This window comes from Pseudomonas graminis (assembly GCF_001705435.1).
Classification (GTDB): domain Bacteria; phylum Pseudomonadota; class Gammaproteobacteria; order Pseudomonadales; family Pseudomonadaceae; genus Aquipseudomonas; species Aquipseudomonas graminis_B.
The window spans coordinates 57,672-156,706 of record NZ_MDEN01000053.1 but is presented as its reverse complement, the minus strand read 5'-3'; the positions used below and the strand labels follow the sequence as shown (position 1 = coordinate 156,706).

Here is a 99,035-nt window from a genome sequence, read left to right as displayed (position 1 = left end):
CCTGACGGCGCTCTCGCGGCATCCATGCCGCTCGGCCCACTCCACGAGACCTGCGTTCAGCCTGCACCCAAGTCGCGATTGGCGGTGACTGAGCCTTTTGCGTAGGAAGATCAAAAGCGCGCTTACGCTTAGTAGGACCGGCTTTAGCCGGGAAGAGGCCACCTCAAGCGCCGGCATTTTTGCTGATAGCCCCCCTCCCTGTAGGAGTGAGCTTGCTCGCGAATGCTTTATCCAAAACACCCGATATCCGAGGGATGTACCGGCCCCTTCGTGAGCAAGCTCACTCCCACAAGTCCTTAGCGCCTGACCCGCCCTCGATCTGCCTTTGATCTGCCTTTGATCTTGATCTTCAAACACATAACGCTCAGACGACACCTATCGCGACTTGGGTGCAGGCCGAACGCAGACGACGCGGAGTGGGCCGAGCGGCATGGATGCCGCGAGAGCGCCGCTAGGACATGGATGTCCGTTCGGCGCGGGCCCACGGAGCGTCGTCGGAGTGAGGGTATTCCGACGAAGGAGGAACCCAACCAGGAGCAAGCACCCTTGGTTACTTGGGGTGCTTTTCCAAGTAACTCGCCGAAGGCGAAATGTCTGCCGTTAGGCAGACGCCCTTGATCTAAACACAAACAATCAGGCCATTTCCGCCTTTGCCATGGCGATCCTGGTCTTCACCTCCCGCTCAGCGACCTGCTGATCCGTCTTCTGCTTCTGCAGCTCAGTCACCTGCTTGTCCACCGCCGCCTGCTCCTGCGGCGTCATGGCGTCGTATTCCGCCTTGCTGACGCCCGTCAACCGCTGCCGCACCTTCTCCGCGTCGGTCTGGTTCATGTAGGACAGAAACTGATCCTTCACCGAACCCACGCCATCAGAACCCGCGCCATCACTGGCCGCCAGATCATCAGAGACCGTCTTGCTGACACTGTCAGACGACGCGACCTGCTTGTCAGCGCTGGACACAAACGCCGCAGCCGCTGCCGCCTTGTCATCATCCGTCACCGACGACGCCGTGTTGGCCGCCGCTGCCTTCAGGTTCACCATCATCTTGGCAAACGACTCGTCGTAGCCCTGTTTACCGTCATTACCGCTTTGCGCCGCGCCTTCACCATTGCTCGCAATCGCCGCCACGGGTGTGGCGGCGCCGGCCATGGCGCTGGTGTAGGCATCCGTGTCCGCCGTGGCGTAATGCGTATGGCTCACGGCCTTCGACACGAACTGCTGGATAGCACTGTTGCCGATCAACATCTTTCACCTCCTGTTCAGGTTGTCCGATGTACCCCGACAGCAGCAAAACCGATGCCATCCAGCCTGCCCTCCCTGAAAGACCCGTCAACACGGGCCTGCGGACCCAGCGTCAAGCCATGAAGGGCCGCCATGATCGACAATGCTTGCCGTCTGCGGCAGATCCTCGCCGCCGGCTTGCCGTACCGGCCAGCGCGCTGCTGACAACCCGAGGCCGCCGCCCTATTTGAGAAACGCCTTCACCGCCTCATTCACCTGGCCCGCCTCACACGCCGGCGCCATGTGTCCGCAATCGCTGTTGAGTACCAGCAACTGCGCGCGCTTTTGGGTGGCCAGCGCCTTGGAAGGCGCCGGGTCGACCATGCGGTCCTGCTCGGAGGTGATGATCAACAGTCGCGCCTTGATTTTCCCGGCCAGTGCGGCCATGTCGCCGTGACGCAACAGATCGAACGACGTCATCGCCTGCAATTGCCGGTACCAGTCGACCGTGCTGAAGGACTGATTGCTCGCGGTGGCGGGCAACGTGCCGGCAGGTGCGGGACTGGTGCCCACGGTCTTGGCCGCCCTGTGTCCCGGCGTCCACAGATAACCGTTGTGTATCGCCGCGAGCTGTTTGAAAGCCGTGCCCGGCGCATAGTTGCCGTCGTTCCAGCCGGGCGCGCGTTCGATGGCGGCCAGTTCTGCATTCCAGGCCTGCAGGTCGCGTTCGGTCGGGTGAGGCGTGCCGACGATGGTCACCACCTTGCTGGCGAAGTCCGGGTACATCACCGCCCACTGCAACGCCTGCATGCCGCCCATGGAAATGCCGACGATGGCGTGGGCGTGATCGATGCCCAAGTACATGGCCAGCAACCGATGCTGCGCCTTGACCATATCGCGGATGCCGAACTGCGGAAACTTCAGGCGCGGCGCAATCGGGCTGTTGGACGGCGAGCACGACACGCCATTGCCGATGGCGTCCATCGCCACCACGTACCAGCGATTGGTGTCGACCAACTTGCCGGGGCCGATCATGTCGGCCTGGTCGGACGTCCGCCCGGCCAGCCAGGTAGTCACCAGCACGACGTTATTGCGATCTTCTGCCAGCGTGCCGTAGGTGCGATAACCCAAGTCGCAACGTGAGATCTTGCCGCCGGTCATGTTCAACGAGCCAATGTTCACCCGTTGCTGCTCTGCCGCCTGGCAGAGGCCCACACTCATCATGACCAGCAACGCACACAGCCTCCGGTCAGCGTAATGACGCAGTTTCATGGAATTCCTTAGTGATAAAGCCGGGCGTGATAGCGCCTGAAAGATTTGCGGCTCCGGAAAACCATGTACATCAACACCATGCCGTCGCGCTGCGCCATCAGCGTAGACGGTTATGCCGTATGAGCGAGGCCGCTTCACGACTATTTTTTCAGGCCATTCAATAGCCTGAGTCATTTACGGTTGTGCGCCGCTTTCACCCGTCAAGGCGACAGATATCAGCATGAGGACTCCCCCTGCTCCACCGGCGATGGTAGCGTGCGGTGGTTTCTGATCGAAGGATCAGACCTTTCTCTCAACATGCCTGCCAAGGAATGCCCCACCCAATGGACTTTTCGCTCAAGCACCTCACCGCCGCTACATTGATTTTCTCCGGCGTCTGCGCCTTCACACCCGCTGCCTTTGCCAACCTCACCGCGCAACAGAGCAGCACGATTGTCGGCACCTTCAAGGAAAACGCCGTCACTGATTTCCGCCAGTTCCTCAAGACCGTCAGCACCACCGACGTGGTCAAGGCGGCGGGCATCGAGCCGGCGATCAGCGCCTTCCTCGCCAATAAAAAACTGTCCGCCGATGAGCAGAACGATATCCATCGCCTGTTGGGGGTTTATGCGCGGGTGAAATACGGCAGCGCCGCCACCGAAACCCTGCGCGAACTGGTCGCCATCCCCACGTTCCAGACCGCTGGCGTCGCGCAACACGACAACCCCGCGTTCATCAAGATTGCCGAGAAAATCAAAACCCTCGCCCAGTCGTTCAACCTGACCTTCCGCAATATCGACAACCGCGTGTACGAGGTTTCCCTTGAGGGTTCAAGCCCTGAAGTGGTGGGGATTCATGCCCACGCCGACGTCGTTCCGGTCACCCCGGAAAACTGGGTGCTGGCTGACGGCACCCGCCTCGATCCGTTCAAAGTGACCCTGATCGGCGACCGCATGTACGGGCGCGGCACCGAGGATGACAAGAACGGTATCGTCGTCGCGCTGTACGCCATGAAGGTGATCAAGGAAGAGAAGCTGCCACTGGCGCGCAATTTCAAGCTGCTGATCGACACCACCGAAGAAACCTCCGGCGACGCCATTCCCTACTACTTCGAGCGCAACCCGACGCCGGCCTACAACCTGGCACTCGATGGCAGCTACCCGGTGGTGATCGCGGAAAAGGGTTACGGCACGGTCATGGCCAGCTTCCCCCGTCGCACCGCCGAAGGCGCGGGCGCGGAAATCACTTCGATGACCGGCGGCATGGCGACCAACCAGATCCCGTCAAAATCAGTCGTCACGCTGGTCAGCGATCAGCCCGTTGAACTCGCCGCCGAGCTGCAGAAAGCCGGCGCTGAGTACGCCCAGCGCAACGGCGGCAACTTCAAGGTCGACGCAGAAGTCGCCGGCAAGGAGGTCAAGCTGACGGTCACCGGCGTCTCGGCGCACTCCTCCGAGCCTGAATCGGGGGTCAACCCGGTGGCGCGGATGCTCGATTTCATCAACGGTCTGGATGGCAAGGTCGCGCTCAAGCACAACGCGATCACCGACGCCGCGCGCTATGCCGCTGACAACTGGGGCCTTGATTACCTGGGCAGCAAACTGGGCGTCGGCTTCAGCGATGAGTTCATGGGCCCGCTGACGGCCTCACTGACCTACGTGGCGATGGACGACAAGGCCTTCAAGCTGGCGGTCAATCTGCGCGTGCCAAGGGGCAAATCGCCGGAAGCACTGAAAGCGGAAATCGCACAGAAGTTGACGGCCTGGACCCAGCAGTGCCACATCACGCCGGGCTTTGATTACTCGATCGCCGAGCCGATGTACCGCAACCCTGAGGGCGAGTGGGTCAAGGCGCTGTTGGCCGTGGCCACCGAGAACCTGGGCATGGAGCACAAGTTCGGCACGTCCGCCGGCGCCACGTCCGTGCATGAGCTGCCCAACGGCGTGCAGTTCGGCCTGGCCAAACCCGACGTCAAATACACCGGTCACACCGACGCCGAGTTCAAGACCACCGAGCAGTTCCTGCTGGACTTGCAGATCGTCACCGAAATGATGGGCCGCATCGGTCAACTGCCGAAACTCTGACCACCCTGCCCCGGGGCCCGCTGCGGTGGCGGGCCTGATTCGCGCGACTGAAGATACGTACATCAGGGGCTCAGTGCTGAAGTTTCGAGCCAGTCCGACGCACGATCTTGATCGAGTGTTTGAGGTTGGGCTTGCGGGTCACGCTGATCGCCCGTTGGGTGACCGTGTCCAGGGTGATGTTCCAGAAGCCGGTGCTGGGCACCACGATTTTCGCTGGGAAGCTGTCGAAGGCGCCGCCGTGATAGGTGTGCCGACCGCCGTTCTTGAAACTGCGGAAGTTGGCATCACTCATGAGGCGGATATTGCAGGCGTTCGAGGACTCGATCACCACAATGTCGCCTTCATTCAGGTGTTCGCGTTGGTGGATGAATTTCACGGGGATCCCACGGCAGAGTTGAAAACGGCCGCGAGAATAGCACGGAGGCCTGGCCCGGAAGGCGGTGCTCACATGACCGCCTGAGCTACAGCCCAAAAAAAACCTCATGATCGCTCATGAGGTTTTTTTGTTTCTGGCCATTGGTTCAGAGGTATGGCGACCGACGCCTTCCCGGCTGAAGCCGGTCCTACAAGCCGGCGTACACCCCGTGCCACTGGATGCATGGAATGCATTGAGTGGGACCGGCTTTAGCCGGGAAGAGGCCGGTGTGTACGCCATCGTTTTTGCAGGGTGGCAACCGACGCCTTCCCGGCTGAAGCCGGTCCTACGACACCGCATGAGCCAGTAGGACCAGTTTTAGCGAGGTATCACGCCGGGGCGCTGGTGCGGATCAGGTGGTCGAAGGCGCTGAGGGAAGCCTTGGCGCCCTCGCCCACCGCGATCACGATCTGCTTGTATGGCACGGTGGTCACGTCACCGGCAGCGAAGATGCCCGGGATCGACGTCTCACCGCGTGGGTCGATGATGATCTCGCCCCGTGGCGACAGCTCGATGGTGCCCTTCAGCCATTCGGTGTTCGGGAGCAGGCCGATCTGCACAAAGATACCTTCCAGCTCGATGGTGATGTCTTCACCCGTAAGGCGGTTCTTGTAGCGCAGGCCGTTGACCTTCTGGCCGTCGCCGGTGACTTCGCTGGTCAACGCGCTGGTCAGCACCGTCACGTTGGGCAGGCTGTGCAGCTTGCGTTGCAGGACCGCATCGGCGCGCAGGTTGGCGTCGAATTCCAGCAAGGTGACGTGGGACACGATACCCGCCAGGTCGATGGCCGCTTCCACACCGGAGTTGCCGCCGCCGATCACCGCCACGCGCTTGCCCTTGAACAACGGACCGTCGCAGTGCGGGCAGTACGCCACGCCTTTGTTGCGGTACTGCTGCTCACCCGGCACATTCATTTCGCGCCAGCGTGCGCCGGTCGCCAGAATCACCGTCTTGCTCTTCAACACGCCACCGCTGGCAAACTTGACCTGGTGCAGCTCGCCGTTCTTGCCCGGAATCAGTTGCTCGCCGCGCTGCAGGTTGATGACGTCGACTTCGTACTGCTTGACGTGTTCTTCGAGGGCGACCACCAGCTTCGGCCCTTCGGTGTGCTGCATCGAGATGAAGTTCTCGATCGCCATGGTGTCGAGCACCTGACCGCCGAAACGCTCGGCTGCCACAGCGGTGCGGATGCCCTTACGGGCAGCGTAGATCGCTGCGGAGGAACCTGCCGGGCCACCGCCGACGACGAGCACGTCGAACGCTTCTTTGCCATTCAGCTTCTCGGCCTGACGATCGCCGCCGCTGGTGTCGATCTTCGCCAGAATCTCTTCCAGGTTCATGCGGCCCTGACCAAACAGCTCGCCGTTCAGGTAGATGCTTGGCACGGACATGATCTGGCGGTCGGTGACTTCCTGCTGAAACAGGCTGCCTTCGATGGCGACGTGTTCCACGTTCGGGTTAAGAACAGCCAGCAGGTTCAGCGCCTGGACCACGTCCGGGCAGTTCTGGCAGGTCAGCGAAAAGTAGGTTTCAAACTTGAATCCACCGGTCAGGCTGCGTGCCTGCTCGAGGGTGTCCTCGGAGGATTTGGACGGGTAGCCGCCGACTTGCAGCAGCGCCAGCACCAGCGAGGTGAATTCGTGACCCATTGGCAGACCGGCGAAACGCAGCTTGATGTCCTGGCCCGGGCTGTTCAGGGCGAAGGACGGCGTGCGTGCATCGCTGCCATTGGTGTCCAGGGTGATCTTGTCGGAGCTGCTGACGATGTCATTGAGCAGGGCGAGCATTTCCTGGGATTTTGCGCCGTCATCAAGGGACGCAACGATCTCGATCGGGCGAGTGATCCGCTCCAGGTAAGATTTCAACTGAGCTTTAAGATTGGCGTCCAACATGGTTCGGCTTCCTTCTTCACTTTCAGGTCTGGATACGTTCAAGATCTAGCGGGTTCTACAAAAAAAAACGCCCAGGCGATGACCGCCCGGGCGTTTTTTGGGGGCGATGCGGTTTACGTGCTCATGGGCTCATCGCCCCCGATCCGGTCATGACGACTTAGATCTTGCCAACCAAGTCCAGCGAAGGAGCCAGGGTGGCCTCGCCTTCTTTCCACTTGGCTGGGCAGACTTCGCCCGGGTGAGCAGCAACATACTGAGCCGCCTTGATTTTGCGCAGCAGCTCGGAAGCGTCACGGCCAACACCGCCGTCGTTCAGTTCGACGATTTTGATTTCGCCTTCCGGGTTGATCACGAAAGTACCGCGGTCAGCCAGACCTGCTTCTTCGATCAGGACGTCGAAGTTGCGGGAGATTTTCAGGGTCGGGTCACCGATCATGGTGTACTGGATTTTGCCGATGGCTGGCGAAGTGTTATGCCAGGCAGCGTGGGCAAAGTGGGTGTCGGTGGAAACGCTGTAGATTTCGACGCCCAGTTTCTGGAACTCGGCGTAGTTGTCCGCCAGGTCTTCCAGCTCGGTTGGGCAAACGAAGGTGAAGTCAGCCGGGTAGAAGAACACCACAGACCATTTGCCTTTCAGGTCGGCGTCCGACACTTCTACGAAGTTGCCGTTCTTGAAAGCAGTTGCCGTGAACGGTTTGACTTGGCTGTTGATGATAGGCATCAGTGAATCTCCTGAGGGTTGTGAAAATGGGGTGTTACAAATTCGATGGGGAGGATACTACGCAAAATCGTCAGCAGGGACTCATTGGCAAAGCTCATGCTGATGATTGGTTTTGACTATAAGGATGCTTTATTAATAGAAGACGTCGTTGGGCGGGTGCGGTTGGGCCACCCGCACCGTCGACCGGAAAGCTTCCCGGCTAAAGCCGGTCCTACTTGTCCAGCCAGTCCTGGTGATCCAGCCAGTCCTAGGCTGCCGATTCGATCAGGCTTCGCACCCGCACGGCAAGTTCGTCGATGCTGAAGGGTTTGGTGAGTAAATCCATGCCATCGTCGAGGAAGTCACCACGCACCTCGGCCTCCCGCGCATAGCCGGTCATGAACAAAACCTTCAGCCCCGGGCGATGCTGGCGTGCCACTTCTGCCAACTGGCGACCATTCAGACCCGGCAGTCCCACATCCGTGACCAGCAGATCAACGGGCTCGGCTCCCTGCAAAACCACCAGTGCCTCATGACTGTCGCAGGCGACGTTCACGCGATAACCCAGCTCCTTCAACACATCCACCACCAGCATGCGCACCTCAGCCTCGTCCTCCACCACCAGCACGCGCTCACCCAGGCCGGCGCGAGGCGGCTCGAAGCTGCGAGGGACGGCGGGGGGAAGCTCGGCAACCTCGTGGTGACACGGCAACAGCAAGTCGATGCGCGTACCACGCCCTTCTTCGCTGGAAATGCTGACCCGGCCGCCGGTCTGGTTGATGAAGCCATAGACCATCGACAGGCCCAGGCCAGTGCCCTGCCCGATCGGCTTGGTGGTGAAGAACGGATCAAAGGCCCGTGCGATAACCTCGCTGGACATGCCCAGCCCGGTGTCCTGCACACGAAGGCGCACGTAGTCGCCCGGCGCCAGCGCGTCCTGCAGCAGGGCAATGTGGGTCAGCTCGGTCTGGATCAATAACCGACCGCCATCGGGCATCGCGTCGCGGGCGTTGATGACCAGATTAAGCAACGCATTCTCGAGCTGATGCTCATCGGTGTTGGTCAGGCACGAGATCGTGTGCAGGTCGACTTCCAGCTCGATGCTTTCACCAATGGTCCGGCGCAGCAGTTCTTCCATCGACGTCACCATGTGGTTGACGTCCACCGGCCGCTGGTTCAGTGACTGGCGACGGGCGAACGCAAGCAGGCGATGGGTGAGCGACGCAGCGCGGTTGGCCGAGCCCATGGCGGCCTCGATGTAACGATCGATCTCCGACACGCGCCCTGCGGCGACCCGACGCTGGATCAGGTCCAGTGCGCCGAGCACGCCGGTGAGCATGTTGTTGAAGTCGTGTGCGATGCCGCCAGTCAGCTGGCCGATGGCGTCCATTTTCTGCGCGTGGCGCAAGGCCTCTTCAGCCTGGGCGCGCTCACTGATTTCGACCTGCAGTCGCTCGTTGCTTTCGGCCAGTTCGCGGGTGCGCTCGGCGACGCGCTGTTCGAGGCTCTCGTTCAGCTCGCGCAGCGCGTCCTCGGCACTGACCTGGGCCGTGATGTCCGTGCTCGTGCTCAACCAGTGGATGATGCTGCCGCGCTCATCGCGGATCGGCAATGCGCGGGAGAGGAACCAGCGGTACTGGCCGTCCTTGCCGCGCAGCGGGAAGGTGTCCTCCCACAACGAGCCGGTGGCGAAGCAGCGCTGCAGACGTGATTCGACCCGCTGCCCATGGTCAGGGTGATGCAACGATCGCCAGCCCAGCGCCATCATCGCTTCGTATGAGGTGCCGGTGTAGCTGTACCAGCGTTCGTTGTACCAATGGATGTGACCGGCGGGGTCAGCGATCCAGGCCAACTGACTCATGTTGTCGGCGAGGCTGCGAAACTGCCGCTCACTCTCATCAAGCGCTTCGGTTCTGGAAAGCGCCTGGTCATCAGGTCCTGCTGGATTCAAGGGCATGGCTGCCGAAAAACTCGTGCTGGTCAAAGAGTGGGTCCGTCCCTAAAAACAATGGCTGGCCCGGCTCCCTCCATGGAGGCCGGACCGTTCACGTGTGCCGCGCGAGGCTTAACAACACGTGCCGGGTGATGCTTAGCGTGTCGGTGTGCGCATGGTGACGAATTCTTCCGCCGCCGTAGGGTGCACACCGATGGTGTCGTCGAAAATCTGCTTGGTGGCGCCGGCCTTGAGGGCGATCGCCAGGCTCTGAATGATCTCGCCGGCGTCCGGGCCGACCATGTGGCAACCCAGCACGCGATCGGTTTTGGCATCGACCACCAGTTTCATCAGGGTGCGCTCCTGATTATCGGTCAGCGACAGCTTCATCGGCCGGAACGTGCTTTCGAACACCTGCACCTCATACCCGTCCTTCATGGCTTCTGCCTCGGTAAGACCGACCGTGCCGATGTTCGGAAGGCTGAACACGGCAGTGGGAATGTGGCGGTAATCCACAGGGCGGTACTGCTCGGGCTTGAACAGGCGCCGCGCGACGGCCATGCCCTCGGCCAGCGCCACCGGCGTCAACTGCACGCGGCCGATGATGTCGCCGACGGCGATGATCGACGGCTCGGTGGTCTGGTAATCACCGTTGACCTTGATGAAGCCCTTGTCATCCAGCTCGACGTTGACGGTGTCCATGCCCAGGTTGTCCAGCATCGGGCGGCGCCCGGTGGCGTAGAACACGCAGTCGGTGTTGAAACGGCTGCCGTCGTTCAGGCTCAGTTGCAAGGTGCCGTCGGCCAGCTTCTCGATACTGCTGATCTCGGTCTTGAAGCGAATGTCCATCTCGCGCTTGGCGAGCTCTTCGTGCAGATGGGTGCGCACGCTCTCATCGAAGCCGCGCAGGAACAACTCGCCGCGGTACATCAGCGAAACGTCAGCGCCCAGGCCGTTGAAGATCGAGGCGAACTCCACCGCGATGTAGCCGCCGCCGACCACGACGACGCGCTTGGGCATCTGCTCGAGGAAGAACACTTCGTTGGAGGTGATGGCGTGCTCGCGGCCCGGAATGTCCGGCACCTGTGGCCAGCCACCGGTGGCAATCATGATGTGCTCGGCCGTGTGAACCTGGCCGTTGATTTCGACTTCGTGGGGGCCGCGCAGGCGTGCATGGCCTTCCATCAGTGACACGCCGCTGCTGTCCAGCAGCTTGCGGTAGACGCCATTGAGGCGGCTGATCTCGCGGTTCTTGTTGGCGATCAGGGTGGGCCAGTCGAAATGCGCCTCGCCACTGCTCCAGCCATAGCCTTTCGCCTGTTCGAAGTCTTCGGAATAGTGCGCGCCGTAGACCATCAGCTTCTTCGGTACGCAACCGACGTTGACGCACGTGCCCCCCAGATAACGGCTCTCGGCAACGGCCACGCGCGCACCGAAGCCGGCGGAAAACCGCGCCGCCCGGACGCCCGCCGAGCCTGCGCCGATTACAAAAAGGTCAAAGTCGTAGCTCATCTGTCTCTCCTAAGCGATGCGCTAGCATAACCGCTTGAGCGCGCTCGGCAAGTTCCGCAGGGCAGAAACGACAAAGCCACCCGAAGGTGGCTTTGTCATACATACAGCGGCGTGGCAAAAGCCAGTACAACTGCTGTCATGTGCAGATTACAGTTCTTTGTAGAAATGCTCGAAGCAGAAGTTGGTGGCTTCGACGTAGCCGGCCGCACCGCCACAATCGAAACGCGTGCCTTTGAATTTGTAGGCCAGTACGTTGCCTTCAGCAGCTTGCTTCATCAAAGCGTCAGTGATCTGAATTTCACCGCCTTTGCCCGGCTCGGTCTGCTCGATTTTCTCGAAAATGTCCGGCGTGAGGATGTAACGACCAATGATCGCCAGATTCGAAGGCGCATCTTCAGGCTTTGGCTTCTCGACCATGTCGGTCACGCGGAACAGGCCAGGCTTGATCTCTTCACCCGCGATCACGCCGTATTTGTGAGTCTGATCGGCAGGCACTTCCTGAATGGCGACGATCGAGCATTTGTACTGCTTGTGCAGCTTGACCATCTGCTCCAGGACACCGTCACCGCCGGGATTGACACACAAGTCATCCGCCAGAACCACGGCAAATGCTTCGTTGCCAATCAGAGGCCGGCCGCTGAGAATTGCGTGGCCTAGACCTTTCATTTCGGTTTGACGGGTGTAGGAGAAGCTGCATTCGTCGATCAGTTTGCGGATGCCGACCAGGTATTTCTCTTTGTCGGTGCCTTTGATCTGGTGTTCGAGCTCGTAGCTGATGTCGAAGTGGTCTTCCAGCGCGCGCTTGCCGCGGCCAGTAACGATGGAGATTTCGGTCAAACCGGCCTCCAAGGCCTCTTCTACGCCGTATTGGATCAGTGGCTTGTTAACAACTGCCAGCATCTCTTTGGGCATGGCCTTGGTCGCTGGCAAAAAGCGAGTGCCGTATCCGGCTGCAGGGAACAAGCATTTCTTGATCATATAAATCCTTGATGAGCTGGGGGTCTTGCGGCGCAGTCTAATGAGGCGGCGATAACCTTACAATGCCGCTACTGGCCGTTCGCTGCCTAGGTAGAGGAACGCTGACGCAGATAGTTCCGCAAATAGTTCCGCAGAGAGTTCCGCAAATAGCTCAGCAACCCGCTGCCTCGCCACGCTTCACCCACTGATTACTGGAGTTCCATGCTGTCCGTCATACGAGGGCATCCAGCGCCGCGCAACCGCCGTTCGGTGACCTTCGCAAGCGTAGCTCTGTTCGCCATCCCCCGTGGGAAATTGTGCGATTGCCCTTTGGCATTTGCCGATTATCATGGGCGCCTGAATCACTAATCGAGACAAGTCGATGTCTGAAGTCAAAAGCGTGAACGGGTACCAGATCAAGAAACTCCAGGACGGCCAATGGTGGCTGGTCGGCCACGACGGTGAAGCCGTGGCAGGCCCGTTCTCCAGCGAGAGCAGCGCCATTGAAGTCGCCGCCGTATTCGAAGACACGCCAGCCCCGCGTCGTCGGGCTGACAAGAAAGACTGATCCCCTTGCCCGGCCAGCCCCGCAATGGGGCATGGCCCGGGCGCAGGTCGGGTCCAGCGGTGCTCATGCTCGGTTAACTCAGCGCGCGCACCCTGCAAAAAATGTCGGGTGATGCCGGAACGATGGCACCCACCCCAAGTCTGAGACTAGCAATCCCAAAGCAGCACACCCCACACCGGCCCTCATCGCGAAGCATTCCACCATGATCAAGATCTTATCCGTCATTGCTGTACTGGCCTTGACCGGTTGCGCGACTGCGCAGAACACCTACCTCAAAGACGGCAAACAGGCGTTGAGCATCGACTGCTCCGGCGAAGCCATGTCCTGGGCCGCTTGCTACGAAAAGGCTGACGCTTCCTGCGCGGGCACCGGCTATAACATCGTCAGCACCAACGGCACGCCGCAACCCAAGGAAGATGACAAGACCCTGGGTGTCGATGTCGGCAACTATAAAAACCGCACGGTGCTGGTGGTCTGCAAATAACGTCGCTGGCCGTTTACCGCTGTACCCACGTCACTTCCTGATGCTGTCAAAACCGCGTCATTCGCCCGAGATACAGGCCGTCACGGCGTGCTGCACGTCTTTGGGTCGCAGCGGGTTGTTCGACATGCGCTCGAACAGCTTGATCGAGCTGCCGCCGGAGCGGGTCTCGATGTCGACGATGGCAGCAGGATCACTGCTCAGCAGCTTCTGTGGAACGATGATGCGCAGGCCCTCTTTGTGCGGCTCGATCTGCGGCGGCTTGCGGCTGTCGGAGATGCGTCCGACAAAGCACGCGGCATAATCCTTCGGCGACTTGCCGGACATCACACTCATGGTCGCCGGGGTGTGTTCAATGTCTGTAACTGTGGCGCAGCCGGTCATCGCCAGGGCCAGAATAACAACCGCCAATTTCATACAATCCCTCCAGTAAAGGTCCTTACGACAAGCCTGACCCGGATTAAATCCCGCACGCCTGCTTTTTTAACTGCCAGCCTTGCTGTCAGCGCTGCGCTGATTCGGGCTGAGGGCAGCGCAATAAAACCCGCCGGGATGATCAATGCCCAGGCTCGCCGTGCTATCGTTTCGGGTTTTCGAGAACGCTGTCTCCGGAGACACCCATGAAATTCGTTCACCAGCGCGAGCACCTCAACGAAGACGACATGGTCGTCATCGAGTGCTCCCAGCTTTGCAACATACGCCTGATGAGTGATGCCAACTTCCGCAGCTTCAAGAACGGCGGCCGTCACACCTACCACGGTGGCGCATTCGACCGTTTCCCTGCCAAGATCGCGGTGCCCAGCACCGGCTTCTGGAACATCACCATCGACACCGCTGGCCGCAAACTGGACAGCCATGGCGGGCGCAAAACCGCTTTTACCCATTCGATCAAGATCGTCCGCCGCTCGTCCTCGCGTCTGAGCTGATGGGCCATTGAACACCGGACGACGTGAAATCTTTGTGGTTTTTTTGCGAACATCCGGTCAGCGTTTCCAAGGAGTCAAATGTGAGCACCCCTGCCCCCGTCGTCAAATACGCGATCAGCTACAAGCTCAACGGTGAGCGTCGTTTCGAATTTGCCCTGTTGCAGTCGCCTTCCGCCGAGGAAGCCCTGGCAGCCCTGCAGAAAATGCACGCCGACGGTGATGATGTCATCAGCGATGTGAAGGTCAGCAAAGCGCTGTAGGCGAAATCTGGATCGGGGAAGCCCATGGTGATGCAGCGCAAAGGCACGACGCCGGCGACGTTTGATCTGTTCGCGGAGGACACGCCGCAGTTGCCTTCCCGGGAGCAGATCGGGCCGGAATCGTATGTCTTCCGTGGCTTCGCCTTGCCCTTTATCGAGTCATTGCTGCCTGCGCTGGAGTCGGTTCTTGCGCAGGCGCCGTTCCGCAACATGGTCACGCCCGGTGGTTACACGATGTCGGTGGCGCTGAGCAGTTGCGGGGAGTTCGGCTGGACGTCAGACCGAAGTGGCTATGCCTATTCTCCGGTCGATCCCATGACGGGTCAGCCGTGGCCGGCGATGCCCGAGGTTTTGATGGAGCTGGCGGTGGCGGCGGCCTCGGCGGCGGGGTTTGAGGGGTTTGTGCCGGATGCGTGCCTGATCAATCGTTATATTCCCGGGGCGAAGATGTCGCTTCATCAGGATAAGGATGAGCGCGGTTTGGAGTGGCCGGTGGTGTCGGTGTCGCTGGGTTTGCCGGCGATGTTTTTGTTCGGTGGTCATGGGCGCGGTGATCCGACTCAGCGGGTGCCGTTGTTTCATGGGGATGTGGTGGTGTGGGGCGGGGTTGATCGGTTGCGCTTTCATGGGGTGCTGCCGATTCGGCAGGCGGAGCATCCGGAGCTGGGGGAGCAGCGGATCAATTTTACGTTCCGTAAGGCGCGGTGAGGGGACTGGTGAGGGGAGTGATTTATTTACAGCGCTTCATCGTAAATTAATCTGTCCCCGAGTGCGCTTGTCCCCGAGTGCGCGGTGCGGCTGAGAGGGGTCTGCCTAACGGCAGACATTTCGCCTCCGGCGAGTTACTTGATAAAGCCCCAAGTAACCAAGGGCTTGTGCTCCTGGTTGGGCCCCTCCTGCGTCGGGGTTCCTTCACTCCGGTCTCGCTCCGTGGGCCCGCGCCGAACGGACATCCATGTCCTGACGGCGCTCTCGCCGCATCCATGCGGCTCGGCCCACTCCACGAGACCTGCGTTCAGCCTGCACCCAAGTCGCGCTTGGCGGTGTCTGGGCTTTTTGCGTATGAAGATCAAAATCTACAGCAAAAGCTTCCCGGCTGAAGCCGGTCCTACAGGGTGAATGCGGTGCTTTTAGTGGGACTGGCTTTAGCCGGGAAGAGGCCCCTGTGAGCAGCCTCAATCCATCGGTCTAGCGCCTGACGCCTTCCCGCCTAAAGCCGGTCCCGCTGATCGGCACGATCGCCTGGACCTGTTCCACTAGGGCTGTGTGGCCGCGCGGGTTTTTACGGGGCAGACGACGCGGTGCAGGTTGAGGGCGGTGTTGATGATGCCGATGTGGCTGAAAGCCTGGGGGAAGTTGCCGAGCATGCGGTTTTGCTGGGGGTCGTATTGTTCGGCGAGGAGGCCGACGTCGTTGCACAGACCGCACAGGCGTTCGAAGAGGAGTTGGGCTTCTTCGTCGCGGCCTTGGAGCACGTAGACGTCGGCGAGCCAGAACGAGCATACCAGGAACGTCCCTTCGCTGCCCGACACGCCATCGGTGCTGCGCTCGCTGTCGTAGCGCAATAGCAGGCCGTCTTTCATCAGCGATTGTTCTATCCGCGTGACGGTGCCGGTGACGCGGGGGTCGTCGACGGGGAGGAAGCCGGTGAGCGCGATCTGCAGCAGACTGGCGTCCATTTCCTGGCCGCCGTAGGTCTGCACGAAGCTGCCCAGTGCGGCGTCGTAACCGTTGGCGCAGACGTCGGCGTGAATCTGATCGGCAACCTGCCGATAGTGCTGTCCCCGCTCGCGCTCTTCCGGGTCATCGCTCTTGGCCAACACCCCGGCATTGCGGTCGAACGACACCCAGGCCATGACTTTGGAATGGGTGAAGTGCCGCGGCGCCGAACGGATTTCCCAAATGCCGGCGTCCGGTTGATGCCAGACTTTTTCCAGAAACGGCATGATCACTTTCTGGATTTCCGTGCCGCGCGGCAGCGCCGGCAATCCGTTTTTAAGGGCTTGGGTCATGGCGTCGGCGACTTCGCCGTAGACGTCCAACTGCACCTGACTGGCCGCGCCGTTGCCCACCCGCACCGGACGCGATTGCGCGTAACCGGCCAGCCAAGGCAATTCATACTCCAGCAAACGTCGCTCGCCTGCCAGGCCGTACATGATCTGGACTTGATCCGGGTTGCCGGCGATGGAGCGCAGCAGCCAGTTGCGCCACGCAGTCGCTTCTTCGAAGTAGCCCAGGTTCATGAACGCCAGCAGGGTCATGGTCGCATCGCGCAGCCAGCAGAAGCGGTAATCCCAGTTGCGCTCGCCGCCCAACTGTTCGGGCAGCGACGTGGTCACCGCTGCGACGATCCCGCCGGTGGGCGCGTAGGTCATGGCTTTGAGGGTGATCAGCGAACGTTTGACCTGATCCGTCCAGGGACCGACATCCGGGCAGCGGTCAGAAAAACCCCGCCAGAACGTTTCGGTCTGCTGCAGCGCCAACTCCATATCGAAGCCCCCACGCACCGGCTCGTGGGAGACCTGCCAGGACAACGCGAAACCCAGCCGCTGGCCTGCTTCAACGCTGAACAGGCTCTCGGTGTGGTGGTCCATCGGGTGCAGTTCGGCAGGCGTGCGCAGCACTAGCATGTCCGGGCCGGCAACGGCGGTCATGGTGTGCGGCTCGCGCTTCTCGACCCACGGCACCGTGCTGCCGTAGTCAAAGCGAATCGCCAGGTCCATGGAGAAATCCACGCGCCCTTCCACGCCGACGACGATGCGCACCACGCTGCTGTCGATCTCCATGGGCATGAAATCGATGAGCAACGCCTGTCCGGTGTCGGTGGTGAAGAGGGTTTCGAGAATCAGTGTGCCGTCGCGATAGCTGCGGCGCGTCCGGGCGCGGCCGTCAACCGGGGCCAGCTTCCAGCGCCCGTTGTTGCTGTCACCCAGCAGCGCGGCGAAACAGGCTGGCGCATCAAAGCGCGGGAAACACAGCCAGTCCAGTGACCCGTCGCGGGCCACCAGCGCGGCGGTCCGGCAGTTGCCGAGCAGCGCATAGTCTTCAATCAACACAGCCATCGGGCGGTTATCCCTCTCGGCGAGCACGTTAGTGTTGTTGTGCGCCGTGCCCTTGAGTAGCTGAACCCATGAGTAGCAGCGCAATCGCCGCCCCGAATCAACGGGGCAGGATGTATCGCTCGATGGCCCTGGCCAGCCCGTCATCGGCATTGCTGTCGGTAACGTAGTTGGCTTGGGTCTTCACGCCCACTTCGGCCTGCCCCATGGCAATCGACAACCCGGCGCGTAGGAACATAGCCACGTCGTTGCCCGCATCGCCGATCGCGGCGGTGTGGGCTAGTGGGACGCCCAACGCATCGGCCAGCGTCTCAAGGGCAGTGCCCTTGTTGGCGTCCAGTGCGGTGACGTCGAGGTAATAGGATTGTGAACGGGCTGCCAATGCCGACTCGGCGATCAGCGGGTTGAGCCTGGCCTCAAGGCGCTTGAGCAGCTCGAAGTCCTTGCTCGCCGCGACGATCTTGTCGATGCGGTCCAGGTAGTCGTCGAAGCTGGCGACGTGGACGAAGTCGTAGCCCAGCGTGTTGCGCTCGTGGTCGACGTAATCCCCTTCGGGATTGAGCAGCAGCCACTGGTCGTCGGCGAACACCCAGACCGCCACCGCCTCGCTGGCGAACAGCTCGAGGCTGGTGCGCGCCGCGGCGGCATTGATGCGGTGGGCCTTCAGCAGGCTGCCGTCAGGATTGATGATGTTGGCACCGTTGAACGCCACGGTCGGCAGCGTGATGCCCAAGGCTTCGATCTGCTGCCGCATGGCCCGAGGGGGCCGGCTGCTGGCGACCGAGAAATGAATCCCGGCCTCCTGCAGCTTGCGCACCGCATCGATGTTGGCCTGGCTCAGGCTGTGATCGGGGTGCAGCAGCGTGCCATCGATGTCGGACAACATGAACTGGATGAGGGACTGCGAAGCGTCACTCATCCCAGGCGCTGCCATGTGCGGCCGTCACGGGCCAGCAACTCATCGGCCTCCGAGGGCCCGTCCTCACCCGCGTGGTAGAGGTCCACCTGCGGATCCTTGGCCCAGGCATCGATGAACGGCTGCACGGCACGCCAACCGTTTTCAATGTTGTCGGCACGCTGGAACAGGGTCTGGTCACCGGTCAGGCAGTCGTAGATCAGGGTTTCGTACCCGGTCGACGGCTGCATCTCGAAGAAGTCCTTGTAGGCGAAACCCAATTCAATGGTCTGCATGTCGAGGGTCGGGCCGGGCTTCTTCGCCTGCAGATCGAACCACATGCCTTCGTCAGGCTGGATCTGGATCTTGAGGAAATTCGGCGCGACGCTGTCGACATCGGTGTCGCGAAACTGGGCATACGGCGCAGGCTTGAAGCAGATGGCGATCTCGGTGTCGCGCACGCTCATGCGCTTGCCAGTGCGCAGGTAGAACGGCACGCCCATCCAGCGCCAGTTATCGATCATGACCTTGAGTGCGACGTAGGTCTCGGTGTTGCTCTCGGGATCGACACGGTCTTCCTGGCGGTAACCGGTGACGGGCTTGCCGTCGATGCTGCTCTCGGCGTACTGACCGCGCACCGAATTGGCCAGCGCTTCCATTTCCGACCAGGGCCGGATCGCGCCGACCACCTTGGCCTTTTCGCCGCGCACGGCATCGGCACCGAATGCAGCCGGCGGCTCCATCGCCACCATCGCCAGCAGCTGGAACAGGTGATTGGGCACCATGTCCCGAAGGGCGCCGGTGGTTTCGTAGAAACTGCCGCGGGTTTCGACACCCACGGTTTCGGCTGCGGTGATCTGCACGTGGTCGATGTAATGGTTGTTCCAGAACGACTCGAACAGGCCGTTGGAGAAACGGCTGACCAGAATGTTCTGCACCGTTTCCTTGCCCAGATAGTGGTCGATCCGGTAGATCTGCTTCTCGCTCATGACCTTCAGCAAGCAGTTGTTCAGGGCCACCGCACTGGGCAGATCGTGGCCGAACGGCTTCTCGATCACCACGCGACGAAAGCTCTCGTCGTCCTCGACCATCAGCCCGGAAGAGCCCAGACGCTGCGTCACCTCACTGAAGAAACGCGGCGCAGTCGCCAGGTAGAACACGGCGTTGCGGGTGCCCGTGCTCTTGATCTTCGCGTCGATGTCCGCGTACGTGGAATCGTCGAGAAAATCGCCGGTGATGTAAGTGATGCGCTTCGACAGGCTGCCCCACAACGCCGGGTCAAGCGGCTCTTCGCCGCCCTGGGCGACCTTGCTGGCCGCCTCCTGACGTATGAAGTCTTCGAGCTTTTTGGCGAAATCGGCATCGCTGACGGTGTTGTGGTCAACGCCGACGATGTGCAGGTCCTCCCCCACCAACCCGTCGCGAAACAGGTTGTAGAGGGCCGGCATCAACAGCCGTTTGACCAGGTCACCATGGGCGCCGAAGAGGAACAGCGTGGTCGCCGGAGCGACCGGCGCATTCTGCTTGCTGCGGGATAAACCCATTATTTTGGTTCCTTATGACCACCGAATCCAAAACGCATGGCGGACAGCATCTTGTCGCCGTACGTGCTTTGTTGACGGGAGCGGAAGCGGGCGAACAGCGAAGTGGACAGCACGGGAACCGGTACCGCCTGCTCCATGGCCGCTTCGATGGTCCAGCGGCCTTCACCGCTGTCGGCCACGGAGCCGGAATAGGCGTTGAGCTGCGGGTCGGTGGCCAGTGCGTCGGCGGTCAGGTCGAGCAGCCAGGAAGACACCACGCTGCCGCGACGCCAGACTTCGGCGATGTCGCCCAGGTTAAGGTCGAAGCGCTGTTCAACCGGGAGGTTGTCCGAATTCTTGGTCTTGAGGATGTCGAAGCCTTCGGCGAAGGCCTGCATCATGCCGTACTCGATGCCGTTGTGGATCATCTTGACGAAGTGCCCGGCGCCCGGCGGACCGGCGTGGATGTAACCGTGTTCGGCACGCGGGTCGGCGTCCTTGGCACGGTCCCTGGTGCGCGGGATGTCGCCAATGCCCGGGGCCAGGGTCTTGAAGATCGGGTCAAGGCGCGTGACGACGTCGGTTTCGCCGCCGATCATCATGCAGTAGCCGCGTTCCAGACCCCAGACGCCGCCCGAGGTGCCGACATCGACGTAGTGCAGGTTCTTGTCTTTCAGTGCCAGGGAGCGACGCACGTCGTCCTTGTAGAAGGTGTTGCCGCCGTCGATGATCACGTCGTCGGCATCGAGCAAAGTGGCCAGCTCGTTGATGGTGTCTTCGGTTGGAGCGCCAGCAGGCAACATCACCCAGACGGCCCGCGGTTTTTCCAGCGCCGCAACCAGTGACGCGAGGTCATGGGCTGGCGTTGAACCTTCGTTGGCGAGCACGGTGCGAGACTTCTCATCGCGATCATAGACCACAGTCGTGTGGCCATTGAGCATCAGTCGACGTGCGATGTTGCCGCCCATGCGGCCTAGTCCAACAATCCCGAGTTGCATGTAGAGGTGCTCCTTAATCAAATTCAGAGGTGCCTCAGTTTATAGCCCAGTGCCGCATAGTGGGTTAGTCCGGGGAGGCAAACTATGGTTTCCCGGTGAAAAAAGTTTCATGTGCGGGGGCACAGAGGTCTGCAAGACTGCCCTATGACGCACGTTTTCGCGATCAAGAAACGTTCGCGACAATCAAAAATAAAAAAGTTCCTTTTTTACGCAAAAGAAATCAGAATCCCGGCCGATAGAGGTAGTGAGCAGGACATGCCAAGTAGCAGGCGTCCTTGCTTGAACCTTATGAAGTTGAATCCGCCATTTGCGAGGTGTGCAATGGGCACAGTAATGACAGCCAACGCTCCACAGACCCTTTACGTCACAATCCGTCGTGACGAGCTGCGCCAGCTCAGGGAAGAACGCGCCGTATTGCAGAAGAAAGTTGCCCAGCTGACTTCGATGCTGCAGCACGCCCAGCTCATCGGCAGCAGCAACGCCCTGCACGCCTGATCCGCGACATCCCTACTCCCAAGGCAAGCCTGATCTGCAGGCTTGCCGGCGCATCCCTTGCCTCCCTTGCCTGTACTCGCAATGCCGCGCACTTGACGCGCCTTTCGACCCTCCGTCGGACCCGACACACGTTGTTACGTTCCCCGCCTGGACTGCGATTGAGGTCCATAGCCGGTTTCACCGTTTTCGCAACGCTCCGCGTGACAAAATTTTCACCCGTCTGAAAACATAATCCCGACCCTTAACAGGTTGGTTGCTGGCCAATTGCTGGCACTGGAATGAGTTCAGGCGGTGTTCTGCCGCCTGAAAAGGTCTATAGCGGAGCGCTTGATGACAACGATGAAACGGAGCACTGCGACTCCGAAAGGGTTCGACTGGGCGGGCATCATCTGGCTGTTCGTGTTTTTCTGGTATTTCTCGGGCATCACCCAGCTGCTTATTCAGCTGACCGGTATCACCGGTTTTGCCGGCTTCCGTCAGGCGTTTGTGATCAGCGGCATCTGGCTCGCGCCCATGCTGATGTTCCCGCAAAAGACCCGGGTCATGGCGGCCGTCATCGGGGTGGTTCTGTGGGCCTGCTCCATGGCGAGCCTGGGTTACTTCTTCATTTACCAGCAGGAGTTTTCCCAGAGCGTCATCTTCATCATGTTCGAATCGAACATCTCTGAAGCCGGCGAATACATGACCCAGTACTTCGCGTGGTGGATCGTGCTGGCGTTCATCGCCCACACCGCGTTCGCGATATTCCTGTGGACCCGCCTGCGCCCGGTGTACATGCCGCGCCCTCGCGCCTACGCCGTGGCCGCCGCACTGTTGATCGGCATCATCGGTTACCCGCTGGCCAAGCAGTTCGCCCGCCACGACGACACCGCCTCTGCCCTCGAAGCCTTCGAGTCGCGCATCGAGCCGGCGGTGCCATGGCAGATGATCGTTGCCTATCACCGTTACACCCAGCAGCTGGATGGCATGCAGGACATGCTGACCAGCAGCAGCAACATCGCACCGCTGAAAAATCTCAAGGACCAGCAAGCCAACCTGCCCACCACCCTGGTGCTGGTGATTGGCGAGTCGACCAACCGCGGGCGCATGCATCTGTACGGCTACCCGCGCCAGACGACGCCGAACCTGGACGCCATGAAGGACCAGTTGCAGGTGTTCAACAACGTCATCACCCCACGGCCTTACACCATCGAGGCCCTGCAGCAGGTATTGACCTTCGCCGACGAGGAAAACCCGGACCTTTACCTGAAGACGCCGTCCATCGTCAGCGTGATGAAACAGGCGGGCTACAAGACCTTCTGGATCACCAACCAGCAGACGATGACCAAGCGCAACACGATGCTGACCACTTTCTCCGAGCAGGCTGACGAGCAGGTCTATCTGAACAACAACCGCAACCAGAACGCCCGCCAATACGACGGCGACGTGCTCGCGCCGTTCGCCAAGGCACTGACCGATGCCGCGCCGCGCAAACTGATTGTGGTTCACCTGCTCGGCACGCACATGGCTTATCAGTACCGCTTCCCGGAAGAATTCGCGAAGTTCAGCGGACGTGAGGGCGTGCCGGCGGACATCGATGACAGCAAGCTGGAGTTCTACAACAGCTACGACAACGCCGTGCTGTACAACGATTTTGTGGTCTCCAGCCTGATCAAGGAATACGGCAAGGCCGACCCGAACGGCTTCCTGCTGTACCTCTCGGACCACGGCGAAGACGTCTATGACTCGCCAGGCCGCAATACCCTGGGCCGCAACGAGAACAAGCCGACGATCCCGATGTACACCGTGCCGTTCATTGCCTACGCCTCGCCGAAGTGGAAGCAGACCCATGACTGGAATTTCGAGAGCATCCACGACCGTCCTTACACCAGTTCCAACCTGATCCACACCTGGGCGCAACTGGCAGGGCTGAGCTTTGATGAACTCGATACCACCAAGAGCCTGGTCAGCCTGGACTTCAAGGCGCGCCCTCGACTGATCGGCGACCCCTATGCGCCGAAGGGCTTGAGTGACTTTGCCCACATGGAGAAGGCCGCCAGCCAGCCCGGCGCCATGCCTCAGGTGGTGAACAAGTAATAGAGGCGAAGTAAGGTTCGCTCCAAACGAAAAGGCCTGCGCAATGCAGGCCTTTTTTGTTTCCGCCGGGATGAGTAGGCGTCAGCGGAGGTTATGTTGACGGCGTCTGGCGCAACAGTACGCGGGTCACCCGCCGCTCCTGCACTTGCACGACCTTAATGTGCCAGCCTTCCCATTGCAGCTCATCACCTGTCACCGGCAAGCGATCCAGCAGGCTCACCACCAGTCCGGCCAGGGTCTGATAGTCCCCGGTCGCCCGCGCCTTGAAGCCGATGCGTTCGCGCAGGTGGCTCAGGTTCATGGCGGCGTTGACCAGCACGCCCTCGCCCTCTTCGATCAAGTCCGGGCCCTCGATTTCGCTGGCGTCCGGCAACTCGCCGGCGATGGATTCGAGGATGTCGGTCATGGTCAGGATGCCGGCGAAGTCGCCGAATTCGTTGATCACGAACGCAATGTGCGTGGACTGGGCGCGCATCTGTTCCAGGGCGTTGAGGATCGAGAAACTTTCCAGCAGATTGAGCGTCGGTCGAGCCAGGTGTTCGATGTTCGGCTCGGCACCGGACAGCCAGGCATTGAGCATTTCCTTCTTGTGCACAAAGCCCAGCGGCTCGTCGATACGGCCCCCGCGGATCAACGGCAGCCGTGAGTACGGTGAGTTGACCAGTCGCTGGCGAATGCCTTCCGGCGTGTCATCCAGATCGATTACATCGACGTCGTTGCGCACCGTCATCACACCGCGAATGGGGCGCTGGGCCAACTGCAGCACGCCGCTGATCATCACCCGCTCGCGGCGGTCGAACACCACCTCGTCGCTGTCGCCATCGAGCATGTCGGCGATCTCCTCACCGACCTCCTCGGCACTCGGCCTGCGGCCACCCAGCAGGCGCAACACGGCGTGGGCCGTGCGTTCGCGGCGCGGCAGGTCGCCTTTGACGCTGCGCTTGCGACGGGCACGGGCAATCTGGTTGAACACCTCGATCAGGATCGAAAAACCGATGGCCGCGTACAGATAGCCCTTGGGAATATGGAAGCCCAGGCCGTCGGCGGTCAGGCTGAAGCCGATCATCATCAGAAAGCCCAGGCACAGCATGATCACCGTCGGGTGCGCATTGACGAAGGCGGTCAGCGGCTTGCTGGCGATGATCATGATGGCGATCGAGAACACCACGGCGATCATCATGATCGACAGCTCATCGACCATGCCCACGGCGGTGATCACAGCGTCCAGGGAGAACACCGCATCGAGCACGACGATCTGCGCGACGATGGGCCAGAACAGCGCGTAGGTCGTACTGCCGGCCCGCTGGGCGACGTGGCCTTCCAGCCGCTCGTGCAATTCCATGGTCGCCTTGAACAGCAGGAACACGCCGCCAAACAGCATGATCAGGTCGCGACCGGAGAAGCTCTTCTCGAAAATCTCGAACAGCGGCTCGGTCAGCGTGACCATCCACGAAATGCTCGCGAGCAGGCCCAGACGCATGATCAACGCCAGAGACAGGCCCAGCACCCGCGCGCGGTCGCGCTGCTCGGGCGGCAACTTGTCGGCGAGGATGGCGATGAACACCAGGTTGTCGATGCCGAGCACCAGCTCAAGCACGATAAGGGTCAACAGGCCAAGCCAGGCCGTGGGATCAGCAATCCATTCCATGGGTCAGCGCCCCTTCTCGATCAATGGGACAGACACGAAAAGGCCCGACACACGGCAAAGTGGGTCGAGCCAGATAGAAATCTTGTTTAAGGGTGATGACGCGGAATGAACGCCTGGAATCCTGTTCGAAAGGGACCGGCGACTGGGAGGTTCCAGAGAGAGCGACATGTGAGTCCTGAAAGCAATACGGGAGGCGATCCTATCGCGCTCTCGGAATCGCCTTACAGGACAGAACTGTTACAAAGGATTTGCGCATTATTGCGTGCGTTTAGCGGGAGCGTGAGTGAATGCATTATTGCGTGCGTTTGCAGGAGCGTGGGTGAACGCATTATTGCGTGCGTTTAGCGGGAGCGTGAGTGAACGCATTATTGCGTGCGTTTCCAGGAGCGTGGGTGAACGCATTATTGCGTGCGTTTCCAGGAGCGTGGGTGAACGCATTATTGCGTGCGTTTCCAGGAGCACGGGTGAACGCCTTGGTAGGACCGGCTTCAGCCGGGAAAGCGTCAGGCGTCACACCGCAAAATTGAGGCTGTTCATACCGGCCCCTTCCCGGCTGAAGCCGGTCCTACGAAAGACATCGCGTGCAGTCAGCAGGAATGGCGAGTGAACGCATTGTTGCGTGCGTTTGCAGGAGCGTAAGTGAACGCCTTGGTAGGACCGGCTTTAGCCGGGAAAGCGTCAGGCGTCACGCCGCAAAAATGAGGGTGCGCATGCGGGCCTCTTCCCGGCTGAAGCCGGTCCTACGAGATTGCGTGCGTTCAGCGGGATGGTGAGTGAACGCGCGGTAGGACTGGCTTTAGCCGGGAAGACTTATGGCGTCACACCGCAAAATTGAGGGTGTTCACACCGGCCTCTTCCCGGCTGAAGCCGGTCCCACTAACAGCGCTCAGCTACAGCGCTTTTTGCCAAAACAAAGCTCGCCCCATCTGCGGGTCCAGCTGGTAGTCGGCGAAACCGAGCTTGCGGTAGGCGCCTTTGGCGGCTTCGTTGCCTTCCAGCACTTCGAGGGTGATTTTGCAGCAGCCGCGCTGGCGGGCGATTTCCTCGACCTTCGCCAGCATCTTCTGACTGATGCCCTGCCCTCTGGCCGAGGCGATCACTACCACATCATGGACGTTAACCAAGGGCCGGCAGGCGAAGGTCGAGAACCCTTCGAAACAGTTGACCAGGCCAACCGGCTCGCCGGCGATGAACGCCAGCACGCTGAACGCATGAGGGCGCTTGGCCAGTTCGATCGCCAACTGCTGACGGGTGTCCGTGGACAGCGACTTCCCGCCGCCCATCGCGTCCTCGGCGTATTGATTGAGCAGAAACCCGATGGCTTCAGCGTGAACCGAATTGCTATAGCTGGCTTGCAGTACCAGAACCACAGGGGCTTGCATTGACTTCCTCTACCGCTGGAGAAACCTCAACAGGCGCTCGACTCAGTGTGCCGACGTGCCGCGTGGCGCCGATTCTAACGCCCTGGCCGCAAAAATATCCTTATACAGAAGTAGGAAATGTCTCTGATCGGTCAGGATTTGTTCCGGCACGCACCGAGAAAAGGCAGCGCTCTCGAAATGTGCGTCCCGCGTCCCACAAAGGCGCAGGCCCCGTGCGGGAGTAGACCATCGGCACGATGATTGTCCAACAATCCGACCGGCGGCACCCCGTTATACGGGCCGACGCCCCATGCTCCACAACGGCGCATTCAGGGGCTTGCAGATCGGCAGAACTCCCCGAATGACAGGATGCGCCGGATCGCAACCCCGCATGCCAGACACGGCCCGGAAAAATTGTCGAAACTTCTACACAGGCGCCGGGGTCATGTGAATAGAGCAACTATGCTGTTGAAAAATCGAAGCAGAGTACGCTTTCACCTTGTTCCTTTGTCTGCAGTCGGTAAATGGGTATCGATCTTGCGTAGGTCTTGTGTGCCTGGCCATAGGAAATGGCCGCTTACAACTAAGTGCTGTACCAACACTGCATATCGAACTGGAGAAAACGATGATTAGTGCCGCTGTCAAAACCCAGAAGGGAGAGAGTTTTAATCAGCCGGCCAGCGAGCTGACCCATCTGCCGGTCTTCGCAACGACGAGCGCACCTGTGCTGCAACTGCCTCCTGTTCAACCAGTGGTTTCTTCGGTTACCCGCAAGAAAGTCCTGTTCGTGACTTCAGAGATGGCCGACCTGGTGAAAACCGGCGGCCTGGGCGATGTGTCTGCCGCACTGCCGCGCGCCATGCGCCACCTGCACGATGTACGCGTGCTGATTCCCGGCTATCCGCAGGTCATCAATAGCGGCAATCCGATCCACATCATCAGCGAGCTGCCCGGCCACGCCGCGCTGCCTCCCTGCAAGATCGGCCGGATGGACATGAAAGACGGTCTGGTCATCTACGTCCTGATCTGTCCCGAGTTGTACGAGCGTGAAGGCACGCCCTACGGTGACAATGACGGCCGCGACTGGTCCGACAACCACATCCGCTTTGCCCGCCTGGGCCTGGCGGCCGCCGACTTCGCAGCCGGCGCGGTCAAGACCCAATGGTGCCCCGAGCTGGTTCACGCCCACGACTGGCCAGCAGGCCTGGCGCCGGCGTACATGAAATGGCGCGGCCAGACCACGCCGTCGATTTTCACCATTCACAACCTGGCGTATCAGGGCTTTGTGAGCATTGCCTCCAGCCGCGAGCTGGGCATTCCGGACTCGGCACTGAACCCGGAGGGCATGGAATTTTACGGCCAGCTGTCGTTCATCAAAGCGGGCATGGCCTACTCCAGCCACATCACCACCGTGAGTGCGACCTACGCCAAGGAAATCACCACGGCGGATTTCGGTTGCGGCCTGGAAGGTTTCCTGCAGAGCAAGGCCGACCGCGGTCAGCTCAGCGGCATCCCCAACGGCATCGACGAGAGCTGGGACGCGGCCACCGACGAACACCTGATTTGCCGCTTCGCCCCGAATGAGTGGACCCGCAAGGAAATCAACGCTGACTACGTGCGCGAGCTGTTCGAACTGGAGCCGTCCACTGGCCCACTGTTCGCCGTGGTCTCCCGTCTGGTTTACCAAAAGGGTCTGGACCTGACCATTGGCGTGGCCGAGCACATCGTCAACAACGGCGGCCAGATCGCGATCATCGGCCGTGGCGAGCCTGAAGAAGAAGACGCCATGCGCGACCTCGCCGCCCGTTTCCCGGGTCAGGTCAGCGTCCGGGTGGGCTTCAACGAAACCGACGCACGTCGCATGTTCGCCGGCAGTGACTTTCTGCTGATGCCTTCCCGCTATGAGCCTTGCGGCCTTAGCCAGATGTACGCACAGCGCTTCGGCTCGCTGCCGGTCGCACGTCGCACGGGCGGCCTGGCGGACACCATTGAAGACGGCTGCACCGGCTTTCTGTTCGACGAATCCACCGTCGAAAGCTACACCGACGCCCTGACCCGCGCCTTCAAGGTCTTCGAAAGCCCTCTGTTGCTCAACGCCATGCGCTGCCGCGCCATGGCCGCTCCGTTCGATTGGCACAAAGCGGTAGAACCCTACGCTGATCTGTACCAGGAGCTGCTGAAAAAGAATGCGGTCGCGGTACTGCACTACTGATAACTCAATGATCAAGGAATTACGGATGCCTTCGCGCACGGATCAAAACTGGCGCCACGGCGCCGTCATGCTGGATCAACAACACACCCGGTTTGCCCTCTGGGCACCGGATGCCAAAAACGTCAGCGTCGAATTCGAAAACGGGCCTGCCCAGGCCCTTCAGCCAGAGCAGGACGGCTGGTTCGTTCTCGACACCGAGTGTGTTGCCGGCACACGCTATCGCTACAACGTCACCCTCAATGCACAAAACAACCTCACTGTTCCTGACCCGGCTTCCCGGGCGCAGGACGGCGACGTGCATGGTTACAGCATCGTTGTCGACCAGGCCGCCTATCAGTGGGAAAACACTGAGTGGCAAGGCCGGCCCTGGCACGAGGCCGTCATCTACGAGCTGCACGTCGGTGCACTGGGTGGCTATGAGGGCGTTGAAAAGCACCTCCAGCACTTGGTCGATACCGGCATCACCGCTATCGAGCTGATGCCTATCGCGCAGTTCCCGGGGAACCGTAACTGGGGCTACGACGGGGTGCTGCCTTATGCTGCCCAGTCCTCCTACGGCACGCCCGACCAGCTCAAGCACTTGATCGACACCGCCCACGGTCTGGGCCTGGCGGTCATTCTCGACGTGGTCTACAACCACTTCGGCCCGGACGGCAATTACCTCGGCGCCTACGCCAAGCATTTCTTCCGCAGCGACAAGAAGACCCCGTGGGGCGACGCGATCGATTTCCGCCGCCGTGAGGTGCACGACTTCTTCATCCACAACACCATGATGTGGCTGCAGGACTATCGGTTCGACGGCCTGCGCTTCGACGCTGTGCACGCCATTGAAGACCCGACCTTCCTGCAAGACCTGGCCAAACACGTACGCGATGCAATCCCGTCCGAACGTCACGTCTGGCTGACCCTGGAAAACGAGTTCAACGAAGCCGGGCGCATGGATCAGGGCTACGACGCCCAGTGGAACGATGATGGCCACAACACGCTGCACGTCCTGCTGACCGGCGAGACGGACGCGTACTACACCGACTTCGCCGAGAAGCCTACGCAGAAGCTTGCCCGTCTGCTGGGTGAAGGCTTTGTCTATCAAGGCGAATCCACCCGCCATGGTCACGCCCGGGGCGAACCCAGCGGCCACCTGCCGCCGACTTCCTTCGTGCTGTTTTTGCAGAACCACGACCAGATCGGCAACCGTGCCTTCGGCGAGCGCCTGGTCCAGCTGAGCCCGCCGCAAGCACTGCAGGCGGCGACCGCACTGTTGCTGCTTTCACCGATGGTGCCGCTGATGTTCATGGGCGATGAATGGGGCGCGAGCGAACCGTTCCTGTTCTTCACCGACTTCCATGACGAGCTGGCAGACGCCGTGCGCGAAGGCCGTCGTGGCGAGTTCAAGGATTTTGCCGCGTTCAAGGACCCGGCCAAGCGCGAACAGATCCCCGATCCCAACGCGCTGAAGACCTTCGAAGCCTCGCGCCCGGCGTTCGATGCGCTGCTGCTGGAAACCGACAAGGGTCAGGACCATCGCAACTGGCTTGAGCTCTACAAAACGTTGCTGCACATTCGCAAGACCGAGCTGTTCCCTCGCCTGCACAGCGCCAGCGCGTTGGGCGTGAAAGAGCTGGGCGACAAAGCCGTCAGCGCACGCTGGACACTGGGCGACGGCAGCGAGCTGCGCATCGACCTGAACCTCGGCACCGAGGCGGTCGACACCGATGATTACAGCGGCTACAGAGTGCTTCATCAGTCCCACGCCAAGTCCGCAGAACTTTCCCCATCCGCCACCCTCAATCCATACACGGCCATTGTCAGCCTGAAATCGAGTGATGTTGTGGAGGAACAGGATGAGCAATGAGCAACTGGAAACACTGGCGGCCCAGGCGGGCCTGTCGGTTGACTGGAAGGACGCCAACGCCAAACCGCAACACGTGAGCCCCGAGGTCCTGCGCAAGGTCCTCGGCGGTCTGGGGTATCCCGCCGAGACGGAAGAAGACGTCGAAGCCAGCCTCAAACGCCTGAACGAAGAAAGCCAGCCGGCCACCCCGCCACCGTTGATGACCGTCGACCATGGCAAGGATCTGGACCTGTCGAGCTGGTTCGCGCCAGCCACCGCGTTCAAGCTGACGCTGGAGGACGGCTCGCTGCTCGAAGCGAAGCTGACCGACAAGGCCGCCCTGCCAGGGTTGGCCGCCGTCGGCTATCACCAGCTGGAAGTGGATGGTCAGCAGTTGACCATCGCCGTTGCGCCGAAGACCTGCTACAGCCTGACCATGGCCAGCAACGACTCCATCGCCCGCGACTGGGGCCTGACCACGCAGCTGTACTACCTGCGTCGCGACGGTGATGGCGGTATCGGCGACACCCAGGGGCTGGAAGCTTTCGTTCGCGATGCCGGCGCACGTGGCGCCTCGGCCGTGGCCATCAGCCCGGTTCACGCGATGTTTTCCAACGACAGCGAGCGCTACAGCCCCTATTCGCCGTCCAGCCGGTTGTTCCTCAACGCGCTGTACGCAGCGCCCGGGACCATTCTGGGTGACCGGGCGGTTGAAGTCGCGATCGAGAAGGCTGGCCTGGCCGAGGAATTCAAGCGCCTCGAAGGGCTTCAGCTGATCGACTGGCCGGCCGCGGCAAAGGCCAAATGGACACTGTTCCGCGAGCTGTATGCCGGCTTCACGGGCAGCGATCACCCTTTCCACGAGGACTTCAAGAGCTTCCGCCGCGCAGGCGGTGAAGCGCTGGAAAACCACTGCCGCTTTGAGGCCTTGCGTGATGCCGGCGATGAACTGGGCATCGGCGGCAACTGGCATGAATGGCCGGAGCAGTACAAAGATCCGAAGAACCCCGCCCTCGACGCCTTCGCCGCCAGGCATGAGAAAGAGATCGGCTTCCACGCGTTCGCCCAGTGGTTGATCGCTCGCGGCCTTGAGCGCGCGCAGACCGCTGCGCGTTCGAGCGGCATGAGCGTCGGCTTGATCGGCGATCTGGCCGTAGGTGCCGACGGTGCCGGCAGTCAGGCCTGGAGCCGTCAGGACGAGCTGCTTTCCGCGCTGACCGTCGGCGCCCCGCCGGACATTCTCAATCGCTCGGGCCAGAGCTGGGGCATCTCGGCGTTCTCGCCGACGGGCCTTAAACGCAACGGCTTCCAGGCGTTCATTGAAATGCTCCGCGCCAATTTCGCCCACGTCGGCGGCCTGCGCATTGACCACGTGATGGGTCTGCAGCGCCTGTGGGTCGTGCCGATGGGGTCGCCTGCCAGTGAAGGTGCTTACCTGAACTACCCGCTGGACGACATGCTGCGTTTGTTGAGCCTGGAATCCTGGCGGCACGAAGCGATCGTTCTCGGCGAAGACCTCGGCACCGTGCCTGAAGGCCTGCACGAAAAACTGTCCGAGCGTGAAATCCTCGGCATGCGCGTGCTGTTGTTCGAACAAGACGATGCGACGTTCAAGCCGATCACCAAATGGTCCAGAGATGCACTGGCGACCACCAGCACCCACGACCTCCCTACCCTCACCGGTTGGCTGAGCGAGCTGGACATCCAGTGGAACAAGACCCTCGGGTTTGTCGACGACGAAGCCGAGCAGAAGATGCGTGACAGCCGCGAGCGTGAACGCCAGGGGCTGGTCAAGGCACTCAAGCAGAACTACACGCTGCCAAGCGGCGGTGACGACATCAGCGCCGCCGACATCATCGACCACAGCATCGCTTACCTCGGCCACACCCCGGCCCCGCTGGTGTTGCTCCCGATCGAGGACGCCCTCGGTATCGAGGAGCAGGCGAACTTCCCCGGCACTATCGACAGTCATCCCAATTGGCGACGTCGGCTCAACGGCGACAGCGGTTCACTGCTGGACAACGCCGATGCAGCTCGACGCCTTGAAATTCTGGCAGCGGCACGTAAACAAGCCGCGGAGCGTGATCAAAAATGAGTACCCCTCTTAAATCCCTGCGCGCCACCCAGCGTTTGCAGTTCCACAAAGACTTCACGCTGGACGACGCCACTAAGCTGGTGCCGTACTTCGCCAGCCTGGGCATCAGCCACATTTATGCCTCGCCGTTGCTGAAAGCCCGCGCCGGTTCCATGCACGGCTACGACGTGGTCGACCCACGGGTGATCAACCCCGAGCTGGGCGGTGAGCCTGCGTTGCTGCGCTTCGTCGCGGCGCTGCGCGAGAACGGCATGGGCCTGATTCTCGACATCGTCTCCAACCACATGGCGGTCGGTGGCAATGACAACCCGTGGTGGCTGGACCTGCTGGAGTGGGGTCAACGCAGCCCGTATGCCAAGTTCTTCGACATCCAGTGGAATTCCCCGGACCCGCTGCTCAAGGGCCAACTGTTGCTGCCGTTCCTGAGCACTGACTACGGCACCGTGTTGCAGAACGGCGAAGTGCCGCTGCGGTTTGATGCAGAAAACGGCAGCTTCCACGCCGAGCACTACCAGCATCTCTTCCCGATCAATCCGGCTACGTATGCGCCGCTGTTGAAGGCTGCGAAACGTCCCGAGCTGGACGAACTGGCCCAGCGCTTTGCCGAACTCGACCACTATCCGCAGGCCTATGAGCGTGCGCGCCAGGCCAAGGCGGAACTGGCCGAGGCGGTCAAGGCCAAGCCCGAGTTGGTCAAGGCCGTTGAAGAAGGCCTGGCGCAGTTCGACTCCACCACGCCGGAGGGCTTCGATCGCCTGCACCGTTTGCTTGAGCAGCAGGACTATCGACTGGCCAGCTGGCGCACCGCAGGCGACGACATCAACTGGCGGCGTTTCTTCGACATCAACGAGCTGGGCGGCCTGAAGGTCGAGCGCTCGCAGGTATTCGAGGCGACCCACGGCAAGATCTTCGAACTGATCGCTGAAGGCCTCGTGGATGGTCTGCGCATCGACCACATCGATGGCCTGGCCGACCCGCGCGGCTATTGCCGCAAGCTGCGCCGTCGCGTCGACAGCCTGATGAAACGGCGCCCGGCAGGCACCGAGCTGGACCGTCTGCCGATTTTCGTCGAAAAGATCCTCGGTTCCGACGAGCAACTGCGCACCGACTGGAATACCGATGGCACCACCGGTTATGAATTCATGAACCAGGTGTCGCTGCTGCAGCATGATCCCAAGGGTGAAGCGGTATTGGGCGAGCTGTGGAGCCGCCTCAGCGGACGCACGGCCGACTTCAACAAGGAAGTCCTGGAAGCTCGCGACCTGGTCCTTCACGGCACACTGGCCGGTGATTTCGAGAACCTGGCCCAGGCGTTACTGCAGGTGTCGCGCAGTGACGTGATGACCCGCGACATGACCCTTGGCGCCATCCGCCGGGCGCTGCTGGCGCTGGTCAGTAACTTCCCGGTCTACCGCACTTACCTCACCGCTTGCGGCCGTTCTGCCGAGGACGAGCGTTTCTTCCAGCAGGCCATGGATGGCGCGCGCGAGATGCTCAGCGAAGGCGACTGGCCGGTGCTGGACTCGCTCAAGTTGTGGCTGGGTGGCGAGAAGCTGCGTGACTACCCGACGGGCCCGTTGCGCGAAATGCGCCGCAAGGCCGGCAACCGTTTCCAGCAGCTGACCTCGCCAGTGGCCGCCAAGTCGGTGGAAGACACCTCGTTCTACCGCTCCGCCGTGTTGCTGTCGCGCAACGACGTGGGCTTCCACCCGCAACATTTCAGTGCGCCGGTGGAGGCGTTTCATCAGGTCTCGATCGAGCGTCACAAGAGCTTTCCGAGCAACCTGCTGACCACCGCGACCCACGACCACAAGCGCGGCGAAGACACTCGCACCCGTCTGGCCGTGCTCAGTGAACTGGCGCCATGGTACGCCGAACAGGTCGAACGCTGGCAGCAGCTGTCGGCACCGCTCAAGACCGGCGACACCCACATCAGCCCCGGTGACGAGCTGATGCTGTATCAAGCGATCATCGGCAGCTGGCCGCTGGATCTCGAAGGCGAGCCGGCCTTCGAAGCCTATGCAAAGCGCCTGACTCAGTGGCAGGAAAAGGCCCTGCGTGAAGCCAAACTGCACAGCAGCTGGAGCGCGCCCAACGAGGCCTACGAGACCGCTTGCCGCGAGTTTCTGGAGCACGTGCTGCTCAGCGCCGACGGTCTGGCACTGCGCCAATCCATCGGTGCCACGGCCAATCGCATCGCGACCGCCGGCGCGCTCAACAGTCTGGCGCAAACTTTGCTGCGAATGACAGCGCCCGGTGTGCCTGATCTATATCAGGGCACCGAGTTCTGGGACTTCAGCCTGGTGGATCCGGACAACCGCCGTCCGGTGGATTACCCCGCTCGCGAACAAGCGTTGCAGGCGTCCGTGCCGGTCACCGAGCTGTTGAACCAGTGGCACGACGGCCGGATCAAGCAGGCGTTGATTGCTCAGGTGCTTAGCCTGCGCAACCAGTACCCCGCTCTGTTCAGTGAAGGCGAATATCAACCGCTGGAAGTGGTCGGGGAAAAAGCCGATCACGTCGTGGCTTTTGCCCGGGTAACCAAGGAGATGCGGGCTATTGTTGTGGTTCCGCGCTTGCCGGCTGAACTATTGGGCACTGCGCAAACTCCATTCATCAGTGCAGCAAATTGGGGCGATACACGAATCAACCTGCCGTTCGCTGATTCACATCCAAATTGGAAGGGACTTTTTTCACAGGCTACAGTCACATCCAGCAAGGAACTGTTGCTCAGCGCAGCGCTCAAGGAAATTTCTGTAAACCTGCTTATACAAACCTTGTGATACCGGGAGTGTCGAGATGAGTGCCGACGATAAAAGAATCAGCGAGCTTGCCCACCAGATCTGGGAAACGGAAGGCAAGCCACATGGGCAAGACGCCCGCCACTGGGAAATGGCCAGCAAGTTGGCCGCCGCCGAGGCGAAGTCGCCTAAAAAACCGGCTGCTGCGAAGACGGCGAAGTCCAAGCTTGACGGCAAAGCGGAGCCCAAGGCTGCCGCCGCCAAACCCGCTGCTAAAGCTGCGGCCAAACCTGCTGCGAAGTCTGCATCCAAACCTGCAGACAAGCCGGCCAGTGCTGATGCAAAGGCAGACGCCAAGCCTGCACCGAAGCCAGCGGCAAAAGCGCCGGCCAAGCCTGCTGCCAAGCCAAAAGCTCCAGCAAGCGCTGCTGACGCTTCCGCCAAACCGGCCAAACCTGCCGCCAAGTCTTCTGCGAAGAAGCCCGCCGCAGCGAAGCCACCTACGCCCTGATTCCCAGGCGTAACGCGTCATCGTCGCAAAGCCAGTACCCCTGCCGCAGGGATCGTCGCAAAACGGTCGTGTCCCTGCGGTAGTTTTGATTCAGTCGCACCACCCTGTTGCACCCACCCTGTTGCATCGATGGCGCAGTCATGGACTGAGGCCACGGCTTTGTTCGCCTTCAGGAACTCATTCGAACGTCAGGAATACACATGAGCACGCAAGATAAGAACGCCGCTACACAGAATGAATCCGGCAACGCTGGCAGCCCCGAAGTCACGGCTTCGCGCATCCGTGAAGGCCTTCCCTTCCCGCTGGGCGCCAGCTGGGACGGCCTTGGCGTCAACTTCGCCATCTTTTCCGCCAACGCCACCAAGGTCGAGCTGTGCCTGTTCGACTCCGCCGGCGAAGTGGAGCTTGAGCGTATCGAGCTGCCGGAATACACCGACGAGATCTTCCACGGTTACCTGCCGGACGCCCACCCGGGTCAGGTCTACGGTTACCGCGTCTACGGTCCGTACGATCCGAAGAACGGCCACCGTTTCAACCACAACAAACTGCTGATCGACCCGTACGCCAAGCAATTGGTTGGCGAGCTGAAGTGGTCCGAGGCACTGTTCGGTTACACCATCGGTCACCCGGACGACGACCTGAGCTTCGACGAGCGTGACAGCGCGCCCTTCGTGCCCAAGTGCAAGGTCATCGACCCTGCCTACACCTGGGGCCGCGAGCAGCGCGTCGACGTGCCGTGGGACAAGACGATTTTCTACGAGACCCACACCCGCGGTTTCACCATGCGTCACCCGTCCGTGCCCGATGAAGTCAAAGGCACCTTCGCCGGCCTGATGGTCGATGACGTGATCAAGCACATCAAAGGTCTGGGCGTCACCTCGATCGAATTGCTGCCGATCCACGCCTTCGTCAACGACCAGCACTTGCTGGAAAAGGGCATGACCAACTACTGGGGTTACAACACCCTGGCGTTCTTCGCACCGGACCCGCGCTACCTGGCCCACGGCAAAATTTCCGAGTTCAAGGAAATGGTTGCGCACATGCACCATGCCAACCTGGAAGTGATTCTGGATGTGGTCTACAACCACACCGCTGAAGGCAACGAGCGCGGCCCGACCCTGTCCATGCGCGGTATCGACAACGCTTCCTACTACCGCCTGATGCCGGATGACAAGCGTTACTACATCAACGATTCCGGCACCGGCAACACCCTCGACCTGAGCCATCCGTGCGTTCTGCAGATGGTCACCGACTCGCTCCGTTACTGGGCGACCGAAATGCACGTCGACGGTTTCCGTTTCGACCTGGCCACCATCCTCGGCCGCTACCACGACGGTTTCAGCGAACGCCACAGCTTCCTCGTGGCCTGCCGCCAGGATCCGGTGCTGCGTTCGGTGAAACTGATCGCCGAGCCATGGGACTGCGGTCCAGGCGGCTACCAGGTCGGCAACTTCGCGCCGGGCTGGGCGGAGTGGAACGACAAATTCCGCGACAACATCCGTGCGTTCTGGAAAGGCGACGAAGGCCAGCTGGCAGACTTCGCCAACCGCATGACCGCGTCGGGCAACCTGTTCAACCAGCGTGGCCGCCGGCCGTACGCGTCGGTGAACTTCATCACCGCCCACGACGGCTTCACGCTGCACGACCTGGTGTCGTACAACGACAAGCACAACGAAGACAACGACGAGAACAACCAGGACGGCAGCAACGACAACCGTTCGTGGAACTGTGGCGTCGAAGGCCCGACCGACGATCCGGAAATCAACGCGCTGCGCCTGCGTCAGATGCGTAACTTCTTCTCGACGCTGCTGCTGGCTCAGGGCACGCCGATGGTGGTCGCCGGTGACGAGTTCGCCCGCACCCAGCACGGCAACAACAACGCCTATTGCCAGGACAGCGAGATCGGCTGGGTCAACTGGGATCTGGACGAAGACGGCAAGGCCCTGCTGGCGTTCGTCAAGCGTCTGATCAAGCTGCGTCAGTCGTACCCGATCCTGCGTCGTAGCCGCTTCCTGGTAGGCGATTACAACGATGCACTGGGCGTCAAGGACGTGACCTGGCTGTCGCCAAGCGGCGAAGAGATGAGCATCGAGCAGTGGGAAGACCCAAATGGTCGCTGCCTGGGCATGCTGATGGATGGCCGCGCGCAGGAAACCGGTATCCGTCGTCGCGGCTCTGAAGCCACGCTGCTGCTGCTGGTCAACTCGCATCACGACGGCGTCAACTTCACGCTGCCGGAAGTGCCGGAAGGCCTCAACTGGACCAGCCTGATTGACACCAATCAGCCGGAGATCGATGGCAAGGATCAGTTCGAGTTCGGCAGCGAGTACACGGTCACAGCGCGTTCGCTGTTGCTGTTTGAACTGCAAAAGGCTCCACAGGCGTAAGTACTCGCGTCTGGATTCATAGCGACACGCTTGCCCGCGACAGGGTCGGCCAGCCGGAAACAACGGCTGCCTGACCCGGTCGCGGGCAAGTGTCGTTTCAGGCACCCAGTTTTGCGTTTTGCCTTCTGCGTTTTGCCTTCTGCGTTTTGCCCCTGCGCTGTGCCCCCCGGATTCATTGACTTTGTAGTCACGAATCGACCTTCGTGTTCTGAAACTACAAATCTTGTAGTGCTCCAAAATAATCACTACAAAACCATTGACGAGGCCTTTTGCCGACTGCATAGTGCAGGCGTCTCCCCGATCGGGAGAGCTGGCAAAAGTATTCCGGGCCCGTTCGATACAGCCGTCGAACAACCTCTGGATGTGTGCTGCCCACAAGGCAGATTGATGAAGCCGAACCGGCAAGATCGACCCACCAGGCCGAGCGCCGGCGACACGTCCTCATGACACTTGTGGTCGACCACTCAGTCGCCCGTGTCCCCAAGGCGTCCGCCGTTTCTCCCCCGGGTCCGACCTTCCTCCTCTGCTCTCATCAATGCCCACACACGTGTGGCCCGGCACCGGCTCTGTGTACCGACGGACCTTGCTTGTCAGCATATGGAAGGAGCGCGAGTCGACGGACGATTCGCCATTGCGTTTGAACTCACTCGATAGATTAACCAGTGGTCAAAAAGGGGTAACAACCATGAATCTGAACAACCAACCTACCATTGATCAATTGGCTCGACTGTTCGCCGCACGCAAGGATTCCCTTGATAGCCACATCCTCTGGGTGTGCGAGGAAGGCAACGTGCACATGGACGGCCTGGGTGCCTGCACCGAGGAAGAGCAATTCGAGAATCAGCACCCGCATATGCGTGCCCGGCTGAAGATGTACCGCAAAGGCCACGGCTATGTCGGCAAGAAGGCCGCCGCGGACAAGCAGTTCCTTGGCCAGGTGCTGGAAACCCTGAGCAGTGAATGGGGCGCCGTGCAGAAAGCGCCAGGCCTGCGCGTCATCGACAAGCTCTGCTGATTGCTGATGTCATGAATTCCGGCCGCTGCCTGCTGATGGTGTTGGCAGGTGGCGGCAGGTTTCCCGGTGCCGGCGCCCTCTCTTCTGTGCCGGCACTCTTCCTGGAAATCCCCGGCAACGCCTCCTCGTCCCCCTCCCCGTTTTTGCGTTGAACTTGGCACCGCCATCCCCTTCCAATACAGGCAGGCCGCTTCGACGGTTTCGCATCAATCCATGGAACAGACAACGCCCGCGGGCGACATTAAGGTGCCGTAATGGATCTGGACAAGCTCAGCAAACACGTCAAGGCCGGAGAAGTCACCGAGGTCAATCTGGTCTCGGTCGAAGGTGGCTCCTATGTCATTCATGCGCTCATGGACGGCAAGTCCAATGCGGTCACCAGCCCCGATGGCAAGGTGCTGCACGTGGCGTCGATCGACGAAGCGCGCAAATGCCTGTCGTCCACCCAGGAAGTGAAACTGTTTATCGTCCACCCGGTGGTCTACGACGAAATGGTTGGCCAGCCCCACACCACACCCGAAGCGCCACGCCAGCCGATTCCCTTTCACTCGGGTAATTGATCCAACTGCGGGTGATGCTTGCGGGTTCTTGCTGGATGCATACGGTGCAAGAGTGGGACCGGCTTCAGCCGGGAAGAGGCCAGTGTAAGCAACCTGAATTTTGCGGCGTGCCCACCGACGCCTTCCCGGCTAAAGCCGGTCCTACGAGTCAGCGTCAACGCCAATCCCGCTGACTGCATGCGATGCACAGTAGGACCGGCTTCAGCCGGGAAGAGGCCAGTGCAAGCAGCCTGAATTCTGCGGCGTGACAACTGACGCCTTCCCGGCTAAAGGCGGTCCTACGAGTCAGCGTCAACGCCAATCCCACTGACTGCATGCGATGCACCGTAGGGCAGGCTTCAGCCGGGAAGAGGCCGGGTCAATCACCCGCGAAAGTCGATCACGATCCTGGATTTCACTTCGCCATCTTCAAGCTCCCTGAACACCTGATTGATCTCGGCCAACGGCCGCAGGTCGATGTCGGCCTTGACCTTGCCTTCGGCGGCGAACGCCAGTGCTTCAGCCATGTCCTGCCGAGTGCCGACGAACGAGCCGCGCACGGTGATGCAGTTGGCGACCACCTCAAACAGCGACAGTGGAAACTCGCCCGGTGGCAGTCCTACCAGCACACACGTGCCACATTTGCGCGTCATGCCTACCCCTTGCTTGAAGGCCGCCAGCGAAGGCGCGGTGATCAGCACGCCATGGGCCCCGCCATCGGTGACGTCCCTGACGGCTTGCACCGGATCGCCGTGGCGGACATTCACCGCCGCGTCCGCGCCCAACTGAGTGGCATGGGCCAGTTTGCCGTCGTCGACGTCCACCGCACACACGCGCAGGCCCATGGCTTTGGCGTACTGCACGGCCAAGTGCCCTAGACCGCCAATCCCTGAAATCACGATCCACTGACCCGGCCTCACATCGGCCTCTTTGATGCCCTTGTAAGTCGTCACCCCGGCGCAGATGATCGGCGCGGCTTCGTGGGGCGCGAGCCCGGCGGGAATGCGTGCGACGTATTCAGGGTCAGCGAGGATGTATTCGGCGAACCCGCCATTGCGGGTGTAACCACCGAACTCGGCGCTGGCGCACACGGTTTCCCATGCGCTCAGGCAATACTCGCAGTGGCCGCAGGCTGAATACAGCCACGGCACACCCACGCGATCCCCCTCGCCCACGCGGGTCACGCCCGCGCCCAAGGCGACGACGATGCCGATGCCTTCATGGCCGAGAATGAATGGCAACGACGGCTTGACCGGCCAGTCGCCCCTTGCCGCGTGCAAGTCGGTGTGACAAACCCCGCACGCTTCGGTCTTGATCAGAATCTGCCCGGGGCCTGGCGTGGGGATGTCCCACTCGCGGAGTACCAGCGGGCTGCCGAATGCTTCGATTACTGCCGCTTTCATTTTGCCTTTCATGGCGTCTTCCTCTGGTTGGGACCGGTTAAGTTCGGGGGATGGGAATCGCGGCGCTCACTGCTGGAGCACATGCCCGTAGGCACGGATGCGGCCGTCGTCTTCGGTGCGCAGGTACACACCCTGAAGCTCTGGATTGAAGCCCGGGAACTGGTTGATCGCGTCTTGCAGGGCGAGAAAATATGCCAGCACCGCGCCGTCCCAGACCTCGCCGGGCACCACGCACAAGACCCCCGGTGGATACGGCAATGCGCCTTCCGCTGCCACCCGGCCGCGGGCATCCTCCAGCGCAATCAGCTCGACCTTGCCGCGCACAAATTCCAGATTGGCTTCACGGGGATCCATCGCCACCACGGGCATGCTCGCTTTGCGGAACATTGCCTTCTGCAGCTGCTTCACGTCGTGCCGGGCGTAGAGGGAATGCATTTCCTGACACAGCTGGCGGATGCTGTAGTCGCGGTAGCGGACCTGATGGGCGTTGTAGAGCGCCGGCAGCACGTCGGCCAGGGGTGCGTCGTCTTTGATGAACCGCTCGAAGCGGCCGATTTGCGCCACCAGATGCTCCATCTTTGCCTTGCCTTCGGCCGGGGTCAGCAGGAACAGGATGGTGTTGAGGTCGTTCTTTTCAGGGACGATCTCGAACTGGCGCAGGAACGTCGCCAGCACGCCGGCATGGATGCCGAAGTCAGTGTATTGCCCGCTCACGGCATCAATCCCGGGGGTGGTGAACAACAGTTTGCACGGGTCGATGAAGTACTGGTTTTCCGTATACCCCTCGAACGCGTGCCAGCGTTCGTCCGGGTGAAAACGGAAAAACCGCAGGTCACGGGCAATTTCGTCCGTCGGATAGTCCTGCCAATAGCGACCGTCGATGGTCGGCGGCACAAAGGGTTTGATCAGCGTGCAATTGTCCATCATCAGCTTGCGCGCCTCGATGCCGGCCCGCACGCACTCGTCCCACAACCGATGGCCGCTGCGTCCGCTGTGCATGCGCGCGTTGACATCCAGACAGGCAAACAGCGGGTAGAAAGGGCTGGTCGAGGCCTGGGCCATAAACGAATTGTTCAGGCGCAGGTGATTGCAGTAGCGCGCCTGCCCTTTGATGTGACGGTCCTTCTTGTGGATCTGCGAGGCCTGGGAAAACCCGGCCTGCTGCTTGTGGATGGACTGCGTGACGAAGATCCCCGGATCGTCAGGGCCCAGCTCCAGCAACAAGGGCGAGCAGTCCTTCATCATCGGGATGAATTGCTCGTACCCCAGCCACGCCGAATCGAACAGGATGTAATCGCACAAGTGGCCGATGCGATCGACGATCTGCCGCGCATTGCACACCGTGCCGTCGTAGGTGCCCAGCTGAATGATTGCGAGGCGGAACGGCCTCGCCTCATCGGCCTTGGCAGGTGCGACGAGGCTCAGTTGCTCACGCAGATAGCCTTCTTCAAAACAGTGCGAATCAATGCCGCCGATCAAGCCATAGGGGTTGCGTGCCGTTTCAAGGTACAGCGGCGTCGCACCGGCCTGAAACAGCGCGCCCTGATGAATGGATTTGTGGTTGTTTCTGTCGAACAGCACCACATCGCCAGGGGTCAGCAACGCCTGGGTCACCACCTTGTTGGACGTCGAGGTGCCATTGAGAACGAAGTAGGTTTTGTCGGCGTTGTAGACCTTCGCCGCGCGTTTCTGCGCTTCAAGGGGCGCGCCCTCGTGAATCAGCAGGTCGCCCATTTCGATGTCGGCGTTGCAGCGATCCGCGCGAAACAACGTCTCCCCGAAGAAATCGAAGAACTGCCGGCCCGACGGATGTTTGCGAAAGAACTGCCCGCCCTGATGACCCGGACAGGCGAAGGTGGTGTTGCCCCGCTCGACATAGTGTTTGAGCGCGCCGAAAAACGGCGGCAGCAATGCCTCCTCGTACTGCGTGGCCGCCCGCTCGAGCTTGTGGCCGTAGAACTCGGCGTTGTCGACGCCGAGGTCGAACACGCCGCTGATTTGCAGCAGCACCTTTTCTACGTCGAGAATGGCTTCCCGGGTCAGCTCGTCGTCTTTGGCCACGGCAAAAAACACCGGTATGTCGAACCCGGACCGGCAGACATCGTCGACCCGACCCTCGCGCCAGTCCAGGGCGGTGAGAACGACCGCCGCGACATCGGTCAGGTCGGTCGCGCCAAACTCCACCACCTCGCGGGAGGTGTTGAAGCAACGGCGTGCCTCGGGGCTGGCGACGATTTTGAGTCTGTTCATGTGCTCGGCCTTCCGTTGCAGTTAAAAGGTTGATGGATCACGCGTCCGTGAAGGTCTGCCCGCGGACATGCCCCTTGGCCAGTGGCGGCGGTGCATCGGAGTCACTGAAATCATCCGTCCAGCGCCAGTTCCTGATCTCCGGCATGTCCTCGAAGTGCTCCCGAATCCAGGCATCGTGTTTGCGCAACTGGCTCTCGAAGAAGTGCACGGCGTCAAGGCTGTGGGCGCGCAGATGCGGGACGTGGCTCAAGGCGTCGATCGCCAGGTGATAACGGCTCATGCGGTTGAGCACCACCATGTCAAAAGGCGTGGTGGTGGTGCCTCGGTCGCTGAAGCCGCGCACATGAAAACGGGCTTCGTTGGCGCGGCCGTGGACCATCGAGTGAATGACCCAGGTCGAGCCATGAAAGGCGAACATCACCGGTGCGTCCCGGGTGAACAGCGCTTCGAACGAGGCGTGATCCATGCCATGGGGCCGATCCTCGGGGGCGCTCAAAATCCCGAGGTCGACCACGTTCACCAGCCTCACGCGGATGCCGGGCACATGCTTTTGCAGCAACCAGGCGGCCGCCACTGCCTCGGTGGTAGGCACATCCCCCGCACAACCGAGCACCACGTCCGGCGCCCCGTCATCGCTGCTGGCAAAGGACCAGATCGACGCGCCTTGGGAGCAGTGCCTGAGCGCCGCATCGAAGTCCAGCCACTGGAAATCCGGCTGCTTGCCACAGGTCACGACGTTCACGTAGTTGCGACTGCGCAGGCAGTGGTCGAAGACATTGACCAGGCAGTTGGAGTCCGGCGGGTAGTACACGCGAACCACATCCGAACGACGCTGCAGCACGTTGTCGACGAACCCCGTGGACTGATGACTGAAGCCATTGTGGTCGTTGCGCCAGGCGTGACTGCTGATCAGGATGTTGAGCGAAGCCAGCGGCCGGCGCCAGGCAAACTCACGGCTTTGCTGCAACCACTTGGCGTGTTGCGTGACCATGGAATCGACCACTTGGGCGAACGCTTCGTAGGTTGACCACATGCCGTGGCGCCCGGTGAGCAGGTACCCTTCGAGCCAGCCCTCGCACAGGTGCTCGCTTAGCACTTCCATCACACGCCCGTCGGAGGCCAGATGGTCGTCAATGTCCAGACACGGCCCGGCGGCCGTCCGGTTGCTCGCTTCGAACACCGCATTGAGCCGGTTGGAGTTGGTCTCGTCCGGCCCGAATACGCGGAAGTTGCGCGGGTTGTTGCGCATCACGTCGCGCAGGTACTCACCCAGCTTGCGCGGCGCTTCTGCAATCACCTGCCCCGGGCCAGGCACCTCAAGCCCGTATTCGGCAAAGTTCGGCAGGTCCAGCGCCACCAGCATGCGGCCACCGTTCACGTAAGGGATCGCACCCATGCGCAGCGCCGGTGGCGGTGTCAGGGCTTGAAGTCCTGGCGCCAGGCGCCCCTGTTCATCGAACAGCGTCTGGGGTTCGTAGCTGCGCATCCAGTCTTCCAGTTGCTGGAGGTGCTCGGGGTTGCCGATGACGTTGGCGAGTGGAACCTGATGGGCGCGGAACGTGCCCTCGACCGGCAGCCCGTCGACGACCTTGGGGCCGGTCCAGCCTTTGGGGCTGCGCAGAATAATCATGGGCCATCGCGCGCGTACGGCTCCGCCGCCCTCTCTGGCAGCGGCCTGGATCTCACAGATGATGTCGTCACAGCGATTGAGCGCGGCGGCGAAGCGCTGGTGCATGCCCGGCAGGTCATCGCCCGCGACGATAATCGGCTGATAACCCCGGCCTCGGTAAAGCTCGAGCAGATCGTCGTCGGCAAGCCGTGCCTCGACCGTCGGCCCGGAAATCTTGTAGCCGTTGAGATGCAGAATCGGCAGCACTGCGCCGTCACGGCGGGGGTCGAGGAAGTGCACGCTTTTCCAGCTGCCTTCCAGCGGACAGGTTTCAGCCTCACCGTCGCCAATCACACAGGCCACCAGCAATGAAGGGTTGTCGAACACCGCGCCAAAGGCATGCATCAGCGAATAGCCCAGCTCGCCACCCTCGTGGAGGGAGTTAGGCGTATGCGGGCCGCAGTGGCTGGGAATGCCGCCGGGAGTGGAGAAACTGCGAAAGAAACGCAACATGCCGGCTTCATCTGCGGTGATGTCGGGGTGCACTTCGCTGTAGGTGCCTTCGAGCCAGGCGCAGGCGTTCATGGTCGGACCGCCATGGCCGGGCCCGGAAATAAAGAGGGTTTCAGTGCGTCGCTCGCTGATCAGCCGGTTCAGGTGCACGTAGATAAAGTTTTGCCCGACCGAGGTCCCCCAGTGCCCCAGCAGCCTGGGCTTGATGTGCTCGGCCAGCAGCGGTTCACGCAGCAGTGGGTTGGCCTTGAGATAGATCTGGCCGACGCACAGGTAATTCGCGGCGTTCCAGTAGTGGTGCAGGCGCGTGAGCAACTCGGGGGCCAGGGGGCCTGACGAGGTGTCGGGCTCCATCCAGGACCCGCGGCTGACGTGGGTTTCATCGACGCTGGAGAGTGACGGGTTGAAGCTGTACATGGCGACTCCACTGGGTGCGATACGCAAAAGGTGTGGCGCGCAAATGCGCACTGGTCGATTCAGGCGCCGCTGTGCAACAGCTTGAGGGCGTGGCGGGCGATAACAGCGTTTTCGTCGGTCGGGAGGGTCCAGGCGCAAACCTTGCTGTCGGGCAGCGACAGGCAGGCGCCTTGTGGCGTGTTGGGTGAGGACGGGTGCTGCAGGCCAAGCCATGCGCAGCCGTCAAGAATCGCGTTGCGAACCGGCGCCGAGTTTTCGCCGATGCCGCCGGTCAGGATCAGCGCATCGAGGCCGCCAAGGACCGCCGTCATGGCGCCGATATCTCGCACGACGCTGCGCACGAATAACGCGATTGCTTGTGCTGCCGCTGGTGCGGTGCTGTCAGCCAGTTCGCGCATGTCACTGGCGATACCACCGGAAACGCCCAATAAACCGCACTGGTGATAGAGCAGGTCTTCGAGGGCTTCGGCGTCCATGCCGCGCTCGCGCATCAGGTACAGCAACACGCCGGGGTCGAGCCGACCGGGACGCGTGCCCATCAACAAACCGTCCAGCGTGCTGAAGCCCATCGTCGTGGCCCGACTGACCCGGTTATGCAGGGCGCACAGGCTGGCCCCGTTGCCCAGGTGCGCCACAATCGTGCGGCCCTTCGCTGCGCGCTCATCGTATTCGGGAAGGACACCGGCAATGTATTCGTAGGACAGCCCGTGAAAACCGTAGCGACGCAGGCCCTGTTCGGTCATGGCGCGGGGCAGCCCGAATGAGGTCTCCAGCGGATCGAGGGTGTGGTGGAAGGCCGTGTCGAAGCAGGCATATTGCGCCAGGCCGCCGTGCTCGCGCGCCAAATAGTGAATCGGCGCCAGGCACCGCGGCTGATGCAGGGGTGCCATGGGAATGAGCGCCTGCAGCTCGCCCATGAGGGCCGGATCCACTCGGGCGCCCGTGACCATGCGATCGCCGCCGTGAACCACCCGATGGGCCGCCGCACAGAGGTGCCCTTCGGTGTGTTGCTCTATCCAGCCCATCATGTTCCGCAACGTGCCGCTATCCGCCGGGCCGTCGGTGCGTGGCCATTGCGCGTTTTGCCGGGTTCCGTCGGCGTGGCGGAAGATCAGGCGCTCGGTGTCCCGGTGTACCTCGAAACTGCCGTGACCCAGGCAGGGGTCTTGCGCAGGGGCATCGGTGGCGTCGTAAAGGGAAAACTTGACGCTGGAAGAACCTACGTTCAGCACCAGCAGTGACGGGCGCGAATGATCAGTCATGGGGCAGCCTCATGAGCCTCCCATGATCGCGATGGGTTGGGCGGTGGCTGAAGTGAATCAACCGACCGCCAGTGTGCGCGCCTGAAGTGGCCCGGTATTGATCTGGATCAAGAAGGTCGGAGTCAGCCCTCCCCGCTCATCCACCTCCACAATGGCCGCTGTCACTGTGCAGCGCAGGCGCCTATGCTGGGTCACTCAAGGAGATGCACATGACCGCCCATCTGGCTGCCGTTCCCGGCTCGTTCCTCAACGCAGAGTGCGCGTTCTTCAACGTCGGCGAGCTCTGCCTGTCCCTTGGGATGAGCGTGCATGACACCGATCGCTTGTCCACTATCATCCCGCAACGGCTGAAGATCAAAAAAGGCGCGGTGCTGTACCGCGCCGGTGATCCCCTGCGCTCACTCTATGTGGTGCGCTCGGGCTATTTCAAAACGACCATTACGTCCCGGGATGGGCGTGAGCGGCTGATCGGGTTCCCCATGTGCGGAGAGCTGCTGGGCTGCGATGCGATGCGATCAGCAATGATCGTCATGAATGCGACGCCATGGCCCTGGAGGACAGCGAAGTCTGTCCCATCCACTTCAGTCAGCTGGAGCGGCTGGCGCGCGAGTTGCCTTCGCTGCAGCGCAACCTCAACCGGGCGCTCAGCCTGGAGATCGTGCGGGACCACGAGATGCTGCTGATGATGGGTCAGCTCAATGCCGAGGAACGCATGGCCGCCTTTTTGCTCGATCTTTCCTGCCGCATGGCGAACCGGGCTACTCCGGCACTGCCTTTGTGTTGCGCATGAGCCGGGAGGACATCGGCGGTTATCTGGGCATGCGCCTGGAGACGATCTGCCGCGCCATCGACTCGCTGCGCAGTCAGGGAATCGTCAGTGTCTCGGGGCGCGCGGTGGAAATCCTCGACCTCGAACGGCTGCGCACCCTCATCACCGGCGGCGAAGGCCCCATGACGCTTTGATTGGGGAGAGCGCCATGTTTGCGGTCACGCTCATCAACATCGTGATCATCACCACAGCGGTGATGGTGCATTACGAATGCCTGATTCGCCTCAACCAGCTCATGCCGAGGTTAGGACTGCAGCACCGTTTCCGGGTGGTCATCGGCGTGCTGGGTGCGCTGGTCGCTCACGCGGTGGAGGTGTGGATCTTTGCCTTGGGCTACTACCTGATGAACCGGTCTGATTCATTGGGAAGTCTGACCGGAAACTTCGACGGCAGCTTCATGGATTCGGTCTACTTCTCGTTCACCACCTACACCACCATCGGCTTTGGCGACATCACGCCCAACGGACACCTGAAATACCTGACGGGTCTGGAGGCGTTGACGGGGCTGGTGCTGATTACATGGACCGCGTCGTTTCTGTTCATCGAGATGCAGCGTTATTGGGGCGCGGAGAAGGAGTGAGCTCAGGCGTGGGGGCGCCGGCCTGGCGTGCAGCGAACACATACCCTGCGGCAGTGAGCGTGCTCACGAAGACGGCATCCCGGCCGCTGAAGGGCTGGCGGATGTTCCCAATCCTTCGCGAGCAAGGTCGAGCGCCAACCCGGTCGCGTCCACACGTGGCAGCGCAGCAGGTACGTCTACCCCGCGTTCAGAACGCCAACTTGTAGCCGATCGCCAACAGCATCAGCGCCAGACACGGACGCAGGACGGCGTCGGGGATGCGACCGGTCAGGTGGCTGCCGATGTAGATGCCCGGCAGCGAGCCCATCAGCAGGTAACCCAACATTGACCAATTCATGTTGCCCATGCTGGCGTGACCGATGCCGGCGATGAGGGTCAGGGGGACGGCGTGGGCGATTTCGGTGCCGACCAGGCGACGGGTCTCGAGGAAGGGATAAAGCAGAAACAGCGCCACAGTGCCGAGCGCGCCAGCGCCAATGGACGTGAGCGCGACCATGGTGCCAAGGATGACGCCGGTCAGCACCGTCAGCCCGTTCAGGTTTCGGGTGCTGAGGCGGTAGCGATCACCCGCGTGGCGCTGGGCGAATGCCAGCAGACGCTTCTTGAAAAAGATCGCCAGGGCGGTCAATAGCAGCACCACGCCCAGCGCCTGTTTGATCACCGAATTCATCGCGTCCGGCGCCGTGTGCAGGCTGCTCAAAAACCACAGCGTCAGCCCGGCGGCCGGCACGCTGCCCAGGGTCAGCCAGCCGGTAATGCCCCAGTCGATGTTGTCGTTCTTTTTGTGAACCAGCACGCCACCGCTTTTGGTGATGGCGGCGTACAGCAGGTCGGTGCCCACCGCCGTGGCGGGGTTAATGCCGAACCACAGCAGGATCGGGGTCATCAGCGATCCACCGCCCACCCCCGTCATGCCGACGATAAAACCGACCACCAGCCCTGCGACGACGAAACCTGCGTTGCCAAAATCCATTGCTCTGCCTGACTGCACATTTGAAAGCCGGCGGGCAGAATAGCGATTTTTGCTCTAAGCACCGCTGCTTTTCTTATATCGAGCCTAGATCGAGACGTTCTATGGTTATAACCGAATGAATCATGGGCGAATTTCCGAGCCGTGAATCAAGGCTCGCCTTCCCAGTAATCCAGCGTGGCATCAGGTCGCTGCACGGCTGCAAACGCGCGTGCCCCATTGAGGGTGACCATCGCCTGATACTTGCCGGAGTCCGGGTATTCGCACACTTCGGGCGTCTCCCGCGTGCTGATGGACAAATACTTCAGCGGCGCATCAGAGGTGTTGATGATCTGATGGGGGTACTCCGGACCGGGCGGGATGAAGATCACATCGCCGCTGCGGATCGGCAGCATTTCACCCGCAACACGCAACGTGCCCTGCCCGTCCAGAATGACGAACATCTCTTCCTGAGCGTAGTGAAAGTGATAAGGGCACGAGCGCTTGCCCGGCGCGACAATGTCCACCGAGGCACCCAGCTTTTGCGCGGCGGTGTCGGTGCCCAGGCGAGCGGCGTGGCTCTCGTACAGCGGGTCGCGGCGCTCGTGCTGCAGCGGCACATCGTTGAAATTGCGAATCAGGCGCGCGGCCAGTTCGGCGGGGTCGTTGCTCATGCTCACTCCATCAGAAAACGGGGGTATCGATCACGGCTTGCAACACAGGGGCTTAACGCGAGCCGCACGCTTTAACGTGTCGCCACGATGAACAGGCGCGGGAACGGCAACAGCACCGTGCCGTCGTCCTGCGCTGGGTAGGCCTGACTGATCGCCTGCAGGTACGCATCGAGAAACGCCTGCTGACCCGCTTCGTCCAGCTTTTGCAGATAGGGCCGCAGCGCCGAGCCTTTGAACCACTCGACCACCGCCCCATGCCCACCGGCGAGGGGATGGTGATACGTGGTGCGCCAGACATCGACCTCGGCGCAATGCGCCCTCAGCAGCTCGAAGTAATAGGCGGCGGGGTGTCGATCCGGGTGCTTGACGTCGCCGATCCTGTCGGCCCACTGCGCACTCGCGGCGATCTCCCGCGCCAGACGATGGGCCGGCTCCTCAAGGTTGTCCGGCGTCTGCACCGCCAGCACACCGCCTGGATTGAGCAGGCTGACCAGCCGTGGATACAGCGACGCGTGGTCAGGCACCCATTGCAGCGAGGCGTTGGCGAGGATTACTTCGTAGGTGTGCGCCGGATTCCAGTTGCCGATGTCCGCCCGCTCGAATGCGATGTCCGGCAGCCGCTGACGGGCGTCGCGGAGCATGTCGTCGGAACTGTCGAGCCCGGTCACCGTGGCCTCCGGAAAGCGCTCGGCCAGCACTTCGGTTGAGTTGCCGGGACCGCAGCCGAGGTCGACGGCGGTGCGCGTCGAGGTCAGGGGAATGGCGGCGACGAGGTCGCGTACCGGTCGGGTGCGTTGCTGCTCGAACAGGGAGTACTGCGTGGCGGACCAGCTCATCGGGCTTTCCTTCTGAGTGTACGGAGTGGCCGAGAGTAGAACGCCCGGGCCGGGAGCACAAACGGGGTGAGGGGCAAGCGATAAGCTGCAAGTGGTTGGCAGCGAGCAGCGGCTGTTCAGATCATGACGCGTCGGGTGAGATGACCGCCTGAGACCGGGTAGGAGACGTACAGGCCTGAATCCACCTGGGCTCGGGAGGCGTGGGCTTGGGCGCGAACTGTGTGCGCGGCTGCAAGCAGGGTTTGCGCATCCAGCCCCCCGTTGATTACTGCATCGACGATGGCGCGCGCGATGTCGTCAAGCCCCGCTTCCGCCGACAGGAGCAACAGGTGCGCGCCGGCGTTCAGCGCCGCTACGGCGGTGTCGGCGATGCTGTTGCCGCGCAGGATAGAAACGGCGTCGAGATCGTCGGACACGATCAGTCCCCCGAACCCCAGTGCATCGCGCAGCAGGCCGATCACCGCCGCCGAGGTGCTGGCCGACCGGTGCGGGTCCAGCGCCGGGAACACGGCCGGCCCGGGCATGATCGCGCCGACGCCTGCCGCAATCACCTGCCGGAACACGTCCAGCCCGTCGCTGAGGGCAGCGGCGTCATCAGGGACGAAAGCCCGCTCCACCGCCGGGTCCTGCTCGACCTGGTAGTGACCGGGAAAATGCTTGGCCGTGGCAATCACGCCCGCGCGTTGCACACCGCGGATGAAGGCGCAGGCAATGCGCGCCACTTCAGCAGGGTCGGCGCCGAGGTGGCGCTGGTGCAGCCAGGGATTCGCCCCGGTGACCACGTCAACAATCGGCGCCAGGAACAGATTGACGCCCATGACCCGGGCCGAGCTGGCCATTTCATAGCAGCGCGACTCGATGTCTCTTGTACTCATGTGGGTCAGTTCGGCGGAAGCCGGCATACCGGGCACCAGACCGTGCAGGCGCTGGATGCCGCCCAGTTCCTGATCGACGGCGATCAGCACCGGCGCCGCCGCACACACCGCCGCCTCCCTGGCGATCGCGGAAAATTGCCCGTCGGTTTCTTCCCGGCGACGCTCGAAGCTCATGCTGCGCGCCAGGTATTCGTCGCGGGTCTCCCCCAGCAGCACCGACACGCCGCCGGCGTGCAGATGCCGGCGCACGGGTTCATCCAGCGCGAGTCCGGCGATCGCCGGCATCAAGACTGACCGTGCAGCCCGTTGCAGTTCATCGTGTGACATGTGCTCTCCGTCGATCAGGCAGTAACGAACGAGCTCACGTTTTCTTAATGCTCGTTTCCGCTCACTCTATTCATAGAACGAGCAACATGCAAACATAGCGAGCACAAAGCAGCGCACGGCTGAGTGAAGCCACTCATCAGAATGAATGACCCGCTGGCTCGACGGCGTCTGGGCAACGGAGGCTTGAGCAGGGGGTAAAAAATTTCAGGGCGTGCGCTTTTCATTTGCACGGTTGCTGGTCAACATAGGCGCCCATCGACCCTGCCGAATGGGTTCCGTTTTCTTATTCAGGATGAATTGATGCGCCGTTTATTTCCGTACTCGTTACTGGGTTGCACCCTGGCCGCGGTGCTGGCGGGTTGCAGTTCAACGCCGAACAACCCGTCGTTCAATTTCGACACCGCCAAGACGCCGTCTGACTACGCCAAGTGCATCTACCCCAAGTGGCAGCAGATCAAGCCCGGCACGACCATGACCGAGAGCAAGGGTCACTACAAACTGCTGATCTCCGGCAAGATCGCCTCCGATGAAATCCTCGAGGTCTACAAAGGCAATCCCAACACCCGGGTCTTCCTGTATCAGCGCGCGCCGTTGTCGTCGGCTTTCGGCCGCAATGCCCTGGAAACCGCAGTCCGCGATTGCCTGTGATGATGGAGGGGATCGTGGTGCGCCGTTTCGTCGCACGGCACTGCTCGCCGCACCCGAGATCCGGGTGCGCGGCCTGAAACACTGATAACCGCCCCGGTACCCTTCAGTGCAATCGGGCTGAACTTTTGCTTTTGCGCCTTCCTCTGAACGTGACACCGCTTGCCAATGGCAAGCGCCGTTTTCAACTTCAGCACTTATATTTCAGAGGAAAGCGAAAGCATGAGCAATCAACTGAACGGCAAGAAGGTTTTGATCATCACGTCCAACACCGGCATCGAGCGCGACGAGCTGCTAAAGCCGCTGGAAGCGTTGAAGGGTCAAGGTGCTGCGGTCACCCACGCCTCGATTGAAGGCGGCACTGCGCAACTGTTCCTGAACGACACCGACAAGGACGCCGTCGTCACCTCCGACGCCAAGCTCGCCGGCTTGTCTGCTGCTGACTTCGATGCGCTGGTCATTCCTGGCGGCACGGTCAACGCCGACACCCTGCGCCAGGACAGCGATGCACAGAAGCTGGTCAAAGCGTTCGCCGACGCCGGCAAGACCGTCGCGTCGATCTGCCACGGCCCTTGGCTGCTGATCGATGCCGGCGTGATCGAAGGCAAAACCCTGACCTCCTACCCAAGCGTGCGCACTGACCTGGTCAATGCTGGCGCGGCCAACTGGGTCGATGCCGAGGTCAAGGAATGCCCGGCCAATGGCTGGACCCTGATCACTTCCCGCACACCCGACGATCTGCCGGCGTTCAACGAGGCCATCGCCAAGGCGCTGCTGGCGGGCTGAAGCCAGATGGGCAGGCTGTAAAGTCTCGCCGCACGTAGAGCCATCGACGCCGCTGATCAGCGGCGTCGCTGCGTCTGGGACATGCCTTAACCCCGTGATAAGCGAGGCGATGGTCCTGCTAAACGAAAATACTTGAAACCAAATTTCCATCACTTCGGTCGACATCGAAGGACGCCGCGATCAGCGCAGGTGCCGCGACGAGACACTTCGATGATTGGAATCATTGTCCCCGCACACAACGAAGAAGACTTCCTGGACGACTGCATCAAGTCCCTGATCGCCGCTTCTGTCCACGAAGACCTCCACGGCGAGCCCGTGGAAATCCTCATCATGCTGGATGACTGCTCCGATGCCTCGGCCCGCGTCGCGGCCGTACACGGCATCACCACCCACGTGTGCACCTACCGCAATGTCGGCATGACCCGCGCAGAAGGCGCGCGGCTGATGCTCGAACGCGGCGCCCGCTGGCTGGCGTTCACCGATGCCGACAGCGTCGTGCCCTACGCCTGGCTGGCGCATCAGGTCAGCCTGGAGGTGGACGCGGTGTGCGGCATCGTCGAGGTCGACGACTGGTCCGGGCATCCCGAGCATGTGCGCCAGCGCTATGATTCGCTGTACCGGCCAGTAGATGATCATCGGCACATCCACGGCGCGAACCTGGGCGTCAGCGCGAGTGCCTATCAGCGTGCCGGCGGCTTCAAGGCGCTGGCTGCCCACGAAGACGTGCACCTGGTCGCCGATCTGCAACGCATCGGCGCGTCGATCGCGTGGATTTCCGCGAACAGCGTCACCACCAGCGCACGAAAAGACTACCGGTGCAAAGAAGGCTTTGGGGATTATCTAAACTCACTGGCAGCGACGTCGCTGTCCAGCTGAGTCCCTCCGTCGGGCAGCACCACGGCGGGCCTGCGGGTAGATGGTAACCACGCGCTGACACCGGGCGGCAGGGCCAGCGTTCCGCGCCTTTCCGACCCCTCTGATCATTCAATATTCAACGCCGGGACTTTCCATGCCGCCCATCGATCACCCTGCCCGCCCCGGCGACGACATGCTCGGCGGGGGCATGCCCAGCGCCAGTGTCGCGGTGCCCAAGACCGGGAACTGGTTCAAGCGGCTCCTCGCGTTCACCGGCCCCGGCTATATGGTCGCCGTGGGCTACATGGACCCGGGCAACTGGGCCACCGACATCGCCGGCGGGTCGAAATTTGGTTACCTGCTGCTGTCGGTCATTCTGCTGTCGAACCTGATGGCCATCGTCCTGCAAGCGCTGTCGGCACGGCTGGGCATCGTCACCGGATGGGACCTGGCGCGGGCCTGCCGCGAACGGTGCAGCCGACCGGTGTGCATCGGGCTGTGGATTGCCTGCGAGATCGCGATCATCGCCTGCGATCTGGCCGAAGTGATCGGCACTGCCATCGCGCTGAACCTGCTGTTCGGCATTCCACTGATCTGGGGCGCGGTGATCTCGGCGGTCGACGTGTTTCTGATTTTTCTGCTGATGGGCCGCGGGTTCCGCGCGCTTGAGGCGTTCGTGATCGCGCTGCTGCTGGTCATCTTCGGCTGCTTCGCGATCCAGATGGTGCTGGCCCAGCCTGATCTGGCGGAGCTGTTTGCCGGCTTCATCCCCAAGGCCGAGGTGGTGACCAATCCCGAGGCGCTGTACCTGGCGATCGGCATCATTGGCGCCACGGTGATGCCGCACAACCTGTACCTGCACTCCTCCATCGTGCAGACCCGCGCCTACCCGCGCACGGATGAGGGCCGACGCATCGGCCTGCGATGGGCGGTGACCGACAGCACCATCGCGCTGACGCTGGCGCTGTTCGTCAATGCGGCGATTCTGATCACCGCGGCGACGGTGTTTCACAAGGCCGGCAAAACGGACGTGGTGGAAATCGAGCAGGCCTACCATTTGCTTTCGCCGATGCTGGGGGTGGGCATGGCGTCGATGCTGTTCGGTGTGGCGTTGCTGGCGTCGGGGATCAATTCCACCGTCACGGCGACCTTGGCCGGGCAAATCGTCATGGAGGGTTTTCTGCGCCTGCGCCTGCCCGGCTGGATCCGTCGCCTGCTGACGCGGGGGCTGGCGATCATTCCGGTGATTGTGGTGACGAGTATTTACGGCGCCCAGGGCACCGCCAAATTGCTGGTGCTGAGTCAGGTCATCCTGTCGATGCAACTGCCCTTCGCCATCGTGCCACTGGTGCGCTTCGTGTCCGACCGCAAGCTGATGGGCGATTTCGTGACCGGGCCGATCCTGACCGCCCTGGCCTGGGGCATCGTGCTGTTGATCATCGTGCTGAACGGGGTGTTGCTGGTGGGGGCGTTCGGGGATTGATTCCTGTCCGCCAAGACAGCGCATTTAATTTGTGTGATCGGCTTTACCTTGGGATACGTCGGGTTGAACGACATCACTTCTGCGGTGTGGCTGCCGGCGCTTTCCCGGCTGAAGCCGGTCCTACGAAGGTACGTGGTGCCTTTGTGGGACTGGTTTTAGCAGGTCCCACAGTGAATACACGGTGCCTTTGTGGGACTGGCTTTAGCCGGGAAGACGGCGGTTTGAACACCATCAGTTTTGCGGTGTGGCTGCTGGCGCTTTCCCGGCTGAAGCCGGTCCTACGAGGGTACGTGGTGGCTTTGTGGGACTGGTTCTAGCAGGTCCCACAGTGAATACGCGGTGTCTTTGTGGGACTGGCTTTAGCCGGGAAGACGTCGGTTTGAACGACACCACTTCTCCGGTGTGCTCCCGACCTGAACACCATCAATTCTGCGGTATGGCCGCCGGCGCTTTCCCGGGTGAAGCCGGTCCTACCGGATACGCGATCCCACTTAATGGGTCATGCCGTGATCATGGCTCATGTCCATCGCGGCGCGGGCCGGGGCGCTTACGTTCAGCACTTCTGTCTCGCCTTTGGCGTTCTTCACGGTCAGGGTCAGCGGGACCTGATCGCCCTCTTTGATCTGGCCGTTCAGGCCCATGAGCATCACGTGGTAGCCATCCGGGTCCAGCGCCACGGTCTTGCCTGCCGGCAGCGGCACGGCGTCGACCGGGCCCATGCGCATGACGTCGTTGGTCATGCTCATCTCGTGGATCTGCACGTCTTTGGCCACTGGCGAGGTGACGCTGAGCAGCGTGCTGTCGGTGTCCGCGGTGATGCGCATGAACGCGCCTGACGAAGGCTGCCCGGCCACCGTCGCACGCACCCACGGATCCTCCACCCGCGTCTGGGCAACCGCACTCAGACTGACCCCGGCCAACAGGGCGACCCCCAACGTGCGCGAAACCAACGAGCGCGAGACAGCAGCAAACACAGTATTCATCAGCAGACTTCCATGACAGTGAGCAGGTCTTCCGCGCATTGCTTGGCGGAAAGCGAGGGTGACAGCCCCAGGCGCAGGTTGCCCCGGGAGTCGAAAACGAAGCTGGTGGCGGTGTGGGACATGGTGTAGGTGTTGCCCGCCGGGACCTTTTCGTAGAACACGCCGAATTCTTTGGCGACGTGGGCGGTTTCTTCCAGCGTGCCGCGCAGGGCGACGAACGTCGGATCAAACTGTTTGACGTAGGCGTCGAGGACCTGCGGCGTGTCGCGCTCGGGGTCGACGGTGATGAAGATCACCTGCAGCGTCTTGCCGTCCTCGCCCATCATCTTTCTGATCTGCGCAGCACGGGCCAGCGCGGTCGGGCACACCGCCGGGCATTGGGTGAAACCAAAAAACACCATCGGCATCAACCCACGATAACTCGACAGGGTTTTGACCTCACCGTCGGTGTCGGTCAGCTTGAACGTGCGGCCCATGATCTTGTTGCTCAGATCTTTGCCGTACTTGAAATCCAGCGCAGTGGTCGAACCGTCACAGCCGGCCAGCAAGCCCAGCCCCAACAGGCCCATGCCGGTGACCACCTGACGGCGGGTCAGAAACTCATTCATCTGGCGAACTCTCGAAAGCAGCGGCTGGCGCCAACGCCAACCCTTTTTTCGTCCACCTCGCGGCACCGCAGGCGTTATTGGCAGCCGCACTGCAGCGGCGAGGGACGAAGCGAAAAAAACAGGTGCCCGACAGTGTCGCGCAAAACCGGGCCGAATGCGTTACAAGCGGATTTTACCGACACCCCTCAACGGCGCTGCATGCCTTGACGCCCATGGGTTGAGAAACGCTCGCTGCGACAAAACCGCGCACCCGTTCACAAAACAGGGATCAGCGCGCTGGCGAAGCCGCCCGGCCGAACGCACGTGGCCCGGCTGGCCGAAGAAATGTTTGAACCCCTCCCCGCCTGCGCTGCCGAATTTCATCAGCAGGCCGCGCAACGGGCCAGGCAAACAGCCCGCGCAACTCGCGTCGGCGTCAACGGGACGGAGACAGTCATGCGGGACGATGCACAAGGACTTGAATCACTGCTGGCGGATTTCGCCCACCGTGACAACCCCCACGTGCCGGACGCACCCCTGCGTCACGCCATGCAACGCTGCCTCGACAGCGGGCTCGATCAATTGCCGTTGCCCGGCAGCGGTCGCACCCTCGAACGCTGGTGCCAATTGGCGACGGTGGCGGGCGTCGATCTGGCGCTGCTCAAACTCTACGAAGGCCACACCGACGCCCTCGCCATTCTGAATGAACTTAATTCAGCGCCTTTCGATGCACCCGGCATCTGGGGCGTATGGGCCGCTGAACCGCCCGACGCCAGGGTAGGCGTCAGCCAACGCCATGGCGACAAGGTGCGCCTCCACGGCCGCAAGGCCTGGTGCTCCGGCGCACAGCAACTGGATTACGCCCTGCTCACCGCCTGGGCCAGCGATGACGCGCCGCAACTGGTCGCCGTGGATCTGAAGCAGCCGGGCGTACGTTTCAGCAGCGAGACCTGGCAGGCCGTGGGCATGGCGGGCACCGCCAGCGGCGACGTGCACTTCGATGGCGCTGTCGGCATTTGCGTGGGCAACAGCGGGGACTATTTAACCCGGCCTGGGTTCTGGCAAGGCGGCGCCGGCATCGCTGCCGCCTGGTACGGCGCGGCAGCGGCGCTGGCGAAAAGCTTGCGCGCGCACCGACATCACGGACGGCCGGAACCCCACGCCGACGCTCATCTGGGCAGCGCGGATGCCGCGCTGTGCGGCGCGGCGGCTGCCTTGCGCGAGTGCGCCTCATGGATCGACGCGCATCCCCGGGACGACGCGAGCCTGCCGGTCCAGCGCTTACGTGCACAGGTCGAAATGGCGGTTGAGCAGGTGTGCCGGCATGTCGGCCGGGCGCTGGGCGCGACGCCTTTCTGCCGTGATCCGCACTTTGCGCGGCTGGCTGCCGACCTGCAGGTGTTTATCCGACAAAGCCATGCTGAGCGCGACCTGGCGCATCTGGGCCAGCGAATCGCTACGGGCGAAACCGAGGATTGGTCACTATGAACGAAGCGCAGCCTTTCGGCGTCACCGGCACCCCGTTGAGCGCCTGGCAGAACAGCGTGGCGTTGCGCAGTGTGCGCCCGATCACCCTGGAAGAACTGATTCCACCTGGCGCGCGCCTGATCGTGCTCGCGCCGCATCCCGACGACGAAGTACTGACCTGCGGCGGCGTGCTCGCGGCGATGGCCCAACGGCAGCACGATGTGCAACTGGTGGCTGTCACCGACGGCGAAGGCAGTCATCCGCACTCTCCGCTGTGGCCGGTACAGCGCCTGCGAACCGAGCGGCGCCGGGAAAGCGAACAGGCCGTCGCGCACCTGGGCCTGGACGTGTCGAGGCTGTCCTGGCAACGGCTCGGCATGGGCGATGGTCAGGTTGCCGGGCATGCCGAGTCGTTGATTGCCCTGCTCAGCGAAGACCTGCGTCCCTCGGATGTGTTGTTGACCACCTGGCGCCACGACGGCCACTGCGACCACGAAGCCGTCGGCCATTGTGCGGCTCAGGCGGTGGCCAACAGTGGCGCGACGCTGGTGGAGATGCCGGTGTGGGCCTGGCATTGGGCTGAACCGAACGACCCGCGCATCCCTTGGGAACAGGCCCGTAAATTCTGGCTCAGCGAGGAGCAACTGCGGCGCAAGCGCGAGGCCATCGGGGCGCATTTGAGCCAGCTGGAAAACGACCCGAGCACCGGCGCCCCTCCGGTGTTGACCCCTCAGACGCTGGAGCGTCTGCTGCAACCCTTCGAACTGGTGTTTCTGTGAGCATGACAGGTGAGTATTTTGAGACGTTGTTCGCCAACAGCGACGACCCCTGGGCCTTTCGTACGCGCTGGTACGAACACCGCAAACGCGACCTGACCCTCGCCGCTCTGCCGCGCCAGCGCTATGGGCGCATCTTCGAGCCGGGCTGCGCCAATGGCGAGCTGAGCCTGCGCCTGGCCGAACGCTGCGACGCGCTGCTGTGCATGGACCTCAGCCCCCGGGCTGTCACTCTGGCCCGAGACCGCTTGAGCGAACATGCCCATGTTCAGGTGCTGGAAGGCTGTTTGCCCCAGGACTGGCCGGCGGGAGAATTCGATCTGGTGGTGATCAGCGAATGGGCCTATTACCTGACGCCGGATGCCTTCGGCGAGATCATCGAGCGCATTCGCGAAAGCCTGGCGCCGGAGAGTGCGGTGCTAGCATGCCACTGGCTGCACCCCATCGAAGGCTGCCCGATGGAGGGCCGCGAGGTGCACCAGGTCCTGGCGCGGCACCTGGCCATGGAACGCACGCTGCATCACGCCGAGCGGGATTTCTTGCTGGAAACGTGGAGCAAGGACTCAGGCGGGATCGACCTCAACGAGGCCGTTCGCTGATCGCTGATCGCTGGATTAGACGAGCCGCGGGCCGATGAAGGCTTGCGCGCCTGACTCGCCCAACAGTCCGTTGACGAATAGCCGGGCCTGGCGGGTCAACTGATCGATGTGGCGATCGCGCTGTTTCTCCGCATCGGTCATGGCGCGCTTGCCGTGCTGCTTCAACAGATAGCTGTGGATCTGCCGCACTTCCAGCGAGTTGTAGATCGGCGCAATGTCCAGCACGGCCAACAAGCCCTCGGTCTGCCGCTCACGGGTGTTCATCACCACCTGCGGCCCGCGCGCACCCAACACCTGAAAACCCAGCGCCTCGAACACCGCAACTTTGGAGACGAAGCACGCCAGCTCCGCATGGGGATAGCGTTCGGTCATCTTTGTCAGCATGGCCCGCGCCACGCCCTGACGACGGCGTACCGTTTGCACCGCCATGTACGCCACGGCGCACGCCTGCGGGTCCTGTTGAACCGGCAAATAGAGCAAAAAGCCGATGACGATCGACGGATCCTCGGCGTCCAGCGCCACGATCAATTCCACCGCAATCCCCCGCGAGCCATCCATCGCCTGCACGTACTGATGCACTTCATGGCCGACGCCGTATTGGTACAGCGGGTACAACGGATTGCTCGGGGCGATGGCCACCATGCTGAGGTCGGTGACGTAGTCGATCACCATTTGCATGATCTGGCTCTTGATCGATTCCGGGGGCGTGGCGTCGAGGCGCATGACGGTAAACATGGGGCTGGGCATTGTGATCCTGAATACGGGCTGGCACGGTAGCGTGCAGAGTGGTGACGTGCAGAGCGCTGCATCATACCCGGCCCACCTCGCAAATCCCTCCTTTTCTGCCCTCCGACGCTTCGTTATAAAGGCCCGCAACCCGAGCGCGACCACGACCCAAAAGCGGTTAAAGCACACGCTTACAACTGCATCTCCGCCAAGGCCCGGCGAAGCGGCTCATCAGAGATCTGGATGGGGCCGTGAAAGGGAATGTCCATGTCCAGGACCAGGTAGACCGACGCGGCAATCAGCAGTGCTGATACGGTGAACATGCCAATGACCATCGGATTGCGCGGCGCCCGGTAGCCGAAGGTGGCGAAAATCAGCGTCATCCACGCGATCAGCATGCCGATCAGCGGGCCGGGTATCGCCCCTTCGGACTGCTCGACGATTCGCCAGCGCTGTTCGATCAGGCCGTGGTACTGCTGGCGAATGTCCAGCATCAAGGTTTCATGGAAGCGATCCGCCGGGCGCACCCCGGCGAGGGATTTGCCAATGTCGTCCAGGTACTGCGCGGCCTGGCTTTTGCGATGCTGCAGCGCTTCATCACCGCGATACGGATTGGCAATGGCCCGCTCAAGGTACGTCACCAGCAGCCCGCGTGTCTGTTGCGCGGACTCGCCGTAAGTGCGCAGCGTTCGGTCGAAGATGATCAGATCAGTGGCGTAGGCATGGAAGCTCGCGTCGATGGATTCATAGGTGTTCTTGGCTGAATTGATCATCAGCCCGAACACGAGCGAGGTCATCACCACGAAGATGTTGGCCACCAGGCGGATGACCGTGTTGGTGTCCTCGTCTCGATGACGGCTCGAAAGCCTGGGATACCAGTGCATCATCAGCAACGATGCCGCCAGCAGGCAGGCGAAGGTAGCGGCTGCGATCCACACCGACTGCATTAACGCACCCCGCCGCTACTGCGCAGCCCAGTGGGAAAGTTTGCGCTGGACGTCATCGGCGCCTCCCTGGCACTCGCTGGCGGAGAGACTTGGCGCACCGCGTTCCAGCGTGGTCACCGGCCTTCCTGGGGGCGAATAAATAGTGATGCGCTGCGCACCCGCCGGCTGAAATTCAATACGGGTGCCGTCTTCCAGATACAACGCCTCGTCGGCATATTTTCCGTCCATCGCCCGGTAATAAGGCGGAGCGCTCAGGCAGGTGCGCAGGTCGCCGTCCTCGAAGATTTCCACGTAAAAAGTGCCGCCGGCGTGGGGACCGGCCCAAAGGCCGGTGAGTTTGTGTGGCGGTGAAGATGCGCTGACTGAGGTGTAATCGACCAATGACGCACCGGTCGTGGCCTGGGTCGTGCACCCGGATATACACACAAAAACCGCCGCTGTGATCAGCAGCGTCGTGGCTCGCGTCCTGCTTAACCGATTGTGCATAGAAAACTTACACTTCCAGCGCGTTATGAGAGCGCAGACCAGAGGGAATCGATGGACTCCGTCTCATGCGCCTGCCGTAAGTTGAATGGCCTGTTGACGACTCTAGTCTGCGCCCACACCCCCCCGCAACTTTGAGCGATGGGATGCACCATAGCGGGCATTACCTTGCCGCCCTGTAGCGCCATCTCGCCGGTCCTTTCAGCCCCTCTTCAGGCCCCGAACCTGCGTAAGGCCGGGCCGATTGCCCTCTGAATGCTTTTCCCCCGGGATCAGTTCGTGAACACGGCCTATGCTTGGAAAGAGCGTGTGGTCAGTGATGCCGAAAAAATTCATCCAACCGGCTGATCGGGGAGTTGAACCCCCTATGAGGCGCACAGTCCATGCACTACATCCCAAGGGGGAACATCGATGAATGACTTATCAAAAGCTTCAGGGCTGAGGCGTTTCACTTCCATCATTGCAGGCATCTTTGCCTTGTTTCTGCTGGTAGGCGGTATCTGGCTGCTCACATTGGGCGGCTCTTTTTATTATCTGTTCCTGGGCGTCGCGCTGCTGGTGTTCGCCGTCCTGTTGTGGCGACGTTCCGCGGCATCGCTCTGGCTGTATGGCGCGCTGATGCTGATCACCGTGGTCTGGGGTCTGTGGGAAGCAGGCACGGACTTCTGGGCGCTGGTGCCGCGATTCGACATCCTCGGGGTGTTGGGTCTGTGGCTGCTCATTCCGGCGGTGACCCGGGATATTCCGGAGCGCATCAAGCCCGGCAAAACCTTTTTATCCGCGACATTGGCGCTGGCCATCGTGGTGATGGTGTATGCCATCTTCAACGACCCGCAGGAAATCAACGGCAGCATGGCCACCGCGCAACCCGCGCAGCATGAGCCTGTCGAAGGCATCGCCAATGGCGACTGGCCTGCTTATGGCCGCACCCAGTCGGGCACGCGCTATTCCCCGCTGACCCAGATCAACGAAGGCAACGTCAAAGACCTGCAGGTGGCGTGGACCTTCAACAGCGGCGAATCGAAAACCGCGAATGACTCTGGCGAGACCACCAACGAGCTGACGCCGATCAAGGTAGGCGACAACATGTACATCTGCACCACCCACCAGATCCTGGTGGCGCTGGACCCGGCGACCGGCAAAGAGAAGTGGAGATTCGATCCCAAGCTCAAATCCGACCCGTCCTTCCAGCACTTGACCTGCCGTGGCGTCGCCTACTTCGATCAGGCTGACACCACGCAGTTTGCGAAAAGCCTGGAAGGCACTCAGCCGGTCGCCACCAGTTGCCCGCGCAAGGTATTCCTGCCGGTCAACGACGGTCGTCTGTTCGCCATCAACGCTGACACCGGCGCACCGTGTGCCGACTTCGCCAAAAACGGCGAGCTCGATCTGCTGCACTTGCAGCCCTACCCGTATCCGGGCGGCCTCGAACCCACCTCCCCGCCTGTGGTGACCGGCACCACCGTGATCATCGGCGGTTCGGTGACCGATAACCTGTCGGTGCACGAGCCATCCGGTGCGATCCGTGGCTACGACGTCAACACGGGTGCGCTGAAGTGGATCTTCGACACTGGCGCGGAAGACCCGAACGCGATTCCGGGCGACGGCAAGACCCTGGTCAACAACTCGCCGAACGCCTGGGCACCGCTGGCGTACGACGCGAAAACCGACGTGGTCTACGTGCCAACCGGCAATCCGACGCCCGACATCTGGGGCGGCAACCGCACCCCGGTGATGGAGCGTTATGCCAGCTCGATCGTCGCCATGAACGGCTCCACCGGCAAACTGGTGTGGAGTTTCCAGACCACCCACCACGACTTGTGGGACATGGACGTACCGGCTCAGCCAACCCTGGCTGACGTGAAAACCGGCAGCGGCGAAGCTGTCCCTGCGGTGTACGTGCCGACCAAGGCAGGCAACCTGTTCGTGCTCGACCGTCGCGACGGCAAGCCAATCGTGCCGGTCCATGAAATGCCGGTGCCTGCGGGTGAAGCGGCGCCAGGCGATCGGGTCAGCCCGACCCAGCCGCGCTCGAACCTGAACCTGACGTCGATTCAAACCCTGTCCGACAAGGAGATGTGGGGCGCGACCATGTTCGACCAACTGGTCTGCCGCGTGATCTTCAAGCAGCTGTCGTACAACGGCCAGTACACGCCGCCGTCCGAGCAAGGCACGCTGGTGTTCCCGGGCAACCTGGGCGTTTTCGAATGGGGTGGCATCTCGGTCAACGCCGACCGTCAGGTTGCGCTGATGAACCCGATGGCGCTGCCGTTCGTGTCCAAGCTGATTCCCCGTGGCCCGAACAACCCGCTGTGGCCTAAAGAAGGTGCCACCGGGACCGGTACCGAAATGGGCATTCAGCCTCAGTACGGCGTGCCTTATGGCGTCGAAATCAACGCCTTCCTGTCCCCACTGGGCCTGCCATGTAAAGAGCCGGCCTGGGGTTATGTGGCGGGTGTCGACATGAAGACCCACGACGTGGTGTGGCGCAAGCGTATCGGCACCATCCGCGACAGCCTGAAAGGCATTCAACTGCCACCGCTGAAAATCGGTGTGCCGATGCTCGGTGGTCCCATCTCCACGGCCGGCAACCTGATGTTCATCGCCGGCACCCAGGACAACTACCTGCGTGCCTTCAACGTCACCAACGGTGATCTGCTCTGGGAAGCGCGGTTGCCGGCTGGCGGTCAAGCCACACCGATGACCTACGAGAGCAATGGCAAGCAGTACATTGTGATCATGGCCGGCGGGCATGGCTCGTTCGGTACCAAAATGGGCGATTCCCTGATTGCCTACGCCCTGCCGTCGAAGTAATCAGCGGCTGAGCGACAACAAAAAGCCCGAGTGATCGGGCTTTTTGTTGTCTGCAATTCAAGCATGGCACTGGTCGATGCGATGTAAACGTGGACGCCTGCGTCAAAGCCGGAAACGATCCACCGACTGGGAAAGCTGGCCTGCAAGCACTGCCAGTTGATCGGTGGTACTGGCTGTCTGGCCAATCACCTGGCTATTACCGGCCGACATGCTGGCGATCATCTCAACTTGATGGGCAATCTCATTGCTGGCCAGACTTTGCTCACCGATAGTCCGGGTGATGTCATTGACCAACTGACTGGTGCCCAGCGTTGCTTCAAGGATTTCGCCAATAGCCTGCTCCACCTCGGCAGTCACCGCCATACCCTTATCGACCTGGGCAACACCCGCTTCCATGCTCATCACGGCGTCGCGGGTGCTTTGCTGGATGCGTGTCACCATGCTGGCAATTTCCTGGGTCGAGGCGCTGGTGCGTCCCGCAAGGCTGCGCACTTCGTCGGCAACCACCGCAAAACCTCGCCCCTGCTCACCGGCGCGGGCCGCTTCAATAGCAGCGTTCAACGCCAATAGATTGGTCTGGTCGGCAATGCCCTTGATCACCTGGATAATGTTGAAGATGCCTTCAGACTCTTTGTCCAGCAGACGGATCACTTGCGCCGACTGCTGAGACGATCGGGCGATGCCATCCATGTCGCTGACCACCTGATGGATCACGCGACCGCCATTCTTGGCCAGGGTTTCAGCCTGATTGGCCATGGCCAGCGCCTGTTCTGCATGCCGCGTGATCTCCTCGATGCTCGCGGTCATTTCACTGGTCGCCGCTGACATCGTGCCGGCTGCGGCACTCTGCTGCAGACTGCTGCCGGCGACCTCATGACAGCTACCCGCCAACTGCTGGCTGATCGTGCTCACGCCCTGGGCATTGTTACGCACCGCCTCAATCATGCCGCGCAAGTCGCGCTGCATGGCCGCCAGGCTACGAATCAGCAGGCTGGCCTCATCGCGATTAACGGGTTCAGCAATAGGCTCGCTCAAGTTGCCATGGGCGATGCTGTCGGCGATTCGTCGCGCATTCTGCAAGGGCGTCATGATGCTTTGCGTCACCCAGAAGCCCTGCGCGCTCAGCAGCAGCATGCTGATCACCAGCACAGCACCCAGGGCGATGTTGGCACTGCGGCTGGCGTTACGGGTGCCTTCCCCACTGGCCTTTGAATTAGTCTCGATCAGCTCGCTCAGGCTGGACATTTCACCTTCCAGCTGGGTGAAGGCGCTGCTGAACTGTGCCAGCTCCTGCTGTGCCCGTTCCGGACTGTTGAGTGCCAGATCGACAATTCGCTCGCCCGCGGCAATATAGGCGTCCAGGCCGGGCTTGATTTTCTCCAACGCTGATTTCAGGCTTTGGTTGAGGGGCAGGGTCAGGTTGTCCGCAAGGACCTTGCGAAAATGTGCAGCATGTTCGGCCAGACCCGCCACGACCTGATCTCGATCGGTATCACTTTTACCTATGCCGACCAGCATCGCCAACAGCACGTCAGCACGCAGCGCATCGTGCATCATGTCGGCTTCCAGATGATTGCTCAGGGCAATCATGCTGACCTCACTGTCGATCATCGCGGCTTCCGTTCGCGCATTGCTCAAATAACTGACCAGACTGATTATCAGGACCGCGAGCACGCTGGTGCCAGTCAATAGCAAAAGACGTAGTTTTATCGACATCATCAGGCCTCAGGTCATCGATGGAAAAATTGCCGCCGTTCAACTTTTATCGGCGCTTACCAACGGTTATTTAAGACCAATAATTGATTGACCCACTGACATGACGCCTTATTTCTCCACCGTTCCATCGAAAGGGGCGAGAAAGGGATAATAACGGGGTCGCAAGGGACATGGACGGCGCAACGCGGATGGACGCGGGCCTTACTGACAGGCAACCGCAGGTGCCCACTTAGCGTTAAGTGAACACCACGGCCGGGATTGGCTGAACGGGGGATGATTTGTCCAGCCGGTGATCATAGAACCGAGCGCCAGGGCTTACTCGTGATGGATCACACCCGTCATCGCCGTAAAGCGACTCTGCGGGTTCTTGAGCTTGTCGAGCACCTCATCGGGCGTGGACTCACGGAACACCACCATGTGCCCCACGTCCTCGCCGCCTTCGGTGACCCGCTCGATGTCGTTGATCATCCAGGTTTTCAGCTCTTCCACGCTGATGCCCAACTGCTCGGCGACCTGACCGTGGAAGCGCTCTGCGTCGTATTGATTGAATTCGTCGTTGTTCATGGCCTTGGCCTCCTTTAGCGGGTGTAAGTCTGAGGCCGCGGTAGGCCGGCACAGTTCAGTCGGTTACGACCCACGGCGTCCAGCGCCAGGATCAATCACTTTTTTATCGCGCCCGTGGCCCGGCCATCCAAGGGCTGTATTCGAACGCTACCGCGCCTCTGGACACGCCGGTTTCATCCACGGAGAAACCGGGCATCTGCGCGATGTCAAGATGTTTGCACTGCTCGGTGAGTCGGCTTTGCAAGACGTTGTCGTAGGTGAAGGCCTCCGGGCGTTCGCGGTGGCGTTCGAGGTTGACGACGCATTCCTTGACCTTGCCCTGCTTGTTCGCCAGATACTCGAAAGTGACCACGCCGATGCTGCCGGGCGGTGATTTCATCAGTGTCCGCTCGGCGAAATACCGCCCCTGCGCGTATTGCTGATAACGGGGCTCCATGGACAAGCGCTGGATATCGCTCATTGGCACGTAGATCAAGGGGGCGACGACTTCCACGTTGCCGTCCTTGTTGAACCGGTCCCCGGGTACGATCGGGAACACCGCGCTCCAGCACACCTTTTTTGAAAGATCGGCCACCGGTGCATTTGCCGTGGCAATGCCTGTGGCCTGGGTTTCACAGCTGAATACCTCATTGTTGCGATTGATCTTGATGCGCAAGCGGACCTCACCCGTCAGGCCTTCGCTGTTGGCCTCAAGCGCTCTGTTTCCGAGAATGAACTGGAAACGGCTGACGAAGGTCTTGAATTGCTGCTGTTTGATGTCTTCCGGGCTCGGGACGGCTGGAGCGGAGGCGATGGCAGGAGACGCCACCTGACGGGACTGACAGGCCATCAGGGCACAGGCGATGCCTGCGATCGCGGTCAATCGGAGCCATGGGGAAATCGGGCGCAGCGATGACAGGCGGGAATAGGGACGGAGGAGCAACATTGATCATCCTTGAACTGCAGAGAATAAAGCGCGCGAAGATACCGCTGCTCAGCGTAGTGCGTCCAGACCATGCCAAATTGAGGGTGTTCGCGCCGGCCCCTTCCCGGCTAAAGCCGGTCCCACGAACAGCAGTGCAGTCCCACTGGCACACCGCGTACTCATAGTGGGACCGGCTTCAGCCGGGAAGGCGTCATGGGTCACGCCACACCAATCCGAACCTTCACACCGCAAATCGGCAAACCGATCTCCGCCTTCAGCCACCGGCATGCGACAATCACGCACCGAACAGCGTCGGCCTTTTCACGGTCTGACGTCGAGACACTTGCGTGGATGAGCCCGATGATCAATGCCCTCGTATTTTTCGCAACCGTGATCGGCATGGAGGGCTTTGCCGTGTTTGCGCACAAATACATCATGCACGGTTGGGGCTGGGGCTGGCATAAGTCGCACCACGAGCCGAGAACCGGCTGGTTCGAGAAGAACGATCTGTATGCCGTGGTGTTCGCCGGGTTCGCCATCGTGCTGATCGCGCTGGGCACTGCGGGGGCGCATCCGCTGGAGTGGATCGGCGCAGGGATGACCGCTTACGGCTTTCTGTATTTCGTCGCCCACGACGGCCTGGTGCACAAGCGCTGGCCGTTCAAGTACGTGCCCCGCAATGGCTACCTCAAACGCCTGTATCAGGCGCATCTGATGCACCACGCGGTGTCGGGCAAGGAGCGCTGCGTGTCGTTCGGCTTTCTCTACGCGCCGAGCGTCACTCGGTTACGCGCTCAGCTCCGACGCTTGCATGACGGCCCGTTGCACAAATCCGATCCGGACGTTGCCACAGGCTCGCAGGTCGCGCCGGCCACTGCCGACCACGAGTCACGCTAGCCTTCCACGCCCCCACCAACACCAGTCGCAGCTTGTCCAGCTTGCTGGTCGAGACCCGCGCATCCCACGCCCGCGCGCCGCGCTCCCTGACCTTCACCCCGATCTCGCGGTAGACGCACCCCGCCGTCGCCACTGCCCAGGCCGATCGCCATGGCAGTGCGGTCAAGCCGGCATTGGCACTCTCGTAGTACGGCTCGGCCATGTCCACCAGCCGCTTTGCCAATACGGCTACCGCTGGACGGTATTCCGGAGATGCAAGGCGATCGTGGGGAATGCCCAACTCATCCAGCCATTCCCCCGGCAGGTAGCAACGTCCTACCGAGGCGTCTTCGACGATGTCCCGGGCGATGTTGGTCAGCTGAAACGCCAGCCCCAAATCACAGGCGCGGTCGAGGGTCGCCTCGTCACTCACGCCCATGATCTGAGCCATCATCAGCCCGACCACGCCGGCCACGTGATAGCAGTACTCCAACGTGTCGTCGACCCGCCGATACTCGCGCTGGCCGACGTCCATCGCGAAGCCATCCAAATGCTGCAGGGCGTAGCGCTGCTCGATGCCATGGCGCAGGACAACTTCCCGGAACGCTTCGAACGCCGGACTGTGGGTCGGCGTGCCGGCATACACGGCGTGGGTCTGGGCGATCAGCCGTTGCAGCCGCTCGGTGACTTCCTGCTGACTGACCACCGTCGCCGAGTGCCCCGCTTCCTGGCCGTCAATGACGTCGTCGCAGTGCCGACACCACGCATAGAGCATCACCGCGCTGCGACGGGTCACGGGATCGAAGAGTCGCGACGCGGCGGCGAAGCTTTTCGAGCCGACTTCAATGCTCTGGGTGGCGTGGTCGAGCAGCGCCTGATCGGCCACGCTCATGAGTGCAGGTCCTCCAGCATCAGCCCGGCCGTGGCCTTGGCGGAACCGATGACTCCCGGCACACCGGCGCCCGGGTGCGTGCCGGCGCCGACCAGGTACAGATTGCTCAGGCTTGCGTCGCGGTTGTGGGGGCGGAACCACGCGCTTTGTCGCAGGATCGGCTCAAGGGAAAACGCCGAGCCGAGGTGCGCGTTGAGTTCGCCCTTGAAATCCTGGGGCGTGAAGATGCGGCTGGTGACCAGATCCTCGCGCAGGCCCGGCATGTAGTACTTCTCCAGGTACGCGAAGATGCGGTCGCGGTAGCGCGGCCCTTCCACTTCCCAGTCGATATCGGCGTTGCCCAGGTGCGGCACCGGTGACAGCACGTAATGGCTCGAACACCCCGGCGGCGCCAGGCTCGGGTCGGTGATGCACGGCGCGTGCAGGTACAGCGAGAAATCCTCGGCCAGCGCCGCGCCCTTGAAAATCTCCTGAATCAGCGCCTTGTAGCGCGGGCCGAAACACACGGTGTGGTGCTGCAACTGTGGCTGCGGACGCTTGAGCCCGAAGTGGATGACGAACAGTGAGTTGCTGAAGCGCTTGCCCTTCAGCCGTGCGCCTTCCTTGACCCCGCGCGGGTGGCCGCCGAGCAGTTCGGCGTAGGTGTGCATCACGTCGGCGTTGGAGGCCACGCAATCGGCGCTGATCTGCCGGCCGTCCTTGAGGCGCACGCCGGTCACTCTCTGGCCACTGGTGTCAATGCTGGCGACATCGGCGTTGAGCTCGAAACGCCCGCCGATGTCTTCGAACAGCTTGACCATGCCCTGCACCAGCGCGCCGGTCCCGCCCTTGGGAAACCACACGCCCCACTGGCGTTCGAGGGCGTGAATCAGCGTGTAAATGGAGGACGTTGCAAACGGATTGCCCCCCACCAGCAGCGAGTGAAACGAAAACGCCTGACGCAGTTTGTCGTCCTCGATGAACTCCGACACCATGGAATACACGCTGCGCCATGCCTGCAACTTCGCCAGCTGCGGCCCGGCCTGAACCATGTCGCGGAACGACAGGAACGGCACGGCGCCGAGCTTCAGATAGCCTTCCTGAAACACCGCTTTGGAATACGCCAGAAAGCGCTGATAACCGGCGACGTCCTTGGGGTTCAGTGCCGCGATCTGGGTGTCGAGGGACTGCTGATCGTTGGCGTAATCGAACTTCGTGCCGTCTTCCCAGCACAGGCGATAGAACGGCGACACCGGCAGCAACTCGACGTAATCCTTGATGGATTTGCCGGCGGCGGTGAACAGCTCTTCGATGGCCGTCGGGTCGGTGATCACCGTCGGCCCCGCGTCGAAGGTAAAACCCTGATCTTCGTAGACGTAGGCGCGGCCACCGGGCTTGTCGCGTTTTTCCAGCAGCGTCGTCTGCACGCCCGCTGCCTGAAGCCGGATGGCCAACGCCAGGCCGCCGAAACCGGCACCAATCACAATTGCGGTTTTTGCTTGGGTCATTTCAATTCTCGTTGTGCTTAGGCGGGTGATGCCTGGCCTGGTAGTGCTTGGGCAGGTAACGAACAGCGGCCTTGACCGCCTCGTCGATCGGTACGGGCGGTTTGCCGGTGAGCACGCGCAGCTTGTCGGCCAGGCTACTGCGCCCTGCGTAGAAACGGCTGATCAGGCCTTCGGACAACCCGTAAAACCGCTGCATCACCTGCCAGCGATTGGACGGACGCCCGGCCAGGAACAGCATGCGATTAAGCAGCCGATAGAAACCCTGGGAGTGCCACGCGTGCCGCGCGATAGCGCGAATGCCGGCGTCCAGCGACTCGGCATCCAGCCTGGACTGAACGGCGATCCACTCCGCCAGCCGCACGGCATGGGGCAGCGAATAGCCGGTGGTGCAATGAAACAGCCCGGCCCGCAAACCGGATCGTGGCTGGCCCGCCGCTTCGCGCCAGAACCCGGCGAAATCCCCGGCCAGGGTGATCGGCAACACGCCCTGCTCTTCGCGCAGGCACTCGGCAATCTCCCAGCCCTGGGCGGCGGCGTAGTCGGCGATGTGCTGACGAAGCTGGTCAGATGAAAACGAATGCTGGTCGACGTAATGAGTGTCCTCGATCAGCAGGGTGTCAGCTGAAAAAGGCAGCACGTAGACGAAGCGGTAGCCCTGCCCCTGCGCGACGCGGGCATCCATGATGATCGGCGCGGTCAGGCCATGGGGCGCCTTCAAACGCAGCAACTGACCCAGAAACGCCTGCTGCCCCAGCACCATGTGCGCGGTGGCCTGCACGCCACGGCCATCGATCACCGCGCTGGCCTGAAGCCGCTCGCCGCCTTCCAGCACCACGGCGTTCGGCGTGAGTTCGGTGATGCGTCGGCCGGTCAGGAGCGCATCGCCCAAAGCGGGCTCGATGACCTCGGCAAAGCGTTCCGACGTGATGCTGGCATAGCCACTGTTCAACCGTCGCGAGCGTTGGGGGAAGTGCACGTCATAGGTGGCCCAGCGCTGCACCACCAAGGGCTGCAGCCATTGATGCTGCTCGGCCGTGAGGTCGCCTTCGTGGTAGGACCAGGTGTGATTGCCGCCCAGGTGCGTCTGCTCTTCGATGCACAGCACCCGCAGCTCCGGCCGCAGCTGTTTGAGGCGCCAGGCGATCAGCCCGTTGGCCAAGCCGCCGCCGGCAAGAATCAAATCGTAGGTCATGGCATCAACCCCGCCAGCACTGGCTCACCCGTGCGCACCACGGCTTCGACAATGTCGGCGGCGCGGGAGGTGCCGCCAGCGTTCGCCAGCTCGGTCGCCAGGCGCTCAACAGGCTCGACGGACAGCCCGCGCAGTTGGGTAAGGCGCTCGCGAATCTGCCCGGCCCCGGCGCCGCGCCGCAATTGCAGGCCAATCCCGGCATGGGTAACGCGCGACGCAACGCCCGGCTGATCAAACGCGATGGGCATCACCAGCATCGGCGTGCGCGCCACGATAGCGTCCATCACGGTGTTCAAGCCGCCGTGGGTCACCACCGCATCGGCGTGTTGCAGCGCCCATTGTTGCGGCGCGAAATCGGTCACCCAGGTCGCGCCGGCCTTTATCAACCGCTGCTCTTGCCGGGCATCGAGCCCGCCACAATGGGCGACCAGCAACTGCGCGTCCAATTGCCGGCTGGCCGTGGCGATGCGCTTGAACATGTCATAGCGACTGCCCTGCAGCGTGCCGAGGCTGGCGAAGATGAATGGCCGGGCGGGGTCAATCGGCCATTCGCCCGGCTGTTCGGTCTGAGGCGCCCGCAGTGGCCCGACCGCGTGAAAATTGGCCGGTGGATGCTGACGGGGGAAATCGAATCCGGGAAGCGTCTGGCTGATCTGCGCATACGGCGAGAGGCATTCATGCAGCCCGTCGCGGGGCTCGATGGCCAGGCGGCGTGAAGCCTCGCGCAGCTCCTTGCCCAATGGGCGCATTAGCCAGTCGTACACCTTGCGGCTGCCTTCGAACACATGCTGACTGCGTTCATCGGTGGCGTAGGCAAAGGGCATCACCGGCAGCGGCAACTGCGGCTCGCGGTTGACCGGCAAGGCGCAGGCCACCGAGACATACGGCAAGCCCAGCCCTTCGGCGACCATGCCGCCCGCCGCTTCCATCTGATCGCACAGCAGGGCCTCGATCTGCCGCACCGCCAGTGCAGAGGGCAGCTCGGCACACAGCATGCGCGTGGTGTCGCACAGGTCGCGGATCACCCGGCGCAGGCGCAACGGATTGTTCGAGCAGGCCGCACGGCGCAGCGCTGCTTCAAGACTGCCCGGCGGATGACTGAGGGCACCGAGGGCGTGAAAGCCGATGCGCGGATCGGTCAGCCAGCGGCGGGCATCGGCCTGCTGGAAAAAGGTCACCTGATGACCCCGGTCGATCAGCGTCCCGGCCAAGGCCTGAAACGCCTGAAAGTGGCTGTAGAATGCCGGTGCCACCACCGCAAAATGGGTCATGACAGCAACGACTGCAGGGTGTTGGGCGCCACCAGGCGAGCACTGCGCAACGCGCGCAGGTCCTCTGAACCGGTGCAGAAACAGGCGATACGCAGCTGGCGGATAACGATGTCGAAGTGTTCGATGACGGCGGCGGTGGACAGGGTCGCGTTACGCAGCACGCCTGCGGCCTGGCCGACGACATCCGCGCCCAGACGAATCGCCTTGGCCACGTCGATGCCATTGTGGATGCCGCCGGAGGCAATCAGTGGCGTGTCCGGCAAGGCCTGGCGAACCATGGCCAGGCTGACGGCGGTCGGGATGCCCCACTGCGCGAATGCCATGGCGACCTCGCGATCGGCGGGGCTCTGGGCGCGCTCGGCTTCCACCGCAGCCCAACTGGTGCCACCGAGCCCGGCAATGTCCAGCACCTGCACGCCGGCATTCACCAGCGCCAGTGCAACATCGGCAGACAGGCCAGCGCCCACTTCCTTGACCACCACCGGCACGCCGACATCGAGCACCACGCGGTGGATGGCGTCGAGAATGCCCTGCCAGCGCCGGTCGCCACCGACCTGCACCGCTTCCTGCAAGGGGTTCAGATGAATAATCAACGCGTTGGCCTGAAGCATGTCGACCGCACGGCGGGCCATGTCCAGGCCGTCAGGCTCGATCAGCTGCGCGGCGCCGATGTTGCCCAGCAGCGCGATGTCCGGCGCCAGACGCCGCAGTTCGCGGGTCAGCCCCTGATCTCCGCCGTTCTGCAAGGCCACCCGCTGCGAGCCGACGCCCATGGCGATGCCCAGTTCCTGAGCGGCTTCGGCCAGATGACGGTTGATCGCGGTGGCCCGCTCGGCCCCGCCGGTCATGGAGCTGATAAGCAACGGCGCGCGCAATGCGATGCCCAGCAGGGAGCCGCTCACGTCAATGTCGTCCAGATTCAATTCCGGCAGCGCACAGTGTTCGAAGCGGATGTCGTCCAGTCCGGAAAAGGAGGTACGCACGCTGGCGCGCCTGTCCAGCACGATATCGAGGTGATCGTCTTTGCGACGACCCATATCGCTGTGAGTCATACTCGCTCCATGCAGCTGAATTATTGAACGGGCCCTACGGTCTTCTGCAGATGCAATCTTGTACAAAACCGATTTTCCTGTACAACTTTGCCGTATCTTGAGGCATTTAGAAACAGCAGTCGTTCCGTGATGACCGGTCTCGCACGCCGAACCGCTCCGCGACGAACAGTTTTACCGCTAAAGCATAGGGAAAGACCGATGGCAGGTAACGTCGACACAACAATCAAATCGGGCTTTGCCGGGCGACTGGGAGACGTCCGGGCGGCAATCGAAACGCGCCTCTCCGAGCTGCTGCCCGAATCCGGCAACGAGCGCGATCTGGTGGCCCTGGCCATGCGTGAATCGACGTTGGCGCCGGGCAAGCGGATGCGCCCGGTGCTGTTGGTGCTGGCGGCCGAAGGGCTGGTCGAGGCCAGCCATGAGAACAGTCGCACGATCAGGCGACAGGCCGTGGACCTGGGCTGCGCCGTCGAGATGATTCACGCCGCATCCCTGGTGCTCGACGACATGCCGTGCATGGACAACGCGTCGCTGCGACGCGGCCAGCCCACGGTTCACCTGAAGTTCGGTGAAGACGTGGCCATTCTGACCGCCATTGCCCTGCTCAGCCGCGCCTTCGGCGTCGTCGCCAGCATCAGCGATCTGGCCGCCACCACCCGCACTGAACTGGTCGAGGTGCTGGCCAATACGGTAGGCATGCAAGGGCTGGTGCGCGGGCAGTTTCAGGATTTGCGCGACGGCCAGCGCAGCCGTGACGCGGACGAGATCGCCCTGACCAACAACCTGAAAACCGGCGTGTTGTTCGGCGCGATCATGGACATGGTCTGGCTCATCAGCGGCGCGCGGGACGATCAGCGGCCGCTGTTGCAGAACTTCGCCATGGAGCTGGGCCAGGCGTTCCAGATGTACGACGATTTGCGCGACCGCTGCGCCGACAGCGACAAGGATCAAGGCAAGGACGACGGCAAATCGACCTTCGTTTCGCTGTACGGCGAGGACAAGGTCAAGCGGCAACTGGCGCTGCACTTGTCCAGCGCCGAGCAGGCGCTGCGCGAGGTCTACGGCGATGCGTCGACCATCGCCGGCTACCTGCGGCTGATCTTCGAGAAGGCCGGGCTCAACGGCTAGCCGACTGCGAACCCAGCTTGGCAATGGCTTGCTTGAGCTGTTCGCCGTCCGAGAACCGTTCCTGACGGACGACCGCGCCGTTTTTCAGGGTCAGCCACTGCACGGTGTCGCGGTCGCCGTCGTAGGCCGAGGCGACCCGGGCTTCGCGGTCCAGCAGGATGCGGTACTTGGCCGAACGCATGGCAGGCACAGCCACCATCTTTACCAGGGACGGCATCTTCTCGATGTCCGCTACGTACACAACGTGACGCTGCTCCAGGTAACCCTCGGGATTGTCTTCCAGTGCGGCGTTGACCATCTTCGCCGCCGCCATGCTGCGGGCGATCAACAGCACCTGGGCCTGATCGTCCAGGGTATAGGCCTTATCGAACTGGTCGAGCAGCGTCCATTTGGCGATCGGCTGGGGCGCGTCCTGGGCGAATGCATTGAGACTGAGAAACAGAGCGAGGGCCGCAAATTGCCGCATGGTTTAAATCCCTTCAGCAGGAAAGATTGAATAAAGATAAGCGTCGAGAACAGGGCTGGTCGACCCGCGCCTGTCCGCCATTCTGGAGCCAATGATGGCTCAACAAATGACGCGTGCGCCAATTTACCAGCAAGCGGTCCGCCCGGTTCGCCTGTTATGGGTTTTGCAGGTGATTTCCCGGCTGAAGCCGGTCCCACTAATCGACCGCGTACTCCCTGGGGTACAGGCAAACCTCGACTGTAGGACCGGCTTCAGCCGGGAAGGCGTCGGCAGTCACACTGCAGAATTTATGGTGTTCACACTGGCCTCTTCCCGGCTGAAGCCGGTCCCACTAAAAACCAGTCAGTCTCTGGGCCTAAGCGCCGCCACTGCTTCGATCTCGATCAGCATGCCGTCCAGCGCCAGGCGTGGGACGGGGATGAGTGTGCACACCGGCTTCATGTTGTCCGCCCATGCGAGATCCGCCTGCTCGACCCACAAGCGCAACCGGTCTTCGGAGTGATCAACCATCAGGAGCGTCAGTTTGAAGATATGCCGAAGGTCGGCCCCACGCGATTGCAGGGCGATGCGGACGTTAGCTATGGCGTGGGCCGCCTGATCGGCAAAATCCGGGGACAGCTGGCCTTGAGCGTCCTCCCCGCCCTGGCCGGCGACGAACAGCCACTCGGCGCCAGGGCCAACTACGGCAAGGTGGGAATAGGCGTTGGGGGCGGGATCGTACAAGCCTTCCGGGTTGTACAAGGTGAACGGAGCAGCAGCGGAGGTTGGCGTCATGGCAGTGATCCTGAACATAAGGGCCCCCAGTCTCGAACCTCCACCTAAGTAGAGGTCAAGTGGGCCTCACCGTCCGAATCGAATCCTGAGCCGGTATCAATTCTCCAGCGCATACCGCCGGCAATGCTCGAGATAGCCCTGCTCATGGCTCCCCACCAGATGCACGACGTTGCTCCATAGCCACGACGGCGCATCCAGGGTGTGCGAACGGTTGAGTTGCAGTTCTCGCATCCACGACGAGCGCGTGGAGAGGTCCATCTGCCGGGCGTGGGCCAGTCCGACGACGCGGGCCAGATAACCGGCGGCTTTCATGGCTTCGCGTTCGCTCAGCTGATCGAGTTCAAGCTTCATGTCCTGGGGCAGCAGCTCGCGGACGAAGAAGCCATGATCCAGCATGCGCGTCGCGATCATCCGGTTGCCGAGCCCCGGCGAAAGATGCCGGGCCCCTTCCACCACGCGCTTGCCGTTGTCCCGGGGCATGCCCGCGCGCGGGGTGCGCGGCGCGGCGGCAGCGACGGCTTCCTTGACGTCGAGCAGGCAATATTCCTGATCCTCATCGTCGCCCACGCTCAGCAGGACCGCATAACGCAGCAGGCCCAGGGAGCTGCAACCCTTGACCCAGTAGGCACAATCGAGCATCTCGACGCGGTCATCCTTGGATCGGCCTTTCAACGAGGTGACCAGAGCATGAATCTCCGGCGTCGAGCACAGGTCTTTCAGGCCATGACGCTCATCCCGGGACAACGACCAGAAATGCTTGCCCAGCGGAATGGTCGGCCGGGTGTCTTCGATGCGCTCTTGAGCCAGGTGCTTCCAGGTCCTCTGAACCGCGCTGCGCATTCCCGCCTTCACCTGCGCCGGACGTGCGGGCTCCTCGTCGGCGCCGTCTTCGAACGCCAGCTCATAACCCTGCATCATCTCTTCGAGCATTCTGGCGGTGGCGACGCCGGGCAGATCGGACCCCCGGGCAGCGGTGGCCAGAGACAACGCCAGACGCACCAGATCGTGGGCCGGGTTGCCGATCACGGTCTGATCCAGGTCGCGGATGTGGATGTCGATGCGCCCTTTCGAATCGCCGGTCGGGCCGAGGTTACCCGCGTGGCAGTCGCCGCAGATCCACACCGGCGGGCCACTGGGCAAGCGTCGGCCAGACTGGCTGTGCAGCCATTCGTAAAACTGCACCGTGCTGCCGCGCACATACGCGTGGGCAGAACGGGCCATCTTCAGATTACGTAATTCGTTGAGCGGCTTGAGACGTGCGGAGGGTCGAGGCGTTTTCATGAACAATTCTTTGCAGGGAGATGTAGCGTTGACTCGCCCCGGAGAGAAATGTTGCGGAATGTTTCACGATATCGCGACGGCCGACCTGAGTCATCTCCCCAGACCGGCCGCCCTGTGTTACAGCAACGCGCTCAAATCCAGCTTGTCCTGGGGCACCGGCATCGAGAAGTAGTAACCCTGCGCCTGACCCGCGCCCATTTCCCGCAGCAGATCCAGGGTCGCGGCGTCTTCCACTCCCTCCGCCACCACCGTCAGCCCGAGGGATTCGGCCATCCGCACAATGGCGCGAACGATGGCCCGGCTGCGGGAGCTGGTGGTCAGTTCCAGGGTGAACGACTTGTCGATCTTGAGCCCGCTGAAGTGGTACTGATGCACGTAACTGAGGGAGGAGAACCCGGCGCCGAAGTCATCAAGGACCACCGACACGCCGTTGTCCGCCAGGTGTTTCATGGCCTGGCGTGCCAGCTCAGGCTCGGCCACCAGCGCGCCTTCGGTGAGTTCCAGGCAGATGCGCGATGCCGCCACGCCATGCTGGTTGAGCAAACCCAGCACTTCGCTGGAAAATTCCGGCCGGGTGATGCTGTAGCTCGAGCAGTTGACGTGCACCGTCGGCCAGTGCGTATGGTCGGGATGGGCAAGGATCGCCACCACTTGCTGCAGCATGTACAGGTCCAGCCGGCCGATCAGGCGCAGGCCTTCCAGCGCCGGCAGAAACTGACCCGGTGCGACGATCCGGCCATCGGCCTGACGCCAGCGAATAAGGGCTTCGAGGGCCAGAATCCGGCCGCTGGCGACATCGATGATTGGCTGGAAGTACGGCACCAGTTCGTCGGTGCGTTTGAGGGCATTGCGCAGCGCGGTCTCCTGCTCCATCTGGTCGGACACCTCGCGGCGCACTTCCTGGTTGAACACGGCGTAGCTGTCGCGCCCGGCATTCTTGACCCGGTACATGGCCGTGTCGGCGTCACGGAGCAAATCCGCCGGCTCGCTGTGAAACTGCAGGTCAGCGCCGACCACGCCGATGCTGCACGACGAAAACACCGCATGGCCGTCGATGTAGAACGGCACGTCGAACGCCAGCAGAATGCGCTCGGCAATCGCCACGGTGATGTCCGGCGGCGCGGCGTAGGCCAGTACGGCGAATTCATCACCGCCCAGCCGGGCGAGCAAATCACTGTCGCGCATGCACTGGCGCAGCCGGTCAGCTGCCTGGATCAGCAGCAAGTCACCTGAATGATGGCCGAGGCTGTCGTTGACCATTTTGAAGCGGTCGAGGTCGATGAACATCACCGCCAGTTCCTCGCCCTTCTCACAAAATTTCTCCCACGCGTCCCTCAGGCGCTGCTGCAAATGGCTGCGGTTGGGCAGGCCGGTCAGCGCGTCGTGGGCGTTTTCGTGTTGCAGCTTGGCGTTGGCGTAGTCCAGCTCCCGGGTGCGGTCCTGAACCCGCGCTTCCAGACGCAGATTGGCGGTATGAATGGCCTCGGCAGCGCTGCGTCGGGACAAGGCCGTGTCGATGTGGCGTGACACGAAGGTCAGCAGCTCCTGATCGCGCAACGAGTAGCTGACATGGGAGGTGTAGCTCTGCACCGCCAGCACGCCACGCACCACGTCGCCGTCGAACAACGGAATGCCCAGCCACGAGCTCGACCGGTTGACCTCGTTCTGCAGGGTGATCTCGCCGATGCTTTCCAGCCAGCGCGCCTCGGCACCGTCGATCAGGCACGGCCGGCGCTGGCGGATGACGTATTCGGTAAAGCCCCGCTCGCCACGGCGCGGGTCAGGGCGGCGGGTCAGGCGTTCGTCCACGTAGTAGGGAAACGTCACCTCGCCGGTGGCGTCGTCGAACAGCGCGATATAGAAATTAAGGGCAAACAGCAGTTCGCCAACGATGCCGTGCAGGCTTTTGAACAGGTCGGTCATGTCGCCGGGTTGGCTGGACAGCTCTGTGATCTGGAACAGCGCGCTCTGCAAGTGCTCGGCGCGTTCGCGGTCGGCCACTTCGTTGCGCAGGGCGTCGTTGAGGCGCGACAGCTCGAGGGTCCGGCGGGCCACGGTTTCTTCCAGCTGCGCGCGGTGCAGGATGCGGTCCAAGGCCATCGCGACGTGGCGCGCCACCACCAGAAACAGCTCCTGATCCTCGACGCTGTAGACCCGGGCCACATCGTAGACCTGCATCGCCAGCATGCCGAACACGTCGTCGGAAGCGTTTTTCAGCGGCGCGCCCATCCAGAATTCGGGGCGATGGCCCACGCAGTGAAACCGATCCAGCACGCGTGCCCGCTCGATGGCGGCGGCGTCAACGAACAGCGCCTGCTCGGTGGTCAGCACATAACCGGTCATGGACAGCCGCTCGAGATCGAGAAACTCGTAGGTTTCCGCTTCGAGGGCGTCGAGGTCAGTGATGTCAATGTAATAAGGGTAGGTGATCTTGCCGCTGTGGCTTTCGTAGAGCGCGAGGTAAAAGTTTTCTGCGTCGATCAGGGTCGAGAGCTGCTGGTGCACGCCCTGCAAAAACGCCGAGCGGTCACGGGTGGAGCTGGCCAGGTAAGTGATTTCATAGAGCACCCGCTGGGTGGCCTGGGCCCGGGCCAGCGCATCGGTTTGCAGGCGCAGGCCGAGGCGGCCGGCCAGCTCGGCGAAGTACGGATCGTCGGAGTGCGCCTCCGGCATCAACAGCCAGCCCAGGGCGGACTCGCCATGGCCGGTCACCCAACGCTGCAGATGGTGCTGGCGGCAGTAGCCGTCGAATTCCTCCCGGGGGATCAACGTTGGCCAGTCCGTGGCGGAACAGCCCTGCCCCAGCAGGTGCATTTGCTGGCCGGCACGATAAGCGGCCCAGGTCAAGGTGGGTGCAGTCTGCCGGGCGGCGCGCAGCAAGGCGTCCAACGAACTTTCCCCGGACAACCCGACCGCGGTCAGGGCGTCGTTATCGACGGGCGCAGGCATACAATCGTCGGCAATGGACGTGTACCCGCAGGGGGTCGAAAGTGGGAAATTCATAGGCGCTCCATTGCCAGCGTCGGACTGCGCTATCTTCATGGGGTGTGACAGAAGGTTGCAAGCGGCATATTCGGATTTGCAGTCTATTCGCGACGAAAAAACCGGTTTCCACGACATTTATTGCAATTACCCGCCGCACGGCACGGTAGCGCCCTGCAAATTGAAAGATTTGACCCGGCACCCTGTTAACTCAGTGCGCTTCATACAGCTCGCCAAACAGCCCGGCGGCGACGGTTTCATGTTTCGGCATTGACCTTTGAGCGCCCTCGCCTGTCACTGAATACTGTCACCCGTCTTTTTGCCTCACTGGAGATGATCACCCAATGATAAAGACTTACAGCTACGCCGCGCAAAAACCCACTGACAAACTGGCCCCGCTGCAGATCGAGCGCCGCGAGCCGGGGGCCGACGATGTGCAGATCGACATCCTGTTCTGTGGCGTCTGCCACTCGGACCTGCACACCGCACGCAACGAATGGAACAACACCCTGTATCCGTCGGTGCCGGGCCACGAGATTGTCGGCAAGGTCACGGCCGTCGGCGCCAACGTCACCCACTTCAAGGTCGGCGACCTCGCCGGCGTCGGCTGCATGGTCGACAGCTGCCAGCACTGCGCGTCCTGCGCGGAAGGCGAAGAGCAATACTGCGAGAACGGCTTCACCGGCACTTACAACGGCCCGGTGTTTGGCGGCGAGAACACCTTTGGCGGTTACTCCGACAAGATCGTGGTGAAAGAGAAGTTCGTCCTGAAGATTTCCCACAGCGACAATCTGGCCGCCGTCGCCCCGCTGCTCTGCGCCGGGATCACCACTTACTCGCCGCTGCACCACTGGAAAGTCGGCCCGGGCAAGAAGGTCGGCGTCGTCGGGCTGGGCGGTCTCGGTCACATGGCGGTGAAGATCGCCCATGCCATGGGCGCTCACGTGGTGCTGTTCACCACGTCGCCGAACAAGCGCGAAGACGGCCTGCGCCTGGGCGCCGATGAAGTCATCGTGTCGAAAAACGCCGATGAAATGGCGACCCAGGCCAATCAGCTCGACTTCATCCTCAACACCGTGGCGGCGCCACACAACCTTGATCCGTTCCTGAACCTGCTCAAGCGTGACGGCACCATGACCCTGGTGGGCGCGCCGGATCAGCCGCACCCGTCGCCAGGCGTGTTCAACCTGATCTTCAAACGCCGCAGCATTGCTGGCTCGCTCATCGGCGGGATTCAGGAAACCCAGGACATGCTGGATTTCTGTGCGAAGCACGGCATCGTCTCCGACATCGAGATGATCCACATGAAGGACATCAACGAAGCCTACGAACGCATGATCAAGGGTGACGTGAAGTACCGCTTTGTCATCGACATGGCGACATTGAAAGAAGAAGCGTCGGCCGCCTGACGCTGAACGTCCCCGGGCCGGATTCCGCGGCCCGGGCACTTGTAACATCCTGTGATTTTTCCACTCGAGAAATATCCGCAACCATCCCCCGGTGCCTCGGTCACAACCCTTGAGCCATGGCCAGCACTGCCTGCTTTAACTGAGTCCGACAAGGCGCCAGCCCTCGTTGCTGACACAAATGCCACGGATTAGAAAGCACAGCTCACAAGTGCATGCACGGATTCAACGAAATGCCATGCCTGCGCATTGGTTATCGTTAACGCCTGCCGTCACTTTGAAAACTGCCGTTGCCCCAGCCCTACTGCATGCCGCTCCACCTGCCGTCCCTGCCCGCGCGTCCGCCCACCGTCGGCCGCCAGGTCTGACCCAACGCTGACGAGGAACCCTTTCATGACCGATCAGCCTGATCGCCCCAATAAAGAAGAACTGGCTTGTGACCTCAAGGCCTTCACTGTCCCTTCTCGCCGCAATTTCCTGAAATCCATCGGCGTGTCCAGCCTTGCTGCCGCGACGGCGCCGATCTGGACCCAGGCGCTGGAAGCCCAGGCCGCCGTCGCCGATGACCTCGACCCTCCGGCAGCCGACGAGCGGCGCATGACCCTGAAGGTCAACGGCCAGGCCCACACCCTGAACCTGCCGGCCAACGCCGCGCTGCTGGATGTGCTGCGCGATCGCCTGCAACTCACCGGCACCAAGAAGGGCTGCGACCACGGCCAGTGCGGCGCCTGCACGGTTCACGTGAATGGCGTGGCGATCAATTCGTGCCTGTCCCTCGCAGCCATGCACGAAGGCGACGACATCACCACCATCGAAGGCCTGGCGCAAAACGGCAAGCTGCACCCGGTGCAGGAAGCTTTCTGGGAACACGATGCCTACCAGTGCGGCTATTGCACTTCCGGGCAGATCATGAGCGCCGCGGCGTTGTTGAAAGACAAGAACATCGGCATCGACGACCACAGCGTGCGCGAAGCCATGAGCGGCAACATTTGCCGCTGCGGCGCGTACAAGAACATCCTCGCGGCGATCCAGTCGGCGCGCATCAAAGTCCAGGAGGTGAGCTGATGAGAGCCTTTGACTACGTACGCGCCAGCAGCGTCGAACAGGCTGTGACGACCCACGCAAAAAGCCCGACGACCTTCTTCCTCGCCGGTGGCACGACGCTCCTTGACCTGGTCAAGCTCGACATCATGCCGGCCGATCAGGTGATCGACGTCAACCACCTGTCCCTCAAGCAGATCGAGGTGCAGAAGGACGGCAGCGTGCGCATCGGTGCGCTGGTCAGCAATACCGAACTGGCCCATCACCCGCACATCGTCGAGCACTACGCCGTGCTGTCCCAGGCGCTGCTCTCCGGCGCCACGACTCAGTTGCGCAACAAGGCAACCACGGCTGGCAACGTGATGCAGCGGGTACGCTGCAACTATTTCCGCGACGGCTATTCGCCCTGCAACAAGCGCGAACCGGGTTCGGGCTGCGCCGCCATCGACGGCCATAATCGCAGCGTGCACGCGGTGCTCGGCACCAGCGACCAGTGCATCGCCAGCCACCCTTCGGACATGTGCGTGGCGATGGTCGCCATTGGTGCGACGGTCGAGGTGCAGGGTCCGAAAGGCAAGCGCAGCGTTGAGTTCGCTGACTTCCACCTGCTGCCCGGCTCGACGCCGTGGAAAGAACACGCGCTGCTGGACGATGAGTTGATCACCCACGTGGTCCTGGGCGCGCCGCTGGCCGGTAATAAGTCCGCTTACCTGAAACTGCGCGATCGCGCCTCCTACCAGTTCGCCCTGGCGTCCAGCGCGGTGATTGTCGTCATGGACGGCCAGACCGTGCGCGAAGCGCGGGTGGCACTGGGCGGCGTCGGCACCAAACCATGGCGTTCGATCGAAGCCGAGCAGGCGTTGAAGGGCCAGACCCTGACGCCGCAGACCCTCGAGAAAGTCGCCGCCATCGCCCTCAAGGGCGCCAAAGCCTATCGCCATAACGCCTACAAGATCGCGTTGGGGCAACAGGCCATCGTGCGCAATCTCGGCACCTTGAACGCCTGACCGGAGGATTCACCATGACTGATGCAATGATTGGCTCGGCACCCCGCCGCATCGATGGCCAGCGTAAGGTCACCGGCAGCGCGATGTACGCGTCCGACCATCACCTGAACAATATGGCTTACGGCTACGGTGTATTCAGCACCGTCGCCAGCGGCAAGATCACCGGCCTGGAACTGGACGCGGCGCGTAAATCGCCGGGCGTGCTGGAGATTCTGCATCACGGCAACTTCCCGCCGCTCTATCACAACTCGACGCTGCCGATGTCCTTCGCGCAGATCCTCAAGGCAGCCAAGTCCGACGAAAGCCGCCTGCCGTTCGAGGACGACACCGTGCACTACGCCGGGCAGTTCGTCGCCCTGGTGGTGGCCGATACCTTCGAGCATGCGCGGGCCGCGGCCTACAAGATCAAAGTCAGCTACAGCAAGACCGACGCGGTCGCCAACCTCGAACAAGGCTTGAAAGCCGGCGCCTTGCAGGACGGCAGCCCGAACCACACCCGGGGTGACGCCGCCGCTGCGTTCGACAGTGCCGCTCACAGCATCGACGCCACCTACTCGACCCCCGTCGAAACCCACAACCCGATGGAAATGCACGCCACGGTCGCCAGTTGGGAAGACGGGCGCCTGATCGTCTACGAAGCCACCCAGGGCGTGGTCGCCCACCGCAATTCCCTGGCGAAGATCTTCGGCCTGATCCCGGAGAAGGTCGAGGTGCGTGCGCCGTTCATTGGCTCGGGTTTCGGCAGCAAGCTGTGGATCTGGCCGCACTCGGTCGCCGCCTGCGCCGCCGCCAAGGTGCTCAAGCGCCCCGTGCAGCTGGTCGTGCCGCGCCAGCAAATGTTCACCACCACCGGCCATCGCCCGGAGACCCGTCAGCACATGCGCCTGGCAACCGACGACAAGGGCAAGCTGCTGTCGGTGCGCCACGAATCCATCAACACCACGTCCTTTACCGACCCGTACAAGGAAAACTGCGGCACCTCGACCAAGAGCCTCTACAGCTGCGCGAACGTGCTGGTCACCCACAAGATCATCGAGGTCAATCGCGGCACGCCGACGTCCATGCGTGCGCCGGGTGCAGCGCCGGGGCTGTTCGCCCTGGAATCGGCCATGGATGAAATGGCCGAAAAAGTCGGCATGGATCCGCTGGAGTTCCGCAAGCTCAACGTCTCCGAGCGCGACGAAAGCCAGAACCTGCCGTGGTCGAGCAATCACCTGCAGGAGTGCATCGACAAGGCCGCCGAGCGCTTCGGCTGGAGCAAACGCAACCCGGCGCCGGGTTCGATGAAGGACGGCACCGAGATCATCGGGTATGGCATGGCCGCCTGTAACTGGGACGCCTATCGCACGCCGGCAGAGGCGCAGGTTGCGCTGCGCGCCGACGGCACGGCCTGGGCCATTTGCGGGGTGCAGGACATCGGCACCGGCACATACACCATCGTGGCTCAAGTGGTCAGCAGCATCACCGGCATCCCGCTGGACAAGATCGAGGTCGAGCTGGGTAACTCGTCGTTCCCGCCGGCGCCGGTGTCGGGCGGATCATGGGCGACCGCCAGCGTGCTGCCGGCCATTGCCGAGGCCACGCGCCAGGCCGTTGACCAGTTGAAGGCGTTCGCGACTGCGCCCAAGGGCGTGTTTGCCGGGGTCAAGGCTGATCAGGTGAGTTTCGAGCAGGGTCAGTTGAAAAGCGGCGACAAGACCTTTGCCATCGCCGACGTGCTCAAGGCGCAGAAGCAGTCCAGCGCTTTCGGTGAAGCCAAAACCGGCATGAACGACACCAGCAAGCATTCGTTTCGCTCGTTCGGCGTGCATTTCGTTGAAGTACGCTGGGACCCGGGCATCTCGCGGCTGCGCGTGTCGCGGGTGGTGAGTGCGATTGACGTGGGCAAGGTGATCAACCAGAAAACCGCGCTCAATCAGGTCGAGGGCGCCATCGTCATGGGCGTCGGCATGGCACTGTTTGAAGCGACGGACTTCGACGAGCGCAACGGCATGCCGGTGAATAATAACTACGCCGAATACGTGGTGCCGGTGCACGCCGACCAGCCAGAGATCGATGTGATCCTGCTGGATTACCCGGACTTCGAGCTCAACGAGTTCGGCGCTCGCGGTATTGGTGAAATCGGCATCACCGGCCTGGCTGCGGCGGTGGCGAATGCGGTTTCACACGCCACCGGCAAACGCATTAGGGATTTGCCGATTACGCTGGACAAGCTGATGGAGTTGCCGCCGACGATGAAGGTCTGAGCCGGAAACTCCAGCGCCCTAACCGTCCTCTTCCCAGCTGTAGGACCGGCTTTAGCCGGGAAGCCTTTTGATCGTTCCCACGCTCCGCGTGGGAATGCAGGACTGGACGCTCCGCGTCCCAAAGCTGACGCGGAGCGTCATGGTATGAATTCCCACGCGGAGCGTGGGAACGATCATTACTCACTGCATGCAGTCAGTGGGACCGGCTATAGCCGGGAAGCTTTTGATTTGATGATCATCGATCATCATGTTGTCACCCACGCAATCCCTGCGCAGCACCGAGCAAGCCTTTGAATTTCGCATAGCGGGCCTTCAACGCCCCCTGCACCGCCGGCATCGGCTGATACCGCGCCTTCACCGCCATCCCCCGCTTCAGCCACTCGGCCCCCTCCCCGATCGACAGAAATCCCAGCTTCGCCGCGCCAATGCAGGCGCTGAGTTCGCTGCCGTGCAACGTGTACACCTCGCGATCAAGGATGTTGGCGAGTAACTGCGCCCAGTATTCGCTGCGTGCACCGCCGCCCACCAGGGCGCAGGCGTTGACCGTCGCGCCGGCGGACAGCGTGGCGTTCATCGCGTCCAGCAGCCCGAAACCGACGCCCTCCAGTACCGCATAACCCAGCATCGCTGGCGTGCAGTCATAAGCCAGGTTCATGAATCCACCGCGCAACAGCGGGTCGTTGTGCGGCGTGCGCTCGCCCGCGAGGTAGGGCAGAAACAGTGGACTGGAAACCGCCACCGGCTGATCGACCGGCAACTCAGCGTGAACCTGATCGAGCAACGCCTGCTCACCGGGCTGACCCAGCAACCGAGTGACCCAGCGCAGGCAACTCGCCCCGGCCAGCATCGCGCCCATGGTGTACCAGCGCTGCGGCAGCGCGTGGCAGAAGCTGTGCACGGCGCTGCCCGGATTGCCCGCCGGATGATCGGTGATGGCGACGATGGCCGCGCTGGTGCCAAGGGTGACGAACGCATCACCGGCGTTGATCGCGCCGATGCCCACTGCGGAAACCGGGTTGTCGCCACCGCCTGCGGCTACAGGCAGACCCAGCGGCAAGCCCAACGCATGCGCTGCCTCGGCACTCAGCCCGGCCGACGGTTGATCGGCCTCCAGCAACCGGGGCATGTGCTCGATCGTCAGCCCGGTGGCGTGAAGCATCGGCGCGTACCACTCGCGCTTGGCCACATCCAGCCACAACGTGCCAGCGGCGTCGGACATGTCACTCACCTGCTCGCCGGTCAGCAGCAAACGCAGGTAATCCTTCGGCGACAGCACGCTGGCGATGCGCGCGAACACCTGGGGTTCGTGTTGCTGCATCCACAACAGCTTCGGCGCGGTGAGCCCGGCCATGGCCAGGCTGCCGGTGACGCCGGCGTACTCCGGAAAATCGTTGTTCAGCTGCGATGCCTGAAGCACAGCGCGGGAGTCGTCCCAAAGAATCGCCGGGTACAGCACCTGCTCCGCCGCACCCAACAGAACGGCACCGTGCATCTGCCCCGACAAGCCGATGCAGCCGACCCGCGCCCATGCCTGGGGATCGCTTGCCCGCAACTGCCCGAGCGCTGACAGGCAGGCCTGCCACCAATCGGCGGGGTTCTGCTCCGACCAGCCCGACTGCCGGCGGCTGACTTCCACCCGCGCACCGGCCTGGGCCAGCACCACGCCTTCGCCGTCCAGCAGCACGGCCTTGAGCTCGGACGTGCCGAGGTCGATGCCCAGGGAAACAAGGTGATTCATGAAAATTCGGTTCCTGAAAGTTCGGTGCTTGAGCGTTCGGTGCTTGAGCATTCGGTGCTTGAGAGTTCAGTGCCTGAAAATCCGGTGACTGGCAGCGGACGCTCAAGGGCACCCGCACGAGTTGCGAATCCGTAAGGTCGGCGCCAGTCGCTCCGACACTCGTTTGCCCTCGGGCTTATCGATGCGCTGCAACAGCAACTGCACCGCCCGCGCGCCCAGGGCCTGCACCGGCTGAGCAATCACGCTCAAGCGCGGCAGGAAAAAATCCGCCCAGTCGAAATCATCAAAACCCACCAGCGCCATTTGCTCGGGCACGTCGATGTGGGCGTCACGCAAGGCGTGCATCGCGCCAATGGTCATCAGGTTATTCGCCGCCAGAATCGCCGTGGGCGGCGGGTTCAGGCGCAACAACTGAGCAGTGGCGACCCGTGCGGATTCGCTGTTCGACTCGCCGTCGATCAGCAACTGCGGATCCCACGGTACGTCAGCGTCCAACAGCGCCTGCCGGTAGCCCTCGATCCGCTCCTCCGTCGTGCTCAGGCCGCGATGCCCGGCAATCATGCCGATGCGCCGGTGACCGTGGCCGATCAGATGAGCGACCAACTCGCGGGTGGCCTGGCGATTCTCGACGCCGACCTGATCGAAACCCTCGACCGCCATCCGGTCCACCAGCACGCTGGGAATGGCGTTGCTGCGCAGGTAGGCCAACGCAGCCTGCTGCGGGTCGCTGGACGGCGCGAGCAGAATCCCGTCGACGCGACGATGGTGCAGCGCCTGAACCACGCGCAGTTCCTGGGCGGGATCGTCGTGGGTGTCGACGAACAACATCATGATGCCGTGGCGCGCGCATTCGGTTTCGATGGCGTGCACGGTCTCGCTGAAATAGTGGTTCGACAGCGCCGAGATCGCCACGCCGATGGTGTTGGTGCGCGAACGGGCCAGCGAGCGCGCCAGGGTGTTGGGGACGTAGCCCAACTCCTGAACCGCCCGCTGCACCGCTTCCACCGTCTTGGCGCTGACCTTGCGCGTGCCGTTGAGCACGTGTGAAACGGTCGACGTCGACACCCGCGCCCGCTTCGCCACGTCTTCCATTTTGATCACGGCAACGACTCCTTCAGGCCTGCGTCTCAGTGCTTGCTGGACCAGCCGCTGTAGGAACCGACGTTGTCGCGGGTGATCAGTTTCGGCGTGAGTTGGGTGACCGCTTCAGCCGGCTTTTTGTCGTTGAGCAGATCGTTACCAATGACCACTGCTTGCTGCGCCATGGCCCAAGGGTCCTGGCTGGCAGAGGCCTGAATCGAGGTGTCGGCCTTGAGGGCCTGCTCGATGTCTGGCGCGCCGTCCACCGATGTGATGACGATGCCGCTGCGTTTCAGTTGCTTGGCGGCCAGGTCACTGCCGATCGCCTGGGGGTCGTTGATCGCGAACAGGCCGTCGATTTTCGGGAAGCGCGTCAGGTAACCCTGCATCGCGTTCAGGCCACCTTCGCGGGAGCCTTTGGCGTCCTGATCGTCGGAGAGAATCTTGATGTCCGGCGCGGCGGCGAAGGCCGATTTGCAACCGGTGACGCGATCGGTGACGGCGGTCACCTGCGGGCCGTTCTGGATGATCACGTTACCCTTGCCCGACAGCTTGTCGACGATGAACTGGCAGGCCAGCTTGCCCGCTTCGACGTTGTCGGTCTGCACGGTGGCATCGACGCCGGCAGCGCTGACGTCGACGGCCACGACCTTGATGCCGGCGGCCTGTGCCTTTTTGACGGCCGAAGCAATGGCCTTCGGGTCCACCGCGTTGATCAGGATCAGGTCGACGCCCGAGGCAATAAAGTTGTCGATCTGCGAGAACTGCTTGCTCAGGTCGTAATCGGCGGAGACGGAGGTCACTTTGACAGCGGGGTTGAGCTCCATGGCCTTGGCCTTGGCGCCGTCGGCCAGGGTGACGAAATACGGGTTGCCCAGGGAACCGAGGGTGATGCCGACGGATTTCAGCTCGCGGGCTTCAACGCCCTGGGACAGCAACGCGGCCAGGCACAGGGACACGACAGCGGGGAATTTGCGTTTGACGTTCATGGGTTCTCTCTTGTGATTATTGTCGGAGTCTTCGTTGAAACGCGTGCAGCCATACAAGGTTGGATCAGGTCCGCGCACCGGATTGGCGATAGCGGTCCAGGGCCACCGCCCCGATGATGACGATGCCTTTGATGATGTATTGCCAGATATCGGAAACGCCCAGCAGCACCAGACCGTTGGTCAACACGGCGATGATCAGCGCGCCAATCAGGGTGCCGCCGATGGTGCCGACGCCGCCGGTGAAACTGGTGCCGCCGAGGATCACCGCCGCGATGGCGTCGAGCTCGTAGGACTGGCCCAGCTGCAGGCCGTTGGCAGCGAACAGGCGGGAAGCGCTCATCACCGCGCCGAGCCCGGCCAGCGCGCCGGAGACCGCGTAGACGAACAGCAACACCTTCCACACCTTGATCCCGGACAGGCGCGCCGCTTCGGGATTGCCGCCCACCGAGTAGATCTGCACGCCCATCACCGTGCGGCGCAGGATGAACCACGACGCCGCGATGACTGCGACGGCGATGATCACCAGCCACGGCACGCCGAGCACCGAGTCGTTGCCGATGAAGGCGAACGGCAGGTCGGGGTTGAACACGGTTTTGTCGTCGGCCAGCAGACGCGCCAGGCCGCGCATGGCGGTGAGTGCGCCGAGGGTGACGATGAACGGCGGCAGGCGCATGAACGCGATCAGTCCACCGTTGACCAGCCCCAGCAGCAGGCCGAAGCCGACACCGGCGGCGATGCCGAGCATGCCGAACTGCGGTGACATCGACGCTTGCAGGGCGACCACTGCAGAGGCCGCGAGAATCGCCCCCACGGACAGGTCGATGCCGGCGGTCAGAATGACGAAGGTCATGCCCGCCGCCAACACCACGTTGACCGAGGCCTGCTGGGTGATGATCGACAGGTTCTGCCAGCTCATGAAGGTGTCGGTCATCAGCGAAAAGCCGATCAGCAACAGGATCAGCACCGGCAGCATGCCGACGGTGCGCATCAGTTCGCGGACCCGTTCACGCTTGCTGATGGCGGCAACGGTGGGCGAGTTTTCCAGGGGCAGACTCATGGCCTGGGTTCCTTTTTTATTGTTGTTGAATGGGGTGGTCGAAAGTATCGCGGGCGCCGTGGGCCGCGGCGGCTGCGGCGTTCTCGCTCCCCGTCGCCAGATCGATGATCCGCTCCTGGGAGATCTCTTGCCCCGACGCCCCGCCGACTTCGGCCACCAGCTCGCCTTCGCGCATGATCAGCACACGGTCGCAGGTGCCGATGATTTCCGGCAGCTCGCTGGAGATCACCACAATGCCGACGCCGGCCTTGGCCAGTTCGTTGATGATGCGGTAGATCTCGGACTTCGAGCCGATGTCCACGCCGCGGGTGGGCTCATCGAGAATCAGCACGTGGGGCTTGACCTCCAGCAGCCGCGCCAGCAGCACTTTCTGCTGATTGCCGCCGGACAGCGCGCCGACATTGACCTTGCCCGACGCCACGCGGATCGAGAGCGAACGGATCGCCTCGATTGCCCGCTGTGCGCCACGGCCGCGATCCAGCACGCCACCGGCATGGGCGTCGGGCACGCAGGCGCAGACGTTGATGTTGTCGCGCACGCTCATGTCCAGAAACAGGCCCTGGGCCTTGCGATCTTCGGTCAGGTAAACCACCCCCGCACGGATGGCGTCGGTGGGGTTGCGCAGATCGGTGATCGCCTTGCCGGCCACTTCAAGGCTGCCGGAGGTGCGCGAATCGGCAGCGAAAATCAGTCGCGCCAGTTCCGTGCGCCCTGCCCCGACCAGCCCGGCGATGCCCAGCACTTCGCCCGCATGGAGATCGAAGCTGCACGGTTTGACGCGCTTGCCGTCGGCCATGTCGCGCACGCGCATCACCACCGCGCCGGGGTCGTAGGCGGCATGTTCTTTTTTGTAGAAACCGGACAGGTCGCGGCCGACCATCATCTTCACCAATGCCTCGGCCGACAGGCCGTCCCGTTCCAGCATGCCGACGTACTCACCGTCGCGCAGCACTGAGACCCGGTCGGACAGCTCGTAGATTTCGGCCATGCGATATCTAACTTTACTGCATGCATTTTCTTGTCACAGCCGCAAAAGCCTTCTAGGCTCAGGGCCAGGAACGTCAATTACAGGGTCAGGGCCATGACAATCGTCAACTCACTCGCGCGCATCCAGCCCTACCCTTACCTCTCGATTTCTCCGACAGTGATCACAGCTTTTGAGGCCGCTTGGCTTGCGGTTAACGACTATCCCACCGGGGCGATCAAGCTGTTCGAATGCTATTGCTCCATCACAGATACCAGAATCACCTCGTTTGAAAACGATTCGGCAGCATTGAACGCAGCGACGCGGGGCTTCCTGGGCGCGCTGTCCGATGAAGACTTTTCCGATCTGAACCCCAAACTCCGGGCCCGGTATGCCAGAAGCTTCGTGCAAATGATCAACTGCATAGCCGAGCACCATCCCGATGTTCAGGCTATCGTCTGGGCGGTCACGCTCCGAGACGACTACTCAGCCGATTGGTTCACCAAGAAATCCAAGGTGAACTTGGACAAAGTGACGTATTGGGAGGGATGGACGGTCACCAGCCGGAAGAAGGCATCTGTCAATTTGAAATTGAGTGGGCTGTGGAACACACACGGCGAGGCTTTCGCAACAAGATTCTATTACGCAGCCAGACTTTATTGCGCAAAGCATGCGCGCCCGTCAACCTGGCATATAAACGCGATCGCGGAATACATATCGTCAAATGCTGACAAGTACCCCGCGGAAGCTTTTCAGAGGCCTGACGGGGTTACGTTCTTCGCTAGAATGTTCATGAAGGACTTCTATATCAGACGCATAACAGAAAACGCTGATATGGATGATATTAGAAGTCAATGGGCAGATACCGCGGTACTAATGACCCGAATTTTCATCGATAGCAAAATTTGGGCAAAACCAGACGGCGCTATTCCTCGTCAGGAAGCAAAGCGTAAACATCTAGACAAAATTAAAATAAAAATGAGCGATCATGGCGTAACTGTGAAATACAAACTCATGACAGAAGTGCCGCTCCACATAACTGACAGCCAAGCAATCGAAATTTTATTTAATAAGATAAGCCAGGATATAAAAACCGTTAAGGACTGGGCGATCGCTCAGAGCGATGAACTATGGCAGTTCAGGCAACAGCGGTTAGCCAACGCGAAGTTCGGCACACCCATAACTGGCGGCTGCGGCCGCAAAAAAACCAACGACTTGAATTTTTCTGACATTTGCGCAACATTTGAAAAAAATGGTTTTAGGAGAGGGGATAGCTATCTTAGCTCACACTTTGGAAACCAGCGCAAGGAGACAGTGAGAAGACTAGGCCTGCCACTGGCAGGATCACTCTTGCCGTTCCAATTCCTGTTGGTGATAGAACATCAGGAAATAACAGAGTCTTTTCTGAAAAGGTTTCGGCTATACGACGACAACGGCAGACGTAGTGGTTTCGTAAAAACCAACACAGGCTACCAACTCGTTGGCTATAAACGTCGAAGAGGAAATTACCATAGCGAGCAAAAAATTGAACTTTCAGATTATACCGCTACGCTAATAGAAAGGATTATCGCTCTCACGGAACCACTTAGGATCTACCTCAAATCTAACGGAGATGAAACATGGCGGGAGTTATTCTTGACATGCTCACTTGGATTTGGAGAGCCAGCGAGCGCGCAATTTCCATCGTGGGATACTAACGATTTCACTCGCGATATTTTCAGAACTACATTAACTGGTCAATTCAATCCACATACTAGCCTCCGTGGCAAGGCGCTGGAAGACTTTCTCAAGAACGTTTCTCTAACGACATGCAGGGCCTCATGCGCCGTTTCCGTCTATATTGAAACCCAAAGTGTTGAACAAATGCGAAAAGCGCTGGGCCACTTAAGCTATGACAACTTCCTGCTGGGGCATTATCTTCCAGCATGCATATTACTGTTTTTTCAAACTCGGTGGATCCGCATCTTTCAGAAAGGAATGTTGTATCTGGCAATGCAAAACTCACCCTATCTCCTACAGGTCATGAGATTCAATACAATCGAAGAGCTTCATGTTTTTTTATCAAATCACGCCCTTAAAGACATTCCCGCGTCCCTGTCAGACCCAGACATGGAAGACAGCGCCCTTGAGAACAATGGAGAAGTGCACTTCTGTCTAAGCCCTGGAATCCTCGCTACCCTATTGTCCCTTGCGGACGCCGTCGCAAAAAGTGAGGCCCGAAAGACTATCAACGGACTAGCTCGGTATTGGGCGAAAGTGACTGAGCTACTGGTTAAAAATATTAATGTAGGCACTGACCCTTTGATGAAAAGCCATCTGCGCAAAGGTTATGAAAACATCAATAGCGCAGGCATGGAGGCATTGATATATGAAGCGTAAAAGCGGCGTCGCACCGACAGACAGCGGCGCAGAAACTCCGAGCCAAAAACAGGTCGTGGCGTCAAAGATCGCCTCCGCTTTGAAGCAGATCGCACCCTACATATCATCTGATACAAACAGATATAGAACAGCCCATTGGCTATTGAGCGATTTCGATTCACCGATTTGGAAATATCAATTCTGCTCAAAGAAACCTCAGTATCTAAACTGGGCCGTAAGCCTAGATGATGGTTCATTACTAACTGATGCGAAGAACCGTGTGCTTCATGAATCATTCAAAACCTGGCTAATTCTAAGCACCCGAAACGCCGAAAATTTTCACAGCGAGTCGACTACACTCGAAAACCAAAGCAACTGTTTTAGGTCAGCATGCAATCTAATCGACGAGCTCTTAATCAATTCTGCGAATTATAACCTGATGGAATCTGGGCTAGCCGGCATTACAAGCGGCGAGTTTAAAGAACTGCTTAATCGATTAGCAGCTGACAGCTGGGTCTCAGAGTCACTCTATTGCTGGAGTGCTAACCTAGCCGTGTTTTGTTCGAACCAAGTGAAGAGGTACAGCGCGGTTGAGCTGCACGAAGCAGTGGAAAAGCATCCATACCTTCTAGACAACCTTGCTCCCGATGATGAAGATCCTAGGAAGTTGCTGTTGGAACCGAACGAGGTACTTAATGTTCGGGCAGCGCTTGTGCTAGGGGGATATTATACCAGAAGTAGAGCCGGTGGGTGGGCGCCCGACACCGTCAAGATATCTCAAGAAATCTACAGAAATACATTAACCGGTCACTTGTTTTTTAAACCTACCCCACAGATCCTTAAAGTCACTCCAGGTGTGGACGCATTCCTGCGAGAGCACCCCAGTGTCCCGGTAAAATCTCGGCTGCCCAAACGCATGGACATGGGTCAATGGAACCGGTTTCGCCATCTGATTTGCCTGCTAGGACGATTACGAAGCGTAGGGCTGCCCAGTCCGCAAGATGAATACCTGGATGAGCTCCTAAAGTTTTCACCTCCGGCCTCCAAAAAGGGACGGTTCAAAACCGTCCCTTCAGGTATTGTTTTTAAACAGATGGAACAAGCCATCGTTTTCCACCTTGAATACGGCAAAGCACTCGTTGATAGCTACTCAAGTGTCGCCATTTACTGTCTAAGGCATAAGAGGACGACCCAGAGCCTCAGTAAATCCGAAATTATTCAGCTCATCGATAAAAAAATTGCCAAACTGGGCGTAAAAAAGATTTCTTTGAATGCTAACTCAAATAATCGTGAGAAAGACGTTCAATTGCGAAATGTGAAAGGGCTGAAAAAAGATTACTACACCGCGCTTCGCAACAACGAAGGCCTGATAGATTTGTTATGTGTCTATTTTGGCGCCGTGGAGATTGTCGTAGGTGTACTGTCAGGCAGACGCTCTGGCGAGTTGAGAGACTTGCCCGTAGAGGGTTGTTTGGATATCACCAAAGAGTGGTTGATTTTCAAAGGTGAGAAAGGTTCCTATTCTGAGTTTGGTGGGCGTAGTTTAGAAGCTCGACCAATGGAGGGAATAGGAGCGGATATGATTGACCAACTTTGCCGTCTCAAGATGATTCTGTTCGAAACAGGTGTCATTAGCTCTCCAGGCTGGTTATTCGCAAGTCCCAATACACGAGGAGACCTCGGGGATACGGACGTCGACAGCGTGACCTACGATAGAAATCTGGATCTATTTTGTGACTACTTCGAGACACCTCTCGACAAAAAAGGACGGCGATACTACCCCCGACAGCATCAATACAGACGTTTCTTTGCCTTGCTGTTTTTTTTCTCGGCTAGCTTTGGTGGATTGGAAACTCTGCAGTGGATGCTTGGACATAAATCAATGCAACATGTTTGGAACTATATTTCTAACGCTAACTCAGGTGAGATTCTGCGCAGCGCTAAAGCACAGTTTGTAGCGGAGTTCATGCACAACGAGAATCATGCGGACTTTGCTGAACTTGCCGAGCTGGTTAAACATCAGTTTGGAACCACAGATGTCACGCTGGCTGACGTCGAGGAGCTAGAAAGCTACATTGACTCACTACTCAAGTCTGGCCAGGTCGACATCGATCCAGTGTTCCTGAATACGCCGACAGGGGAGCGCATGCGGTTAATCGTTCATATCAAGGACAAATCAAATGAAAGATGAAGTTGATACATTTCCAACAGGTTCCGAGCCGTTGGAATCAAAACTTAATGCAGCGGTGATATGCCTCAAGTTGCTCACCGCAATTTCTCAGCATCCCAGCCTCTTCAAGGAAGACGACACTCTGGCAAGCGCGCTCCGAAGCCAAGGCGCATTTGCATCTCTGGTGATGAGTTTTAAACATGACAATATTATGTATCAAAAGAATAAAGTTAGCCTTAACCACCTCAAGAAGCAATGCGACACCTGCCTTGACCGAGGCTTTAGAGAACTCGATCTAATGCGATCGCGGGCACTCGACGTCATTACTAATTTTAAGACCAAGGGTTCCAAACCTCGAAAAAGAACAAAGTCTGGCCTCTCTACCCTAGTCAGCGAACTCGAGACCTTGCTCATCATTCAGCGCAAAGCCAATCACGTTCTTTTAGCAGGGTTGAATGTAGCGATACGCGAGCTGGGGGTGCTATCCCGTGAGAATAGCCCTGAACCTCGCATAAGGCTCGCTGCTGCGGCCATAGATGAGCTAAGAGAAATTGTGAAACTTAGTTCATTTAGATCCCCACCGGTAGTTGTTGAAAGTAACGTCACAGCAATAAGAGAGCAGGCACAGATTGAATAGTTAACTGTTTTTGACCATCCAAACTCAGACGTCATAAGGAGACCATATATGACGACCAATTTCATTCAGGCCACCCTTCTTGGTGACCGACAGCTTTTCACTCCCCTGCCCAACTTTATCGCGCCTAACCACTACGCATTAGGAAAGCTTGTAACCAGGGTTGCTAGCAACATCCCTTATATATTTTGGCCTAACGGCGAGCCCTGCCAAGTCGCGAATCTGTATATGCTTTCTTTATTAAATAAAAGAGGTAGGAGAGGACGACAAGGACTGGCCCTTAAAGGCAAGAAAGGAGGTACTTTTGGGAATTATGCATCCAAGATCAGTCAGTTGCTACGGTATTGCTGCCGTAAAAACGTGGAATTAATGGAGGTCTCAGATGGCTTCTTTTGTGAGTTTATGCAGTCTTTACGAGAGGAAAAGAAAAACCTTAACCCCCTGCTGGACAAAAAGACTGCTCTTTCCGTAGACGAAGTGGGCCGGGTCTGCCTAGAAT

Annotated in this window: 78 protein-coding genes and 3 pseudogenes (1 of these 81 only partly in view); 36 read left to right on the top strand and 45 right to left on the bottom strand. The window is 61.3% G+C overall.

The genetic code is table 11. The features are described 5' to 3' along the window. Positions 1-633: 633 nt before the first annotated feature. Together BBI10_RS04620 and BBI10_RS04615 are read right to left on the bottom strand one after the other, a co-directional pair. Entirely contained in the window at positions 634-1,245 is a 612-nt protein-coding gene (locus BBI10_RS04620) for a hypothetical protein (RefSeq protein WP_065987209.1), read from the bottom strand. Positions 1,246-1,464: 219 nt separating this feature from the next. Beyond that, entirely contained in the window at positions 1,465-2,493 is a 1,029-nt protein-coding gene (locus BBI10_RS04615; protein ID WP_065987207.1) for an alpha/beta fold hydrolase, read from the bottom strand. Positions 2,494-2,816: 323 nt separating this feature from the next. Between BBI10_RS04615 and BBI10_RS04610 the strand changes: the two genes are divergently transcribed. Then, positions 2,817-4,556 (top strand): dipeptidase, encoded by a 1,740-nt coding sequence (locus tag BBI10_RS04610; protein ID WP_065987203.1) that lies wholly within the window; start codon positions 2,817-2,819, stop codon positions 4,554-4,556. Positions 4,557-4,626: 70 nt separating this feature from the next. Here the strand turns inward: BBI10_RS04610 and BBI10_RS04605 are convergent, their stop codons facing one another. The 6 genes and pseudogenes from BBI10_RS04605 to galU form a co-directional block, all read right to left on the bottom strand. Further along, positions 4,627-4,932: a DUF1883 domain-containing protein gene (locus tag BBI10_RS04605; RefSeq protein ID WP_065987202.1), complete on the bottom strand. Its 306-nt coding sequence runs from the start codon at positions 4,930-4,932 to the stop codon at positions 4,627-4,629. Between the two features lie 368 nt (positions 4,933-5,300). Further along, positions 5,301-6,863, bottom strand: a complete 1,563-nt coding sequence (gene ahpF / locus BBI10_RS04600; RefSeq protein WP_065987200.1) for an alkyl hydroperoxide reductase subunit F — start codon at positions 6,861-6,863, stop codon at positions 5,301-5,303. Between the two features lie 157 nt (positions 6,864-7,020). After that, a complete protein-coding gene (gene ahpC / locus BBI10_RS04595; RefSeq protein ID WP_065987199.1) occupies positions 7,021-7,584 on the bottom strand; it encodes an alkyl hydroperoxide reductase subunit C in 564 nt (187 codons plus the stop codon). 247 nt (positions 7,585-7,831) lie between these two features. Further along, positions 7,832-9,493 (bottom strand): annotated as a pseudogene (locus BBI10_RS04590) (ATP-binding protein); the annotation flags it as partial. Between the two features lie 159 nt (positions 9,494-9,652). Next, positions 9,653-11,008, bottom strand: a complete 1,356-nt coding sequence (gene gorA, locus BBI10_RS04585) for a glutathione-disulfide reductase (protein ID WP_065987197.1) — start codon at positions 11,006-11,008, stop codon at positions 9,653-9,655. 147 nt (positions 11,009-11,155) lie between these two features. Further along, the gene (gene galU / locus BBI10_RS04580) at positions 11,156-11,986 is read right to left on the bottom strand and encodes a UTP--glucose-1-phosphate uridylyltransferase GalU (RefSeq protein WP_065987196.1); all 831 of its coding nucleotides are present in this window, start codon (positions 11,984-11,986) and stop codon (positions 11,156-11,158) included. A 361-nt stretch (positions 11,987-12,347) separates the two neighbouring features. Between galU and BBI10_RS04575 the strand changes: the two genes are divergently transcribed. After that, positions 12,348-12,533: a hypothetical protein gene (locus tag BBI10_RS04575; RefSeq protein ID WP_065987194.1), complete on the top strand. Its 186-nt coding sequence runs from the start codon at positions 12,348-12,350 to the stop codon at positions 12,531-12,533. A 202-nt stretch (positions 12,534-12,735) separates the two neighbouring features. Then, entirely contained in the window at positions 12,736-13,017 is a 282-nt protein-coding gene (locus BBI10_RS04570; RefSeq protein ID WP_065987192.1) for a hypothetical protein, read from the top strand. Positions 13,018-13,074: 57 nt separating this feature from the next. Here BBI10_RS04570 and BBI10_RS04565 read toward each other — a convergent pair whose 3' ends face one another. Continuing rightward, positions 13,075-13,431, bottom strand: a complete 357-nt coding sequence (locus BBI10_RS04565; protein ID WP_065987190.1) for a hypothetical protein — start codon at positions 13,429-13,431, stop codon at positions 13,075-13,077. Between the two features lie 203 nt (positions 13,432-13,634). On the opposite strand from BBI10_RS04565, the gene BBI10_RS04560 reads away from it, so the two are divergent. From BBI10_RS04560 to alkB, 3 genes are all read left to right on the top strand, one after another. Continuing rightward, on the top strand, positions 13,635-13,940 hold the full coding sequence (locus tag BBI10_RS04560; protein ID WP_037010615.1) for a DUF1883 domain-containing protein: 306 nt from the start codon (positions 13,635-13,637) through the stop codon (positions 13,938-13,940). A gap of 80 nt (positions 13,941-14,020) precedes the next feature. Beyond that, entirely contained in the window at positions 14,021-14,200 is a 180-nt protein-coding gene (locus tag BBI10_RS04555; protein ID WP_065987188.1) for a hypothetical protein, read from the top strand. A 30-nt stretch (positions 14,201-14,230) separates the two neighbouring features. Further along, a complete protein-coding gene (gene alkB / locus BBI10_RS04550) occupies positions 14,231-14,908 on the top strand; it encodes a DNA oxidative demethylase AlkB (protein WP_065987215.1) in 678 nt (225 codons plus the stop codon). Positions 14,909-15,456: 548 nt separating this feature from the next. Here the strand turns inward: alkB and BBI10_RS04545 are convergent. The 4 genes from BBI10_RS04545 to gnd form a co-directional block, all read right to left on the bottom strand. Continuing rightward, positions 15,457-17,262 carry a glycoside hydrolase family 15 protein gene (locus tag BBI10_RS04545; RefSeq protein WP_065987186.1) on the bottom strand — a complete coding sequence of 602 codons (1,806 nt, stop codon included), beginning with the start codon at positions 17,260-17,262 and terminating at the stop codon, positions 15,457-15,459. Positions 17,263-17,359: 97 nt separating this feature from the next. Then, positions 17,360-18,178: a Cof-type HAD-IIB family hydrolase gene (locus BBI10_RS04540; RefSeq protein ID WP_065987184.1), complete on the bottom strand. Its 819-nt coding sequence runs from the start codon at positions 18,176-18,178 to the stop codon at positions 17,360-17,362. Further along, entirely contained in the window at positions 18,175-19,698 is a 1,524-nt protein-coding gene (gene zwf, locus BBI10_RS04535; RefSeq protein WP_065987182.1) for a glucose-6-phosphate dehydrogenase, read from the bottom strand. Before zwf ends, BBI10_RS04540 begins: the two co-directional genes overlap by 4 nt. Further along, positions 19,698-20,675, bottom strand: a complete 978-nt coding sequence (gene gnd / locus BBI10_RS04530) for a phosphogluconate dehydrogenase (NAD(+)-dependent, decarboxylating) (protein WP_065987181.1) — start codon at positions 20,673-20,675, stop codon at positions 19,698-19,700. The genes zwf and gnd overlap by 1 nt, the downstream gene beginning before the upstream one ends. Positions 20,676-20,996: 321 nt before the next feature. Here gnd and BBI10_RS27090 point away from each other — a divergent pair, with 321 nt between their 5' ends. Continuing rightward, on the top strand, positions 20,997-21,170 hold the full coding sequence (locus BBI10_RS27090) for a DUF6026 family protein (protein ID WP_141695114.1): 174 nt from the start codon (positions 20,997-20,999) through the stop codon (positions 21,168-21,170). A 330-nt stretch (positions 21,171-21,500) separates the two neighbouring features. Beyond that, positions 21,501-23,246, top strand: a complete 1,746-nt coding sequence (locus BBI10_RS04520; RefSeq protein WP_065987176.1) for a phosphoethanolamine transferase CptA — start codon at positions 21,501-21,503, stop codon at positions 23,244-23,246. A gap of 91 nt (positions 23,247-23,337) precedes the next feature. On the opposite strand, the gene BBI10_RS04515 is transcribed toward BBI10_RS04520, so the two are convergent. Continuing rightward, a complete protein-coding gene (locus tag BBI10_RS04515) occupies positions 23,338-24,894 on the bottom strand; it encodes a TerC family protein (RefSeq protein WP_065987174.1) in 1,557 nt (518 codons plus the stop codon). Between the two features lie 890 nt (positions 24,895-25,784). Next, positions 25,785-26,276, bottom strand: coding sequence for a GNAT family N-acetyltransferase (locus BBI10_RS04510; RefSeq protein ID WP_065987172.1), 492 nt, complete (start codon positions 26,274-26,276; stop codon positions 25,785-25,787). A 604-nt stretch (positions 26,277-26,880) separates the two neighbouring features. On the opposite strand from BBI10_RS04510, the gene glgA reads away from it, so the two are divergent. The 8 genes from glgA (at position 26,881) to BBI10_RS04470 (ending at position 39,607) form a co-directional block, all read left to right on the top strand. Beyond that, on the top strand, positions 26,881-28,467 hold the full coding sequence (glgA, locus tag BBI10_RS04505) for a glycogen synthase GlgA (RefSeq protein ID WP_065987170.1): 1,587 nt from the start codon (positions 26,881-26,883) through the stop codon (positions 28,465-28,467). A gap of 25 nt (positions 28,468-28,492) precedes the next feature. Continuing rightward, the gene (gene treZ / locus BBI10_RS04500; RefSeq protein WP_065987167.1) at positions 28,493-30,319 is read left to right on the top strand and encodes a malto-oligosyltrehalose trehalohydrolase; all 1,827 of its coding nucleotides are present in this window, start codon (positions 28,493-28,495) and stop codon (positions 30,317-30,319) included. Next, entirely contained in the window at positions 30,309-32,393 is a 2,085-nt protein-coding gene (gene malQ / locus BBI10_RS04495) for a 4-alpha-glucanotransferase (protein WP_065987166.1), read from the top strand. The genes treZ and malQ overlap by 11 nt, the downstream gene beginning before the upstream one ends. After that, positions 32,390-35,176 carry a malto-oligosyltrehalose synthase gene (locus tag BBI10_RS04490; RefSeq protein ID WP_065987165.1) on the top strand — a complete coding sequence of 929 codons (2,787 nt, stop codon included), beginning with the start codon at positions 32,390-32,392 and terminating at the stop codon, positions 35,174-35,176. The genes malQ and BBI10_RS04490 overlap by 4 nt, the downstream gene beginning before the upstream one ends. A gap of 16 nt (positions 35,177-35,192) precedes the next feature. After that, positions 35,193-35,645: a DUF2934 domain-containing protein gene (locus BBI10_RS04485; RefSeq protein WP_065987164.1), complete on the top strand. Its 453-nt coding sequence runs from the start codon at positions 35,193-35,195 to the stop codon at positions 35,643-35,645. A gap of 200 nt (positions 35,646-35,845) precedes the next feature. Beyond that, a complete protein-coding gene (gene glgX / locus BBI10_RS04480) occupies positions 35,846-38,032 on the top strand; it encodes a glycogen debranching protein GlgX (protein WP_065987163.1) in 2,187 nt (728 codons plus the stop codon). 685 nt (positions 38,033-38,717) lie between these two features. Further along, on the top strand, positions 38,718-39,047 hold the full coding sequence (locus BBI10_RS04475) for a hypothetical protein (RefSeq protein WP_065987159.1): 330 nt from the start codon (positions 38,718-38,720) through the stop codon (positions 39,045-39,047). Positions 39,048-39,301: 254 nt separating this feature from the next. Then, the gene (locus tag BBI10_RS04470) at positions 39,302-39,607 is read left to right on the top strand and encodes a DUF6482 family protein (protein WP_065987158.1); all 306 of its coding nucleotides are present in this window, start codon (positions 39,302-39,304) and stop codon (positions 39,605-39,607) included. Between the two features lie 362 nt (positions 39,608-39,969). Here the strand turns inward: BBI10_RS04470 and adhP are convergent, their stop codons facing one another. Genes adhP through BBI10_RS04450 form a run of 4 tightly spaced genes read right to left on the bottom strand, consistent with a single transcriptional unit; the run spans position 39,970 to position 47,040 of the window. Further along, complete coding sequence (gene adhP / locus BBI10_RS04465) at positions 39,970-41,001, bottom strand: alcohol dehydrogenase AdhP (protein WP_065987157.1); 1,032 nt, start codon at positions 40,999-41,001, stop codon at positions 39,970-39,972. Positions 41,002-41,055: 54 nt separating this feature from the next. Further along, complete coding sequence (locus BBI10_RS04460) at positions 41,056-43,239, bottom strand: ornithine decarboxylase (protein WP_065987155.1); 2,184 nt, start codon at positions 43,237-43,239, stop codon at positions 41,056-41,058. A gap of 37 nt (positions 43,240-43,276) precedes the next feature. Continuing rightward, the gene (locus BBI10_RS04455; RefSeq protein ID WP_065987154.1) at positions 43,277-45,778 is read right to left on the bottom strand and encodes a phosphoketolase family protein; all 2,502 of its coding nucleotides are present in this window, start codon (positions 45,776-45,778) and stop codon (positions 43,277-43,279) included. Between the two features lie 59 nt (positions 45,779-45,837). After that, positions 45,838-47,040: an acetate/propionate family kinase gene (locus BBI10_RS04450; RefSeq protein ID WP_065987153.1), complete on the bottom strand. Its 1,203-nt coding sequence runs from the start codon at positions 47,038-47,040 to the stop codon at positions 45,838-45,840. Between the two features lie 209 nt (positions 47,041-47,249). Between BBI10_RS04450 and BBI10_RS04445 the strand changes: the two are divergent. Together BBI10_RS04445 and BBI10_RS04440 are read left to right on the top strand one after the other, a co-directional pair. After that, a pseudogene (locus tag BBI10_RS04445) lies at positions 47,250-48,003 on the top strand (helix-turn-helix domain-containing protein). Positions 48,004-48,017: 14 nt separating this feature from the next. After that, the gene (locus tag BBI10_RS04440; protein ID WP_065987152.1) at positions 48,018-48,449 is read left to right on the top strand and encodes a potassium channel family protein; all 432 of its coding nucleotides are present in this window, start codon (positions 48,018-48,020) and stop codon (positions 48,447-48,449) included. Positions 48,450-48,636: 187 nt separating this feature from the next. Here BBI10_RS04440 and BBI10_RS04435 read toward each other — a convergent pair whose 3' ends face one another. The 4 genes from BBI10_RS04435 to BBI10_RS04420 form a co-directional block, all read right to left on the bottom strand. Then, complete coding sequence (locus BBI10_RS04435; protein WP_065987149.1) at positions 48,637-49,422, bottom strand: sulfite exporter TauE/SafE family protein; 786 nt, start codon at positions 49,420-49,422, stop codon at positions 48,637-48,639. Between the two features lie 146 nt (positions 49,423-49,568). Continuing rightward, positions 49,569-50,072 (bottom strand): cupin domain-containing protein, encoded by a 504-nt coding sequence (locus BBI10_RS04430; protein WP_065987148.1) that lies wholly within the window; start codon positions 50,070-50,072, stop codon positions 49,569-49,571. Positions 50,073-50,143: 71 nt separating this feature from the next. Next, entirely contained in the window at positions 50,144-50,908 is a 765-nt protein-coding gene (gene tam, locus BBI10_RS04425) for a trans-aconitate 2-methyltransferase (protein ID WP_065987146.1), read from the bottom strand. Between the two features lie 116 nt (positions 50,909-51,024). Beyond that, complete coding sequence (locus BBI10_RS04420; protein ID WP_065987141.1) at positions 51,025-52,110, bottom strand: glycoside hydrolase family 3 N-terminal domain-containing protein; 1,086 nt, start codon at positions 52,108-52,110, stop codon at positions 51,025-51,027. Positions 52,111-52,410: 300 nt separating this feature from the next. Here BBI10_RS04420 and BBI10_RS04415 point away from each other — a divergent pair, with 300 nt between their 5' ends. The 4 genes from BBI10_RS04415 to BBI10_RS04400 all read left to right on the top strand — a co-directional run bounded on the left by BBI10_RS04415 (position 52,411) and on the right by BBI10_RS04400 (position 55,879). Further along, complete coding sequence (locus tag BBI10_RS04415) at positions 52,411-52,758, top strand: hypothetical protein (RefSeq protein WP_065987139.1); 348 nt, start codon at positions 52,411-52,413, stop codon at positions 52,756-52,758. A gap of 219 nt (positions 52,759-52,977) precedes the next feature. After that, positions 52,978-53,541, top strand: coding sequence for a type 1 glutamine amidotransferase domain-containing protein (locus BBI10_RS04410; RefSeq protein WP_065987214.1), 564 nt, complete (start codon positions 52,978-52,980; stop codon positions 53,539-53,541). A 210-nt stretch (positions 53,542-53,751) separates the two neighbouring features. Further along, a complete protein-coding gene (locus tag BBI10_RS04405) occupies positions 53,752-54,417 on the top strand; it encodes a glycosyltransferase (protein ID WP_065987137.1) in 666 nt (221 codons plus the stop codon). Between the two features lie 172 nt (positions 54,418-54,589). After that, positions 54,590-55,879, top strand: coding sequence for an Nramp family divalent metal transporter (locus BBI10_RS04400; RefSeq protein WP_208600732.1), 1,290 nt, complete (start codon positions 54,590-54,592; stop codon positions 55,877-55,879). A gap of 491 nt (positions 55,880-56,370) precedes the next feature. Here the strand turns inward: BBI10_RS04400 and BBI10_RS04395 are convergent, their stop codons facing one another. Beyond that, the gene (locus BBI10_RS04395) at positions 56,371-56,862 is read right to left on the bottom strand and encodes a copper chaperone PCu(A)C (protein ID WP_065987133.1); all 492 of its coding nucleotides are present in this window, start codon (positions 56,860-56,862) and stop codon (positions 56,371-56,373) included. Then, a complete protein-coding gene (locus BBI10_RS04390; protein ID WP_065987131.1) occupies positions 56,862-57,470 on the bottom strand; it encodes an SCO family protein in 609 nt (202 codons plus the stop codon). Before BBI10_RS04390 ends, BBI10_RS04395 begins: the two co-directional genes overlap by 1 nt. A 435-nt stretch (positions 57,471-57,905) precedes the next feature. Between BBI10_RS04390 and BBI10_RS04385 the strand changes: the two genes are divergently transcribed. The 3 genes from BBI10_RS04385 to BBI10_RS04375 are packed head-to-tail and all read left to right on the top strand — an operon-like array spanning position 57,906 to position 60,291. Then, positions 57,906-58,937 (top strand): acyl-CoA dehydrogenase family protein, encoded by a 1,032-nt coding sequence (locus BBI10_RS04385; RefSeq protein ID WP_065987129.1) that lies wholly within the window; start codon positions 57,906-57,908, stop codon positions 58,935-58,937. After that, positions 58,934-59,695, top strand: a complete 762-nt coding sequence (locus BBI10_RS04380) for a PIG-L deacetylase family protein (RefSeq protein WP_065987128.1) — start codon at positions 58,934-58,936, stop codon at positions 59,693-59,695. The genes BBI10_RS04385 and BBI10_RS04380 overlap by 4 nt, the downstream gene beginning before the upstream one ends. Then, a complete protein-coding gene (locus BBI10_RS04375; protein WP_065987127.1) occupies positions 59,692-60,291 on the top strand; it encodes a class I SAM-dependent methyltransferase in 600 nt (199 codons plus the stop codon). Before BBI10_RS04380 ends, BBI10_RS04375 begins: the two co-directional genes overlap by 4 nt. Positions 60,292-60,306: 15 nt before the next feature. Here BBI10_RS04375 and BBI10_RS04370 read toward each other — a convergent pair whose 3' ends face one another. From BBI10_RS04370 to BBI10_RS04360, 3 genes are all read right to left on the bottom strand, one after another. Next, on the bottom strand, positions 60,307-61,026 hold the full coding sequence (locus BBI10_RS04370; protein ID WP_065987125.1) for a GNAT family N-acetyltransferase: 720 nt from the start codon (positions 61,024-61,026) through the stop codon (positions 60,307-60,309). Positions 61,027-61,208: 182 nt separating this feature from the next. After that, entirely contained in the window at positions 61,209-61,964 is a 756-nt protein-coding gene (locus BBI10_RS04365; protein WP_065987123.1) for a DUF4239 domain-containing protein, read from the bottom strand. Between the two features lie 15 nt (positions 61,965-61,979). After that, on the bottom strand, positions 61,980-62,345 hold the full coding sequence (locus tag BBI10_RS04360; RefSeq protein WP_065987122.1) for a hypothetical protein: 366 nt from the start codon (positions 62,343-62,345) through the stop codon (positions 61,980-61,982). Positions 62,346-62,858: 513 nt separating this feature from the next. On the opposite strand from BBI10_RS04360, the gene BBI10_RS04355 reads away from it, so the two are divergent. Further along, complete coding sequence (locus BBI10_RS04355; protein ID WP_065987120.1) at positions 62,859-65,261, top strand: glucose/quinate/shikimate family membrane-bound PQQ-dependent dehydrogenase; 2,403 nt, start codon at positions 62,859-62,861, stop codon at positions 65,259-65,261. 102 nt (positions 65,262-65,363) lie between these two features. Here BBI10_RS04355 and BBI10_RS04350 read toward each other — a convergent pair whose 3' ends face one another. The 3 genes from BBI10_RS04350 to BBI10_RS04340 form a co-directional block, all read right to left on the bottom strand. After that, a complete protein-coding gene (locus BBI10_RS04350) occupies positions 65,364-66,977 on the bottom strand; it encodes a methyl-accepting chemotaxis protein (RefSeq protein WP_065987213.1) in 1,614 nt (537 codons plus the stop codon). A 315-nt stretch (positions 66,978-67,292) separates the two neighbouring features. After that, the gene (locus tag BBI10_RS04345; protein ID WP_065987115.1) at positions 67,293-67,541 is read right to left on the bottom strand and encodes a hypothetical protein; all 249 of its coding nucleotides are present in this window, start codon (positions 67,539-67,541) and stop codon (positions 67,293-67,295) included. 103 nt (positions 67,542-67,644) lie between these two features. Then, positions 67,645-68,466 carry a hypothetical protein gene (locus BBI10_RS04340; protein WP_065987113.1) on the bottom strand — a complete coding sequence of 274 codons (822 nt, stop codon included), beginning with the start codon at positions 68,464-68,466 and terminating at the stop codon, positions 67,645-67,647. A gap of 330 nt (positions 68,467-68,796) precedes the next feature. On the opposite strand from BBI10_RS04340, the gene BBI10_RS26450 reads away from it, so the two are divergent. Beyond that, complete coding sequence (locus BBI10_RS26450; protein ID WP_141695115.1) at positions 68,797-69,342, top strand: sterol desaturase family protein; 546 nt, start codon at positions 68,797-68,799, stop codon at positions 69,340-69,342. Here the strand turns inward: BBI10_RS26450 and crtB are convergent. From crtB to fni, 5 genes are read right to left on the bottom strand one after another with little or no spacing between them, the layout of a single operon-like run. Next, positions 69,224-70,213, bottom strand: a complete 990-nt coding sequence (crtB, locus tag BBI10_RS04330; RefSeq protein WP_065987109.1) for a 15-cis-phytoene synthase CrtB — start codon at positions 70,211-70,213, stop codon at positions 69,224-69,226. The genes BBI10_RS26450 and crtB overlap by 119 nt on opposite strands. Further along, complete coding sequence (locus BBI10_RS04325) at positions 70,210-71,700, bottom strand: phytoene desaturase (RefSeq protein ID WP_065987106.1); 1,491 nt, start codon at positions 71,698-71,700, stop codon at positions 70,210-70,212. The genes crtB and BBI10_RS04325 overlap by 4 nt, the downstream gene beginning before the upstream one ends. A gap of 1 nt (position 71,701) precedes the next feature. Continuing rightward, a complete protein-coding gene (crtY, locus tag BBI10_RS04320; protein WP_065987104.1) occupies positions 71,702-72,892 on the bottom strand; it encodes a lycopene beta-cyclase CrtY in 1,191 nt (396 codons plus the stop codon). Continuing rightward, complete coding sequence (locus BBI10_RS04315) at positions 72,889-74,163, bottom strand: glycosyltransferase (RefSeq protein ID WP_065987102.1); 1,275 nt, start codon at positions 74,161-74,163, stop codon at positions 72,889-72,891. The genes crtY and BBI10_RS04315 overlap by 4 nt, the downstream gene beginning before the upstream one ends. Further along, on the bottom strand, positions 74,160-75,215 hold the full coding sequence (gene fni / locus BBI10_RS04310) for a type 2 isopentenyl-diphosphate Delta-isomerase (protein ID WP_065987099.1): 1,056 nt from the start codon (positions 75,213-75,215) through the stop codon (positions 74,160-74,162). The genes BBI10_RS04315 and fni overlap by 4 nt, the downstream gene beginning before the upstream one ends. 198 nt (positions 75,216-75,413) lie before the next feature. On the opposite strand from fni, the gene BBI10_RS04305 reads away from it, so the two are divergent. Further along, positions 75,414-76,343: a polyprenyl synthetase family protein gene (locus BBI10_RS04305; protein WP_065987097.1), complete on the top strand. Its 930-nt coding sequence runs from the start codon at positions 75,414-75,416 to the stop codon at positions 76,341-76,343. Here BBI10_RS04305 and BBI10_RS04300 read toward each other — a convergent pair. The 4 genes from BBI10_RS04300 to BBI10_RS04285 form a co-directional block, all read right to left on the bottom strand. After that, positions 76,333-76,809 carry a hypothetical protein gene (locus tag BBI10_RS04300; RefSeq protein WP_065987095.1) on the bottom strand — a complete coding sequence of 159 codons (477 nt, stop codon included), beginning with the start codon at positions 76,807-76,809 and terminating at the stop codon, positions 76,333-76,335. The two genes, BBI10_RS04305 and BBI10_RS04300, sit on opposite strands and share 11 nt — an antisense overlap. 342 nt (positions 76,810-77,151) lie before the next feature. Further along, positions 77,152-77,583, bottom strand: coding sequence for a RidA family protein (locus tag BBI10_RS04295; protein WP_065987093.1), 432 nt, complete (start codon positions 77,581-77,583; stop codon positions 77,152-77,154). 96 nt (positions 77,584-77,679) lie between these two features. Continuing rightward, positions 77,680-78,864 carry a DUF2252 domain-containing protein gene (locus tag BBI10_RS04290; protein WP_065987092.1) on the bottom strand — a complete coding sequence of 395 codons (1,185 nt, stop codon included), beginning with the start codon at positions 78,862-78,864 and terminating at the stop codon, positions 77,680-77,682. A gap of 117 nt (positions 78,865-78,981) precedes the next feature. Further along, on the bottom strand, positions 78,982-81,813 hold the full coding sequence (locus BBI10_RS04285; RefSeq protein WP_244160309.1) for a sensor domain-containing phosphodiesterase: 2,832 nt from the start codon (positions 81,811-81,813) through the stop codon (positions 78,982-78,984). Positions 81,814-82,190: 377 nt separating this feature from the next. On the opposite strand from BBI10_RS04285, the gene BBI10_RS04280 reads away from it, so the two are divergent. The 4 genes from BBI10_RS04280 to BBI10_RS04265 all read left to right on the top strand — a co-directional run bounded on the left by BBI10_RS04280 (position 82,191) and on the right by BBI10_RS04265 (position 87,546). After that, positions 82,191-83,255, top strand: coding sequence for an NAD(P)-dependent alcohol dehydrogenase (locus BBI10_RS04280; RefSeq protein ID WP_065987090.1), 1,065 nt, complete (start codon positions 82,191-82,193; stop codon positions 83,253-83,255). A gap of 390 nt (positions 83,256-83,645) precedes the next feature. Further along, positions 83,646-84,317 (top strand): (2Fe-2S)-binding protein, encoded by a 672-nt coding sequence (locus tag BBI10_RS04275; protein ID WP_083233019.1) that lies wholly within the window; start codon positions 83,646-83,648, stop codon positions 84,315-84,317. Further along, positions 84,317-85,300, top strand: coding sequence for an FAD binding domain-containing protein (locus tag BBI10_RS04270; RefSeq protein ID WP_065987088.1), 984 nt, complete (start codon positions 84,317-84,319; stop codon positions 85,298-85,300). The genes BBI10_RS04275 and BBI10_RS04270 overlap by 1 nt, the downstream gene beginning before the upstream one ends. 14 nt (positions 85,301-85,314) lie before the next feature. Then, the gene (locus BBI10_RS04265) at positions 85,315-87,546 is read left to right on the top strand and encodes a xanthine dehydrogenase family protein molybdopterin-binding subunit (RefSeq protein ID WP_065987086.1); all 2,232 of its coding nucleotides are present in this window, start codon (positions 85,315-85,317) and stop codon (positions 87,544-87,546) included. 253 nt (positions 87,547-87,799) lie between these two features. Here the strand turns inward: BBI10_RS04265 and xylB are convergent, their stop codons facing one another. The 5 genes and pseudogenes from xylB to BBI10_RS04240 form a co-directional block, all read right to left on the bottom strand. Then, entirely contained in the window at positions 87,800-89,284 is a 1,485-nt protein-coding gene (xylB, locus tag BBI10_RS04260; protein ID WP_065987084.1) for a xylulokinase, read from the bottom strand. 102 nt (positions 89,285-89,386) lie between these two features. Further along, positions 89,387-90,385, bottom strand: coding sequence for a LacI family DNA-binding transcriptional regulator (locus tag BBI10_RS04255; protein WP_065987080.1), 999 nt, complete (start codon positions 90,383-90,385; stop codon positions 89,387-89,389). Positions 90,386-90,411: 26 nt separating this feature from the next. After that, positions 90,412-91,353 (bottom strand): ABC transporter substrate-binding protein, encoded by a 942-nt coding sequence (locus BBI10_RS04250; protein WP_065987079.1) that lies wholly within the window; start codon positions 91,351-91,353, stop codon positions 90,412-90,414. A 64-nt stretch (positions 91,354-91,417) separates the two neighbouring features. Further along, positions 91,418-92,410 carry an ABC transporter permease subunit gene (locus BBI10_RS04245; protein ID WP_065987077.1) on the bottom strand — a complete coding sequence of 331 codons (993 nt, stop codon included), beginning with the start codon at positions 92,408-92,410 and terminating at the stop codon, positions 91,418-91,420. Between the two features lie 16 nt (positions 92,411-92,426). Then, positions 92,427-93,410, bottom strand: a pseudogene (locus tag BBI10_RS04240) (ATP-binding cassette domain-containing protein); the annotation flags it as partial. A gap of 81 nt (positions 93,411-93,491) precedes the next feature. On the opposite strand from BBI10_RS04240, the gene BBI10_RS04235 reads away from it, so the two are divergent. The 4 genes in view from BBI10_RS04235 to BBI10_RS04220 are tightly spaced (at most 48 nt apart) and all read left to right on the top strand, a layout consistent with a single transcriptional unit that may run on beyond the window. Next, positions 93,492-95,753: a hypothetical protein gene (locus tag BBI10_RS04235; protein ID WP_065987075.1), complete on the top strand. Its 2,262-nt coding sequence runs from the start codon at positions 93,492-93,494 to the stop codon at positions 95,751-95,753. Next, positions 95,743-97,923 (top strand): hypothetical protein, encoded by a 2,181-nt coding sequence (locus BBI10_RS04230; protein WP_083233018.1) that lies wholly within the window; start codon positions 95,743-95,745, stop codon positions 97,921-97,923. The genes BBI10_RS04235 and BBI10_RS04230 overlap by 11 nt, the downstream gene beginning before the upstream one ends. Beyond that, entirely contained in the window at positions 97,913-98,539 is a 627-nt protein-coding gene (locus BBI10_RS04225; protein ID WP_065987073.1) for a hypothetical protein, read from the top strand. Before BBI10_RS04230 ends, BBI10_RS04225 begins: the two co-directional genes overlap by 11 nt. 48 nt (positions 98,540-98,587) lie before the next feature. After that, on the top strand, positions 98,588-99,035 hold the 5' portion of the coding sequence (locus BBI10_RS04220) for a tyrosine-type recombinase/integrase (RefSeq protein WP_065987069.1). The gene runs 1,043 nt beyond the window's last position; 448 of the gene's 1,491 nt are visible here — the first part of the coding sequence; its start codon is at positions 98,588-98,590; its stop codon lies off the right edge, out of view.

Bases quoted from the DNA above. Each gene is read 5' to 3' on its own strand.
- BBI10_RS04620 (WP_065987209.1), bottom strand. From the start codon at position 1,245: ATGTTGATCGGCAACAGTGCTATCCAGCAGTTCGTGTCGAAGGCCGTG.
- BBI10_RS04615 (WP_065987207.1), bottom strand. From the start codon at position 2,493: ATGAAACTGCGTCATTACGCTGACCGGAGGCTGTGTGCGTTGCTGGTC.
- BBI10_RS04610 (WP_065987203.1), top strand. From the start codon at position 2,817: ATGGACTTTTCGCTCAAGCACCTCACCGCCGCTACATTGATTTTCTCC.
- ahpF (WP_065987200.1), bottom strand. From the start codon at position 6,863: ATGTTGGACGCCAATCTTAAAGCTCAGTTGAAATCTTACCTGGAGCGG.
- ahpC (WP_065987199.1), bottom strand. From the start codon at position 7,584: ATGCCTATCATCAACAGCCAAGTCAAACCGTTCACGGCAACTGCTTTC.
- gorA (WP_065987197.1), bottom strand. From the start codon at position 11,008: ATGAGCTACGACTTTGACCTTTTTGTAATCGGCGCAGGCTCGGCGGGC.
- galU (WP_065987196.1), bottom strand. From the start codon at position 11,986: ATGATCAAGAAATGCTTGTTCCCTGCAGCCGGATACGGCACTCGCTTT.
- BBI10_RS04575 (WP_065987194.1), top strand. From the start codon at position 12,348: ATGTCTGAAGTCAAAAGCGTGAACGGGTACCAGATCAAGAAACTCCAG.
- BBI10_RS04570 (WP_065987192.1), top strand. From the start codon at position 12,736: ATGATCAAGATCTTATCCGTCATTGCTGTACTGGCCTTGACCGGTTGC.
- BBI10_RS04565 (WP_065987190.1), bottom strand. From the start codon at position 13,431: ATGAAATTGGCGGTTGTTATTCTGGCCCTGGCGATGACCGGCTGCGCC.
- BBI10_RS04560 (WP_037010615.1), top strand. From the start codon at position 13,635: ATGAAATTCGTTCACCAGCGCGAGCACCTCAACGAAGACGACATGGTC.
- alkB (WP_065987215.1), top strand. From the start codon at position 14,231: ATGCAGCGCAAAGGCACGACGCCGGCGACGTTTGATCTGTTCGCGGAG.
- BBI10_RS04545 (WP_065987186.1), bottom strand. From the start codon at position 17,262: ATGGCTGTGTTGATTGAAGACTATGCGCTGCTCGGCAACTGCCGGACC.
- BBI10_RS04540 (WP_065987184.1), bottom strand. From the start codon at position 18,178: ATGAGTGACGCTTCGCAGTCCCTCATCCAGTTCATGTTGTCCGACATC.
- zwf (WP_065987182.1), bottom strand. From the start codon at position 19,698: ATGGGTTTATCCCGCAGCAAGCAGAATGCGCCGGTCGCTCCGGCGACC.
- gnd (WP_065987181.1), bottom strand. From the start codon at position 20,675: ATGCAACTCGGGATTGTTGGACTAGGCCGCATGGGCGGCAACATCGCA.
- BBI10_RS27090 (WP_141695114.1), top strand. From the start codon at position 20,997: ATGGGCACAGTAATGACAGCCAACGCTCCACAGACCCTTTACGTCACA.
- BBI10_RS04520 (WP_065987176.1), top strand. From the start codon at position 21,501: ATGACAACGATGAAACGGAGCACTGCGACTCCGAAAGGGTTCGACTGG.
- BBI10_RS04515 (WP_065987174.1), bottom strand. From the start codon at position 24,894: ATGGAATGGATTGCTGATCCCACGGCCTGGCTTGGCCTGTTGACCCTT.
- BBI10_RS04510 (WP_065987172.1), bottom strand. From the start codon at position 26,276: ATGCAAGCCCCTGTGGTTCTGGTACTGCAAGCCAGCTATAGCAATTCG.
- glgA (WP_065987170.1), top strand. From the start codon at position 26,881: ATGATTAGTGCCGCTGTCAAAACCCAGAAGGGAGAGAGTTTTAATCAG.
- treZ (WP_065987167.1), top strand. From the start codon at position 28,493: ATGCCTTCGCGCACGGATCAAAACTGGCGCCACGGCGCCGTCATGCTG.
- malQ (WP_065987166.1), top strand. From the start codon at position 30,309: ATGAGCAATGAGCAACTGGAAACACTGGCGGCCCAGGCGGGCCTGTCG.
- BBI10_RS04490 (WP_065987165.1), top strand. From the start codon at position 32,390: ATGAGTACCCCTCTTAAATCCCTGCGCGCCACCCAGCGTTTGCAGTTC.
- BBI10_RS04485 (WP_065987164.1), top strand. From the start codon at position 35,193: ATGAGTGCCGACGATAAAAGAATCAGCGAGCTTGCCCACCAGATCTGG.
- glgX (WP_065987163.1), top strand. From the start codon at position 35,846: ATGAGCACGCAAGATAAGAACGCCGCTACACAGAATGAATCCGGCAAC.
- BBI10_RS04475 (WP_065987159.1), top strand. From the start codon at position 38,718: ATGAATCTGAACAACCAACCTACCATTGATCAATTGGCTCGACTGTTC.
- BBI10_RS04470 (WP_065987158.1), top strand. From the start codon at position 39,302: ATGGATCTGGACAAGCTCAGCAAACACGTCAAGGCCGGAGAAGTCACC.
- adhP (WP_065987157.1), bottom strand. From the start codon at position 41,001: ATGAAAGGCAAAATGAAAGCGGCAGTAATCGAAGCATTCGGCAGCCCG.
- BBI10_RS04460 (WP_065987155.1), bottom strand. From the start codon at position 43,239: ATGAACAGACTCAAAATCGTCGCCAGCCCCGAGGCACGCCGTTGCTTC.
- BBI10_RS04455 (WP_065987154.1), bottom strand. From the start codon at position 45,778: ATGTACAGCTTCAACCCGTCACTCTCCAGCGTCGATGAAACCCACGTC.
- BBI10_RS04450 (WP_065987153.1), bottom strand. From the start codon at position 47,040: ATGACTGATCATTCGCGCCCGTCACTGCTGGTGCTGAACGTAGGTTCT.
- BBI10_RS04440 (WP_065987152.1), top strand. From the start codon at position 48,018: ATGTTTGCGGTCACGCTCATCAACATCGTGATCATCACCACAGCGGTG.
- BBI10_RS04435 (WP_065987149.1), bottom strand. From the start codon at position 49,422: ATGGATTTTGGCAACGCAGGTTTCGTCGTCGCAGGGCTGGTGGTCGGT.
- BBI10_RS04430 (WP_065987148.1), bottom strand. From the start codon at position 50,072: ATGAGCAACGACCCCGCCGAACTGGCCGCGCGCCTGATTCGCAATTTC.
- tam (WP_065987146.1), bottom strand. From the start codon at position 50,908: ATGAGCTGGTCCGCCACGCAGTACTCCCTGTTCGAGCAGCAACGCACC.
- BBI10_RS04420 (WP_065987141.1), bottom strand. From the start codon at position 52,110: ATGTCACACGATGAACTGCAACGGGCTGCACGGTCAGTCTTGATGCCG.
- BBI10_RS04415 (WP_065987139.1), top strand. From the start codon at position 52,411: ATGCGCCGTTTATTTCCGTACTCGTTACTGGGTTGCACCCTGGCCGCG.
- BBI10_RS04410 (WP_065987214.1), top strand. From the start codon at position 52,978: ATGAGCAATCAACTGAACGGCAAGAAGGTTTTGATCATCACGTCCAAC.
- BBI10_RS04405 (WP_065987137.1), top strand. From the start codon at position 53,752: ATGATTGGAATCATTGTCCCCGCACACAACGAAGAAGACTTCCTGGAC.
- BBI10_RS04400 (WP_208600732.1), top strand. From the start codon at position 54,590: ATGCTCGGCGGGGGCATGCCCAGCGCCAGTGTCGCGGTGCCCAAGACC.
- BBI10_RS04395 (WP_065987133.1), bottom strand. From the start codon at position 56,862: ATGAATACTGTGTTTGCTGCTGTCTCGCGCTCGTTGGTTTCGCGCACG.
- BBI10_RS04390 (WP_065987131.1), bottom strand. From the start codon at position 57,470: ATGAATGAGTTTCTGACCCGCCGTCAGGTGGTCACCGGCATGGGCCTG.
- BBI10_RS04385 (WP_065987129.1), top strand. From the start codon at position 57,906: ATGCGGGACGATGCACAAGGACTTGAATCACTGCTGGCGGATTTCGCC.
- BBI10_RS04380 (WP_065987128.1), top strand. From the start codon at position 58,934: ATGAACGAAGCGCAGCCTTTCGGCGTCACCGGCACCCCGTTGAGCGCC.
- BBI10_RS04370 (WP_065987125.1), bottom strand. From the start codon at position 61,026: ATGTTTACCGTCATGCGCCTCGACGCCACGCCCCCGGAATCGATCAAG.
- BBI10_RS04365 (WP_065987123.1), bottom strand. From the start codon at position 61,964: ATGCAGTCGGTGTGGATCGCAGCCGCTACCTTCGCCTGCCTGCTGGCG.
- BBI10_RS04355 (WP_065987120.1), top strand. From the start codon at position 62,859: ATGAATGACTTATCAAAAGCTTCAGGGCTGAGGCGTTTCACTTCCATC.
- BBI10_RS04350 (WP_065987213.1), bottom strand. From the start codon at position 66,977: ATGTCGATAAAACTACGTCTTTTGCTATTGACTGGCACCAGCGTGCTC.
- BBI10_RS04345 (WP_065987115.1), bottom strand. From the start codon at position 67,541: ATGAACAACGACGAATTCAATCAATACGACGCAGAGCGCTTCCACGGT.
- BBI10_RS04340 (WP_065987113.1), bottom strand. From the start codon at position 68,466: ATGTTGCTCCTCCGTCCCTATTCCCGCCTGTCATCGCTGCGCCCGATT.
- BBI10_RS26450 (WP_141695115.1), top strand. From the start codon at position 68,797: ATGAGCCCGATGATCAATGCCCTCGTATTTTTCGCAACCGTGATCGGC.
- crtB (WP_065987109.1), bottom strand. From the start codon at position 70,213: ATGAGCGTGGCCGATCAGGCGCTGCTCGACCACGCCACCCAGAGCATT.
- BBI10_RS04325 (WP_065987106.1), bottom strand. From the start codon at position 71,700: ATGACCCAAGCAAAAACCGCAATTGTGATTGGTGCCGGTTTCGGCGGC.
- crtY (WP_065987104.1), bottom strand. From the start codon at position 72,892: ATGACCTACGATTTGATTCTTGCCGGCGGCGGCTTGGCCAACGGGCTG.
- BBI10_RS04315 (WP_065987102.1), bottom strand. From the start codon at position 74,163: ATGACCCATTTTGCGGTGGTGGCACCGGCATTCTACAGCCACTTTCAG.
- fni (WP_065987099.1), bottom strand. From the start codon at position 75,215: ATGACTCACAGCGATATGGGTCGTCGCAAAGACGATCACCTCGATATC.
- BBI10_RS04305 (WP_065987097.1), top strand. From the start codon at position 75,414: ATGGCAGGTAACGTCGACACAACAATCAAATCGGGCTTTGCCGGGCGA.
- BBI10_RS04300 (WP_065987095.1), bottom strand. From the start codon at position 76,809: ATGCGGCAATTTGCGGCCCTCGCTCTGTTTCTCAGTCTCAATGCATTC.
- BBI10_RS04295 (WP_065987093.1), bottom strand. From the start codon at position 77,583: ATGACGCCAACCTCCGCTGCTGCTCCGTTCACCTTGTACAACCCGGAA.
- BBI10_RS04290 (WP_065987092.1), bottom strand. From the start codon at position 78,864: ATGAAAACGCCTCGACCCTCCGCACGTCTCAAGCCGCTCAACGAATTA.
- BBI10_RS04285 (WP_244160309.1), bottom strand. From the start codon at position 81,813: ATGCCTGCGCCCGTCGATAACGACGCCCTGACCGCGGTCGGGTTGTCC.
- BBI10_RS04280 (WP_065987090.1), top strand. From the start codon at position 82,191: ATGATAAAGACTTACAGCTACGCCGCGCAAAAACCCACTGACAAACTG.
- BBI10_RS04275 (WP_083233019.1), top strand. From the start codon at position 83,646: ATGACCGATCAGCCTGATCGCCCCAATAAAGAAGAACTGGCTTGTGAC.
- BBI10_RS04270 (WP_065987088.1), top strand. From the start codon at position 84,317: ATGAGAGCCTTTGACTACGTACGCGCCAGCAGCGTCGAACAGGCTGTG.
- BBI10_RS04265 (WP_065987086.1), top strand. From the start codon at position 85,315: ATGACTGATGCAATGATTGGCTCGGCACCCCGCCGCATCGATGGCCAG.
- xylB (WP_065987084.1), bottom strand. From the start codon at position 89,284: ATGAATCACCTTGTTTCCCTGGGCATCGACCTCGGCACGTCCGAGCTC.
- BBI10_RS04250 (WP_065987079.1), bottom strand. From the start codon at position 91,353: ATGAACGTCAAACGCAAATTCCCCGCTGTCGTGTCCCTGTGCCTGGCC.
- BBI10_RS04245 (WP_065987077.1), bottom strand. From the start codon at position 92,410: ATGAGTCTGCCCCTGGAAAACTCGCCCACCGTTGCCGCCATCAGCAAG.
- BBI10_RS04235 (WP_065987075.1), top strand. From the start codon at position 93,492: ATGACAATCGTCAACTCACTCGCGCGCATCCAGCCCTACCCTTACCTC.
- BBI10_RS04230 (WP_083233018.1), top strand. From the start codon at position 95,743: ATGAAGCGTAAAAGCGGCGTCGCACCGACAGACAGCGGCGCAGAAACT.
- BBI10_RS04225 (WP_065987073.1), top strand. From the start codon at position 97,913: ATGAAAGATGAAGTTGATACATTTCCAACAGGTTCCGAGCCGTTGGAA.